This is a genomic window from Hahella sp. CR1, assembly GCF_029813005.1.
Lineage (GTDB): Bacteria > Pseudomonadota > Gammaproteobacteria > Pseudomonadales > Oleiphilaceae > Hahella.
In genome coordinates this window covers 114855-230197 of record NZ_JAPELK010000006.1, presented here as the reverse complement: position 1 = coordinate 230197, position 115343 = coordinate 114855, and the positions used below count along the sequence as shown (strand labels likewise).

Sequence of the window (115343 nt, the reverse complement as noted above, 5' to 3'; positions counted from 1 at the left end):
GGCGCGGCTCGGCGTGACCACCATTATGGTCACCCATGATCAGGAGGAAGCGTTGACTATGGCGGACCGCATTGTGGTGATGAACCATGGCCGCATTGAGCAGGTCGGCTCCCCTCAGGATATCTATACCCATCCCCGCACGCCTTTTGTGGCGGAGTTTGTGGGAGAAATGAACTTTTTGCCGGGCCGCGTCGGCCCCAATCACTCACTGCAGGCGGGCCCGGTGACCTTGCAGTGCGCCCGCGCTGCGGATATGTCGGAGTCCTCCTCGGTCAAAATCGCTGTGCGTCCCGAGGATATCCGTCTGCGTCTGAACGGCGACCGCCACAATGTGCTCAGCGGTAGCGTGCTGGAAATCCAGTTTCTCGGTTCCCGGGTCCGTTCGCGTCTCGCCTTGGACAGCCAAAACGCGGTGTTGGTGGCGGATATTTCCATGAATGAGATGGCGGAGTTGGGATTGCGTCAGGGCCAGTCCGTGGAGTTTCAATTACCTCGTGATCGCCTGCGCCTGTTCGCGGAGGCGTCATGAGTAGAGCGACCATGAGCCTGCCAGCCCGCCCCCGCGTCATCCTGCCGTCCATCACACTACGTCGCAGCCGCGACGAATGGGCGCTTGGCGGCGCGATGCTGATTGGTCTGCTGGCTTTGCTGGCGGCGGTGGCCGCCCCCTTGTACGCCCTGCTGTCGAAAAGTCTGCAAAACCGGGCGGGGGATTTTATCGGCCTGGAAAACTTCATCGCCTACGCAAATACCCCCTCGCTGGTGGCGTCTATCGGCAACTCGCTGACGATCGCCTTATTGAGCACCGTCATCGTAATTACCCTGGCGTTCGTGGCGGCCTATTCGCTGACCCGCACTCGCTTGCCCGGCAAAGGCGCGTTCCGTATGGCGCTGGCGGCGCCGATCCTGGCGCCTTCGTTATTGCCCGCCATCAGTCTGGTGTATCTGTTCGGCAATCAGGGCGTTATCAAAACCTGGCTGTTAGGAGAAAGCATCTATGGTCCGATCGGCATTGTCATCGGCTCCTGTTTCTGGACCTTTCCCCATGCCCTGATGATTCTGGTGACGGCGCTGTCCAATACCGACGGACGCCTGTATGAATCCGCTTCCGCATTAGGCGCGTCGCCCATTCGCACGTTTTTTACTGTTACCCTGCCCGGCGCAAAATACGGCCTGATCAGCGCCGCCTTCGTGGTATTCACCCTGGTTATCACGGATTTCGGGGTGCCCAAGGTCATTGGCGGCCAATACAACATGCTCGCCACGGATATTTATAAGCAGGTGATCGGTCAGCAGAACTTTCAGATGGGCGCGGTGGTGAGCGTGATTTTATTGCTGCCGGCGATTCTTACTTTCCTGGCGGATCGCTGGGCGCAGCGACGCCAATCCGCTGCGCTGACCTCCAAAGCCGCGCCCTGGACGCCGCCTCGTCGTCCTTGGGCTGATAAGGGCTGCACGCTTTTTATGCTGCTGCTGACGGCGACCATCCTGGGCGTCATCGCCATGGCGGTCTACGCCTCACTGGTGACGTTCTGGCCCTATAACCTGAGTCTCTCGCTGAAGAACTATCAGTTCGACCTGATGGACGGCGGCGGTTGGGAGGCGTACTGGAACTCCATACGAATGGCGACCTATACCGCATTTTTCGGCGCTATTTTCATCTTTTTCAATGCCTATCTGGTGGAGAAGCTGCAAGGCTTCCGCCCCTTGCGCGCCCTGTTCCACTTTATCGCCATCCTGCCGCTGGCGGTGCCTGGCATGGCGCTGGGGCTGGCGTACATCTTTTTCTTCAACGCGCCGTCCAATCCATTGAATGGTCTGTACGCCACCATGGCGATCCTGGTGATCTGCACCATCGCGCACTTTTACACCGTCTGTCATCTCACTGCGGTGACCGCCCTGAAACAAATCGATCCGGAGTTCGAGGCCGTGTCCGCCTCGTTGAAGGCGCCGCAATTATTGACGTTCTGGCGCGTGTCTTTGCCGGTATGCCTGCCGGCGGTATTGGAGATAGGCGGTTATTTGTTCGTCAACGCCATGACCACCGTGTCCGCCGTCATCTTTCTGTATTCCCACAACACCATGCTGGCGTCCGTGTCCGTTCTGAACATGGACGACGCCGGGGACATTGCTCCTGCGGCGGCGATGGCGGTCATGATCATGCTGACCTGTCTGGTCGCCAAGCTTCTGCAATGGCTGCTGGGCGGACTGTTACTGCGTCGCACCCAGAAATGGCGCTGCGCCTGAAGACCGCGATGGCGTCCCCAGGATTTTCTCTTTCGTTTTTTGAGGGCTCATTAATGAACCAACCCAATTATTACCTGCTCACCCCCGGGCCAATCACCACCTCACGCACGGTAAAAGAAGCCATGCTGACGGACTGGGGCTCCTGGGATCAGGACTTCAATCAGGTCACCCAGACGGTGCGGGATAAGTTGCTGGCCGTCGCCAATTCCCAGGACACCCATGTTTGCGTACCTTTGCAGGGCAGCGGCACTTTCGCCGTGGAAGCGACCCTGGGAACTCTGCTTGGCCCGCAGGACAAGCTGCTGGTGCTGATGAACGGCGCCTATGGGCAACGCATCGCCAAAATCTGCGACTACCTCAAGCGCCCCTACGTCTGCATCGACACCGGCGACTACCTGCCTCCCGACCCGAACGCCATAGCGGAATTGCTGCGTCAGGACGCCAGCATTACCACCGTGGCGGTGGTGCACTGCGAGACCAGCTCCGGGATTTTGAATCCCGTGGAGGCCATCGCGGAAGTGGTCAACGCCGCCGGCCGCAAGTTGATCATCGACTCCATGAGCGCTTTTGGCGCCCTGCCCGCGGACGCCAGGCGACTGGGCTACGCCGCGCTGATTTCCTCCGCCAACAAATGCTTCGAAGGAGTTCCCGGCTTTGGCTTCGCGCTGATTCGCCGGGACCTGCTGGAACAGGCCAAAGGCAACGCTCACTCGCTGAGCATGGACCTCTATGACCAGTGGGCTTATATGGAGAAAACCGGCCAGTGGCGCTACACCCCGCCGACCCATACGGTGGCGGCGTTCGCTCAGGCGCTGCGGGAATATGAGATGGAAGGCGATGCTCCCGGACGTCTGGCCCGCTATACCCGTAACCGCGATCAACTCGTCGCCGGCATGCGCCAACTGGGTTTCCAGACCCTGCTGGAGGAACGCTGGCTGTCGCCCATCATCGTCACCTTTTTATCGCCTGACGATCCCAACTTTGATTTCAAACGCTTCTATCAGGAACTGAAGCGGCGGGGCTTCGTGATCTATCCGGGTAAACTGACCCAGACCGAAAGCTTCCGCATCGGCTGCATCGGCAAAATCGACACGCCGGAAGTGGCGCGCCTGCTGCAAGCCGTCAAAGACACCCTTATCGCTATGGAGATCTCACTGTCATGAGTTACGCCTATCAACGTTTCTACCGCGGCCCCATTGAAGCCGTTATTTTCGACTGGGCAGGCACCACCTACGATTTCGGCTCGATGGCGCCGATTCGCGCCTTTCAGAATCTGTTCGCCGAGCAAGAGATTCCCATCACCCTGGCGGAGGCCCGCGAGCCTATGGGGACGGAGAAGCGTGAGCACATCACGCGAATCCTGACCATGCCGCGAGTGCGCGAAGCCTGGAGAGAAAAATATGGCGCGCTGGCGAGCGAGGCGGACATTGATCGCCTGTATCACGCCTTCGTGCCCATGCAGATCGAGGCCATTCGCGAATGCGCCCGCCCTATCCCCGGCCTGATGGAAACCGTCGCCTGGCTGGAGCGACGCAATATCAAAATCGGCGCGAATACCGGCTATAACCGCGACATGCTGGACGTTCTGGCGGACATCGCCGCAGCCCAGGGCTATCGTCCCGCCAGCAATGTGTGCGCAACGGACGTCCCCAGAGGACGCCCTTATCCTCACATGAGCCTGAAGAACGCGTTGGAGCTGGGCGTCGGCGACGTGCGCGCCTGCATCAAAGTCGACGACACCCTGCCCGGCATCGAAGAAGGCCTGGCCGCAGGCATGTGGACCATCGGCGTCACCACCTCCGGCAATGAAGTCGGCTTAAGCCAGGAAGACTGGACCGCCCTGGACAGCGCCAGCAAAACTGTCTTGCGGGAACAGGCGCAAGAGCGTTTTCGTCGCGGCGGCGCTCACGTCATTATCGGCAGCGTGGCGGATCTGCCAGCCGCCGTTGAATATATCGAGCGCTGGCTGGCGCAAGGCCACGGCCCGGACACGACTGGTCTGGCGGGCGTCACCTTAACCGCAGCGGGAGTTTCCCTAAGGTGACATGGACGGCTTTGGTTTTGGTGCTGATTTCCGCTGTCGCCCATGCGGGCTGGAACTTCTACGGTAAGAAGTCCAGCCCCACCATCGCCTTTTTCTTTCTGGTGACCCTGTTTGGTTTTCTGCTGTTCGCGCCGATTCTGTTCGCGCATACACAGCTGATCGCCGCCTTTGACGCCCGGATTCTGTTGCTGTTGCTGGCGACTGGCTTGTGTCAGGCCGTGTATTTGAGCGCTCTGGCGGCGGCTTATCAAGCCGGGGATATGTCCATTGCGTACCCCATTGCGCGCTCGTCGCCGCTGATTATCGTCTGCCTGACCGCCTTCGCTCTCGGCCAACGCGACAGCATCAGCGCGCAGGCGATGGTCGGCGTGGCGTTGATTGTAGGTGGGTGTCTGTTTATCCCCATGACCCGTTTCCGCGACCTGCGCTGGTCCAACTACGGCAATCGCACCACCGCCTTCGCCCTGCTGGCGGCTCTGGCCACCGCCGGATACTCCATTGTCGACGACGCCGCCACCAGTCAGATGCGAGGACTGCTCGATCCCATCAGCGGACGGCCCTGGGCGGACCCGCTCCAGGTGTCTTTGGTCTACGTCACCTTGCAGTGCTTAAGCGCTGCGCTATGGATGTCCTTGTTGATCGCTGTCGTCAGCAAAGAACGGAAGCGCCTGAAGCCGTTACTGCGTCACTCTTTGATGCGTTGCGCGGGTACCGCCGCATTTATGACGGGGGCCTATGCGCTGGTGATTCTGGCTATGGCGTTCGCCAGCAACGTCAGCTACGTGGTGGCGTTTCGTCAAGTCAGCATTCCCTTGGGCGTGCTAATGGCGGTAGTGGGGTTCAAGGAAAAACTCTATCCCCCCAAAGTCACGGGCGTCTTCACCACCGTATGCGGGCTGGTCGCCGTGGCGCTTGGGTAGGGTCTGTTAACGTGATTGATGAAAGATGATGAGTACCACAAACCGACATTTTGACGTCATTGTCATCGGCGCCGGCATCCTTGGATGCGCCAGCGCCGATTATTTGAGCGCGCAAGGACAGAAAGTCCTGTTGCTGGATCGACGCGCGCCCGCCAGCGCCACCACCAGCCAGGCCGCCGCCTTGTTGGGACGCGCCCGCGGCGACGCCACCGGGCTGGATATGGTCGACGAAACCTGGCGTGCGATTGAACGCCTGCAAACCAACCTGAAGGAGGACCTGGATCTGCGCGCCTGCGGCAGTCTGCACGCAGGCGTCAGCGCCGCCGCCAGCGCCAAAATTCACGCCCTGGCGGACGAGACGACCAAGCGTCACCGCTCCGTCCGTTATTTGGACACCCATGATTTGCAGGCGCGCCTCCCCTGGTTACAGGCGCCCAAGGACGCCGTGGCGATATTCGTCTCCGAAGACGGCTATATCGACCCCTATCAACTGGCCAGCGCCTATCTGCGCCATGCTCGTCGCTGCGGCGCCAGGTTACAGCTCAATGCCGAGGTCACAGAAATTCTGACGGACAGTCAAGGCGTCTGCGGCGTACGGTGCGCGGATGGCGTCAGCTATTATTCTCGACAGATTGTGGTGACGGGCGGTCCCTGGAGCGCACTGCTATTGCGCCCTTTAGGACTGGCGCCCGCCATGGCGCCGGTGCGCAGCCAATATTGGATCTCCGCCCCGGACGCACACATCCAGGCGGATACGCCAGTTCTGGTTCTACCAGACGCCAACGCCTATGCGCGCCCGGAAGTTGGCGGACTGTTATTCGGACTGCGTGACCGCCAGCGTGTGCATTGTTCGCCGGAGCAACTGCCGGAGGACATCCATCGCTTTAGTTTTAATCAGGACAGCGATGGCCTCGCGTCCCTGGAAGACGGCTATGAAAGCCTCCAGGGTTGGCTGCCCATGCTGGACGATTTAAGGATCGCCGCCTATGTCAGCGGCGTATCCAGCTACACCCCGGACGGACGTTTCCTGATCGGCGCCTTGGAAATCCCTGGATTGTGGCTGGCGTCCGGATGCTGCGGCGGCGGTGTTGGCGCATCCGGCGGCTATGGACGTCTGATCGCCGAACTCGTCAGCGGCGTCAGGCCCTTTACCAACGCCAGCCTGTATGACCCGAATCGTTTTGACGCCCACGACGTCAATCCATTTGATCCCGCCTTTCGACTGCGTTGCGCTTTAGCGCGTGAAGGCAAGGTATCAGGCTAATATTTGCTCTTTATATGACTCACGATGTTAGGTTTTTCTATGCCCTTAGCGCTTTTTGATCTTGATAACACCCTGCTCGCCGGCGACAGCGCGCAAGCCTTTTCCGAATTTCTCGCCGCCCGGGACGACATCGCCACACCGCCCAACTTCTTGGAGCGCAACCAGGATTTTATGGATGACTACGAAGCCGGGGCCCTGGATTTCAACGCCTACATGTCCTACACCCTCGCGCCCCTGGTGGGAATGCCCCCTGCGCAGCTGCAAACGCTGATCCACGCTTATCTGGACACCCACATTAACGCCATGATCCCCTCACGCGCCCGCACTCTTCTGGAAGAGCACCGCCGCGCCGGCGACCCTATCGCCATCGTTTCCGCCACCGGCGCGCATCTGGTGGAGCCAATCGCCGCGCGCCTTGGCGTGGAGCATGTGCTGGCGGTGGACATTGAGACTCGGGACGGCGTAATCACTGGTGCCCTTATCGGGACACCCACTTTTAGAGAAGGCAAAGTCACCCGGGTGCAGGCATGGGCGGCGCAGCAGGGTTGGGACTATCACAGCGCCGCCTTTTACAGCGACTCCCATAACGACCTGCCGCTGCTGGAGGCTGTCAGCCGCCCGGTAGCGGTTGATCCCGACCCGGTGCTGCGACGCATTGCCACCGAGCGTAGCTGGGAAATCCTGTCGCTAAGAGATGACAAGGCGCATTCATGATAAGCCATCAATTTCTGACTGAATTGGAACGCCTGTTCAGCCTCTATGGAAACAGAAGCTACGGCGAACACTGCACCCAATACGAACACATGGCGCAATGCGGCTGGTGGGCGCAGCGACAAGGCGGCTCAAACGCGCTAATCGGAGCCGCCTTTCTACACGATGTCGGACACCTGCTGGCGGAAGATCGCGACCTGCCCGACCGGGATCAATGGGGCTATGTCCATCACGATAGTCTCGCCGAATCCTGGCTACGGGAACACGGACTGCCGGAGAGCCTGATCAGGCCCATCGGCATGCATGTGCAGGCGAAACGTTATCTGGTGGCGACTCGGCCTGAGTACGCCAAAGGACTATCCGTCGTCAGCCAGGCCACCCTGGCGCAACAAGGCGGTCCGTTCACCGAAGAACAATGCCGCGAGTTTGAGGCTGCCCCCGCCTTTCATGACGCCATTCGCCTGAGGGAACTGGATGAGTTAGGCAAGGCGGAAGAGTTTGAATTGCCGCCGCTGAAAGAATGGGTGTCCTGGTTAGAGCGGCATTTTAGCTACCAGACTCAATGAACCTTATTTGACAGTTCAAATCATTTATATTCAATATATTAACAAAAGAACTTAAACCTATTTATAACCATAGATAAGACCGCTTTTTCTGGCTAATCGCTGGTATGCCTCGACTAATCACCGCCACTTTAAGATGGGTGTCCGGATAAGCGTTAAGATGGGTGTCCTGATAAGCTGGGGTTACAGGTTGAGGCCCGCCACCGTTCGATTTTTGAACACGTCATCCTCCACCAGTTTGCAGATCTTGCCCGATTGGACATTGAAATTGACGTAGCCAACGGACTCCAGCGGCATTTTGATCCACCAGGCGATAACGAAAGTAGCGGCGTAAGCGTGGGTGGAGATGATGGTTTTGTCCCCCAGGGTCAGGCCGTCGAGAAAGTCATAGATGCGGGAGACGAAGTCTCGTTTGGTTTCGCCGCCCTCAATGACGGCATGATCCAGGCGATTGTCTCCCGCCACAGGAACGATTCGCTCATCCAGCCACTGTTGCAGTCGCCCTTCAGCCACTCCGTAGGACATTTCTCTCAGTTGTGAAGTCAGCTCAACGGTTGAGTTAATCGCTGCAGCGATCCGATCTGCGGTTTGCGCCGCTCGTTTCAGGTCCGATGAATAGATATCCGCCTTGTGCGCGTCCAATATTTGCAGACGCTGTCCTAGCTCGCCTGCATCCTTGCAGCCCTTTTCTGTCAGCTCAGAGTCATACCAGCCTCCTACCCGTTTGTCGACATGATGTTGGGATTCAGTGTGGGTGACGACATACAATTCTTTCATTGTGAATCCATAAATATCATAGAGTTAGAATGGAAAGTAAAAGTCAGACTACGATAGTCCCTTGCTCTTTGGTAGTGCTTGGATATGGAAAAATAAGGATTGTGGTCACTAACTGGCTTTCTTAAGCCCAGACCTGTTTATCTAAATCATGGCGATTAAGGGGACTGTGGAGTAGCCATGGGATTGAACTGTGCAATCAGACCTTCTTCCCGCATCGCCGTCAACGTCGCCTCCAGAGCGGGCGCCAAGTCCTGATTGCGTTTGTGCACATACAAATAGGTCGGGACGCTTTCCAGCACACCGGCTTTGTGAATGCTGGCGTGAGAAAACTCCTCCGCGTGCAGCAACGGATCGACCACAAAGTCGAGATCGATGTACAGATCCGTCCGCCTCGCCTGCAGGCGGCGCAAGCCCAGGTTGGCGTTGGCGACGAATTCCACCGGGCCCAGCTGCTTGATTTTAGGAAGTTCTTCCTCACAGTTCCTGACGCCTAAGCGGCAATCCACTCGCAAACCCTGTCCAGCGAGGCTACGCCAGCCGGTCACCCGCAAACTGGGAGACAACGCATAAGCGGTAAAGCTCACCTCCCACAAAGGCGCGTTGATTCTTATCAGGTTCGGGTGCGCCGCTTCATACCCCGCCACGCGGCTGGGCAAACCGTCCACCAGGCCAGAGTTAGCCAGCGCGCCACAGCGCTTGGAGGGGAAGGTTTTCATCTCAAACTCCATGTTTAGGCGGCGAAACACTTCGGTATAGAACAGCTTGTACTGGCGACCCTGTTCGGTTTCCGCCACTTGCGAAGACACCACCAGCACCATTTTGCGGGCGGCATAGGTGGGCGTTGTACTGAGAGCGAGAACACAACCAAGCAACATCAGGCGCAACGCCAACAGACGGGATGCGCGGCTTCCAGATATGAGCATGAGGCAGAACGGCATCAATCGGCGGACAAACATACTTCAAGCATAGTTGGAAAACGTCAGGACGCCATGCTCGCGCGAGCCTCAAGCGATATCCCGCTTGAAACGGCTCATGGGAAAACGTGAGCCAGGGCATTGCGTCGACTCCCCCGGAGTCATGCCATGGCCCGTGACATTCGCGGCGGGAATGTCGTAGCGGGTCATCAATGCCCGGGTCAGCTTGACTAAAGCCTGGTACTGAGGCTCAGGCACGTCGCGTTTTTCAAAGTCGCCAATCAGGCATACGCCAATGCCGAGAAAATTACGCGTCAGATTATGCAGCGTCAGATGCCCACCCCAGATGTCATATTCCTGTCGCCAGTCGCTGGCCACTTCTCCCATAGCGAGTCCATGACCGTTGCCGATGACGTAGTGATAAGGAATGGCATGAATGGGATCGTGAGGCTGACGCTCTCGATGTACCCGTTGCAGAAACGCGATATCTCCAGAGGCGCCGCCGCTGTGGTGAATAACGATATAACGCCAGCGACGCGGCCAGCTCCAGACTCCCAGCCCCGCCACCGCAAACAGCGACGAGGCGAGAATAAACTTGCGGCGGTTCATAAGGTTCGTAGCGGCCTCGTCCTTCCCGGTGTTCCTGGCGCCTGGGATTGATACAGCGGCTTACTATATCTCGCTTACTAATGCTTACCAGGACACCCATATTAGTCGAAGCGTTCAGTGCTTACCAGGACACCCATATTAGTCGAAGCGTTCAGTACTACCTTCTCCTCTATCGCCGCGCAAGTTAAACGTCATTCAGCCGCCTGTTCTACGCTTTTGCGTGATGGTTCAGGCTGCGCTCAAATTACGACTTGCTTCGGGCGCTTCAAAGACGTGATACGCTTCGGGTCCAAAGGGGTCGAGCGCCGTATCAAGGTGGCAGTAGTTCTCCGGCACCGGCTCGCCTGACATTACCACGTAAAACAGCCGGGGTTGCGAAGGTATTTCCACCGCCAGGGGTTCCTCTACCCAGATAAACACCGCTTTCTCCGTCACCAGATATTCAGAACGAACAATCCTGCTGCCTTCTCGCAGCATGATACGATTGACGGTTTGCGGCCCTTCAAGACGATATTTGTGGATAGCTTTCATCATAATGCTTACCTGTTGCTTGCTTCGGTTTCAGTCTGGCAAAGCTAACAGATCGAGAAAAGCAGTTTTAAACGTCCTTTTAATACGGTTTTTTCGATCTCAAAGCCTTTTTAGATACTCAAGACGCCGAACGACGCAAACAAATCGCCTCCACCGCCGGATTACCTGAGCGGGCGCTACGCGTGACCGCGTACAGCCGCTCAGTCACCGCTTCGATGCTGCCCACCAGCTCCACTTGATACTGCCGCAATACTTCCTCACAAATGACGGTCGGAGCGGCGAATACGCCCAGGCCGCGCGCGCCGAACACTTTGACCAATGCGCTGTCGTCAATTTCCGCTTTGATGACCGGCTTGACCCCATGATCACCCAGCCATCGCATCAATTGCTGAAAATACGGCGACTCCAGAGTCATCGCTAATAATGGCTGTCCATCCAAGCTAAGGGGGAAGTTTTTGCGCAAGGTGCGCGCCAAATCAGGCCTGGCGAACAGGCTGATGCTGGAGCTTTCCAGCTCGCGCCAGTGGGTCTGGCTGTCGCGTTGCAGGGGCGGTAAGCGGTCCGCCAGCACAATATCCAGGCGATAACTCAGCAGTTCCTGCACCAAATGCTCGACGGTCCCTGAGCGGCAAGATAGTTTGACCTCCCGATCCAGACGCAAGGCCGGCTCCAACATGCGATAGGCGAACAGTTTATGGATTGAAGCAGAAATACCCACCGCCAGACTGATGGAGCGTCCGCTGGTCACCAGCAACGCAACCTGTTGCAGCTCGCCAGCCACCCGGAACATATCGTCCGCGTAACTGAGGACCAGTCGGCCAAGCTGGGTCAGCGTCATGCGCCGTCCCTTGCGATTGAATAACAGGCCGCCCAGCGACTCCTCAAGGGAGGATAATTGCCCACTGAGAGTCTGCGGCGCCAGATTGAGTTCCTTGCTGGCGGCCACCAGCGAGCCCTCCCGCGCAATCACCCAGAAATAATACAGATGTTTAAAGTTCAGCGATTTCAGCATCAATGCGGCTCTCCCTACCTGTCTGCTACCTCTCTGTTTAGCAGAAGCAAGGGGGATGTTGAAACCCGAAGAACATTAAAGCGCCCGCCTGTTCGCGCCGTGATGCTTTCGCGCACAAAAAGTGGGTGTCCGTTCAATGATTTTGATAATGACCGGAAGGTAGTAGAGTTAGTAGGAGTTAGTAAGAGATAGTAGGACACCCAGTAAAAGCGCTTCGACAAGCTCAGCGCGAACGGGTGGGTTTGGGATTGAGTTTTAGGGGTAGACAATTGGCTGGCTTGGCGGCAAGCCTTGGGGAAACCGGATCGGACAGGGTCTACGACGGGTGTCTTGCTAACGTTGCGCTATTAGCGTTGAGACCGTAACCCCTTCAAAAACCTGGGGTTACGTCACACTCAAATTGTGGGTGTCCTGTTAAGAACACCATGGCTGAGCCCCCGCAAGCATGGGGGCCCATCGCACCTTAGTGGTGGGTGTCCTACTAGTGCTATTAGTGTAAAAGTGGGTGTCCTGTTAACTAGGCGACTAGAAGCTAACTGCTGCTTCCAGGGCGATTTCCACCATGTCGTTAAAGCTGGTGCGTCTTTCTTCCGGGCTCAATCTTTCACCGCTTAACAGATGGTCGCTGACGGTGCAAAGCGCCAGGGCTTTGCCGCCACACCCCGCGGCCACGCCATAGAGTCCGGCGGCTTCCATCTCCACCGCCTTGACGCCATGGGCGGAGAGACGTTCTGTTAAGCCGGGATCGGCGGCGTAGAACAGGTCTGTGGTGAACAAAGCGCCAACATGATATCGCGTCTCCCGACGTCGGGCGGCGGTTACCACTGGCTCCAGCAAATCGTAGTCGGCTATGGCGGCGAAGTCGTAATGGTTGAGGCGCACGCGGTTCACCAAGGAGTCCGTTCCCGCGCCCATTCCGATAACGATGTCGCGCACTTTCACTTCATCGCGAATAGAACCGCAGGAGCCGATGCGAACGATATTTATCACGTTGAACTGGGTATATAGCTCATGGGCGTAGATGGAAATGGAGGGTACCCCCATGCCTGACCCCATGACGGAAAGTCTGCGTCCACGGTACTCACCGGTGTACCCCAGCATGCCGCGTACATCGTTCACCAACACGGGTTTCGCCAGATAAGTCTCCGCGATGTGTTTGGCTCTGAGCGGATCGCCCGGCATCAAAACGGTATCTGCAAAGTCGCCAGGATTAGCGGCGATATGAGGAGTGGCCATAATCGTCTTCCTTATGTGATGAGGTGAAACAGAGGGCGCGCATCCCGGCGCCCGGGGATAATTTAATGGGCCGCTGGCGCGAGAAAGGATTCGCCGAAGTCCAGTTGGCCAAGATGAAAGTAGTCCGCCAGCGTCTGACCGATATCAGCGAACGTCTTTCTGGCGCCGATAAAGCCATGTGGCGCGCGTTTGCCGTACATCAGGATGGGAATATGCTCCCGTGTATGATCGCTGCCAGGCCAGGTAGGATCACAGCCGTGATCCGCCGTCAGAATCAGCAGGTCGTCATCTTTCATGGCGCCCAGGATGTCCGGCAACATGGTGTCGAAATCTTCCAGCGCCTTCGCATAGCCAGTGACGTCGCGACGGTGGCCGTAAAGCATGTCGAAGTCCACCAGATTGGTGAAAATCATCGTGTCTTGCTCATTTGTCGCGCCGTCAGTCTCGTTCATCGCTGTCAGGGTCGCCTCCACCAGCGCGCATAACCCGTCCGCCTTGACCGCACGACTGACGCCTTTGCCGGCATAGATATCGGAGATTTTGCCAATGGCGACCACCTCCCCTCCGGCAAGGCTCAGCTTATCCAGCAGCGTCGGCTTATGGGGCGGCGTGGCGAAATCACGGCGAGCGCCGGTGCGACGAAAATCTTCCGGCGAAGCGCCCACAAAGGGACGCGCGATGACGCGGGCGATATTATAGGGATCGATGTGCTTGCGGGTGATTCGGCACAGCTCATACAAGCGTTGCAGGCCAAAGGATTCTTCATGACAGGCGATCTGAACCACGCTATCCGCGCTGGTATAAAAAATCGGCTTGCCCGTCGCCATATGCTCCTTTCCCAGATCCACAATAATCTGGGTGCCGGAGGCATGAACGTTGCCCAGCACGCCGGGCAGCCCGGCTTCTGCGACAATGGCGTCAAGCAACTCCAGCGGGAAACTTTGCTGCTTATCGGTGAAATAGCCCCAATCGAAAAGCACGGGAACGCCAGCGATTTCCCAATGTCCGGAAGGCGTATCTTTGCCGGAGCTCAGCTCTTCCGCAAAGCCATAGGCGCCAAGTATGGCGGGCGTGGACTCCAACCCCGGCGCCGCGACGCCGCAACTGGCTTCTCCCGCCTTGCCCAGGCCCAGCCGATTCATGTTGGGAAGCCGCAATGGCCCTGCTCTGCCCTGGCTATCGCAAGCGCCGGCGGCGCAGGCTTCAGCGATATGCAATAAGGTGTTGGCGCCGGTGTCGCCGAAACGCGCCGCATCGGCTGTGGCGCCAATGCCAAAGCTGTCCAGTACGATTAATATTGCCCTGCTCACACTCTCTCCTTAAAAGTAACTTCTGTCTCCATGACGGTTCGTTGTTATTGTGCTATCGGCGCTCGTTGGCGCGATCTACGTCTTGCAGTGTAGATCAATATTCCAATGTGGCGTGGTCGGAACCGTGCCCTAATAACACCAGCAGGTTATGCAACAAGCTGCTGGCGCCAAAGCGGAAGTTGTCTGGAGACACCCAGTCGTCGCCCATGATATTCATCGCCAGACTGAGGTAGAGCCGCGCCTGCTCAGGCGTGCCGACCCCGCCAGCGGCTTTAAAACCAACCGGCGCGCGAGACTCGCGTATGCAGTTGAGCATGACTTCCGCCGCGTCCAGCGTCGCATTGACCTTTACTTTTCCAGTGGATGTCTTCAGAAAATCCGCGCCGGCGGCGATCGCCAATTCACTGGCTCGCTGCACGTAATTCGGGGTTTTTAATTCGCCTGATTCAATGATGACCTTCAACGGCACAGCTTCGCCGCAGGCGGCTTTCACCGCAGCGACTAACTTACGCCCCGTGTTTTCATCTCCCGCCAGCAGGGCTTTATAGGGAAACACAAGGTCGATCTCATCCGCGCCGGCGCGGATCGCTTCGGTGGTTTCCACAATTACCGCGTCGGCCGGCGATTCGCCGTGAGGGAAGTTCACCACGGTCGCCACTTTCACCGGCGCATCGCTCAAACTTTGCTTCGCCAACGCGACAAAACGGGGATATACGCACACTGCCGCCACCCAGCCTTCCGGGGTGCGCGCTTTCTGACAAAGTGCGGTGATGCTGGCGTCCGTGTCCGCTTCGTTAAGCGAAGTCAGGTCCAACAATGGGATAGATAATCGGGCGGCTTCTTGTAGTGTCAAACGTCTCATTCCTGGTTCCTTGGTCACATATAAAAATCCTAAAAGCGCATTATTATGCGCAGATACCCACGCTTCAAAACGGATATAAATCAAATTTCATCGTCATACCGCAATTCTCCGCCTCAGTTGCAAAAGCCGTCTACAACCATCCCTTGCGCTTGAAATACAAATAGGGCGTCACTGCAGACACAATCATCAGACCGATCGCCCAGGGATATCCCAACAGCCATTTCAGCTCAGGAATATAGTTGAAGTTCATGCCGTAGATACTGGCGATCAAAGTGGGTGGTAACAAAACCACAGAGACGATGGAGAAAATTTTAATGATCTGGTTCTGGTGAATATTGATGAAACCTTGTGTGTAATCCATCAAGTAGTTGATCTTCTCAAACAAAAATGTGGTGTGAGACATCAACGTCTCCACATCGCGCATAATTTCCTGGCAGGTCTGCTGCATCTCCGGCCAGGGCTTGGCGTGGCGCTGCAGAAAGGAGATCGCGCGTTCCGTGTCCATCAGGCAAAGACGCACCTTGCCGTTTAGATTCTCCACTCGCGCCAGGCCGCCGATAGCAGCCTGCAAGTCCCCGCCCTGCTCCAGCACCTGATGGCTGATATGGTCGAGTTTACGATGGGTGTCCTCTATCACATCCGCCAGATTCCCCACTTTTTGCTCCAGCAGCGCCACCAACAGTTGGGCGGGGCCAGCCACTTCCACCTGACCTTTCTCCGCCCGCGTCCGGAATAATCCGAAGTCCGCGCAATCGCTCTGTCGCAAGGTAATCAGCCGCTGTGTCTGCAATATAAAAGCAACCGTGACCGTTCTCGGTCGGCCGTCCCCATTCGACAAAAACAGCGAGTGCACGTGCACGCCGTTAGCGTCAGTGAAAAACCGCGCGGAAGACTCTATCTCCTCCACCGCCGATGACTCCGGCAAATCCTCAGGCAACAAAGCATTCAGCAGTTCGCGCTCCGCCGCATCCGGCGCCTGCGCATCAATCCAGGAAGCCGCCTGCAGCGTCTCTTTGGACACAGAAGACGAAACCTCATGAACTCCGTTATCCCTGATCGTAAACAACTTCAGCATGCTGATTCCTTATGTTGTACAGGTTGGTTTGTGGCAAGGGCGTCTGGGGGGCGTCGATTAACGGCTGTCGCGTAACTCAGCTCTTATTAGGACACCCATGCTTATCACTTATCAGGACACCCATAATTAGCGCTGTATTTAAACATCGACTTAGTAGGACACCCACTTTTGCCGGCAGAGAAACATTCTGCCGCCGTGCAGGCTCTCATAATCAGCGAGCGCATCGCCGCCGTACAAATTACTGGGACACCCACAATTAGCCAGTTAAACAGATGTAATAAATCCCTGCATCTGAGCAGTAGGTTGCGCACCTTTGGACTAGATCCCTTTTAGCCCCTTTGGGTAATCGTTTGGGAACGGTTCCCAACCTAGACTCGAAAACGTATCACGTTAATAACAGGCATCGCCAAGCCTGACCGCCAATGAACCTAATTAAAGCAATAAGGAAGGACACCCATGATTTCATCCCACTGGCGCAGACGTGCGCTCGCCCTCTCAATCGCAGCGGGAGCTGGCTTCGGCCATTGCGCTTTCGCTGCGGAAAATCTGGCGCACATGCGGCCTGTCACCACGTCTTCTGTCGAGTCCAGCGACCTCAGCGGCTACATGGCCGTCGACGGTGACGCCAGCACTCGCTGGGGTAGCGCCTACGGAAATTCAGCCTGGATCTATGTGGACCTGGGTGAAAAGCGATCCATATCCCGCGTCAGGCTTACGTGGGAGGCAGCATACGCTAAAGCCTATGACATACAGGTCTCCAACGACGCCTCATCCTGGACGACTGTCCGTTCCGTCACTAACGCAGACGGAGACATAGACGATCTGACCAACCTGAACGCAGCCGGCAGATACGTCCGCATCAAAGGTAAAAAGCGCGGAACCGAATACGGCTATTCGTTGTGGGAAATAGAAGTTTATGGCGCGGATTCAAACAGCGGCGGAGAAAAATCCGTCACGCTTTACGAGGACACCCACTTTAAGGGCTATGCCGTTGAGCTTCCTGTTGGCGACTACAACTTAACCAGCCTGATTTCCCGTGGCGCACTGAATGACGACCTGTCCTCCGCGCGAGTTCCCAGCGGCCTGAAGCTGGAAGTGTTTCAGCACAACAACTTCAAAGGCGTACGTGACCTCTACACGTCTGACGCAGCGGAGCTAAACCGCGACGACGATGCCTCCTCAGTACGCGTCTCCAAAACGGAGACAACGGACGGTGGCTCCGATGAGCACCCGGATTGGCAGTCGGGACATAACTACGTGGAAGGAGACATCGTCCGCTACAAAGGGAAGCTGTATATCGCCGTTCACGCCAATCCTGGCTATGACCCGGTCATCAGCCACTGGTTCTGGGATGAGTATCAAGGTGGCGAAGATGGTGGTGACTCGGGCGACGGCAATGATGATGGAGACAACGGAGACGACTCCGGCGCTAATTGCGCCGCGGGCAATAACTGGAACGAAGCCAATCTGACCAATTACGAGTCTTATCCTGATCCCAACAGCGAAGAGTGCATCAAGTACAACGGCTGTGAATGGGCTGGCCAGTTCGCGGGCCTGGATGGCGTGCAGCCGGAAAGCTGGGTCAAAGCCCACAATATCGCGGCGGTTCACTCCAAAGACTTCAACTGGTTGAACGGTAAAACGCTACGGTTACGTCAGGGCGGTAAGGAAATCGATGTGGTCGTGTACGACATGTGCGCCGATTCGGATTGCGATGGCTGTTGCACGCAAAACCTGGGTCGTACGGGTTATCTCATCGACATTGAGAAGTACACCATGCAACGTTTTGGGACCGGTTCAGGCACGGTCCAGTGGCAGGTGTGCGACTGATCTTTCTCGGCTCCACGATCTCAATCCGGTGGACAGCCACCGGATTTACTTTTCGCTGCTTTCCCTTCGCTAAATAGCTGCTATCTTTTTACTCGCAGATAAAAACCGATGAGCCGTCCTTCAACCGCCGCCCGACTAAAACAAAAAGGATTTTTACGTGGTTGCCTACGTTATTTTCGATTTTGATGGGACTATCGCCGACACCTACTCCTGGTTTCTCAAGAACATCCAAGATATGTCAAAGACCTTCAATTTCCGCTATGTCACCGAGGAAGAAGGCGAAACGCTGAGGGATAAAACCTACGGCGAAATTATGGATTTTTTGGGTATCAGCGCCTGGCGTACGCCCCAATTGGCGAGGGAGTTCAGAAAGCGCGCCGCAGGCAAGATGACCAGCGTCAAACCCTTTCCTCATATCAAAGAGACGCTTCAGCGTTTGACCGATCACGACTACAAATTAGGCATTGGATCGTCCAATTCCGAGAGCAATATCCGTATGTTTCTCAAACATAATGATCTCGAAGTGTTCGACTACTTCAGTTGCGGCATGTCTTTGTCCGGCAAGGCGCATAAGCTTCGAGCGCTCCTCAAAAACGAAAAAATACAGGCCCATGAGGCGATCTATATCGGCGATGAGTTGCGAGACATAGAAGCCGCACGCAAAGCCGGCCTGAAATGTGGCTCCGTCGCCTGGGGCTACAACACCTTCACACGCCTGAAAGAAGAACAGCCGGATTATTGCTTTGAAACGCCACTGGAAATTGTAGAAAAGCTGGTGGATAGACTTTGATTCGGGCTCTTATTGTGGGTGTCCTGTTAACGGGATTCGTTTGATTCGTTCAGCTCCGCACGCTCTTGCGTTACTCAGACCAAAAGTAATCTGGAGTTAGCGCCGCCAGGAATCCGCCTGTAACCCAGCTTGGCGCAGACTGATTTCAGCCGATAGAAGGCGCCAACCCAACCTCTGAAGCGACTCTCAAATTTAAGACTGGCCGTCAGCCAGTGATCAGGATCGAAGTTCAAGCGTTGCAATATCGGCGGATAACTTTGATGGATATAGCCAGGTTTATCCTCCCTTTGCGCTCTTCCCGTCCAATCCACCAGCGCCAGATAGTCCTCCAGGGCGAATGGAATACCCTGAGAGGATTTATTACGATTTGAGCCTGTAAACGGCATGAGTTTAGCGGGCTGATGCGGTTGCTCACTTTTGAATGCATCGATGCGGCGTTGGATGGAGGTGTACGAGCTTTCTTCCGGCGTCCTCGCCAAATTAGCGCGCACGGGATTTAAGTCGACATAAGCCAGGCATGCCAGCAATGCTTTTTCGTCCAGCAGCGCTTGGGACTTGAAACGACCTTCCCAAAACCGGCCAGTACAGCCATCTTCCCGGTTCGCCATTCTTGCAATGGGCTCGTTCAGGCAGCGCATAAACCAACTGATGCAGGCAAGCCGCTGTCGCCAGACAGTAATCTGCTTTTTCAGAATACGGAAGTGAGCGTCTTCTATCGGCTCGCCTCGTAAATAACGCCAACTCAGTTCGGTCCCGGTAAAAAGTTTATTCCAGCGATGTACGACTTCTCTGTCGCTCCATGATGCCGCGCGACTTGTATTGACATGAAGCACAACATGGAAGTGATTACTCATCACCGCGTAGGCGCACACATCCATGGAGAATACAGAAGAAAGGAATAATATGCGGGACTCTACCCATTTGCGGCGATGAGAATAATCGCGGCCATCGGTATCCTGACCGCATAAATACGCTTGCCGCACACAACGTGAGATACAGTGGTAAAAAGGCGTGGCTTCGACGGAAATCTGCGCACTCCGTGGCTTTGGCATGGTTTTCATCCTTGAATTAACGTCACAAAGTGCTGGCTATATAACCAGTATTGTTGGTGGTCGTCAAGTGTGGGGATCGGGCAATGAGGCCATAATAAAATGGACACCCACTCTAATACAGTGGGTGTCCTGATAAGCTCATGCGTTTATTCGCAGCACTTTTTCAGCCGCTTCAAGGCCCTACAGCTCTCTATAACCCCCTACAACTCTTCTGCAATCTCCAGCAGGTAGGCCGCCACTTCTGTTGGTTGAGTCAGGTTTGGGCAATGCCCGGTGGCCATCGAATAAGTACGACGAACGCCTCCTTGTGCAGCCATCTGCCTCTGCGCCGCAAGCGGTACAGCGTTGTCCTCTGTTGTTTCGATGTAATACTTCGGAATGGCTCCGCAACGCTCATCAGTGATGCTCAGCTTTTCAAACAACGGAGCAGCTGGTTCCGCCACCATGTATTTGGCGGCTTCGCTAAAGGCTTCCGCAGACGCATCCTGAGCAAAGGCGGCGTGAACTTTTTCGGCAGCGACGTAGGCTTCCGTCTTATCGTCTGACAAGTAGAAGTTATCCACCGCTACAGAGCCCGTGACTCCCGCCACGGCATCGCCAAATGAACCGCCATTGGGCAACAAGAACGCGGTGAGATAAACCAGACCGCGAATTTTCTCTGGTCGCGCCTCAGCCACCTGGCTGATGGTGACGCCCGCGAAGCTATGGCCGACCAGGATAACTGGCTGCTCTGCGCGATCCACCGCTTCAAGCACTGTCGCCACATAATTCTGCAGCCGGATATGTTTGGCTGGTGTTTGATCCGCTCCATGACCCGGTAAGTCAGGTGCGATAACAGTATGTCCCTTGGCCGTCAATTGATCCGCCACCTGCTTCCAAGCCCAAGCGCCCTGCCATGCAGCGTGTACAAGAATATATGTGCTTTTCATAGATACCTCTGTGTTAAACGACAAACGTTGAAATGGGTGTCCGGTTACTAAAGTGGGTGTCCTGGTAAGCTCAGGCGCTTTGCTGTGGGTTCAGGCTCTGAACGCTGAAGTCATCCTGCGCCAGCTTCCATTCGCCGCTGTCCTGCTTCACCCACAGCTCTTTGCTGATAAAGCCGTTGGCGATATTCATGCGCCAGTTCGCGGAAAGGACGGCGCTTTTGGCGTCGATAACTTTGACGCTGACGTCCAGATACTCAAGTTGCGAGGGATTGAGGTTGGCGAAATCGCGCCAGAATAAGGCGATAGCGCCGGCGCCTTTGAACTCTCCAACCGGGTCCACACGCATGGTGGCATCGGGCAGGTAACCGGAAAGGCAACCTTCAACATCGCCACGGTTAAAGCAGGCAATCCATTCTCTGCTGGCGCTCAGGACTTCTTCGATAACGATTTGGGACATTTCACTTTCCTCTCTTGCTGTTTTGGGAGCGGGAGGAATAATATTCGAATCCAATAACGCAATAATTAGCTCTTTTTAAAACTCAATGTTTAGAAATAATGAACAAAAGGCGCTTCCCTATCGTATGCTGGTCTTTCATGAGGTGGTGAAGTGCGGATCTTTTACCGGCGCCGCAGAGAGCTTGGGACATACCCGGTCAGGTATCAGCACCTATATCAGTCAATTGGAAACCTTGGTGGGTACAAAGCTGCTGAGTCGTAGCACCCGGCGACTGCATCTGACACCCGCAGGACGCCAGTTCGCACTGCGCTGCGAGCAAATGGCGGAAACACTGCAACTGGCGGTGGATGAGTTACAGGATTTTGAGCAAGAGCCTCAGGGACGGATCGCAATTACCGCTCCTCATGCCTTTGAATCCCTGCTGGTGGAGTCGGTGATAGCCGATTTGTGTCGGCAATATCCAAAGCTGATCGCTGATGTCACTTTTTCCGATCAGAAACTCGATCTGCTTGAACATAAACTGGACATGGCGATCACAGTTGGACCTCAGAAAGACAGCGACTACCACGCGCTAAAACTGGGTGTCCTGCGTTCGTTTCTGGTTGCTTCGCAAGCTTATCAGGACACCCATGGCAAGCCTGATCCCCAGCAGTTGCAAAACCACACGTTGATCCTCCTGCCCTGGCAACACAAAGCGTCTCTGTTCAACAACGGCGAGCAAACTCTTTTACATGCGGGTAAGACAATGCAGGTCAATACGCTGCCGGCGGCGATCAACTATGCTCGCCATGGATTAGGCTTACTGCTGGCCCCATCCATCTTCGTGGCGGACGCCATTGGTCGCGGCGAGCTGGAAAGAGTGGCCCCGGATTGGCAGGCGGAAGACAGAGACGTCTACGCCCTGCATACTTTTGGCAAGCGCCTTCCTTTCATTCTCAGGCAGGCGACGGAGCGGTTGAAGTGGAAGTTGGAATCGTTGGGATAACGCCTGGTTTTCTATTTGGGTGTCTAAATGGACACCCACTTTTACTCTTGCTAGGGCACATTGAGACTGATCGCTCAGCCATTCCGTCTTCACTGCTTACCAGGACACCCATGTTTAATGTTTGCTTATCAAGACACCCATAATTAGCCCGTCCCTCATGATTGCGCCAAACTGAGCGCCACGCCTCATTTTCCCGGGATAAACACAACCAAAGTTTCAAATTTCACCCATAACGCTTACGCCGCTTACACTAAACGGTATAGCGGATAACCCTTTACGGATAACCCCACCCCTGACCGGACGAGTCTAATTTCTGCCGTTTTACTGATTCCACCGGGCCCGTCCTTCATACAGACTGCGCAAGATAATTCTAATACTTACAACTCAATCCCAAAGAGAAACCTCATGAAAAGGATGATCAAGTCTATCCTGACCTGCGCGCTAACCGCTCTGCCGTTTTTCGCCCAAGCCTACGATAGCGATGCAATTCCCGACGACCAATTCATATATTCCTACGACGAGATGCGGAACTTCGACGTGGCGGCGTACCTGGAAGAACATGCGCCCCATCTGAAAGATCAGGCAGACGTGATTACGCACTGGGCCGGTTACAGCACCGTCAGCCCGAAGGTCCTGATGACCCTGATTGAGATGCAAAGCGGCTTGCTCAGCCATGGCGGACGCCAGTTCGCGGCTATGCAGCAGCCTATGGGCGAACTGTCCTCTGAATCCGGCTTCAATGCGCAAGTGCAGGATATCGCCACCCGCCTCGCCACCAACTACTACAAAACAGTAGGGCAAGAGCAACAGAACCTGTCTTTCGTGGGTCAGGGCATTGCGACGCAGTCCTTGTCTGATGAACTGCGTAACAGCTCTGACGGCGATGTCGAGGAGTTCCAGGAGGTTTATCATCGCCTATTCCCGGAAACAGCGCAGTCCGCCACAGCCTCAACCGCTCCGTCTCTTAATCGTTTCGCCGCATACACCCGTAACGCGGTACCGCCGGATAATTTACTGCAGCTGCCCTTCCCGGTTGGCGAGCAATGGTATTTCGGCGGCGCGCACACTTACACCGGCAGCGGCAGCTACCCGCTTTCCTCCCTGGACTTGAACAACGGCGGCTACTGGGGCTCCAACACCTCCAACAAATGGGCGGTGGCGTCAGCGGGAGGCACCGCGATTCGTCACTCTTCCTGTTTCGTTGAAGTGCTGCACGAAGGCGGATGGTCGACTACTTACTACCACCTGGACAACATTCAATTCCAGAATCGCGCCACGGTTTCCCGGAACCAGAAACTGGCGAACTACGCCAACAACCAATCTCAAGCGCTCTGCGACGGCGGCAGCTCGACTGGCCCTCACCAGCATTTCAGCTTGAAATACAACGGCAGCTACTTCCACCTCGACGGCGTCGCCCTGTCCGGCTACAAAGTGAAAACCGGCCGCTGGAGTTACGACGGCGACTGTAATTACTTCTGGTTGAGCAAAGATAACTATCGTTATTGCGCTAATCGCTCCCTCAGCAACCCCGGCGTTCCCAACGGCGGCGATCCCGATGATGGAGGCGATGACGACAACGGCGGCGACGATAGCGGTGATGACAACAACTCGGAAACCACTCTGCGCAACGGCCAGACCGTGCAGAACATGTCAGCCAATAAAGAAGATCTGAATTACTACGTGCTGGATGTCCCCGCCGGTTCCCGCAATCTGTATTTCAAAATCAGCGGCGGTCGCGGCGACGTGGACATGTACGTCAAGCGTGACGGTCGTCCCGGCTTCAACAACTACAACTGCCGTCCATACACCACCACTCAGGACGAGCAGTGCTATTACCGCACGCCACAGGCCGGCAAGTACTACATCATGCTGCACGCGTTCTCCAACTACTCAGGAATCTCTCTGCAAGTTGGCTATGAGAACGACAACGATCAGGGCAGTAACCGCGAAATGTCCAATGGCCAGGTGTACCGCAACCTGTCCGGCGCGCAGGGTGAGAAGTCTTATTTCCGCCTGAACGTGCCCGCGGGCGCGACAGACCTGCGTATTGAGATGTCCGGCGGAACTGGCGACGCGGACATGCACGTCATGTATCAGTCCCAGCCGACGCTAAGCAACTACCACTGCCGCCCTTATTCGACCACTCAGGTGGAATGGTGCTCCTGGCGCTATCCCTACGCCGGCACCTTCCACATCATGCTGTACGCCTTTAAGCCTTATTCCGGCATTCAGCTGGTGGCCACCTATAAAACAGGCTCCGGAGCCAGAGCCTCGATGAATTTGACGGAGCATATGGAGGAATAACATTTTCCGTCATCCGAAGCCCCCAAGATGCCCTGGGGGCTTTTTTTATTCAACTGACCCGCTTTACTTTTGGCCTTCGTCGACAATTTTCTTTTCAAGATCCCTCCGGCGGATCAAGCCTCCTTCGTGTTCCTTCTCAAGAATCCAAAACCGTTCTCTCACGATAGTGACAGCGCTGGAGACATCCATGCAGCGCTCGCGTTCGGCATCGTTCATCAATGAAATATCCAGACAAAAGGAATCGCCATATTCCCTCGTCAAAAGCTCTACGGCCTTGTTTAAATCCAGCGTCATCAGCATTTTTAGAGAGTGATATTTAAGGCAGGGATTTATTGTCACTTTATCCATATTTTCATCAACTTAAGAAGTAAACCAAGCATGAAGCGCAAAGATGAGCGGTCCTCGGTGAGTATACAGACACATCTCCAATCTTTAGTGCTTCAACTAATATACATTCATGGTCCCAATCTCTAAATCTCCGGAGGCGTATATGAACGCGGATGAACTCAAAGCCTTACAATCTCCCCTGAAGCAGCAATACAAGGAAAAGCCGGAGACGGCGCTGATTACGTTGAAAGCACAGGGACGTATTGGGGAAGGAATCACTTGCAAGGTGGACACAGGTAGAGCCATAGCGGAGGCGGGGCTGCATCCAGCGACGGGGGGCGATGGCTTATCGCTTTGCTCTGGCGATATGCTGCTGGAAGCTCTGGTAGCCTGCGCCGGCGTTACTTTGCGCGCTGTCGCCACAGCGACCGGAGTGGATCTGCAGGATGCAGTGATTCGCGCGGAGGGAGATCTGGATTTCAGGGGCACGCTGTCTGTCGCAAAAGACGCGCCTGTCGGCTTCAAATCCATCCGCCTGCATTTTGACCTCAAAAGCCAGGCGGATGCGGAACAACTCAGCTCTCTGATGAAACTGACGGAACGCTATTGCGTGGTCTATCAGACTTTGGCTCGCTCGCCGGACATCCATGTTGAGTATGTCGCAGCGCCATAGGAGCAGTTGAAGACTCTGCTCCTCTCTTTTGCTTTTACTTTTGCTTTTTGCTCTCGCCCTTCCGTTCTCATTGCCGGGATTATGGGGCAAACGCCGTCGCACTGGCGTCCCGCCAGTCTCTCGCCCAGGCGCGGGGTAAGTCGTCGTCATCCAACAGTTGGCCTGGAGTGAGAAATTCATAGAGTTCAGCGAAGGTTTCTACGCGCATGTCGCCAATGCGTCGGAAAATCAGTTCCGGTGAGATCTGACTCAGGCTGTCCACGCCCATGGCGTTCATCAGGTCCAGAAAGCTGTGGATGCTGCCCTGGTGAAAGCGGAAGACACGCTCGGCTTTATCCTCAACCACCAGACCTTTATACAGCCAGGGGTCCTGGGTCGCAACGCCGGTTGGACAGGTGTTTTTGTTACAGCGCAACGACTGCACGCAACCCAGCGCGAACATCATGCCCCGCGCGCTGTTGCACAGGTCCGCGCCCAGCGCCATGGCGCGAATCATATGGAATCCAGTCATGATCTTGCCGCTGGCGATGAGGCGAATATGGTCTCTCTTACCAACGCCAACCAAAGCGTTGTTGACGAACATCCAGGCGTCCCGGGCGGGCATGCCAAGTGAGTTGGAGAATTCCAGCGGCGCAGCGCCAGTGCCGCCTTCACCGCCATCCACAGTGATGAAATCCGGCGTGACGCCAGTTTCCAGGATGGCTTTGCAGATGGATAAAAACTCCACCCGCCGCCCCACGGAGAGTTTGAAGCCTACCGGCTTGCCTCCCGACAGCTCGCGCAAGTGAGTGATAAATTCCAGCATTTGCGTTGGATTATGAAACGCCCGATGGCGGGGCGGACTGATGACGTCCTCACCCATGGGCACCTTGCGAATTTCCGCCAGTTCTTCATTCACCTTACAGGCAGGCAGTACGCCGCCATGTCCCGGCTTGGCGCCTTGAGATAGTTTCAGCTCGATCATGCGCACTTCGTCCCGCTGCGCCATGTCTTTAAACATTTCAGGATCGAAATCGCCTGTGCGGGTGCGACATCCAAAATAGGCGGTGCCGATTTGCCAGATCAGATCAGCGCCCGCTTCCAGATGGTAGGGCGAGACCCCGCCTTCACCAGTGTTGTGGGCGAACCCGCCTTTCTTGGCGCCCTTATTCAGGGCTTTGATCGCCGCCGGCGACAACGCGCCGTAACTCATCGCGCTGATGTTTAGCACCGAGGAAGAATATGGCTGTCGGCATTGCTCGCCGCCAATCACCACACGGGGCTCTTCTTTCAGAGGCTCCGTTTCTGACAGCGCATGCGCCGCCCACTCGTAGCCAACGCGATACACATCCCGCTCGGTGCCGAACGGCTTGGTTTCCAAAGCCCCCTTGGCGCGCTGGTAGACAATGGCGCGAATCTCCCGCGGAATGGGGTGCGCATCGATATTGGATTCTATGAAGTACTGCTGGATTTCCGGGCGAATCCGCTCCAGCCAGTAGCGGGTGTGGCCAATGACAGGAAAGTTTCGCAGAATCGCGTGCTCGTGTTGCATGACGTCATACAGACCTATGGCGATGATCGGGCCAATCAGAAGCAAAAACCACCACACCGGCGGCCAGACCAGAGAAATCAAGGCCAGTCCCGCCAGCAAGGCTATGGATATCTGATAAAACCACCTTCTGATCATGCGAATGCTCCCTTTGTTTTTCTGCGAAGATTAGTCCAGGCAGGCGGTTTTATCCGTTTTCGCGTACTTGTTCGATTTCTATCTGAATCAACTCAAGCAAACGATTAGTGAAGATGTATTGAGGATAATAATCGTCGGTAGAAATACTGCTCATCAGAAGGGAGAACTGGTCTTTACACTCGTCCAGATTGCTCAGCACGCTAGCGGACAGATCCTCAGCGCCCCTTATCTCGTCAAGTTGTCGCAACTTGCAAGTGATGTACGCAGTCGCCTGCTCAGGACGACAGTCTGGCTTGCCAAGTTTATGCCAACCTTCATCAACCAATATCGCCTTGTTCATGGTCTGTCATTCATCGGTGCGCCAACCCGGAGATGTGTCTTTTCCGCCCTATCAGCCGCGGCCTGACCTCAGTATATGCTTTCGCACTTCCAAGGGGAAAGTTCGTTCTTCCAAAGGAAAATCAGGAAGGCATTTGATTGTAAGCTTTACAAGATCGTTGGAAAAAGTACCGCCAAAATTCAGCTGCGACACCCTTTTTCAACCGCTTCCTAGCCCGCCCTCACGTCATTTTGAGCAAACGCAGCCATGGCAAGGAAATTGCCGAGCCTATCAGGACACCCATCGTAGCGCGGGTTCAACCACTTGGAGCCGCGCCGCCAATACGGACATCAGAAAACGGAAGCATTTACTATGAATATCAACGAAGCCAAGGTTCTCATCATCGCCACCCACGGATTCGAGCAATCCGAGCTGGAAGTTCCCCGGGATCGACTGCGCGACGCAGGCGTCACCGTGCATGTAGCCTCCCTGCAGACAGGCCGCATTCGGGGGTGGAGCGGGAAAGATTGGGGCGAAGAAGTCCCAGTGGATAAGACCGTACAAGACGTAGATGTAGAGGACTACCACGCAGTGGTATTGCCCGGCGGGCAGATCAACCCTGACTTGCTGCGGGTGGAAAAGACGGTAATAGACCTGATCCATAAATTCAACATCGCGGAAAAGCCCATCGCCGCCATCTGTCACGGCCCCTGGCTATTAATTGAGGCGCAGATCGTCCGCGGCATTCGCGCCACCTCTTACAAGTCCATCATCACCGACATGAAAAACGCCGGCGCGGAATGGGTGGACGAGGCCACCGTGCGCGACCGCAACATCATCACTGCACGCCACCCGGGCGATCTCGACGCCTTTGTGAGCGCCATCAAGGACGCCCTCGCAGCCCTTAATCACTGACCGCACTCGCCCGTGAATACATAAAAGGGAGTTAGCTATGCAGGAACAGATTATCCGGTCATCAACGCCATTTTCACGTTCCATCGTACATCGCGATCAATACCGGGCCCTGCATAGCCGCAACCTGTGGGCTCATTTCATGAACATGGCCCTGGCGCTCTGGCTCATCTGTTCACCGGCGCTGCGGGACTATAGCGAGCCAGGCATGATATACAGCGATGTGATCGCGGGCTTTGTATTGCTGGTCTTCGCCGGGCTATCCCTATCCTGGCGTTTTAGCTGGGCGCGCTGGGTTTGCGCTGTACTGGGGTTGTGGCTGATGTCGGCGCCGCTGCTATTCTGGACACCCAACGCAGCGGCCTATTTAAACGACACGCTGGTGGGCATTCTGGTGATCGGCTTCGCCATTGCATTACCGCCCTCTCCCGGGGTTTCCTCCCGAGCGGAACTGGATGAGACGAATATTCCACCGGGGTGGGACAGCAACCCCTCCAGCTGGTTTCAACGCCTGCCGATTATCGCCCTGGCTATGGTTGGTCTGCTGATCTCGACGTATTTGTGCGCATACCAGTTAGAGCATATTCCCGAGGTGTGGGACCCGTTCTTCGCAGGCTCCCGCACTGATCCCCAAAACGGCGCGGAGGAAATCATCACCTCGTATGTGTCTGAAGCCTGGCCGGTTCCCGACGCTGGCGTGGGCGCTTTAACCTACGCGCTGGAAATCCTGTCCGGGCTGGTGGGGTCGCACAAACGCTGGCGCACCATGCCCTGGCTGGTGGCCCTGTTCGGATTCATGATTGTGCCTCTGGGCATTGTCTCCATCACCTTCATCATTATTCAGCCTATTTTGCTGGAAACCTGGTGCGCCCTCTGCCTGATTGCGGCCACTGCGATGTTGTTGCAGATCCCCTATTCGCTGGATGAATTGGTCGCCACCGGCCAATTTCTGTATCGACGCAAACAAGCGGGTCGCTCCCTGTGGAAAGTATTTTTCCTCGGTGATGAAGACAGTGGCGGACGCGTCGCGCAAGAGCCCAGCTTCGAACAACGCCCGGCCGCCATCATAAAAGACATCGTGGGCGGGGGCGTGGGGCTGCCTTGGAATCTCGCCGTGAGCATACTCATCGGCGTGGGGTTGATGTGCACGCGATTGCTGTTCGGAACCGAAGGCGCGATGGCGGACTGGGATCACCTGATAGGATCGTTAACCATCACCGTAGCAGTGATCGCATTGACAGAGGTCGCAAGACCGGTGCGATTTCTATTGGTCCCACTAGGCATTTGCCTACTGCTGACGCCCTTCGCCTATGGCCCAAGCCTGAACGCCTCTCTCGCCAGCTTGACTGCCGGCTTGGCGTTGATCCTGTTAAGCCTGCCGCGAGGGGATATCAGCAGGCGTTACGGCAACTGGAATCGCTGGATGTTCTAACAACGACCAAAGCTACTTAAGACGCCAACGCCCGTCCCGCTTCACATATTTCTCTTTGACGGCAGACCATGCCACCCGACGCGCTGTTTCATCCCGAGAGGCGTCGCCGCGGCGGTCTTCGGGATCTCGATACTGATCCCAGGCATGATTGAACGCGGCCAGATAGATTTCCTGCGCGTGCTTGGGCAGGACCTGGGAGACATTGTTGGGCAGTTCGCTGAGGCGGTCATAAGGCATTCTCCATCCCTCCTTGAAACTTTTCTCGGCGAGCCTCCTGGATAACGCCAGCCGGGAACGAACGTTGCCGAGGGTGACGACGCAAGACGTCCGTCTCTTTCAAGCATCAAAATTCAGGCCAGCTTATCCAGCCCGGCGTGCAAGTCTGCCTTGTCGCCTTATCAGGACACCCATCTTAACCTCATACACTCAAACCGCTTTATATGGACACCCACCCGTTTTTCGACGATTTTCAATGCGATCGTAATCTCGACGCTATCAGGACACCCATTGTTTTATTCAGACACCCACTTTGTTTGGACACCCACTGCAATACTGTTATTCAGACACCCATTGTTTTATGAGGACACCCACAACAACGCCCCATCACCTCTAGCCACCAGCTTACCAGGACACCCACTTTAGACTGGCACGGCCCTTGTATCAGATAACGGACAAGGCGGTCGTTTTCCCGGGCGTTGTTCAGTCCGTAGCCAGCGCCTCACGCAGTTTGCATAAGGAAGCGGCCGTATCACTCATCAGATAAAGGAACGTTGGAAAGAGTCATGTCGGATACTACAAACACCTCAACACGACCGCTGGTCATCGTCACCGGTTCGGCTGGCGATATCGGGTCCAGTCTCATTCTTACCTTGACGGGAAAGTATCAGGTCATCGGTATGGATCGTGAAGAAACTCCTCTCGCGGATCACAACTACACTCTGGACCTGACTTCCCCGGATGACGTCAAGAAAACCTTCGACGCCTTTCGGGAGAAATTTGGCCGTCACATCGCCGCGGTTTTTCATTTGGCCGCGTATTTCGATTTCACCGGGGAAGACTCCCCGCTCTACGAGGAAGTCAACGTGAACGGCGCGCGCAATCTCATGGCGGCGTTGCAGAATTTCTACGTGGAGCGCTTCATCTACTCCAGCACCATGCTGGTCCATCGCGCCAGCGAACCTGATGGCGCGCCCATTACCGAGGATACGCCACTGGACCCGGATTGGGTGTATCCCGAGTACAAAACCAAAGCGGAGATCATCATCAAGGAGAATGCCGGCGCCATGCCCTACAGCATCCTGCGTCTCGCCGGCCTGTATGACGACAAGCAGGCCGCGCCGGTCCTGTCGCAGCAGATCGCGCGTATCTATGAGAAGGATCTGGAGAGCCATTTGTATCCCGGCGACACTGACGCCGGTCAGGCCTATGTGCACCGCCAGGATTTGATGCAGGCGTTTTTGAAGACATTACAACGCCGCCGCGATCTGCCCAGAGAAAACATCATGTTGATTGGCGAAGACCGCGCCGTGGGTTATGGCGAACTGCAGGATCGAATTGGCGAGTTGATTCACGGCAAGGAACACTGGCGCACCCTGCGCGTTCCCAAGCCCGTGGCCAAGGCCGGCGCCTGGGTGGAGGAAAAGGCCGAGCCGATAATTCCCAACAGCATCGATAAAGGCGAGAAGCCTTTCATCAAGCCGTTTATGGTGGATATGTCATCCGATCATTATGAGCTGGATGTCAGCCGCGCCGCCGACCTTCTCGACTGGAAACCGCGGCACGCCCTGTACGACGACTTGGAGAAGCTGATCGCCAACCTGAAGAAAGACCCTCAAGGCTGGTATAAAGCCAACGACGTTACCCTGCCGGAATCCCTCAAGGCATCTTAATCGTTTAGGCTAAGCGCTTGATTACGCGCTAAAAATCATTACCTCGCCGGTCATTCCGGCGAGGTTTTCATTTGTCTGAACGCTCACCAGATATACAACTTTGCTTTCAATACAGACTCTCACCTATCCGCCATTTGGCCGCCTTCCCTTGAAATACAAGCCAATTACACTTGACATCAATCCTGTCATGCCTTTTAATTCCACTTGCTTATACTTGCATTTCAGCCCAGGTGTTGCATATGGATACGCAGTCTCAAAAATCTCCCCGCCAACTCGCCGAAGAGGCGATTCAGCGTTATCGTTCTGAATATCTGACCGACCTCGAGAAGTGGTCCGAAGAGGAACCGGTGATGTTAGGCGCCACCCCAACCGCCAAAGATCAAAGACGCTACAAGCAGCTGTCCCTGAAAGAGATCAGCCGCCTGATGGATCAATCATCCATGGAGTATCAGCTCAAGCGCATGAAGTCCCGGGGTTGGTGAAGGCGCCGGGGCGTTCGATCGCACGCCCCGGCGCCTTCCGCTCCCGTTTTCATCCCGTATTTTTCGGGATGGTAATGACGATTTCCTTGCCTTTGTTATTGATCGTCATCCCTGACTCAATCACCGGATCAGACAACGTCATGGATTGAGAAAACTGACTGGCGGACACGGTTTTTCCCGCCAAGCCACCGGAGCTGGTCTCGCTCTCACTTCTTACCTTGCCGGAGATTTTTAACGTATCCCCATCCAGGTCCGCGTTCAGCTCCACCTTCTCCCCTTCTGGAACCGTCACCGTGACCTTGTACTCTTTAGCGTTCTCATTCACGTCAATGTTCGGTCCCGGCGATGACAATCCAAAGCCCTGCAGGCTGAAAGTCGAGTTGCCCGGCGCCATATGTTTCATCATCTCATCCATGCGCTTCTGCATTTCCGCAAACTGTCCGCTGGGGTCCCAATTATCCGACCAGGGGTCCCAGTTTTTGGGCCAGGGATCAGGCGCTGCGCTCAAGGGAAGATTGACGTTGGGCGTAGTCTGCGCCTCAAGGGCGGCAACTTTCTGGTTCAGTTCCCAGGTGTAATAACCCAGGCCCGCTATCGCCGCCAATCCCACGCCAGCGGCGACGCCGAGTAACGTCTTTTGGGTTTTGCTTTGCATGTTAATGACCTCCCTAGTTGATCAGAGGCCCTTACGTCTGGGTCGTCATGACGACTTCATGGCGGCGAACAGAGAGGCCGGGCCTCGTCGCCGGAGGCGGACCTCACAAGGCCCGCCCCGGTGTAGTGATAAATAAGTGGTTAGGCTACAAATGCATAGCCAGGTTACGAGTGAATAGCGATACGTTTCACCTCCTTGGCGTCTGGTTCGCGCCGGGGAATCTCCAGCTTGAGCACGCCGTTTCTGAGTTGCGCATGAATGTCTTCCACATTGGCGTCATCCGGCAGCGATAACGTGCGCTGAAACGCGCCGTAGCTGCGCTCAATACGGTAAAACTGCTTGTCCTTACTCTCACTTTTCTCTTCCTTGTGGCCGCGGATTAGCAGCTGATCGCCTTTTACCTCTATGGACAAATCCGACTCCGACAAGCCCGGGACATCCAGGGCGATTTCATAGCGCTTTTCATCGCCGGACACGTCGATCAAAGGCCGGTACTCCCGGCTCGCGCCAGGGCGTTCAAAGGACGACGCCCCGCGTCGGGAAAGCATGGACGGCACACCAAAGGCGCTGAATACATCCTCGAACAGCCGATCCATTTCCTGATGCAGCCGCAGCAGCGAGTCCGCGCCGGACGCTGAAGCCGGCGGGTTCACGCCAGCCGCTGCGTCTTGTCGGGATACTGGTAGTTGTTCACGCTGATCCTGGCGCTCATCCTCGTGTTTGAACCAGTTCCAGGGATTGAGTTTGTTCAGTTTCATCTTCCTTTCCTCCACCTAAAATCATGCTTCACAGGAAAACAAAAGTACTGACAATGTCTTGCACCGGACTGCTGCGGCGCCGACGCGACGAACGCCGGCGCCGCTCCGTCATCAGGCCGCTTCGTTGGCGGCGTCAGGCCTTTCTTCAGAGGCTGCGTCGCTTTCATGCTCCAGCAAACGCCCACCATCGTTGATCGCAATCTGCTTGGGCTTCATCGACTCAGGAATGTTCTGTTTCAGCGTAATCGTCAGCAGGCCATTACTGAGCGAGGCGTCTTTCACCTCCACGTACTGGGCCAGATTGAAGGAGCGCTCGAATGTCCGTCCCGGAATGCCCTGATACAGATAATTGCGGGAGGCGTCCTGCTCCTTGCGGCCGCGCACGGTCAGTACGTTTTTCTCCACCGTGATATCAAGCTCGCTGCGTGCAAAGCCCGCCACCGCCAAGGTGATGGCGTATTGGTTCTCTTGCAACGCTTCGATGTTGTAGGGCGGATAAGCGGGCGAGTCGGCCTCGCCGGTGAGCGCGCGATCAATCAACGACGCCAGTCGTTCAAAGCCGACGCTGTTGCGATAAAGTGGGGTTAAGTCGATTGAGTTCATTGTATATCCTCCGCTTTGAAGCAATATAAACAAAGTCAAAAGACCAAGGGGCTATCCCTGGCGTTTACCAATTTATGGTCGGAACGCGACTTTTCAAGCGTGGATTTTGTGACAATTTGGACAGGTTTTAAGCGACGTCAGAAATGTGTGCGAGCAGCGCAGCGAAGCTATTGCGCCAGCTTGAGATAGTTGTCCGCGATGACTTCATAGCGTCCATTGTCTTTCAACTCCTGCAGCCTCTGATTGAATAAATCACGCAGTTTTGCGGACTTGAAAATAGCGTAGCGAGGGGCGCTGTTGAACAAGGGATGAACGGTGTAAGGCGCCTCATAAATCGGGCTGGTTGAATGCAGTTTATTCAGGTAGTAATGGAAAATGCGCTTATCGAGAATGATCGCGTCGGTACGCTTCAAAAACAGCATCTGCACTTGCGCCTGTTGATCCACAACTTCCTCAATGTGCGGATTCTGCGCCGCCATCTTGGCGTACTCAGGAGGCAGATAAAGGTGGGCGTTCTGGAACACCACCAGGCGTTTATCCTTGAGGTCATCCACTTTGATAATCCCATCCGCCTGGTCGTTCAGCGTCACCACTACATTCTGGTAGTAAACCACAGGATCGGAAAGGTAATAGCCTCCCTCGGAGTAATTGCCCGGAGGCAGATTAAAGGCCCCATCCACGCGCTGATTTCGTAACTCCGCAAACAACCGCCGGTTCGTGGTGTATATGAAATTAACCGCATACTCCCGTTCCGACAGCGCCTCGCGAATGATATCCACCACCAGACCGCGGTTTTCCTCGGCAATGACATAGGGAGCGATAGAAGAAGACGTGATCAATTCCAGTTGGCGCGAAAACGGTTGATCAGCGGCGAAGCCGTGACCGGCAAGCAGCAAGAAGCCAAACACATAAGAAAAGACACAGCGAATCATGAGCAACGCCACATAATCAAATGATCACCGACAACGTTAAATCAATGGACGCCAAGCACTTTCTCCAGTGAATCCTCCCTTATCAATCATAGACGCCCGCCGGGTTAGCGCAAGTCGCTCTCAGGTCCAGCGCCATCGCACTCAGCTCTCCCACACAGAACCGTCACTCCCTTAAATTCGACCAACTACCGCGCCCACCTAATAAGTACGTTAACTGGCGATTATTGGTTCTTAGCCAGTGCGCTTTGAGGCTTCTACAACTGTGTAGGCATATGGTGAACAGTGGAAGGTCAGCATTGATTGACATGTTGTCCCAATGTCAGCCAACTCCTTTACTATTAATACCTTATACCGGATTATCTCACTCGTAACCGAGCCGTTCGCTTAAGACTGGTTCGCCTTGAACCTGAACCGATCACGACATGGAGACACAGGCATGAGCGCCGCACTGTTGATTATCGATATGCAAGTTGGATTATGCACGGGCGAGGAAGCCGCGTTCGATGTCGACAACCTGATTGCGCGCATCAATGACCTTGCCGCAAAGGCGCGAAAAGCCAATGCGCCGGTCATCTTTATGCTGCATGAAGAATCTGCGGGGGCGTTGGTGTATGAAACGGGCGGCTGGCGCTTGAGTCCGGACCTTACTTCAGCACCTGAAGATATCCACTTGCGTAAAAAGACACCCAACTCTTTCCACCAAACTGATTTGCACGCCCTGCTTCAACAGCACGGAGTGACGCGCCTGATCATTTGCGGCCAGCAAACCGAACTTTGCCTCGACACCACCGTCCGCCAGGCGCTTCCTTTGGGATACCAGGTCACCCTGGTGAAAGACGGCCACTCCACCTGCGACAACGGCGTACTTACCGCTCAGCAGATCATTGCGCATCACAATCAATTGTTGCAGTTCATGGGTGGATTCGGCGTGGGAGTTGAGGTGGTTGATGCGTCCGCCGTGACGTTCCAATAAACCCGCCTAGAGTGTGAGCCAATTAGCCGTCGCTCTCACTCCTCACAGGCGCTCTCCCCTATCTCCATCAACTGAAAATCATACCCGCCATAGCCTTTGTGAAAAGGACGTAGGTAGTCGATGGGAAACTGGTGCAGCACGCCTTTCATGCACACGGAAATCTGGCTGTCCGATAGCAGATTCGCGAGGCGTGTGGCGACTTCGTCTTGCGCTTCCGAATCGCTGTAGGGATAAATCAGATTGTTGACGTATTGCTGATATTTTTCTGCGCCGACGGACTCGACATCAAAAGCGATGCAGTTTCCTCTCGCGCAATTGTAGGTGACGGGGATCGCCTTGAGAGCGACAGCTTCATCGCTTTTGATTTGCCGCAAATAGGGCCCTAGCACACGAAAAACTAGGAGCACCAAAATAACGATTACAACCAGAGATATTGCCGTTTTCTTAATCATATCTACTACTAAAAATCTGTATTTCGCCGGGTTAACGCATTCCCTGCCATGACTCAAATCCAGCAACGCCATCCTCCAATAACAGCTTTGCAAGTGCTTGGCTTCAGGCGAAATCGAGTCAGTTTGTTATGTCTGTTCAAGTGGAGTTAACTAAGTAAACTCAGTGGCGAAACAGTAACAGATGCGATCTCTTTCACAATATCGCAAACGGACTACGCCCCGATCAGGGGGCGCAATATTGGCTGAATTTTGTGCGCATCATGGATGATAACGGGAAGCTAAAGACCCTGATGCTTTCGCCACTCTCCCGGTGAGCATCCCACACAGGCCTTGAACGCACGCGACAACGCCGCCTCGCTCCCATAACCCACTTCCCCCGCAATTAACTTGAGCGGCTCCCCCTGCAGCAAGGCCCGTTGCGCCAGACTAATACGCCAGCGCTGCAAATAAACGCCCGGCGTGCATCCGACGCGATCGCGAAACAGGTTGGCGAATACGCTGCGGGACATGCCGGCATGATCCGCCAGTTTTTCCAGTGGCCAGTCCTCCCCAGGCTGTTCATGCATGGCCACTAACGCCAGTTTTAAGCGCGGGTGCGCCATTCCCGCCAGCATGCCGACCTGGGTGCGTCCATCTTCCATTAGATACCGCAGCACCTGTATCAGGAGGACTTCAAAGAGACGGTCCAGCACCGCCTGTCGTCCGCAATTACCGGCGAACGCTTCCTGGAATAGTAAATCCAACACCGGCGCGGCGCCCGGCAAAGACGAGAGAGGCAGGCAGATAAATTCTGGCAGCGCCGCGACAACCGGGTTGTTCGCCCCGCCTTCAAAACTCAGGTTGGCGCAGGCGAAATCAGCGCCGACCGCTGGATCTGTGACAAAGCGGTGAGGCAAAGGCCGCGGATAAAACAGCAGACTCGGCTCCGCCACGTTGGCGACGACTTTCCTGCCATGCCGCACTTCCACCGCCCCCTGGCGCACGAGATGAAGCTGCCCATATTGGTCCTTGCTGTATACGTCAGTAACGCCGCACAAAGGGCCGGTATTGAACACACGGGCGTTAATAGAGAAGTGTTCCAGCAACGCCGCCAACCGATCTACCATAAAGATACTTAGGGTTAAATTATCAGGACTATTTGTGATATATCGTATCATGCATAAGGGTAAAGTTGCTCCTGCTTGTTGGCCAAGACCACTAGCGCCAAAAACATCAAAGCATTAAGGAGAAAACATGAAATCATTTACCCGCCCCCTCAACGCACTGACCCTGGCGTTTTTCACACTGGTCGGCGCCGCGCAGGCATCCGCCGCCGAGACGCCCGTAATCAGGCAAGCCGCCGCAGCGGTATCCCAGACCGCCAATTACATCACCACCCGAGACGGCGTACAGATCTACTACAAAGACTGGGGGCCCAAAGACGCGCCCGTGGTGGTCTTCAGTCATGGCTGGCCGCTGAGTTCGGATAGCTGGGAGTCGCAAATGCTGTTCCTGGCTGACAAAGGGTATCGCGTTGTGGCGCATGACCGTCGCGGTCACGGTCGCTCCAGTCAGCCCTGGGAAGGCAATGATATGGATCATTATGCGGACGACCTCTCCGCCGTGATCGAAACACTGGATTTGAAAGACGTCACTCTGGTGGGATTCTCCACAGGCGGCGGCGAAGTGGCGCGCTACATCGGTCGACACGGAACGCAGCGGGTCAAAAAGGCGGCGTTGATCTCCGCAGTGACGCCTCTGATGCTGAAGACGGACAGCAATCCCATCGGTTTGCCGCTGCAAGTGTTTGACGATATCCGCAACGCATCTCTCAAAGATCGCTCCCAGCTCTATCTGGATATCGCATCGGGCCCATTCTTTGGCTTCAATCGTCCCGGCGCTCAAACGTCTCAAGGGATGATTCAGTCATTCTGGGCCCAGGGCATGCAAGGCGGACACAAGAACACCTACGACTCAATCGCCGCCTTCTCCGCCACAGACTTCCGCGACGACCTGAAGAAGTTCGACATTCCCACGCTGATCGTGCACGGTGACGACGATCAGATAGTCCCCATCGACGCTTCCGCCCGTGCCGCGGTGAAACTGATCAAAAACGCCAAACTCATCGAATACCCAGGCGCGCCCCATGGCCTCACAGATACTCATAAAGGTCGGCTGAATCAGGATTTGCTGGCCTTTGTGAAACAATAGATAAACGTCAAACGCCGCCCTGCCAGCTATCAGGGCGGCTTACCTATCGAGGAGATTTGCAATAGAAGATGACTTCTCCATATACGGACGCCAGCTTTTCATGACTTTCGATTAAATCTCTTCCTCGGTGATGGAGATTTCCGAATTGGCGATAGTGATTTTCTTTATCGAGAACTCCGCGTCGAAATCATCAATCTGAAAGTAACCGTTCAATTCGGGAATCAAAGCCGTAATTTTTTCCAGCTTCCAATAAACGTAATCAACATCTCGCGACCTGATGTCGTAGCCATAAAAGGCATAGCACATCCACCCTTTAGGCCTTGGATTAAGCACCCATCCAAAGGAATACTTTTCGACCTTAGTAGGCTCAATAGGAATATCTTCTAAATCAGGTAGTCGCTCAACAAGATCCCTTATCAGAACAACATCCTCCTCCGTGCACTCCAACCACCCTTTCACAGATAACGACCGACTCATATTCCCTCAACTTCTCTCAACACCATTAAAAACAGCCAATATACGCGCAAAATCTCCTGGTACCTTCAATTCCGACAGCTTCATTTCCGCTTCAACTTCACCTTTTTCTTCCTCTTTCACAACGACAGCCCCAAAGAAGCGGTTCGCGTACGAGTAAAGCGCCCTCTAGACCGTATGCGCAATAATGTCATCCACCCAATCCCACGGAATTAAAGACTCAAACTCCGCATATGAAGACGCTCTTTCCAGCTCGCGCATCAGTTTTTCGTCGATATCCGTTTGAGCCACTCTGGCAATGCCTCTCAACGCCTCCATGCGAACGAAAAGGTCTTCCGTTTTATCTCGCAGCAGGTCGTTGAGCGTGAGAAGGACTGCTGGGTCTTTTGTCCCTGCGTAATACCCTACCCAGTTGATGAGCGCCGTCGCTCGGACGTCGTCGTCTTCATCTTTACTCATCAAAGGGATCAGTTCATGTTTGAAGTCCGGTATGCTCCAGCAGGTTCCGAGCACCATAATGGCGGCGCGCTTGAGATCCGGCTCCGGGTGTTGCAGAAAGCGCCTGACATATTCCATCAACTCGTAACAGTCGGTTTTGCCGATATCAATTAACGCATCATAAATGTCGTCAATATCTTCAGAGGCAAGTTTTTCTTTGAGGCTGGCGATATTCACCCTACAGTCCTGTCGATATTTCATATTTTTTCTGATTGGTCGGCTCTTGGCCCACCTCTCTTCTATTGCAAAAACGCCACAAAAGTTTCACCAAATATTCTACAAACACCGCGCCGCCGACTTCTAGAATTAACGGGGTTAGCGGTAGACCTTTTGTGTAAGTAATACCTCGGAATCAGCAGGCGTCTCTCGCCGCCTTGCTAAAAGGGAAGTCCAGGAGTGACAGGGTTCAAGCTAACCTGGAATCACCTCCGCATAAATGCTGAAGACTGAACTAACACCTCTTGGGGGCGGCCCAGCCCCCGTTTTTACTTTCTGCAATCTTGTCCACAAACTGCGGGGTGACACAGGCGTAAAGGTCACTTTGAGCCTCTTTGATCACCCTGTCAGCGCCGTCAACGCTGAACTTTCGATACAATCCCACGCTTTCGGTTCAGCCGTCTGTAGCTATCCAAACGATAAGGGTTCGCCTCCCGATAGGCGTCCAACGGCGCCAACATGGTCCCGCCGCGGTTCAAGGCGTTGTCGATAACCTCAACAATGCGCCTGTTCGGCCAGGGCTTGCGGGTGATCCTGAGCAACTCGTTAAAGGCGTCATCTTCCCGGCCAGCCCCATGTATTAACGCCAAAGCGCCGTGCCCTATGGCCGTAGAGCGACTCACACCGGCATGACAGTGGATGATCAGGCGGTTTGCGGGGCCCTCAAGAATCGCCTGCAAGGTGTTCAGGACGCCGCTGATCACCGCGTCAAAGTGGTGAGTGGCTTCCGCTCTCTCCTGGTCAAAAATTCTGATGACGTGATGCGCTTCCACATGGGCGGTCAGCTTGGGTATCGCCTGCTCGCTGATATCAGGGTCGAGCAGAGAGATAACGTGTGTCGCCGGCCAGGCTTTCGCCAGCGCTTCCACACGGTATAAACATGAAATTTGCAACGGCAAGGCAGAGACAGTAGAGGTCACAACAATATCCTTATTGGTCATAGAGCTTGATTGCGCCAAAGCCTATCAGCCGCAGCAGAAGATTGACAACCTCTGCGTCCAGCCGAACCGACCGGACGCAAACCTGTTTTTATACCGACAGCAACACCGCTCCAACCGTCTGCCCGCTTTGCAGCAAGGCATGGGCTTGGGCGGCCTGCTCCAAAGGAATTGTATCCGCGATATCCACGGTCAACCCATTCGCCAGTTGCTCCATGACCGCATTGCCGCTGATCCGGTAGTGGCTTAAATCCATCATATGCAGCAACACGCTGGGACGGGTGAATTGAACCGCCCGCGCCATGGCTTCCATAGGCAGGCTCTGCAACATGCCGGAGGGTTGCCCAATGTTGGCGACCGTGCCAAAGGCCCCGGCGCTCGCCAGGCTTTGCATCAACGTGTCCGCGCCAACGCCATCGATGACGTAGTCTACGCCAGCGCCGTCAGTGAGCGTCTTCACTGCTTCAGCAAAGTCCTGCTCGCGATACAGAATCACGTCGTCGTAGCCTTTGCGGCGGGCGATTTCCGCCTTTTCCGCATTGCCAACGGTCCCGATCAATCTCACGCCCAGCTTGCTCGCCCACTGTCCCAATACCTGCCCTAGTCCACCCGCGGCGGCGTGAACCAGCATCGACTCACCCGCCGCGACGGGTCTGACCCGGTTCAACAGCATGTGGGCGGTCATTCCCCGCAATAATGCGGACGCCGCCGCTTCATCAGAGACCGAGTCGGGAACCGGTAATAATCTCTCCGCCGCCACATTTCGATGACTGGCGTAGCTTCCTAACGGAAAGCCGGCGTAGGCGACGCGCTGACCAATACTCAAGCCAGTGACGCCGTCTCCCAACGCCTCAACCACGCCCACCGCCTCAACACCCAATACGCGGGGGTCCTCGGCGATGGGATAGAGTCCGCAGCGGAAGTAGATATCCACGAAGTTCACTCCCACCATACGATGGCGAAGGCGCACTTCTCCCGGGGCCGGAGGCGATAGTTGGAAGGTCGCCGGCTGCAATACGGACGGCTCGCCAATTTGGGACATTTCTATACGGATAGGCGTACTCATTCTGAACTCCTTAATGCTCTTACTGTGGTGGGTGTCCTGTTAGCTCCTTGTTAGCTACGTAAACTTTAACCGCGGCATGCTTTGTAGAAAATTCCCCAAAATCACACAGTATTTGTGCATAATTGCACAATGAAATCGATTAACTGGGATGACATCCGCTATTTCCTGGCGCTGGCGGAGGCGGGCAGCCTCTCCGCCGCCGCGCGCACGCTTTCTGTCGAGCACAGCACCGTTGCGCGTCGGGTGGATATGTTGGAGCGGGAATTGGAAATGAAGCTGTTTGATCGTCTGCCGCGACGCTGGCGTCTCACTGAAGACGGTCAAAACTTATTGGAGCCTGCGCGGCGGATGGCGTCCCAGGCGCAAAGCTTTACTCGCATCGCAGACGGCATGTCCGGGCTGTCAGGCAGCGTGCGTATTTCAACGCCGCCATTGCTGGCCAGCCTGATACTGGCGCCGCATTTAAGTGAGCTACGGAAGCAGTTGCCGCACATCGAACTGGAACTGGTGGGAGATCTGCAAAACGCCGATCTCCATGAGCGCGAGGCGGATATCGCCCTGCGTATGCGCCGCCCGGAACAGCCGGATTTGGCGGCGCGCCCTTTGGCCAAGTTACAGTATGGCCTTTATGGCTGCCACGACTATCTGGCGACGCGTTCCCAGGAGCAATGGGAGTACGTCGGTTACGAACGCAGCATGCAATCCGCTCCGCAGCAACAATGGCTGGATACACTACCCCACTCGCCGCTGGTTTTCCGCTCCAATGATCTGAACGTGCTCGCCAGCGCGATTGTCGGCGGCGTAGGCGTTGGCGTCTTACCCTGTTTCATGGAGCGCTTTTATCCTCAGTTACAACCCATTCGAGAACCAGCCTGTCCGATTGTGCGAGAACTGTGGCTGGTCATCCACCCGGACCTGCGACGATCGCCACGGGTGCGCAAGGTAGCGGACGCTCTGATCGCCTTATTTGAGACCGGCGTCATATAAGGCTCACCTGCTTCTCGCCGCGCTTTATCTTTACCGTCGGCCGTTCTATATTCGCTATCAGGACGTTGAGCTGTTGTTGATGCAGTTATTTCATGCCGCAGCGAACCACTCACACGCCACAAGGAGGCTCATAAATGGTAACCCAAGCCGACATCACCGCTCCGGAAAAGGTGATCAAATCTTCTACTTCCACAATCCAACGAGGCGTCGCCAAAGCCGACGGCAAGTTGTGGATGACCGCCGAAACCCTGCACTTCGCTCCCTATAACGAAGACTTCGGACTCGGCCCCTACAACATCCCCCTCACCGATATCGCCAAGGTAGAAAAACACAGCATCCCCCCATTATTGCCCGAGGGCTTTAAGGTCACACTGATGAACGACCACACCTACCAGTTCATCGTGGCCAATTCAGAAACCTGGATTGAGTTGGTCGAGAAATACCGGGACGCGCTCGGCGTTAACGTGATCGAATAGACAGACAAGGCTGGCTTGAGTTCGTCTGAGAAGAGTCAGCCTATCGGTGCGCAACAACCTGAAAAATCAGGACGCAGAATAAGGTCCTCTCAGGCCTATGAGATTACCAAACGGGTCCGTCACCTGACACATGCCCAACCCGTTTTCAATCTGCATAGGCCCACGATAAACCATCGATCCCAAGGCCAAAAACCGCTCAATCTCATCCGCCAGATTCGCAACGGACCAATACAACACCGTCCCCGCTTTTCCTGCAGACACTTTTGCATCCGCCCAGACAATCTCAAGATGAAAACCCTCAACATCAAGATACCGAAACCCGTCCACACAACGCTCCTGCGCAGCCGGAAAAACCTTCTTGTACCAGGCCAAACCTGCTTCGATATCGTTGACGTGTATGAGAATGGCGGTGGGGGTGATCATGGTGTTGGGTCATTAGCCAAGGTGGGTTTGGCAATATTCATGTTTAAGGAAAAGAAACTCAAGGCCTCTGAAAAATCTCTCGTGAGCGTTCCACTTCCGCCCTGACAGCGCATTCTTCCGCGTGGTCGTTGATCAGTCCCATGGCCTGCATGAATGCGAATACGGTGGTTGGGCCGACGAACTTCCAGCCCATTTTTTTGAGTGCTTTCGACAGGGCGACGGATTCTGGGGAGGTTGAGGCGGTCTGTGGTTTTTGGCGTTGGTCGTGGACGGGTTCAAAGCGCCAGATGAACGTCGCCAACGAGCCTTCTTTCTCCACCAGCGCCTGGGCGCATTTGGCGTTGTTGATGACGGCTTCGATTTTGCCTCGGTGGCGCACGATGCCTTCATCTTTGAGTAATCGATTAACGTCCTCTTCCGTGAACGCGGCTACTTTATTGAAATCAAAATGGTGGAAGGCGGCGCGAAAGTTTTCCCGCTTGGCGAGAATCAATCTCCAACTGAGACCGGACTGAAAACTCTCCAAACAGAGCTTCTCGAATAGACGAAAATCATCTCTCACCGGGAAGCCCCATTCATTGTCGTGGTACGCATGAAAATCCGGCGTCTGGCTCCAGCTGCAACGAGGTTTGCTCTCTGCACTTTCTATCGTAACGGACATTAATCTTTATCCTTGTGTAGGTCTGAAAATCTGAAAATTGGAAACAAGTGTTTTCAATTCATCAAAAACTGCAGACGCGCATCGGCGCTGGAAGGCGCTACTTCAATGATCTCCGCGGCGACAATATCCTCAGCCACAAAAGGGTCCGCATTGACTCTCTCCTGCAGCTCCGCCAGAGAGGTATTGTGCGCTAATATTCCGCCCCCGGAGCTGGGCTGAAGGCTTCCAACCAGAAGAAAGACGCCATCGTCGAAGCCTTGATTGATCCAGTCTTTGTGACCTGACAGGTACTGGCCAGCCTGACTTTTATTGTTTGAAAATTTCAGCAGTACGATAAACATCAGTTATTTTTCTCCTGTTGGCTTCGGCGCGGAAGCAGATTCAGAGGACCTCAGGTTTTCCTCGCATCGCTTCAACCAGTCGAGCATCTGATTAACTTCGTTTTTAATAAACTTTTCGTCTTTGAACGCATTCGCCAGAGTGGCGACGCCCTGGCTGAAGGCCAGCACATGCATGGCCAACTGATCCGCGTCCGCCTCGCGGCCCAGCAACACGAACTGCTTGCGCAACCATGTTCGAAAGAGCGTGAGTAAAGCATTGGCGTCAACCAGGGAACCATGGTTCAGCTTCGCCAGCTCTGAGCACAGCGTGCCGACCGGGCAGCCGTAGCGCTTTATGTCCTTCTTATTCATGACCAGAATCTGAATGAAGCTTTGGATGCGTTCTCGCGGATGTTTACCTTCCGTCTCCCACTGATCCAGCATCTTTTGCGTCTTGGCCAGACGTAGCTGAATCACTGCGTCCAGGATTTCATCCTTGGTTTTAAAATGGTGGTAAAAATTGCCTCGCGAAATACTGATAGCGCCGGCGATGTGCGAGAAAGAAGTGTGCTCAAAACCTTGCTGATAGAACAGCTGATCGGCTGTTTCCACTATCAGCTCGCGCGTGGTGAGATTGCTCATTGTCTTGATGACCGCCAAACAGAATAACGTTAACAGCGGCGGCGATTTGACCGACCCACTCTTATTGAAAGATGTGGTCTATCAAGTCACGCCACAATTTAGGACATGCGTCCTAGACACATCAAAAATAGGACGAGCATCCTAACATGTCAACCAATTTGTACAGCCTGCCAGTAGCTTCCCCCCTCACGGAGTCAGCTCGAAATCACCAAGCGGATAGGGCTCGCCATTAATAAGGACATCGATGTGGTGACGCCCAGGGTAATGGCGGCGTGTCTTCAATTTCGCGAAAGACACTATGGCGTTGAGGATGGTTTTTTCGTTCGGTTGCAGGGTAAGAGTACGCAGTTTGAAGACCTTTGGCCGGGTTCCGCCGTTAGCTTTTACAAAGTGCACGGCATAATCGATCAGTAAGCGCTGCGCCTCGGGTGCGGTGCTTTTCATTTCAAAAGACAGACGCACGGCCTCCCCCAGCGAGACGCGCTGAGGCGTGATGGATATGTCGTCTATGTGCACCGAAGGATTCTTGGTTCCGCCCAGAATGCAGATTGCGTCCTTATTACCGGCCTTGACCAATGAACGCAGAGCATGGCGAATAATCCAGGTGCGGCCTTCAGACGCATCTACAGCCCAGCGCCGGCAGGTCTCAATGGTCAGCATGGGATGGTCTTTAGCAATGTCGTTCAAATTGTTCGCTACGGAGCGGCGCACATAAAGTATGGGATCGTCTTTTAACCGCTCCAATATGTCCAGGACAGGACGCGGGTCTTGCTGATAAGCGTGTAAGTGCGGCGCCCATGGCGGACGCCCTCAGAAGCAAGTCGGCGCAAGTGTGCGTTTTCGTGGCCTGTCCATGCAAGCATCTGGGCATAGGTGCGCTCAGGATACTTCACCAGAAAGGCGCGGATGCTGAATTCGGCGGTAAACCTTTTGGTCAGCTCCTCCTGTACCCGAATGGATGCCTCGTAATCATCAAGGCCATATTTCTGGACAAAAGCAAGATGCGGCATGTAGCGAAGCTGAATTAGACCAATTTCACCGGTTGCGGGTAACTCCGGGCCAAGCGCCGCTTCGATGACTGCCGCCGCGTCAGAAAATGGCTTAGGCAGATACTTGTGCAGGGCATCCGCAATATGTGCGGCCCGGCCGGTGAGCTCCAACTTGTCCAAACCGTCCATAGAATGCGCGACAAAGGCTGTTGCATCAAACGGAGTATGGGCGCGGTGTAGCTCCGCAGCAATCTCGCTCACTAGCGTCAGATTAAATACGTCTTTGATGGCTGTTCCCATGCTTATTGATGCTCACTAATTGACGCCGTTTTTCGATACATAACCAGTTCCTCGTCAGCATTATTTTCACTGTGTTTTTATACAGCCATCCGTGTATTTAGTCCATTAAGTTTTAGAGAGACTGGTTCACGGAGGCATAGATAAGCAGTATTGTCGGGTAACGCCCTGAAGAGGATAACCGGCTGCGCGCATGTCTGCCGAAGGGCTTGGTCGGCCCTAGGCTCTGAGATAGGGAAAGCAGCCTGCAGACTCGCTGCTTTCAACTCCCCTATTCGCTAACACCAATAACTCGCCTTCAACATGACTGATGGTCTCGCCAAAGTTCCGCAGGACATTACCTAGAGAATGAGCGTCAAGCCCTTTGATTGGGACACGGAAACATAATAAAAGACGGGAGCGGCCGTTATCCATAGCGAAAGTTGAGCCTACCAGGGAGTCGTCATTAAAGTTCATAACCAAAAGCTCGGTCAGCCGTTCTGCATTCCCCAGGAATGACTCGGCGGACGCCACCGGCGACCATAGCGACAACTCCTGCTCGTCATTGCTCAGGCCGAAAGACAGTTCATGATCATCCAATAACAGGTGACATTGATTGCTTGCATCCAACGCCAGGCAGGTCAGCCCCCACTGGTTGTTAAGCTCCATTAACCACTGCGAGAAAACGTCTCTTTGCGTGCTCATTTGAACGCTCCTTTCCATCCATCGATATTGCGAATTTATTGAAATCATTGCTGACAGATTAGCGATGGCGCGGGCGGTCACATATTGGCCGGCGGATCTATTTTTTCAACTCTAACGATTACTTTCGATTCACCAGAGTTTGCAGATAAACACGGGAATGAAGAGCAGGAAAAACAAGTCGTCGAAATTTTTTTAATTTTTTTGCATCCAAATCCCAAAGCGGCGTCGTCTTTATCTACGAGATCGAAATACAGGGTCTTCAGGCCCGACCACATACACACAGTTTTAAAAGGACAGACCCATGAAAAAGTTCGCCGCAATGACCGCTCTTCTGATCGCTACTGGTTTCACTTCTATCGCTAATGCTGAAGGGCAAGCGGATCGGGGTGATTACTGCGATAACGACAAACCAGGTTACAACGTTAAAACCTCCGCCAGCGCGGGTTCCTATAACTACGGCGCTTCTAATGGTTATGGCGATGGATACGGGAATACCGGCGGCTTTGTCAAAACGTCCACCGTCGCCAGCGCGCCCACCACCGTGGTCACCAAAGTTTCCACATCGGTTGGCGAAGTATTCGCGAATGCTCAGGGCATGACGCTGTACACCTTCACTAAAGACAGCAACGGCGTGTCCGCCTGCTACGACGGCTGCGCGGATAGCTGGCCCCCATTTTTGGCGAAGCAGGACGCGAAAACCTGGGGCGAATTCAGCGTAGTCGCTCGCAAAGACGGCACGTATCAGTGGGCGTACAAAAATCAACCACTGTATCTGTGGGTGGGCGATCGCAAGCAAGGCGACGCGACTGGCCATGGCGTCGGCGATGTGTGGTTCGCCGCTAAGCCATAGAGGTAGGCCGCAAGCAACAGAGACAGGACGCAAACTGCGCCCTTCTCTCCTCGCTAGCGCTGGCGTTGAAGTAGCCGCCAGCGCTTAGACCCAACTTAACCGACGGACGCTTAAGCGAACCTAATCGGAACCGCGCGTCCAAGAAAACACTTTCCCAGCTGTAACTTTTTTTCCTTCGGTGTCGTAAAGGTGATGACGGCCGTCAACACCCGACATCAATCGATGATCTTGATTCAAACAGCACGATTTAAACAACACTAAAGGGTAAATGTATGAACCTGTCGAAAACATGTTTGGCGACCGCCGTTTCCCTCTCCCTACTGGGAGGAGCGCTGAATGCGCGGGCGGACATCGTCATTGGCAACGACCTCAATTCCAACAAAGGCGCAAACGCCGCCATCAACCAACTCTATTCCGCCAACCGCGGCTCTAATGGCGGCGGCGACCAAAGCCTGCAATTTGGCGATCAGATTTACGGCACGGACGGTAACGACATTCTGATCGGCGGTCTGGGTATTGATGTGCTCTTCGGCAATGACGGCGATGACATCATCATCGGCGGCACCGAGGACTTCAACAGCTTTAACCGCGACCGCGCCTTCGGCGGCAAGGGCAATGACATTTTCGTCTGGACACCGGGCGACGGTAATGACTTCTTCGACGGCGGCGAAGGCCAGGACATTCTGGTTATCGGCCTGATTGGCGAGTCCCAAGATAATGAAGGCAATACGGACCTGGCCCCTTTCTTTAACGTTAGTCCTCCCGGCACGCCAGGAAGCCAGGATTTCGACGGCATTTTCATCAACCCCAGCGTAGGCCTTCCAGAACTGAGGATTGAACAAACTCCCGGCTTTTGCCGAATTCTGGATAAGTCCACTGAGGGCATGAGCGAACTAAACCTCGATCATCTGGTTCAGTTTATCCTGACAGGCCCCGCCAATAATTTCGACGAGGCCATCGCAGCCGATCCCAATATCGATCCAGATACGTTGGATACCGGCTTGAGAATCTCGGTTCATTTGAAAAATACAGAGTTTGTTGTGTGCCCTTCGCGGTCCGGCGACGAAATAGAAGTCTATGACATCTCCCAGTCTCCTCCCGTCAGAGTCACGCTGGACGACTTGCCGCCCACGGCCGCCACAGCTCCAGCCAGCTTACGTTAAACGCGTTAACTTCCACTGAACCGAGAATCGACCAAGGAATACAGTATGAACCACTCAAAGCATGCGCTGAGCAGCGCGATCATTTTGTCTATCATGATGACAGCGGCCGGCTGTTCCAGCTCTGGCGACGGCGGCAAAGGGCCTGACAATAACGACGGCCAGAACGGCGGCGATATCAATCAGAAGAACTTCACGGTCATCCAGGGGACGGATCTGAACACCAAAAGTTCCGCGCTGTTGTCGTTCAATCCCGGCGGGCCGGGAGGCTCCTCTAACCAGAGCCAGCGCGCAGGGGACGTCCTGCAGGCGGAAGACGGCGTTGACTCGATTCTGATAGGCGGATTAGGCGTAGACGTCATGCTCGGCGCTTCGGGTGACGACATTCTTATCGGCGGCACAGAAGACTTCAATTCCAGCGTCGACGGCGACAGCAAAGGCGCCGACAACCGCGACAGAGCCTTCGGCAATGGCGGCGAGGACCTCTTCATCTGGACGCCAGGGGACGGCAGCGACTTCTTCGATGGCGGCGATGGCGTGGATGTCCTGGTATTGGGCGTCATTGGCGAGCAGCGGGACAACAACGGCGCAACAGAAGGCGCTCCGTTCTTCAACGTGAGCCCACCCGGGCGCGAAGGCAGTCAGGATTTCGACGGCATCTTTCTGGACCAGAACAATCAACCTGTGGTCAAAGTGTCCACCTCACCGGGATTCTGCACCGTCGTCGATAAAGGCGAACATGCAGAGGAGCTGGAACTGTTGAATCTCGACCACATTGTGCGATTCACCTTGCGCGGCGTCGCGGAAGACTTTGAAGCCGGCGTACGCACTGACGACGATGGACTGCGCATCGCGATCAGCGCAAAGAATGTCGAGTATCTGGTGTGCGCGCCCAAAGTGACCACCGATGGCGCAGCCACCGACAATATCGAGGTTTTAGACCTGACGACCACGCCCCCCAGACTCGCTCTGCTGTCTGAGTTGCCTGAGCACATCGCGCAGATGATTCAATAATCTTTCAGGCTGTGATTCAGGAACCGCCCCGCTTTCGTTAGAAGGCGGGGCGAACCCGTTCTACACCTTAGCTTAATTCTGAGCGTCTATGGCGATGCATCGTCAAACACGCTCTCTTCATCCCCCCCAAAAAATAATTAAAGAAATAGAAAATATTTTGCATCCAAACACCGCGTCGGCGTCGTCTTAATCAATGAGATCACAACAACGCCATTCAACTTACAGATTAAAAGGACATTCTCATGAAGAACTTCGCCGCACTGACCGCCTTGATGGTTGCTTTCACTGGTTTCACTTCCGCCGCGCACGCTGAAGGAAAAGCGGATCGTTACTGCGATGACGACTATGCAAAGAAAACCTATAGCAGCGCCGCCTACACAAGCGCCAGCAACCAGGGCGACTATGTCAAAACGGCCGCTAACGACAGCGCTAATCGCGTCGTCACCAAAGTCTCAACCTCTGTCGGCCAAGTGTTCGCGAACGCCCAGGGCATGACGCTGTACACCTTCACGAAAGACAGCAACGGGGCTTCCGTTTGTTATGACGCCTGCGCAGACAGCTGGCCTCCGTTTCTGGCGCAACAGAGCGCCAAAACCTGGGGCGCGTTTACCGTGATCGCTCGCAACGACGGGACTTATCAGTGGGCTTACAAGAATCAGCCGTTGTACCTGTGGGTGGGCGACCGTCAACAGGGCGACGCCACTGGCCACGGCGTCGGCAATGTGTGGTACGTCGCGCAGCCGTAACCGCCTTTTAAGCGCCCTCTTCTCCTCTCTGCACCAGTGTGACGTGAACGCCCGCAGAGAGTCGCAGAATAAAAAACCACTCCCAGAAATATACGGACGAAAAAGTTTTCCGCCGCTGTAACTTTTTCTCTCTGGGTGTCGTAGATGGATGAGGGCCGCTCGTTTTTCTAATGGAGATGGCGACGTTTATATCTGAGCGCACTTCAACTTGCGCTGCATTCAGACTCACCTGATCACGTCGTCCAAGTGACTCAACAATAAGGACGCCCCGCATTCCGCATGGGTCGGGGCGAGTTTTTTAGTGCCATGGAAAACACTTTCGACCCGGACGAACTGGAAAATCTGTTGGCGCGTATTGCGCTTAAAGATCAAAAGGCGCTGGAGCAGCTTTATAAACGCGTCGCGCCGAAGCTCAATGGAGTAGCCATGATAATTTTACGAGACACGGATTTAGCAAATGATGTTCTGCAGGAAGCTTTTTTGCAGATCTGGCATAAGGCGGACGAATATCGCCGCAGCCTTAGCGAACCCATGACCTGGATGACGTCGCTGGTGCGCTATCGCGCCCTGGATAAGCTAAAAGCGGAAAACCGGGAGCAGACGCGCCGGGAGCGCCATGATGAGATCGAGCAACTGCTTGAGCAGAACCTCGTCGACTCTCCCCTGCGCGACGTACTGAACTCAAACGAAAAATGCCGCATCCACCGCTGCCTGAGATCGCTGGATGTGTTGAACCGCAACGCCATCCTCATGGCTTATTACTACGGCTACAGCCGCGAAGACATCGCCGTGCACATTGAAAAGCCCGTTAATACCGTCAAAGTCTGGCTGAAGCGGGGTCTTGGGAGGTTAGCGCAATGCCTCGGCCATTGAGATACAAAAATCCGGAGCTTCTGGACCGTTTGGCGTCAAACTACGTCATCGGCGCACTGCGAGGCAAAGCGCGCAAACGCTTCGAAGCCATCATGCGCCAAGACGAGACCGTCGCCAAACGGGTGCGTCAGTGGGAAGAAAAGTTTCAGCCGCTGCATGAGAAGACGGCGCCTTTAGCGCCCAAAACGGCGACCTGGAAAGCCATCTCCGCCAGTATCAACGATGCGCCCAGTCAGTTGATGGAGAAGCTATTACGCAAATTGAGCTTCTACAAATACCTCTCCGCCGCCGCTCTGTCGTTGGCGCTGTGCATTGCGCTCTACCCTGCTCTGTCCGGTTCCGAACAGATCAGTCCCGAACAGGCGTCGCCTGCGCCCAGCGTTAACTATGTTGCGGTGATGGAGAATACAGATGAACAGGCGGTCATGGTGGTGACCGTCGACAAAGCGGCTCGCCAGTTGTCCTTGAACATCGTGGAAAAGCCCGTCATCGCCCAGAATGCGACGCTACAACTGTGGGCCGTTTCAAGGGATGACAATACCGTGCGCAGTTTGGGAGCCATTGAACTGAAGGGGCAAACGCAAAGAAATCTGTCACAGCGGGAATGGGAGTTAATTCAAAGCGCAGAACATTTGCTCGTTTCCATCGAAAAACCCGGCGGCTCAGCGACTGGCGCCCCCAGCGCACAACTGCTGGCCAAAGGGTTATGCGTGAAAGTGGCGGGTTGGCGAAGTTAACTGCTCCCGCCGTTTTGGTCGGCTCTTACTTAGCACTTTTTAAACAAGAGAACTCAACGATCTACTTTAGCTCCACAGACCACACAACAGTGATTAGCCAGGGAACAGGCCTCACACATCTTCCACGCATTATTTCGATAATGAAGGCTACCTTCCGGCTGCTGCGCATCCCATATCTGCTTGCAAACGGGACAAGCGCTGAACGACCTCACCCGCATTTTGTGCTTGCACGCATCACTGCAGTACAGCGGTTCTGACGCTTTTGACATTATTTTTTATTCCTTGGTGGAGACCATTCAAAAAAGGGAAATTTTAGACATTTGCCGGGCGCTTATACAGGCTCGCCCCTATCGTCGGTCGCCTGAGTCAATAAATGAACTCAGCGCCCAGAATCGAACCCAGTTCCTAAAACCGAACAAAGTACATATTAGGTTAACCCCACTGTCACCAATCGCAGCTATTCTTTTTTGGCTGGTATATACCAGATAAACCCAAAAACTAGGAGAGATTATGCTTAACTGGAAGAGTTGCGCGGCGGGCGTTGGCCTGCTGGCGATGACGTCTTTGGCTGTGGCGGATAATAAAGTTCTCTTGATCGGGATTGACGGTCTGCAACTGGAGCAGGTTCAACGCTTGAACACGCCCAACTTTGACCGGCTCAACATCACTAAGGCCTACACTGGCGGTATTCAGGGCGCCTCGTCGGAGCAGCCGACGATCAGCGGGCCGGGTTGGGCGACCATATTAACCGGAGTGTGGCTGTCCAAGCACGGGGTCAACTCCAATGACGCAGGTCTGGCCAATCCTGAGTTCCCAGGCTTGTTCAAACGGGTCAAAGACGCCAATCCTGACGCTTACGTGGCTAGCATCGCCAACTGGGCGCCCATCAACACCAACTTCTTCGCCAATGAGGTCGCCAATATCGATGAGGTGGTCAGCGGCGTTAATGATGAGGAAGTGGTCAATCGCGCGCTGCAAACCCTCTCCCAGACACCCGCTGATTTTGTGTTCCTGCACCTGGACGATCCCGATCATGCAGGACACGCCAGTTGCTTCGGCAGCGCCTACGATAAAGCCGTACAGGACTCTGATCGCCGCCTGGGACAGCTTCTGGATAAAGTGGCCAACCTGCAAAATCAGAACGCCGATAACTGGCTGGTGTTAGTGACCACGGACCACGGTCGCACGCCGATTGTGGGTTGCGGCCATGGCAATCAGACCGAGCCGGAAAAGACCATCTTTATCGGGTCCAATCAGCCGATGAACGCGGAGTTTTCGCAACAGGTGACGGACATTCCCAACACGGAGTTCAATTCACTCTACGGCTATCCGTCGCAAGCCTCTATCGCTCCCACCGTGTTACGTCATCTTGGCGTGACCATCGACGCTTCCTGGCGCCTGGACGGCTTGCCGTTGATTGGCGATCTGGGGGTGCGCAAACTGATGGAGGACGGCTCCACCGCCCAGCGTTTCACCTGGTATACCGATGAGCAGAAACCAGCGAATATCTACCGTAACGGCGAGTTAGTGGATCAGGTTTATTCCATGGATCGCGGCTGGTCTGATCCAGATATGACCGCCGCCGGCGTCACGGACTATGTGGTGGAGATCAACAGTACGCCATTGGCGCTGCGCCTGAATAATTTCCAGATCGACGCCGCATTGAGCAAAGACGCCTTCAAAGCCTACTTTTTCCGCAATGATCAGCAGTATGTGCGTTATGACAAGGTGCTGGACAAGTCAGACGGCGGCTATCCCAAAGCCGTTAATAACCAGACCTGGCCGGGCATGGAAACATATCGGGATTTGATCACCGCCAGCTTTCAGAAAGACGCCGGAACCAGCTACTACTTCCTCAAAAACGGTCAATACATCAATTACGACAACATCGGCGACAAGGTAAGAAGCGGTTACCCCAAGCCCATCAACAACGCCACCTGGCCAGGCCTGGAGCCCTACAAAGACCAGATAGAAGCCGCCCTGCGCTGGCACAATCAGAAAGTGTACTTCTTCCTGAGCAACGGCGATTACATTCGTTACGACATCAACAGCGACGCCGTGGACAGCGGCTACCCTAAACCGATCAACGACAACACCTGGCCGGGACTGGGCAGCTACGCCAAAGAAATCACCGCCGCCGTAAAATGGAGCGACAGCCGCGGCTACATCTTCCTGACCGGCCAACGCTACCTGCGCTATAACATCAGCCAGGACAAAGTAGACGACGGCTATCCCAAGCCAGTGAATAGCTCCACCTGGCCTGGGCTGTTGAATCCGTAATTAGGGGTTGTTTCGTCGGGGGCATGCAGGAAGAGCAGTACCTGCCGCCCCCGATGACTATTCATCCAGAAGCTATCTATTCAGAAGCAACCCATCCAGGAACTATCCGTCCTGACGCTGCATTTGTTACAGAGCGGCCTTGTTTAGGTCAATACAGACGGAGCGTCAGCGAGGTTCAGTTAGCCAACCAACTCAGCTCCAAGATTACTTCTTACAATTTCTTCGCCATGCCGAGGTATATCATGCCCCGCCAGCCATTGGTAATGCTCAATACCGAGAAGGTCAGCAAATTTATAAGCAGGCACCTCGCTAAAAATATCGTCCAATGTGTCCAGAGAAAATAGCTGAATCAGCTTTTCACGATCGCCCTGATCAATTAGCAAGTCGACAAAGCGTTGAACATCTAATTTATCTTTTTCAATATACATTTCCGGGTCCCATGCACACACATATGCACTTATCAAAACGCCATTAGAAAACAAATTCACAACCCAGGCGTGATCCTCAGCAAACATATAGTGCAGAACCATACCACTATAGTTAGCAGCGACATTAACTTTTTGTGAATTTAAATCGCCCTCCGGCAGTATTGATACCCAGTTATTGGATTCATCAAACACTATCCCGCGGACACCAAGCCTTTTTAATAAATCTTTTCCTTCTTCTTTGTTCTTGGTACGCAGGTGGTAACTTTCGCTAAACTCACTCATTTATGTCTCCATATTCGGGTTTCCAATGCATCAAACACCGGCGCAGATTTCTACGTCTGCGTGCTTTGACTTGTTATGCGCCGCTCCTCAATACAACTCATAGCTCAGGCCAACATCCTCGATTACTTTTTCAAACTCTGATGATAACCGAATATACTTACATGATTCATAGTCTAAAAATTGAACACAAATCATAACCAATCTAAGCTGAGCGAAATCCGTAAAATTTATTAAAGTCATGAAGTGATCTCGCCTATCACCTAGGGAAAAACCCTCACTCTCACTAAGCTTTTCTGAAACCATTAGGACCGTTACATAAAACGCTCTAGCCAGCCCAAATATTTGATCATTTTCATCTAGGGCTTCGATATATTTTTTTACCTCCTCATCCTTTCCATCATTTTCTCTTATTTTTTCAATTTCATCTTCTATTTTCATTACTGCTTTAACACCATCAATTTGTGTTTTCGCTTCTCCAGATAATGTCGTTATAGAAAAAGTGTCGAAAAGGTTTTTTTGTGAGTTTATTAAATTAAAGAAAAGCGACTCAAAAGACCTAAGCCTCTCAGTTTTCTCAGAGTTTTCAATCTCTGTCCTTAAGCTAAGGTTAGCCTCATTCTGAAGGTTTAATGATCTAATCAAAAGAACGATGGAAACAAAACTTAGCAGAGGATTAAGAATCCCCCCAGAATAATCTCCAAGCTGCCCCCATATGGCTGAGTCATTTGAAACCTCATAACCCAATGACACATAGAAATGTAGGAAATAAGATAAAAACACTGCAATTATAAGAATTGCAGCAGCCAGTATATACCCATTAATCTTCATAAATATCTTTTATTATATATTTTACCACTTTTTCATCACGTAGCTTTATAGGGGAAGCTGATATTTTTAGATATTTCCATTTATCTCTTGAGATCCCATTGTTGTAATCAAGATTTTCAGAAAATAATTTCTTTGGACCAATATTTACATCTTTGTACTCCTTTCCAAATCCAAACGCTACTGTCTCGTCCGCACCCTCGATTTGCAACCTTCCATTTCCGGTGTGGATATTCAATCGCGTAACGATAATTTTTAGGTCGTATTTTTCATGGCTTTGTTTAGCTTGAAGAACTCTTGCAGTATTGCGATCAAACTTCGCTATAACTGTTTGCGAGTCTCTACTCTTTCTATATCTAACCTTTATATCGTGATCAAACTTAGTAGATACTTCATGAATATTTTTCAATGCAGACACCCTGAGCTGCTTCACCAATTTTTCAGCCTTTTCTCCCAAGTCATCAACGACCTTTTGCGCTTTAGGCGACAATGGATTCGACTCTTTATAGAGGGACTCACTAATAAAGTAGCCAATTAACTCGATAAAAGCAGTGTGCCCCATCTTTCTTAATTTTTTAAGGAGGTCGTCATCATATATATCGATACTAAAAATGTGCCCATAAGATCCTTTAAAGCTCTTTTTAAGTGACGTTCTCACTTTGCTCTTATGTGTTTGCCTTTCTGGTATTTTTTCCGTAAGAATTGTTTCTGCTGTACATCTTACAGCATCTGACACGCCCTGCATTGAATCAAGACCAGCCTTCATATCAACTGAGTCTTCCGCCTCTATAACCAAATCAAGATTAATTGTCATATTTTTTTACTTTTCCATGTATTTATATCACAAAACACCAAGCTCAGAGGTATTTTGTGGAGTGGAGAGCATTTATGCTATAGCGTAACGCAGCGCAAACAAGCCATAAAGTAAAACATCCTCCTGCAGCTTTTTGTTAAGCACTACCAGCCACCATCGTGCGAAACCTCAGACCATGTATAGTTCAGAACTAGATCTTTTATTTTCAACCCGTGCAAAACTGGATTTTCATCCTGATACCATATGATAACTGCTAATGACATATCTTCATTTGGATCTTTAGCTGGCATTATATGGGTTAAATTAACAGAGCATGTATATTCCGGTAGCTTTGGATAACCTTCATCATAACTAAGCTCAACTGGAACCACGAATGGCTTAACACACGCCATTAATTCTTCGCTCATATCCATGAACATTTTTAAAAAACGCTTATTATCTTCCTCGTCTGGCCTCCCAACCATTAGCCCTGAATACGTTCTTCTAACAAGAATGCTATCAGTAAAAAAAACTTCAGTACCACATTTAAATTTAATCTTTTCCATGAACTCTCCTCCTACTAATGCATAAAATACATAACGCTCACCTGCTTATAACTCCCAACCGGCAATCTGATGGTGGCGCAAAATGTACTCTTCGAGGGGTCGCTGGTTACGCTTAAAGGGCAAGTGCATTTTTTGGCCATGAAGTTTCGATGTAAGCATACTATCGAATTTTGAATATGTGCCCTCTTCTTGCTTAGGATCGAAAAAGATGATTCTGTGCTGTGTTGATATGGTTATCATCCCTCGATGAAATAGCCGGTGATGCAGACTATTTAGGAGCATCCCATTCCTGACATCCAACCTCTCAGCATTGGACGCTAGCGACCAAGGAACAATGTGGCAGGCCTCCAGGGCTTCAGTAAATGACAACTCTGTGAAAGCACATTTATGCTTGTATGCTTTTAACAATGCTGATCGAAACAACAATTGTTTTATTCCACGCGATGGAACTCGACGGTAAATTTCCTCAGATGACTCCGGCTCCTTAGCTAGCACAATAACTAGTGAATCAAAAGAATCCCCGGATGTTGAGAACTCAAAGGGATTTTTTTGAGATTGCCAATTAAAGTCCCATACAACCGAAAGCCCTTTTTCGAAGTGGCAGAGATCGTATGCAATAAAACCGGAACCAGGCCTTCCTGCACCGTTGACGATAAGAATTGTTAAAGGAGGAAGTTTTTCTTCCAAGCAGTAATCCTGAATCACACCTAAAACATAGCGCACTGCGCGGTGATGAATGCCTAGTTTGTCGCCAAGCTCACCGTAGGTAATGGTTTCTCGTCTTTGCGCTATTTGCACTAACACTGGCCATGCCCGAAATGCCCGCTCTGATTGATTTATGGCCATGCGTGGTATCCTCGTGAAAAATAACATTTGTATAACGCACATCCGCGTTTTTCCCAATTCAGATCCCAGAAGATACTTCCTCCAGCCCCATGATTCCATTGGAAGATCACTGCGGGGACTTTCTTCCGCAATGCATCAACCACCCGCTAGCTGACCACCTCTTCGCCAGCTTCCTTCAGTGCCTCTTCTTCACGCACTTTTTCTAGATGGCGCTGTAGCATGGCGTGAAGGTCTTCTAGCGCCTTGGCCTTGTTCGTCCACCAGTCGGTGGACCAGACTCTGAACAGTGTCCACCCCAGGCCTTCAAGCACCGCTTGGCGGATTTTGTCTCTCTCACGGGCGTAGGCGGAGCTATGGTACATCGCTCCGTCGCATTCGACGCCCGCCAGATACAGGCCTGGCGCATCAGGGTGCACGATCCCCAAATCGATGCGGTAGGCGGAGACGCCAATCTGGGGATGAATGATCCAGCCTTTTTCCTGCAAGGCTCTTGCTACCGCAATTTCAAAGGGCGATTCGAAATCGCCGATTGAACCGTGAACCGCAGCGCCCAAGGCGGAGGCGCCCCGCTCTGCGTACTCGAGAAAATGCTTGAGATCGGCCACCGCCCTGGCCTGCGTTCGGGAAAGATCGATACGCTCCGGCGTCATTGTCGAAAAGACGATCATTTCAGAGCGCGCCCGGGTCATGGCTACGTTCAAACGGCGCTCTCCGCCATTGCGGTTCAGCGGCCCGAAGTTCATCGTCACATGATCGCTTTCATCCGGGCCATAAGTAATGCTGAACAGTATGACGTCCCTCTCATCTCCCTGAACCGTCTCCAGGTTCTTCACGAATACGGGCTCCAGGGTCGACTCTTCAGAAAACGCCCATTCAATAGACGGATCATCGGAACGGGCCTTATCCAGCAGGTCCTCAATCAGTGTCTGCTGTTCCGTGTTGAATGTGACCACGCCAATGGATTGAGCGCGCACTTTCGCATCGGAAGAGGTGACTCTGCGTACAATCTCCGCCACGATCGCCTTCGCTTCGCCTTGATTGTGGCGGGCTTTGCCTCGGGCGTAGAAGCCTTCCGGGCGAACCAATGAAACGCCTTTGTCTGGATGCACCGGCGCTGGGAAGGTGATCAAGGAGCTGTCGTAGTAGCGACTGTTGGAGAAGGCGATCAAGCTCTCCCGACGCGAGCGATAATGCAGGTTCAGCACCCGTTGAGGGATACTGGCGCCGATCAGCTCATCAAGGATACTTTCAAGATCGCCTTCAGCGTCGATATCTCCATCAGGATCATCGTCGGAGCGAGCGAAAAAGTTAGTGGGCGGCATCTGTTTCGGGTCGCCCGCGACAATGACTTGCTTGCCCCGCGCCAGAGAGCCTACCGCGTCCCAAACCGTAATCTGCGAGGCCTCGTCAAAAATCACTACATCAAACAGCGCTTGCTCCGCCGACAGAAACTGAGCGATGGATAGCGGCGACATCATCAGACAAGGCGCCAGTGAGGTCACCACATCGGGAATTTCCTCCATCATCTCCCGAACCGGCTTATGTCGTGTTTTCTTCTGCAGCTCGTGACGTAATACGCCCCAGGATGAACTGCGTTTGATGTCGTCCGGGTCTGGAATATCCCCCGCCAGTTTCGCCGCAATATACTGCGCCGTGAGTTCACTGAATTGGGTGTCCAGATCTCTGAAGTGGAGAATGGCCGACTCATGTTCCGGCGACGAGAACGTTCTGAGGATTTCATCCTCGCCAATCACCGCTGAAGACCACCAGGCGCAATAGGCGGCCTCGAAAATATCCATGACGTCCTCAGGGTTTACATCGCCTTTTTCAACCGCTTCCACCAACGGCCCCATCTGATGATCCAGGGCATCGGAGCGTCTGCGCACCCAGCCGCACCAGTCTTTCATGGAGTGATGATGTTCAATTATTCCCTGACAAAGCGCGTCCATCGCCTCTAACGCCGGCGTATTGCTCGGTAGATACCCATTCAGCGTATTGCCAATCAAGCCCTCAAATGGCTGGCTGATCGCCTTGAGTCGCTCCAGTGACGACAGCAAATCCGCAATGCCTCTTCCAACGGTCGCCTCTGGGGCCAAGAGGTCGTTAGCGTCGTATAGCAGGCCTCTGATTTTTGATCGCAGGAAGATCAACCCATCCGCGTCGTCGGCGAGCTTGCTCACCGCGATGCGAGCGCGAGCCCCCAACAGTTTGAGAGACGCGATCACATCGGGATCTGAGTCGTATACGTTCCAGTCGCGCAACCCTTTCAGCATTGCGTCCAGACGGTCAATGTGATCGCCTGTGGTTCGCAACTGCTTCAGAACCGGGATATCGTTGTTGGGGTCCGGATCACCCAGCGCGCCGTGCTGACGCATCTGTTTGAGTACTTTTCGTTTGGCGAAAAAGCTTTTGGGCCACCATGTCTGATTAGCGTCCCGCCACTGGACGTCGAGACTGTCAGCATCAAGCTTCTTCCACGCCAGAGCCTCATACTTACAACTCAACCTGGATTGCGCGTCGATATAGATTTTTAGCTGTCCAACCGCTTCTTCCAGCGCCTCCAGACGGTCAGGGCCGTCCGGCTCCAGGGCGAACGACGCCTGTGTCCTGTAGGAGTCCAGCAATACTTGCCCCAGTTCAGCCACCGCATCGAGCTTAGACAAGTCGGCGCCGCCAAAGCTAACTCCCAGGGCGCCCTCAAATACAGTCAGATCTTTCGCCGCTTGTCTGGCGCCGGCCTGTAATTGTCTGGCGGCGTTGACCACCTCTTCCTGCCATTGGGGACGCCAATCGAAATGAGCGATAACTTGCAATGGGTGATCAACCATTTCGCCCACGGCTTTTGCCTGAATGCCCAGCAACTCCGCGGCTTCCCGCAGCTTTTGCAACTGCGAGTCATCATGATAGTCCGCATTAGGCCAGTTTAGCTTCGCCTTCGCTGCAAGCTCGCTATCACGGACTTTAACGCCGATGGCGTAATGAGCCGTTAAGCCATTTCGGCGACGTTTGTGGAGGGCGTTGACGACTTGGTTTAGTCGATCACGCAGCGCCTTTAGTCGCTCCGCCTCCGCTTGCCACTCGTTGACCTTCGATTGTGAAAAACTCTCCCAGGAAGTGCGCAGCTGATTCAGGACGTCGGCTTTTTTCGCCTTGTTGGAATGCAGCTCCAGGCAGAAATGGCCCAGGCCGATGTCTTTCAGTCGCCGGTGAACCACTTCCAGCGCCGCGGTTTTTTCTGACACAAACAGCACTTTCTTGCCTTTGCCCATCATGTGGGCGATAAGGTTGCCGATGGTCTGACTTTTCCCTGTTCCCGGCGGCCCGATGATGACAAAATTTTTTCCCCTATCCGCCGTGGCGATAGCGGACATCTGAGACGAGTCCGCCGGCAAAGGCGTCAGCAAATCCGCCGGCGTGTACTCTTTATCAATATCCCCAGGGTCAACGAAGCGGATATCGCTCTCGTAAGGCTCTCTTGGCGTTTCCAGAAGATGCTTCACCACCGCGCTTTGTTTCAGGGACTCGGAGCGATCCACCAGATCTTTCCACATCAAGTACTTGGCGAAAGAAAAATGGCCAAGGACGACCTCCTCCACTACTTCGAATCCCGGCACGTCCTTGATCGCCTGCCTGATTTTGTTCCAGACGCCTTCCACGTCAATGCCGCTATGATCCTGCGGCAACGGCCCATGCAGGCCGCTAATTTCAATACCGAAGTCTTTCTTCAGCATTTCCAGCAAGGTCGTATTAAATCTGGGATCGTCTTCGCTGGCGGTCATCTTGACGCCACTGCGAACGGATTTTCGCTCCAGAGAAACGGGCAACAAGATCAACGGCGCGCGGTAGCGACGGTCGTCTTTGTCCTTCTGTTTCCAGAGTAGAAAACCAACCGCCAGAAACAGGGTGTTAGAACCGCCTTCTTTTAGAGAGGTCTGCGCTTTGCGATATATTTCAACCGCGCGTTTATCCAGTTCCTCTTGTGGAATTTCAACCAGCAGCTGTTTTTTCGACAACGCGTCCCGGGCATATTCTTCCTTCAAATCGTCCCCGGTGCGTTGCCGATAGATATCCTGATCTTGTTCCTGAACATGAAACTTGGGGAACGGCGCGATAGAAATTCGCGCCCCTGTCGCCAAAACATCTTCCAATGCGCCGGGATCGCTGCAGACAAAAGCCAGACTGGTTTTGCCGGGCCTGTGATTAAGCAGCGGGTTACGCGCGGATAAATCCAGTAACTTGCGCTGCCAGCGTTCTAGACGACCGCTTGGGCTGCTATCGGAAAGATCTTCCTCGTCGGGAACGGAATAGGAGGGCAACGACGGCGCCTCTTCCAACCCCGGCTCTATGCTCTCGTCCTCACTGACGGATTCATCGAACTGGGATCGCGGCGTCTGCAGACTGACTGGATTTATGTGATGCGCCCGCGCCCGGCGGATATCAATGGCCGCGACGAACTCGCTGTCTTTTTCCAACGACACCGCCTGACTCCCGGCCTGCACCGCTTTGGAGAATGGCGCGGCGGGATGCGACGTCACCAGCGTGGTTTCGATTAAAATAAGCTCTTTCAAAGGGATGCGCTGGCGAAAAACCTCTGCTTCATACACCAGGACGCTTGAGAGATCTTCAGGCTGCAGCCACAGCCCCACCAACGCATGCCCTTTTGTTAACACCACGATGGGATTAAGCCCAGCCTGCTCCAACGCCGCAGCGAACAGCATCGTTGTGTCCAGACAGGTAGCCACCTTGTTGGCTTCTATCTGATTCGGCAGCCGAATTTTTTGGCCGTTGCGCTCAAAGCTGGCGGGAGGCAGCGCATACCCTATTTGTAGTTTAACAATGGCGGAGTATATCGCGGAGGCGATCAGCCATACCCGCTCGCGGCTTTTAGCGTGATAGCCGTCAATGGCGTCCGGTTTGCCCGCCTCCCTCAGCACTTTGCCGGCCTGTCCCAACAAACGATCTACAGCGGGGTCATTAGGCGTACAAAAAGCGGCTAAAAGCTCCGGCATAAAGCCTGCGCCGCCCCATTCATTGCAGGCCAGCAACTCAACGTCAACCGCCTGCTCGGCAAGCAGCTCATCTCCGCAGTTGACACGAATCGTCACTCTTCCGCGCATGGATTCGGTCAAACCAAACAGGAAACCGCCGTCCAGCTCCAGGTCACGATCCTTGATCACAACTTGTCCGTCCGCCGCAAGACTGTCTATCGTCCATGTTTTCTTTTTAAGAAACGCCGGCGCAGCGTCCAGTGTGACCACCAGATGGTGGAGATCATCCGCGCCCGAATTCTCAATTTTCAACTCGCGCAACATGGCGTAAGCGCTCTGATGGCAAGCAAAATTGATCTTTTCGACTAAGGTTGCGTGGATCTTGAGCGGTGACGCGTCCTGACCAGACATGGGTTTGTCCCTCATATCGACAATACATCTATAAAACGGCGGCGATCAGCCCCTGGCGGCGGTATAAATGAGTAACATTTTTCCCAGGCCAGGGATTGTTGAATACAGTATAGGGATTTGAGTTGTTCACGCAGAACTTTATTACCGGCTTGCCTGTCCTGTGTCATGGCCGCGGCGTAAGCAGGGCTCGAGAGCAACCTCTTATGATTATTAATCAGGCGAACGCTCACATCCTCATATTGAAAAACTCCCCAACCTCCCCCGCTGCAGCCAATTCTCCGGCGCATACTGACAAGCCCCGTCGACTACATGAAATGTCAGGGCGATGCGGGATTTGTCGGAACGGTTGGAGGCGCTGTAGTGCGGTAGATGGCCATGGAAGACCAACAGACTGCCGGCTTTGACGGGCATGGGGGTTCCGCTGTCAGTTGGCCAGGGCTGGTCGCTCAATGGTTGCATGCGCAGATCGTCCTGTTCGCACAAATAGCGTTCGCGCAAGGGGCCTTGATGGCCGCCGGGCTCCAGCCAAAGGCAGCCGTTTTGCAAGGTGGCGTCTTCCAGGGCGAACCAGTAGGTGATGACGCTGCTGGGTTCGGTATAGAAGAACGTGGCGTCCTGATGCCAGGTGACTTCACCGCCAATTCGCGGCTGCTTGAAGATCACCATAGTCTGATATAGCGCAGGTTGTGACAGCCCCAGATCACGGGCCAGATCGCCGAACTCGGGGCGTTGTGCGAAGCGTCTGAAGACCGGGTCCTGGTCATGTAGCGCATGGCCGATTTTGTTAATGGACTGCGCCCGCGGCTGCAGCAACTCACCTTCAGGACTGAAGGCTTCTTCTTCGAAAAAGCAGCGAATCGTTTCCGCGGAACCGAGAAAATATGCGTTATTGATCTGGGCGCGATCAATGGTGGAGAAACGGGCGGCTTGCTCCAGATTATCTTTTTCGATGATCTCGTAGGCGCGTGTGATTAACGCCTCGCGCTCCGGCTGCGTCACCATATCCGGCAACAGTAGATAACCATCCTTTGCATACTGGGCTTTTTGTTGTTCTGACAGCATCTCATAAGTCCTTGTCTGATATCCCAAGCAGCCCAAGCCATTAGGCGTCACGTTCAGTGCCGGGATAGGGGGAGATAAATTCAAACCAGTGTAACGGATGCGTTAAATTCGCGACAACTTTAAATTTATCAGTTGGTTATGCAAGAAACTAAAAGCGGTTGAGAGGAGGTGACGGACTGCAGAGGAAGGCGAACCAAGGCGTATCAAATTGAAAAACGCCGGCTAACCACTCACAACCAGGGAGCGAAGAGTGCTCCCCGGAAAGCGGTCTGGCCGGCGGTCGATTTCTTATCCGAATTTCAGCTGGAATTTACTCATGTCCAGCTTGCCGACGGCTTTTTTCGGCTCACCGCCGTATATGCCGCCATACCTGCCTTTGGCCTCTCTTTCAAAGTCCGATGCGATGCCTTTCAGGTCGTCGCGGCAGGCGAGCCAATGCACATGACAGACAGCGCCGTTGGGCCTGATGGAATTCAGGATATCTTTAAGGTGTACGTACCAGTGGGTAACGCGATCTTTAACGGCGCAGTTCAACTGATCACGCAAGTTAGCGCCGATATAATGAGGGGGAATCAGGGGATGCAGAGAGTCGTAGCCAACTTTGGATTTAATGCCGCCAGGGTGCGCCAAACGATAGTTGCGACAACGCTGGGGACCTCTTTCATGACTGAAGTCCTGATGGGCGACAGCCTGCCCGGCTCTGACCGCATTCTCCCAACTGCTGTCGAACTTTTTGGTGTGAGGACAGTAAAAATGGAGCACCACATTTCTCGGCATGTCGAAATAACCATCTTCTTCCAGCCAGCCGCCATGTCCAATCAAATAGACTTCCATATTGTTTTCCTTTTTCTTGCTGTTGATGTGTTGATAAGAATTATCAATACAGGTAGCGAGCTTTCTAAAGCGCTCCCCGTCACCAACATTACAAATCGTTACGTTTTAGTTGGGAGTAAATTTAATCTCCCGGCAGCGGCGAGCAGGGCCAGATAGGAACTGGCCCTGTCGTTTATCGAAAAGTAAAAAGAATCAGGGTGGGTCTATTTTTTGGCTGACCTATTTATTGGCCGAATTGTTAACGGCCTGGAACAGGTTCATTTGATCAGTAGACTCTTGATAGTCAGAAATAAGCCACTTTCCAGCCCAGGGTTGGTAGTACCGATATCCATAGTGACTCAACCCTATGTCATCGCCTCCCCTGCCGCTATAACGGACCGGACGATAGCTTTCCTCCAAACCACCCCCGAGACTATATACCGTCGTGACGCCAAAGGGATGATATTCCTCCGTGGTTGACTGACCCAGGTTGTCTCTTTCCTGAGTATCGCTATTTACCCGAACGACGATGTCCAGTTTCTGTGGAATGCTATAGGTCTCGGTCTGATCAAGCTTCACCTGAATAGAAAACGGAAATAAGTCTGCAGCCATGACGCCCCCGCAAGGATTAGCGATTTTGAGGAAATGAAATCAGTACGTTAGACCGAGACTGACTATACGAAAACGGTAACTTTTACCTAAATCCGCTGTCTGCGTACTTCTCCTTACCAGATTTCTCCGTCTCTCACATTTACTTAGCTTGCTAAGCATATTATATTGTTTAGCATGCTAACTAATTTGAGCGCCACGCCATGAACCCTCCCACCAATACCTTCAAAGACCTTTCCCTAGCGGAGCAGCTTGGCCGCGTTTCGCGCCTTTGGAAGATGACTGCCGACCGGGAGCTCGCCCCGCTGGGTCTGACCTACCCGCGCTGGACCGCGTTATTAAAGCTGCAGCGTCTGGGCGACAACATCAGCCAGAAGCAGTTGGCGGAAGCGCTGGAAATTGAGTTGGCGTCGCTGATGCGCACGTTAAAGCAGCTGGAGGATCAATCTCTTATCCAGCGACATTGTTGTACTCACGACAAACGGGCGCGCATCGTAAGCCTGACGGATGCAGGCAAGTCACTGATCGCGCAAATGGAAGCCCACATACTCAAAGTGCGCCGGCGCCTGCTGAATCAAATCAGTGAAGACGATCAGAAAAAGCTCGGCGTCATGTTGGAGCAAATCGCCTTGAATGCCCTTGAGTTTCAGAACCCGTAGTCCCTTTTGAAAGAAGTAAGAGTGTATGACCCCCGATCAAAAATTCGCGCAGTGGATAAAGTATTCCTGCATCGCTTTCGTTCTTGTTTTCGCCTACTTTCTTATCGCCGACATCGCCATGCCGCTGACGCCGCAGGCCATGGCGACACGTATCGTCACCAAGGTGGCGCCGCGCATCAGCGGTCCCATCACAGCAGTTTATGTAGAGAATAATCAGCCAGTGCGCAAAGGCGATATTCTCTTCGACATAGACCCAGAGCCTTTCAAGATCGCCGTCGAGCAGGCGCAGCTGAATCTGGAGCGGGTTAAACAAAACAACGCGCAACTGGATGCCTCCATCGCCGCCGCCAAAGCGGATGTGGAAGCCGCATCGGCGACGTTGAGTCAGAAAAACCGCGAAGCCCTGCGCTTGAAAACCTTGTTCCAACGCAATGTCGTATCTCAGCAGCAGCTAGACAAAGCGGAAAGCGACGCAACCACCGCCCAGGCGAAGTTGACGTCGGTGAAAGCGCACTTGAAAGAGCTGGAAGTCAGCCGGGGCGAGCTGAGCGACGCCAACCTGACCATTCGCACCGCAGAAACCCAATTGAAACAAGCGCAACTGAATCTCTCCTACACCCGGATAAAGGCGGAGGAAGACGGCGTTATCACCAACCTGCAACTTGAGGCGGGCGCTTACGCCGTCGCTGGAGCGCCGTTGGTAGCCCTGGTATCCGACAACCTGGACGTCATCGCTGACTTTCGCGAAAAAAGTCTGCGCAACTTTGACTTGAACAATGAAGCGCTGGTCGCTTTCGACGGCAAACCCGGACAGGTATTCCAGGCCCGCGTCAGCAGTCTCGACGCCGGCGTCAGCGCTGGCCAGTTCGATGCAGACGGTCGTCTGGCGACGCCCACGCAATCCAACCGCTGGGTGCGCGATGCGCAGCGTATGCGCCTGCATCTGCAACTGGACGCCGCGGATGCGCAACAACTGCCATCTGGCGCACGCGCTACGGTTCAACTGCTGCCGGATGGGGCGATTTTCTCCACCTTCGCCAAAGCGCAGATTCGTTTCCTCAGTTTGTTGCACTACATCTACTAAGCAGGCGCTGTTATGCGATTATGGGATCATCCACTCTCCGAGAATGACTTGCGCCAAAGCCTGCGCATCGCCACTGGCACGGTGTTGGGGTTCACTATCAGTAAGTTGTTTGGCTGGAACTATGGCGTCTTCTTCACCGTCACGCCGGTATTGCTGCTTGGTCTGGCGCCGGTGATGAACGCGCACTTGGCGCGCCAACTGGTGGCGTCATCGGCAATCTGCGGCCTGGAAGTCGCGCTGCTGGGAGGCCTGTTCGGCGCGCATCCTGGAATCATGACCCTGATCGCGTTTGGGCTGTTTCTGTATAAATTCGCCTGCATGTCCAAAGGCCCATTGTTTCTGTTCGGCGCCAACAGCGTGCTCAGTTTAAGCATCATGCTGCACTTCGCCAGCTATCCTGGGGTGGACCTGAATGATCTGGTGGTCAGCAACATTCTGGCGGGACTGCTGTCCGTATTGATCGCCTACCTTGCCACCTTTTTAATACCGGACGCCTCCCCTCGCCTGCCTCCTCCACAACCGGCTGAGCCAAAAGGATCTCATCGCATGCGCCATGAAGCGCTGATGGGCGCGACGCTGGCGACCCTGTCGTTTCTGGTGTTTCAGATATTCGATCTGAATGACTCCATGTCCGCCCAAGCCACCACGTTGCTGCTGCTGTTTCCCATGCACTGGAACGGCGCGCTGGGCTACGCCCGCAAACGCGCCATGGGAACACTGCTGGGCGTCGCCTTTGGCTTGCTGTGTCAGGTGATTTTGTATGATTGGACTGGCGTATTGCTGCTGGTGATCCCGCTACTGTGGATCGGCGCGTTGTTCTTCAGCTATCTGCATGTCAAAGAATCCAGCGGCTCTGGGGCGGGATTCGGCGGGCTGACCACACTGGGCATCCTGTTCGGCCAGTATCTCTCCCCCACCAACGACCTGGTTTTCAGCGGGCTCTACCGAATCAGCAGTATTTTCTTCGCCATCGTAGTGACGCTACTCGCTACTTACCTGGTGCATCGCATATTGAACCAGTTTGCGGCGACGCGGTTTAGTCATTGAGGCGTCAAGTGTTCTGGCCATTCCACTTTCGCAGCAGTGATAACTTCGCGGAAAGGTATATAAGCAATGACATTATCGTCCGAAGACCAACCTCTGTTCAGACTATATCTATCAACAGAAATTACACCCAGACCATCTTCATACAATATTGCGACAACATAAGCGCCGTTTTTTTCCGGCTTTCCACTACGCCAAACCATTTCATTTTCCATTTTTGTAAAACCTCTCGGCCTCTTCTGCATAATCGATCATGCGATTTATGTTTCTCGCCTTTGCATGAGAGACAATCCATAAAGTTTCTACAAGCAAATAGCCATAACGAAAAAAGGGAGCAACGAATGCTCCCTTTTTCTTAAGCCTGTTCGGCGGACGTCACTTACGACTTACATAAGCAACGTAGCGCCGAAAGTCGCTTAGCCGTCGATCAGCGCGTTCAGTGTGTCGCTTGGACGCATGGCTCTGCTGACCAGTTTTGGATCTGCGTGGTAGTAGCCACCCATTTCCACTGCTGTGCCTTCGTTGGCCAGCAGTTCGCTGACTATTTTCTCTTCACTCGCCGCCAGCTCTTTGGCCAGAGGAGCGAATTGCGCCGCCAGTTCAGCGTCGTCAGTCTGCGCAGCAACAGCTTCGGCCCAGTACATCGCGAGATAGTAGTGGCTGCCGCGGTTGTCCAGCTCACCCACCTTACGGGAAGGCGACTTGCCGTTCATCAGCAGTTTCTCTGTCGCCTTGTCCAGCGTCTTGGCCAGGATCTCGGCTTTCTTGTTGCCAGTCTTGACGGCGATGTCTTCGAAAGAAACCGCCAACGCCAGGAATTCACCCAGAGAGTCCCAACGCAGGTGGTTCTCTTCCGCGAACTGCTGTACGTGCTTCGGCGCAGAACCGCCAGCGCCGGTCTCGAACAGGCCGCCGCCCGCCATCAATGGAACGACAGACAGCATTTTCGCGCTGGTGCCCAGTTCCAGAATGGGGAACAAGTCAGTCAGGTAGTCGCGCAGAACGTTACCGGTTACGGAGATGGTGTCTTTGCCGCGACGCAGACGCTCAAGCGTGGTGCGCATAGCGACGTCGTAACCCATGATATGGATGTCCAGACCTTCAGTGTCGTGCTCTTTCAGATACTCGACAACTTTGTTTTTCAGGTTCATATCGTGAGGACGGTCTTCGTCCAGCCAGAAAATAGCCGGCATGCCAGACAGACGAGCGCGGGTAACCGCCAGTTTCACCCAGTCGCGGATAGGCAGGTCTTTGGTTTGACATGCGCGCCAGATGTCGCCTTTCTCTACTTCGTGCTCCATCAACACATTGCCCTGGTCGTCGACGATGCGCATCACGCCGTCTGCGTCCAGTTCGTAGGTCTTGTCGTGGGAGCCGTATTCTTCCGCCTTCTGCGCCATCAGACCCACGTTAGGCACGGTGCCCATGGTGGTAGGATCGAACGCATCGTGGTGCTTACAGAAGTTGATGACTTCCTGGTAGATGGTGGCGTAGTTGGAGTCCGGGATAACTGCTTTGGTGTCTTTCAGTTTGCCGTCCGCGCCCCACATTTTGCCGCCTTCACGAATCATCGCAGGCATGGAAGCGTCAACGATAACGTCAGAAGGCACGTGCAGGTTGGAGATGCCCTTGTCGGAGTTCACCATCGCCAGTTCTGGACGGTGCTCGAAGCAGTTGAGGATATCCTTCTCAATTTCTTCGCGTCTGGACATCGGCAACTGTTGAATTTTCTCGTACACGTTGCCCATACCGTTGTTGGGTTCAACGCCAAGCTCTTTGAAGGTTTCCGCGTGCTTCTTGAACACGTCCTTGAAGAACACCTTCACCGCGTGACCGAATACGATGGGGTGAGACACCTTCATCATGGTCGCTTTAACGTGCAGAGACAGCAGGATGCCGACGCGACGCGCGCCTTCGATTTCCTGCTCCAGGAACTGACACAGTTCTCTGACGCTCAGACGCATGCTGTCCAGCACTTCGTCTTTCTGCAGCTTCAGCTCACGCTTCAATTGCACCGCGCCGTCTTTGCCGACGAACTCGATTCTGGCGACCATGGGACGATCGATGATCACAGACTTTTCTGTCGCGTGGAAATCGCCTTCACGCATGTGCGCAACGTGAGTACGGGAAGCCTGGCTCCATTTGCCCATTTTGTGGGGGTACTTACGGGCGTATTGCTTAACCGCCGCAGGCGCGCGACGATCGGAGTTGCCTTCACGCAGAACCGGGTTTACTGCGCTGCCCAGCACTTTAGCGTAGGTTTGCTCGATTTTCTTCTCTTCTTCAGTTGTCGCTTCTTCTGGATAGTTGGGTATGTTGAAGCCCTGCTCCTGAAGCTCTTTGATGGTCGCTTTCAACTGTGGGATAGAGGCGCTGATGTTAGGCAGTTTGATGACGTTGGCGTCGGCTTGTTTGACCAACTCGCCCAGTTCCGCCAATGCGTCAGGCACTTTCTGATCTTCAGAGAGACATTCAGGGAAATTAGCGAGAACTCGCGCCGCCAGGGAAATATCGCTGGTTTCTACGTCTACGCCCGCAGCTGCGGCGAATTTCTTGATGATCGGCAAAAAAGAATAGGTTGCTAGTAGAGGCGCTTCGTCAGTAAGTGTATAGACGATTTTGGAATTACTAGGCATTAAGTCCCCCTAGGTTTGTGGCAAGGTCACCCAGTGTGGCAAAACGAACAGCTTTTGACCGTCGCTTTTTTATACACAAAAGGCAGTGTAAATTTTTGGCGCCGCATTATACCTGAAAACCGCACTTATTTTATATAAGTTCTATTAAAGGCAAGAACAACTTACCGCTGTTCACAACGCCGCCAATTGTCAAAAAACTCTTCTTTTACAGGGAGGGTTTGATCGATAAGAGTAGGCTATGCGGCGCGACTCTGTTTAGGCCGGTTAGCTATAAGAGTATTCCGCCCATAGGTTGAGACGTAATGTAAACGCGCAACCTGCAAAATGCATAAAACAAACAAGCCTATCGTCATGGAGAAAAACAGATCGTAAACGATCCCCTCACCCTGAACGTTACCCCATACTAATACCATGGGAATACAAAACACGAAATAAGATATAAGTAGTGATACGAATGAGAAAAATGTGTCTTTGAATGCCGTCAGAACAATCCCGGCGGATGCTTGCACCCCGTCGAACAAACAGGCCAGCAGCATAAGAGGAACGATCTCAAGCGCCAGTTCTGCGACACGCCTATCAGGTGTATAAAAATAGACCAATTTATCGCTAATTAAATAAACAACGGCGATTAAAGACGACATCACAACGACGCCATTAAACAGAAAAGCGATAAACCAGCGCAGCGGTTCCGCTTGCACTTCTTTGATGGCCCCTACGCGGGACATTTGCGCTTGCCCGTAGGCGATGGCGAAAATGAACGCTATAGAAGCGATACTGTTGAGAATGCCGAAGGCCGCGGCGGAATCTGCTCCAGAATAGGCCGCGATCATCGCGAGAACCGACATGGCTGCAAACTTGGCTATCACCGAGGCGGAAATCGGCGCGCCGATTCGGATGATGCGCCTCAGCATTTTCCTCTCCACCCGCAACGCGTCTTTTCCCGCCTGAAAGTTAAACAATCCAGCGCCGCACAAGCGATAGCCAAACGCCAGTGCAAAGACATACCCGATAACCGTTCCTATCGCCGCTCCCTGCTCTCCCATCGGGGTCAATCCCAGCCAGCCATAGACCAACACCACCGTGCTCAGGGCGTTCACCGCAAAAGATAAAGCGCTTATTTTTAACAGAGGCTTGGTGTTCTTGGTCACCACAAACAAATTGGTCACCAGCATGCTGAGTGAAAGGGGAATCAGACCCAAAGCCAGTACATCCAGATAGCGACTGGCGGCGAGGGCAATGTCCGCGGGCAGATTTAAAAACGTCAACGCCACCCCGTGCAACTGCAGCAGCAGACATCCCACTACTCCGGAAAACAACGCCAGTTGCGCGCCACTGCGTATCACCCGATGCTTACCCGCAGCATCTTCAGATTGAAAATACAGCGGGACCATTCCCCTGATTAAACCGTTTATCGCCGTCGCAAAAATAATAAAGACGCTGTTGCCGACCACAGCGGCGGAAAGTGAAACCGTTGAAAATCGCCCTAAAACGATTATATCCGTCAGCCCCGCTATCATGCTGAGACTGAGAGAAATCAATATTGGGTAGGCGATGGTGAGTGAGGCGATAAGTTCTTTAAAGCAGTACTCAACTTCCGCTTTGACGACGGCCATTGTCATAAATAACGTCCTGTTTCCACAATCTCCGATACATAGATCAGAGCCGCATTTCCTTGACTTGTTTACTTGTAACGCGATGGATATCAACGGCTGCGTAGAGTACCACAACATGGGCGCACTGAGGGCTGCGATTTATAGCGTAAGACAGGGAATTAAAGCAGTTATTCGCCTATATCTGGCGGCGGGCAGTCGACGCCAATAACAACGCTATGCAAATCGATAGACAGGTCTTTCTTTAAAACAGAAAAAGCAACTTCAAAACCACTATTGGGAATGACGGAAATGCATGTGACGGAAAAACTGTCAGGCCGTTCTTCAATGGTTATTTTATATTCGTCCGATAACTCATTCAGCGGTTTGGAGAAGTCGCCGTAACTTCCCCAATCGCCATGGCGCAATAGCGCTCGTTCAACGGACTCGATGGCGCTTTTTCTATCTGTTGTGCGTCCGTTATATTCAATACTGTCAGTCATCCAGGGAACCTCTGAAAAACGTTGGCGAGGCCTCAACTTTATACAGAGCGGCCCCGATACAACGCCAAGTGTCATATCGGGTCCAGCGTACAGCAAACTCAGTCTATTCGCCTGCAATACTGACCGTCGCCAAAATCGACCGCCCCACTCCATCGCTCAGCTCCACCGTAAACTGATCCTGCCCCGGAAAGCCTGGATCAGCGACATAAACAAAATCAGCGCCTTGTAGCGTCACACTCCCATGTTGTGGCGGCGTCGCCAGCGCGTAGGCGATTGCGTCGGTTTCCGGGTCATAGCCCGCCAGCGTCCCGTTGAGCGTACCAGATGATGGATAAACAAATGTCTGATCCCATGAGACCGGCAGCTGGTTTTCGTGCGCGCCTATATCTGACGCGGGACCGCCTGGACGCGGATGGTCGGCGTAATCCGACGATGCAATCAGAGGCGGCGTCGCGTTGTCCACGATGTCGGCATTAGTCGCCGCCACCCGATAATCGCCCTGGGCGACATTCACGAACTGCGCTTGCGCCGGATCAGCGTAGAACTGATTGCCTTCCACCAGGATGCTGACGTTGCCTATATCGCGAATGGGGCTGATCAGATCCTGAATATCCACCAGCAGATTGTTGGCGATATGGGCGCTGTCCAGGTCGCTGTAATAACTAATGCCGTATTCGCGCGCACCTACGATAGTGTTGTTATAGAGATTGGCGCTGTGGCCTGCGGAGATCAATATGCCTTGCCCTTTGCCGTTATCCGCGCGACCGGAGTCGATAATCAGGTTATTGAAAACCTCGAAGTGAGAGTCGTTGGTATCCTCATACTCCTTGATATAGACGCCTGCGCGGTCCGATCCTTTTATCAGGTTGTTGTAGATGCTCACCTGATGCACGTCATAGCCATAGATTCCGTGCATGTCGTTGGGTCCGCCGTCATGGGACCAGCCAGTATTGATCACTTCATTATGGTGAATGTGATTGTTGGCGCCGCGCAGGCCACGAATCTGAATACCTTCATAGCCAATGTCGCGCAGCCGGTTATAGGCTACCGTCAGGTCATGAGTGGTGGAGTAAGCGCCGCCGCCCTGATCCGCGGCTTTGCCAAGATAGAAGGCCTCTTCTGAGATATCGTGAATATCATTGTGGTGAATGTGGAGGCCATCGGTGGGCGGCGCAGCGCCCAGAGGATATTTGCTGCCGAAGCTGATCGCCATAACGGTATGATCAATCTCCAGATAGGCCAGCTCAATGTGCTGCGTATAGGCTTCCCCCATGCGAATGCCTTTGGTCGCCCCGCCATGAATATGAATGCCTGTATCCAGATCATCATCGCCGACGCCCATGATCTGCACATATTTGCAGGCGTCCAGTTCAATGGTGTGACCGCCCTTGCCCAGTTCGACCGCGCCTTGGTTAATGATCACGATGGGGCGCTCAGGGGTTCCTTGCAAACCCCAGATGCGCAGTGTTTTGCTGCGGGTTCCCGGCGCAATTTCGATACGATCTCCCGGCTGAATATAGGGGAAGTTAATCGGCTTGCCAGCGCCATACACCGCATCCGCCACATTAGGGCCGTACATGTGCGAGACGCCGTTATAGCCATTGCCGGGAGAAAAAACATAGCGGTTGATCGCTCCATCTTCCGTGGAAACCGCCACCCGGGCCTGCGCCCTCTCCCCCAGTTGGTCCTGAATGTAGAACTCAAACACATCGACGCCGACAAAATCCGTCTGCGGCGTATACCGCCATCTGGCGCCGTCCGCAGACTGCCCTGGCACAGGGCCCAAAGGACTGAGCTCTCCGTGAGACGGCGGCGCGACAATGCCAAACTTAATCCCTTCCTGACTGGAACTCAGACTATCCAGACTGATGTCCAGAGACGTATTGATTGCTGTGACATAGCTGACGTTTGACGCCTGGGGAGCGGCCTGCAAAGACATACTGGCCAGTAACCATAGCAATGGCCATAGAAGGTTTGAAAACAAAACGCGTGAGTAATTCGACATGAGCATTATTCCTCCTGAAAAATGTGGGTGTCCTGAACGTAATAGCGGCAATTGCTCCCCAGGCTTCGTTTTTGGTTTTATTAGAAGTCTAACGACGGACGTTCGCCAGATGCAGACAATTATAGATGCATTCAGGCCGTCGCTTAGGTGGACGTTGTTGATGTTTTTTTACATTCTGTGAACTCTTTGCAAGAGTAGTGTCGGCGGGTGCAGAACGCATCGAAACAGATTGCCGTCCCCTCTTCAGAGACTGACCATTCTCAGAGGCTCCTTAAAAGCCAAGGCGGAGATTGAAGTATGCACACGAAGGACAATGACGAGGACTTTCAGCGCCAGGTGGCGAATTGCCTCGCCGTCACCGACAACCCTTTCTCCCAGTCCGCCGAATCCTCCCAAGAGGAAACCATCAAGGCGATTACTGCGCTGCTGCTCACCTGCGACAGCGGCCCTGTTTTGGCGGCGCTAACGGTTGAGAGAACACGTTTGGAGTCACTTCTTGAGCATAAGCCGGGTAGCATGACTGCCGCGGAGATCGCGATGCAGGATAAGGAGCGGCTCTGGAATTGTCGCGCCGCCATTGCCTGGATCGAAAAGCGCATCGCTTAAAACAATAAGCAAATCCTGTCTAATGAAAAACGCCCGCCCGATGTCGGGCAGGCGTTTAATCTGCGTTTGCAGCGAAAGGCTTGTTCTGGTTACGCCAAGTCGAAGCGATCCAGGTCCATGACTTTGCTCCAGGCGGCGACAAAGTCTTTCAGGAAGCGCTCCTGCGCATCAGAACTGGCGTACACTTCAGCCAAGGCTCTGAGCTGCGAATTGGAGCCGAACACCAGGTCCACCCGCGTGCCGGTCCATTTCACTTCTCCCGTTACTCGGTCACGCCCTTCAAAAACATCCTCCTCTTTGGAGGTCGCTTTCCACACCGTGCCCATATCAAGCAGATTAATAAAGAAGTCATTGGTCAGCGACTCCGGCCGTTGGGTTAAGACGCCGTGTTTGCTTTGGCCGACATTGGTGTTGAGAACACGCATGCCGCCGATCAGCGCCGTCATTTCCGGCGCAGTGAGCGTCAACAGTTGCGCCCTGTCCACCAGTAACTCTTCCGCCGACACGGCGTATTTGCCCTTCGTGTAATTACGGAATCCATCCGCAATAGGCTCCAGCACCTCGAACGCTTCAACGTCGGTTTGATCTTGCGACGCATCCATACGCCCCGGTGAGAATGGAACCTTGATGTTATGCCCGGCGTTCTGCGCAGCTTTCTCAACGCCAGCGCAACCCGCAAGCACAATCATATCCGCCAGTGAGACTTTCTTGCCGCCGGATTGCGCACTGTTGAACTCACTCTGGATGCCTTCAAGGGTTTTCAACACTTGCGCCAACTGGTCAGGCTGATTGACCTCCCACTCTTTCTGCGGCGCCAGACGAATCCGCGCGCCGTTGGCGCCGCCGCGCATGTCGGAGCCGCGATAGGTGGAGGCGGACGCCCAGGCGGTGGACACCATCTGGGCGACGGACAGCCCTGACGCCTGAATCTTGCTCTTCAGCGCGCTGATATCCTGGTCGTTAATCAGGGGGTGATCCACTGCTGGAATCGGGTCTTGCCAGATCAACTCTTCGGCAGGCACTTCCGGTCCAAGGTAGCGTGCGCGCGGCCCCATATCCCGATGGGTCAGCTTGAACCAGGCGCGAGCGAAAGCGTCCGCGAACTGGTCTGGGTTCTCATAAAACCGTCTTGAGATCTTCTCGTACGCGGGATCAAATCTCAGCGACAGGTCCGTGGTCAACATGGTCGGAACGTGACGCTTCGAGGAATCATGGGCGTCGGGAATTTTATCCGCGCCAGCGCCGCCTTTTGGAACCCATTGATGAGCGCCGGCGGGGCTCTTGGTCAGCTCCCATTCGTAGCCGAACAGGTTTTCGAAGAAGTTGTTGCTCCATTGGGTCGGCGTTTCCGTCCAGGTCACTTCCAGGCCACTGGTGATGGCGTCGCCGGCTTTACCGGAGCCATAGCTGCTGCGCCATCCCAGGCCTTGCTCTTCCAGGCCCGCCGCTTCCGGTTCCGGCCCCACATTCGCCGCGTCGCCGGCGCCGTGGGTTTTACCGAAAGTGTGTCCGCCGGCGATCAGCGCCACGGTTTCTTCATCATCCATCGCCATACGCGCAAAGGTTTCGCGAATGTCTTTGGCCGCCGCAATGGGGTCCGGGTTGCCGTTGGGGCCTTCCGGGTTCACGTAGATCAGGCCCATTTGCACGGCGGCCAGTGGATTCTCAAGGTCTCTATCGCCGGAATAGCGATTGTCGTCCAACCAGGTTTTCTCGGCGCCCCAGTAGATATCCTGCTCCGGCTCCCAGATATCCGCACGTCCGCCGCCGAAACCAAAGGTTTTGAAGCCCATGGATTCCAGCGCCACGTTGCCGGCGAGAATCATCAGATCCGCCCAGGAAATCTTCTGCCCGTACTTTTGTTTGATCGGCCACAGCAAGCGTCTCGCTTTGTCCAGATTGACGTTATCCGGCCAGCTATTCAGAGGGGCGAAGCGTTGATTGCCGGTTCCGCCGCCGCCACGGCCGTCGCCAGTGCGGTAAGTGCCGGCGCTGTGCCACGCCATGCGGATAAATAAGGGGCCATAATGGCCGAAGTCCGCCGGCCACCAGTCTTGAGAGTCAGTCATCAGTGCAGTCAGATCCCGCTTTACCGCCGCCAGATCCAGACTTTTGAAAGCTTCCGCGTAGTTGAATTCCTCACCCAGCGGATTAGATAAAGAAGAGCGCTGGTGGAGGATTTCGAGCCGCAACTGGTTGGGCCACCAATCCCGGTTCGATGTTCCCTCCGCTGGCGCGTGATGAAAGGGACATTTGCTATCAGACATTGCGTTCTCTCCATTCGTATTCAAGCTATTAACAGGTTTCGTCCAGTGATTCAGTTATAGTACGTGCGCAGTTGAGTTGACCAATATAGGTTCTCGATCATAACGATAGCTATTATCAGTCACAGGATAGCAGAGTTAGCGTTTAAGGCTGGTTGGGGCGTGCATGACAGCGTATTCACCCGGCTTGGATAAATACGCTGTCAGCGGCGATCTGGATTTGATGAGTGTGGTGCCGCGCCTTTACGGCAACGGCAGACAGAAGGTGATCGCCAGCTCAGAATGTTTGTCTACGTGACGGGTGAACATGGGCAGCCCCGGATTTTTGGCCGCGCGATAGGCGTCGATAATTTGCTGTTTGGTCCACACGTAAGTGGGGTTGTCAGTCAGAATTTTATGGGCGGGTCGCACATTCCCGTCGGGAAATACCCACAGCCAGGACAAACGCCGCCCCTCAACGGTTCGACGTCCTTTATCCACGCAAAAGTGAGCGCGCCCACGAGACTTGGGAATATTGCAATAGGTGCCGAACTTGGCGCGGTTATCGATAAATTGAATCAAGTCATCCAGGTTGATAAGGTCCATGCTGGCCTCATAACCCAATGTCTGGTGAACATCGCCCAAAGCGACGAATCCGCCGCCCAGTGAGCAGTCCCGTTGGTGCGTGGCGCGAATATCTGTGGAAGAAGCGATTCTGGTGCAGGGATAGGTGACGTCGCACAGGCCGCTATGCACCGCGCCTTGCTTCTCATTCTTGCATGTCATGTCGAGTAATCCTCCGTGGCGCTGCATATTATCGGAAGCAACCCCGCCACGATCATGCGCAGTAAACTTCCTGATTAACTCACACTAATCAATGGATAAGCTGCGCTTCCCTTAACGCGCGGTCAGGACAAACGATGATCCAGACCTGCGTCCGGAGCGCGCAGCCCCAAAAATATATAGTTCGATTAGTGAGAACGCGCAAACCACCCAGCCCACACCGAAAAACGCCATCATCGACGCCCCCTATTCGCCAAACGCCGCGCCCAAAGCCGCTACCCGGCCAACAGCCGCAAGCAGACGCGCTATGTGCCCGACCAAACAATCAATACAATAAACCCACAAAAGCAACAGAAAAACACAATCGTGAAAACGAGATCGGGAGCACTATTCAGACTTCGTCGGCTCCCCTGATGACGAGGCGGATATCATCATCGCCTCAGTTTGATGGGATTAGAATCGCGTGAACGCCATCTAAATTGAGATGACTACAGCTTCATTAAATTGCACTTAGGCTTAATTAACCTTGCTGGTATTGGCCACCGAACGAGATAGGTTTATACCATCGCGCTTTCATATCCGGCAGCCCAAGCTGATGACAGACATACACAAACCTTTTGAACTTCACATAATCCATTGCCAGCAATATTCCAATACCTGCTCCTATCACAAATGCCACAAAGCCCACGCCTATTGCCACTATATTGAGGGATGAACCAATAGCTATTGCTAAAATCGCTGATAGCCCAATAACGGAGCCTGACGCAAAAAGGGAGTAATAAGCTCCAAATTCGTCAAATAAGGAGACAGATACTACGAGTTCATCTCTATCATTAAGGTCAAAGAAGTCCGCAAACCATTTTATTTGTCGGGCCGATATATTCCCATCCATATAAAACTTCATAAGCGCCTCGGACTTTCTCGGAGAGGTGACTAGCCCGGTCGCTAAGCTAAAGATCTGAGTTTCCTTAATTTTTCTTAAAAACTCTGAATGCAGGCTGTTTAGCTCAGAGCTTGATATCAAATCATCTACTCTTTTCAGCTTCCTCCTGAAAAAATGCTCCTCTTTCATTTCATAAATACTGGATATAAGCCTTACTAGCGCACCAAATATAAATACGATACTGACAATCGATACAACAAGTTCATTTTCCTTGAGGATTTCCGGCAAACTTTCCATTTTGTAAACCATTTACAACGACAATACAGCCCTTAAAGGCATTTCAAGTATTCACCAAATACTGGGTCAAACACCCTTCTCAACAATATGCGTCTCTTTGCCGTCCAGGCTGAGTTCGTTCTTTTGTTTCCAGTAGTCTTTGACGCCTTCGTCGCCTTTTTTGGCGGCCCAGTTTTTTAGCAGTTCACGGTCTTCAACGTAGTCGTAGAAGGGAACGGCCATGCCGCAGGAGGATTGCACCAGGTCGATATTCAGGTCGAAGATTTGTCTGGCGCCGGGGATGGGGTCGAAATGAGCGAACAGTTCTTCCCATTCCGGGTCATTTCTATGAATCACTTTGGCCTCGCCGTACAGGCGTAGAATCAAAGGATTGCCTTCGAATGCAGCGAACATGACGGTCATTCTGGGACATTCCTGAATATGCGCCGAGGTCTCATTGCCGCTGCCCGTGACGTTCAGCCAAATGACGCGATTAGGGCCAAGCACCCGCAAAGAGTCCATGCCTTTGGGAGAAATATTCACCCTACCCTCACGGGCGGCGGTGCCCACGAAAAACAGCTTTTGCTCCTGAATAAACTGCGTCAATTTGTCTGAAATTTCCGAAAACTGCTGCCCCATTCTGTCTGTTCCTTTTCCTGTCCTGATAAGCAAAACCGGAAGCAAGCCAGCAGGCTGTTTCCGGTATTTCATCACACTATACTTGAAGTTCGTTTGGACGCTTACTTGAAAGTTAACAGCAACTCGTCCAGTCGTTCCAATGTGGAAGTCAGGCCTTCTTTCATGCCCATCTGAATCACCGTTTCCAGGTCTTTCAGGGTGTTGTAGGCAATGACAGTGTGAACCAGCGAATGCCCGGCCTTTTCTTCAAAGGTGACGTCCCACTTGGAGCGCGGCATGGCGGGGTTAACTTCGCCAGTGGCGTCGCTGAAGCCGTCCAGCGCAGTGTAGTTTTCAATGGGACGGATGGTTTGATAGTCCAACCTTCCCCAGTACTCAGTTCCCTCTGGATCGATCATGGCGTAGTGCCAACAACCGCCCTCGCGAAAATCCATGGTTTTGGTTTTCGTCGTGAACGGCTTGGGAGCAAACCACTGGTCAAGCAGCTCGCTTTTGGTATAGCAATCCCAGACCAGTTGACGCTTCGCTTGAAACTCTCTTTTGACAGTAATGGTGTTGTTTTCCTTATCAACGAGGAAGTCGAACTGAAGATTCGCGTTCATGGCTCTCTATCTCCTGATTTGAGGGTGTTTAACAGCGCATCGAGCTGGCTGAACCGGTCTTCCCACAGCTTGCGGAACTGCTCCAGCCAAACGTCAATTTCCTGCATTTTTTCCAGCCTGAGTTGGTAAATAATTTCCCGCCCCTGCTTCTGCTGCGTCACCAGACCGCATTCATTGAGGATCTGAATATGCTTGGATGTCGCCTGGCGGGTCATTTCGAAATGATCGGCGATGGCGTTGGGCGTCATGCCATGCGCGGCGATCAACACCATAATGGCTCTGCGTGTCGGATCGGCGATCGCCTGGAAAATATCTCGTTTCATGGTATCGCAACAATTATGCAACTATTCGGTTGCAAGTATATGCGCAACTTTTTGGTTGCACAACAGTGCATGATGAAATTTTATGCAGTCTCAAGGAGAAAGATTGGGCGACGGGCGGCTCCCCATTCGGTTGCCGCCCATCTGTTTTTTATACGAAGGGAATTCTCTTCATGACGGAAATCGCCATGCCCATATGATCGGTGAAAGCCACCGCGGAGTTGGTGGAAGTCGCCGCCTGAGAGATATAGTCGAACTTTTTGAAATCTATCGAGCGTGTATTGTAAACAGCGACATCGTAGACATCCTTACCGTTGCTGTTCGTGCCGTGAAAGAGATTGTCATGGGTATCGGCGGTAGTGAATTCGTGTGAATCGCCGGCGTTAGTGAACGGGATATCCAGCGCTTCGGAGATCGCCGTTGCGGTAAATCCTCGGCTGCTCTGATTAGTGTCCCCCATCACGACATCCAGTCCCCCTTTTCCTTTTGACATGAAGGCCTGGTTGATATCCCGGTAAAACTGCTGGACGCGCGCTTTATCTTTGGCGATGGCGTTGGGAACATGCACAAACGCAATGTTGATCCAGTCCTTCTTAACTGCTATCCAGCCATCCCCCGACCCGATTATTTCGGCTTTGAGCTTTGCGCAGTCATAGACGCTAAAACTATTGCAGGCTTTTCCCGTTGAAACGGCGTGTTGCAGGTCTCCAAAGTGGTCTTTCAGGAAATTCCAGTCGGAATGGTTGCCGTCGATTTCTCCAAATACCCCCAGATCTATAGGAGCCCCGATGGACCTGATCACATCCTGGTGGATTTCACGCGCCTTGCCCTGCACCAGTGATTGAAACTGCACCACCGTCAGAGAGCCTTTGTTCATAGCCCCTGCCGGCTCCATAAACAAACGCATGGGCGGACCAAAAACAGGAATTGTCGGCGACGCGCCATTAGCGGTGGGCGCGGCCAGCTTCGCCACTTTTTTGGGCGGACCGGAAGCATCTCCGTCGTCTGGCGCCGGTCTTTTGCGGGCGGTCAAGATTTCTCCAGAAGCCATTTTGTCATGCGTGCTGCGCGCATGTGACTGCGACAAGGCTGCAATAGCGTCTCGGGTCTTACTGGCGTTTGAATTAAATGATTGATAGTAGAACACTGTCATTCGCGATTATCCTTAACACTTTAAACAGCTTGATTTGAAGGAGTAATTCTTACTGATGGAGCTGGATTCTATGCGAATACCGTCCCCTTCTTATATCCGCCAAAAGCGCTAGGAAATCTCTGAAAAGCAATTCCTGCGTCGCCGTTACAGCGTCAAAAGTCCCCTGGAACTGATTATAAAGCCGCCGCCATTCGCCCCGTCAAAGGACCTCCACTATTTGTCAGCCTGGGAACCTTAATAGTCTCACCAGGAGAAACACTGTTGCTCTTGACCCTGTATTTTCCTATGCGAGACTGCCACAGCATCTCTTCGTATCGCCCAGAACTTCGCAGGCCCTCCAGCCCGGAATTTAGCGCCTGCAGTATTTGTTCCGCCCGCAACGGGCTGATTTTACGGGAGATCACCACGCAAAAAGGCGTCTCCAGAATGGGGCGATGATGGTTGGTAATTAGCAGGGTCTGTATAGGAGACAGTTCCTGATTGATGAGGGAGTACCCGACTTCAATTTCCATCGGAAAGATTTGTATTCGGCCAGCCAGTAATTTACGGATATTCAGCTTGTCGGAAGCAACATACTCCACCGATAACAACCCGTCTCTGGCCGCATCATCAAACGCTTCGCCATAGGTGTAACTATCCGTGGCGCCAATACGCAGGCCGATCAGATCGTCGATGCCTCGCCAGTCAAAATCAAAGCTTTTCAGGTGGAATATTACTTTCTTGTTATGAGTGACAGGGTCGGAGAAGATAAAATCCCGCCTTCTGTCTGGTGTTGGCGCCCAGGCCATAGAGCCATCAGCCTTCCCTTCCTGCGCCAATTGATAGCTGCGTTTCCAGGGATGGTATTGATACTCGGCCTTATATCCCGACAGAGCGAAGGCTTCGGTGACGATATGCGTAAACACCCCGCCATGTTTGAGTGTTTCTGAAGTATAAGGCGTCCATTCGCCATTGGTGAGCGTGACTGTATTATCCGCGCCTGACGTGGAGAGAGATAAGAGCGTCGCCAGTAAGAATATGGTCGTGTGAGTCTTTGTCAGCATCCTGCGCCTCCTCACTATTCCGTCCAGAAATTTCTATTTTGACCTCCTCCTTGAGTATAGTCCGCGATCCGCCCGGCGGAACGACTAAGTCATTCATACTGAGCCATTCATAATGACAACGACGCCAGAACCCGGGAACATTAACTCCCCCGCTGTTTAAGGCGTCGCGTCTTACTGCATAGTTACCGGTCTATCGCGCCATCGCTGTCAGCACAGTTTTGGCGGCGGGGCGTTGTCTCATGCGCCCGACATAAGCACTTAGCGTTGAGTCTGGCGCTATCAATTCAGCGGCGTGCGGCAGGTTGGAAAGATAATCCAGCATAGGCGTGATCAGGGCGTCGGCGATAGTGTATTGCTCGCCGCAGATAAACGCAGCGTCGCCCAATTGAGCCGCCAATATCTGCAGCATTTTGATAACGTTTGGCTGCGCCTCAGACACCTTGTTCCAACGCACTTCACCGTTTTCGCCCTTAGGAAACGCCAGCTCCGTCAGGTACTCGCGCACAATCGCCTGATCGACGTACAAAGAGATCGCCGCAGACCATTGATCCACCAGCGCCCGCTGATACAGGTCTTCCGGTTGCAATGCAGGCCCGTCGAACTGCGCGTCCAGATAGCGACAAATGGAGGCGGTTTCGTACAGTTTACGGTCGCCATGAATCAACACCGGCACCTTACCGAAGGGGTTGATGTTGAGGTGTTGCTCACCTTTGTACTCAACCTCTTCGCCATTGATGCTGAAGCCATGGCTGTAGGAAACGCCTTTTTCCTCGCAGCACAACATGACGGTACGAACAAAGGTGCTAAATTGCGGTCCAAAAATATGTACTTGTGCGCTCATTATCGAATTTCCTGTCTTTGTTAGTGTCCGACAACATGCTAGCCTTCAACACAATATGATCAAGAACATATTTTTTGATTAACTTACTCTATGATTTCCCACTGAACCTTCCCTGGAGCGAGCGCGATATGCCCTGGAGCCCCGAGCACAAGCAACAAACCCGAGAGCGAATTCTGGACAGCGCAGCGCGACTGTTCGCCCTCAACGGCTACGACAAGGTGGGAATCAACGACGTCATGGCCGACGCCGGCCTGACCCGCGGCGCCTTCTACGCCCACTTTTCCTCCAAGACCCAGCTTTACGCAGAAGCTATCGTCACCTCCGCCCTGCAGGGCCGAGCCATGTTGCACCCCGACGAGAATCAGCCGCCACAACTAGAGGCATTGATCAATGGCTATCTGAGCCTGGAACATCGCCAGGGAGAACAAGTGCGCTGCCCACTGGCCTTCCTCACCACCGATATCTCGCAGCGAGAAGAGCAAGTACGCGACACCTACACCCGAGTTTTCAAAGGCTTCGTCAACGCCCTACAACAACACCTGAACCCGGAAGACGCCGCATCTGAACAACAAGCCCTGCGCACAGCCGTCGTCATGATCGGCGGCATGGCCATCGCCCGGGCGATTAATGATGAAGAACTGGCGGGATCGTTATTGGAGGTTTGTCGGGAGGCGGCTTTGGTGGGGGCTTCTTCCAATGCTTGATCATATAGCTCCACGAACAGATCATACCTACGACGCCTCGTATAGCACTATAGCCGCCCTTCTTCCTCTCCAGCATCCACTGTAAGAGGAAAAAGGCCAGTCCCCCTTCAAAGCTTGGCGATGGATCAATACCCCTTAAACCGCCAGACCGCCCCTACTCCCAGCAAGTCCACATGCTGGCCATCGAAGAATGCGCGTTTCAGGCGTATGGAGGCGTCGATGTTTTTGTGGAGGCGGTAGTTGAGGCCGAGGCCCAGTATGGGGTCGGTGTCGCCTTTGAGGTCGGGATTGATGTCGGCGCCGCTGAGTTGGATGTCGCCTTCCCAGAGGAACAGTCCGACTTCCGCTGAGAGGGTGATTTGTTCCCGCACGGGCCATAGGAAGCGGTTGGAGAGCGTCCAACCGGAACCGCTGACGGGGTAGTGCTTTTCAACGGCGTTTTTGAGCGCTTCCGAGGTCAGCGCGCTGGCGCTCATGCTGACTTTGACGTTGCCGAGATCCAGAAAGCCGATTTCCGCCGCCATATAAGGGTGATAGCGATAACCGGCGAGGAACTGATAGCCGTAGCGGGAGACGTCATAGTTGTTGATGCTCACTGTAACGTCTTCGCTTTCCAGGCCACGCTTGAACTCTCCCGCCTCCTGAGAGCCGCCGGCGTGATAAGCGCCAAACTCAAGATATCCGCGGTCCATCAAACGCCCCTTCATGGCCTCCCAGTCCGCCGCCTGGGAGACGTCAGGCGCCCCCAGACTGATCATCAGAAACGCAGCCAGGACTGACGCGCGTAATTGCAGGTAGCGCCGGGACAGGATGCTCAGCCCCAGCAGCGCTAACAATAGCGTCCAGTTAATAGCGCCGCCACCGGAACCGCCACCCTCGCTATCAATGTCGGAAGGCGTCCGCTTGTCCACCGCCACAACGCCAGGGTCTTCCACAGCGGCGTTGACCAGTCCATCCGCATCGTTGGGTCCGCCATCTTCGATGGTCAATTGCAGACAGTAATATCCACTGATCAGTCCTACTTCCCAACTGTCGTCTCCCGGAGGCGGACAATACCCAGGATCTCCAGGCGCGGAGTGCAGCTCGTTGTTAGCGTCGACCACAAAAGTCGTCCAGTTATTGTTCTGGAACTTCCGATAGACGCCGCCCTCCGGCAGCGGTTCGTCTTGCGGCAACACGACGCGAACGCTTTGACCCAGTGTGGCCAGATCATGCACTTCGAAGTCGAACACGCCGCCCTGGGGCTCAAACAAGTCGTCCGTGCTGATATCCGGCAGCGTCTGCAATTCCTCCGGCTCCAGGCGCGCGCCGCCGTTGGAGCCCAGGATGGCGAATTGCCCCAGGCGACAACGCACGCCAGGGTCGCATTCCACCAGATAAGAGTTGGTTTCCCGCGCTACTTCCGGCAGTACGTTGGTGGCGGTGATGTTATCCAGATAATCCGGTATGCCATCGTCGTCACCGTCAGCAACGCCCTCTTCCGCGTCATTCACGCCATCGCCGTCCGTATCTACCGTCGGGTCAAGCGTTGGCAGCGCTGCAACTACCCGGAAATACAACTTGGCTTCATCAGTGGCGTTGCTGGCGTCCGCGACGGTCAGCTGCGCTTTATAGCGACCGCTGGCGAGACTGGCGGGACTGAACACCAGTTGAGCGTTGCTGGTATTGCCATCTGTATCCACCAGGGCGTTGTCCGTGGCGCTCCAGTTGTAGGTGTGCGTGTCGCCCGGGTTCGGATCAGTGACCGTCGCAACAACCGTTACCGGCCCTCCGTCAGGAGTGACCTGGATGGTGTCCACGCCGTTTTGACGCAGGCGCAGCGTGACGTCAGGCGCCACATTGCGTTCAACAATGGTGATGACATGCCTGATTTTCGCGCCGGCGTTGATGTCGTAGATATTGGTCGGATCGTAACCGCCCGCCAGATCTTCCGCATTGGTGGTGCGGTCATCCAGACGAATAATCAGGCGTTCATCATTCTCCGTAATGCTGTCAGCGGTAAGCGCAATGCTGACGCTGGCCTCCGTCTGCCCGATATTGCCGGACTTGGTGAAGGTGACACTGCCGTCGACGAGATTATGATCGCTGGAAGAAGCGGTGCTCAGACTGTCGATGACGTAAGGAATCGTCAGCGGATAGAACGGCGACTGTCCATTCAGAATCACTCTGAACTGTACGGTGGCGCCCTCTACGCTGATCTGATCCTTATTCACCGACACCAGCGGACGAATGTTGACGACCTGGGTGGCGGTCGCCGCATTGCCTTTACGGTCCACGCCGCGATAGGTGATGAGATTACGTCCTGGCGGCAGCAATACTGTATTGTTCAACAGTCCCTGCGCCCGCACGCTGCAGCAGTCGTCGCCATCCACATTGTCCGTCGCCAATACCGCAAGCATGGCTTCCACATCGGCGTCCGAAGCATTGGATGACAGACCCAGCATCTTCCGCAAAGTAACCGGCGTATAAAGGGCGATCGCGTCGATAGTGATGTCTTCCGGCGCGACCACCACCGGCGGCGTAATATCGACATAATCGTTAGCGTCATTCGGGTTGGTGTTGTCCACGAACTCCTGATAATTGCTGATGGTGTCTCCATCCAGGTCTCCAGCGGCATCGCTGCTGTCGAAAGGATTAAAGCCATATAGCAACTCGAAGCTGTCGCTCATGCCGTCGTTGTCGTCGTCCGTATCGACATCGTTGGCGATGCCGTCTGTATCGTTGTCGCCAATGACGGTGATGCTGAACGCCGCCAGGGACGCAGAGGCCTGTCCATCACTGACGCTCAGGACAATGCCGTTGTAGACGCCGGCGCTGCCGACAGCAGGCGTTCCAGTCAATGCGCCCGTCGTTGCGTTCAGACTCAGCCAGCTCGGCCGGTTCGCCGCAGTCACCGTCAGAGCGCCGCTGTCTATATCCGCTAGCGTTGGCGTGAAGCTGTAGGCCTGCCCTTCAAGGAGAGAGGTCACTGCCGTTCCGCTGATCGTCGGCGCGTCATTGACCGGCGCAATCGCGATAGTCACCGTCGCAGTGTTGGAGCTGTCGCCTCCGTCATCTTTCACGCTGTATTCGAAACTGTCAGAACCGAACACATTGGCGTCAGGCGTGTAGGTCAGCGTGCCGTCGCCGTTGTCCGTCACCGCGCCTTTGCCTGGCGCGCTTTCGATACTGATGGCGGAGGCGTCCAGTACGCCGTCCACATCCTGGTCGTTATCCAGAATCTCGATCACTACGGCGGTGTCTTCATTGGTGGTTGCGCTGTCGTTATTGGCGAGCGGCGCGTCGTTCAAGGAGCCGGTTGTCAGCGTCACGGTGGCGGTATTCGACAAGGCGTCGCTGTCGTCCTTCACACGATATTGGAACTGATCCGTTCCGCTAAATGTCGAGGACGGCGTATAACTGATAGCGCCAGTGCTGACATTAATATTAACGACGCCATGCAATGGCGCCGCCACGATTTCCACCGTCGCGGGCTGCAAGACTCCATCCACATCCATGTCATTGGCCAATACATTGATCGCATGCGCGCTGACTTCCAATATTCTCGCTGCATCATTCTTCGCGACCGGCGCATCATTGACACTGTTAACCGTCACCGCGACTGTGGCGATATTGGAAGCAGAGCCGCCGTTGTCCTTCACAATATAGGTAAAGCTGTCCGCGCCATGGTAATTCTCTTCGGGCTCATAACGTATGACGCCGGTAGTGGCGTTAACCGTTGCGGCGCCGTGAGACGCGTTCGCTATAAGCGTAACGGTGGACGCTTGCAACACGCCGTCTGAATCGGTGTCGTTATCCAGCACAGCAATATCGACGGCCGTATCCTCATCCGTCGTCGCACTGTCATCGGCGGCATTTGGCAAGACGTTGGAGCCATTTACGTTGACGATGACTATCGCCACATTCGACAAAGCCCCCTGCTCGTCTTTCACTGTGTAGGAGAAACTGTCGCTACCGCTAAAACCAGCAACCGGCGTGTAGTCGATCTTACCTGCGTTTACGACCGCAGCGCCCTGTGAAGGCGTGGCGACAATCGTCAGCGTGGTCGCATCCACCGCGTCATCAATATCGGTATCATTAGCGGCGACATCTATGGATACAGGCGCGCCTGTATTAGTAGCTGCGACATCCGCCACCGCTATCGGCGCATCATTGACCGCTCCTACCGTAATGGACACCAAGGCCGCAGCGGAAACGCCACCATGCACATCCTCTACGGTATAGCTAAAGCTGTCGGCGCCGTTATAGTCAGCCTCGGGCTCATAGACGACGACACCGGAGGCTACGCTCACCTTGGCGACGCCATGGCTCGGGGCGGTAGTCACGAGAACGCTGGCAGGGTTGATCTGGCTGTCCTCATCTGTGTCGTTGTTAAGCACCTTGATGGATACGGCGACATCTTCATCTGTCGCCGCCGTATCCGCCGTTGCTTCCGGAACATGGTTGCCGACGGTGAAAGACAATCCGCTGGTCAAGCCGGCGTAGGCGTTGCCCAGAGTATCGGTCAATGCTTCCGCGCCGATGCGCACATAGTAGCCCTGGTTTGGCGTGAAATTATCCGTCGGATCGACAGTGACTGTGGCGCCGCTGATAACCACCTGAGAAGAGCTGATTTCAATCGCCTCCACCAGCACATCGTCGGCGGAGCGATAGAGGCTGATCTGTGTCGCAGACCCGCTGCCTGTCGCTACATCCTCATCGAAGGTCAGGGACAGGGTCGCGTTATATTCCACATCCACCGCGCCGTTGGCCGGCGTTGAGCTGGAAAGCGTGGGCCCGCTACCATCGTAACTGAGGCTGAACTGAGTCGCCGCCGCGCTATTATTGCCAGCGTTATCCTGGGCCGCGCTGGCGGCGATATCCAGGGTGACGGAACCATCCGCGGTCGGTGTAACCGTGACGCTGTAGTTACCACTACCGTTATCGGTAAACCCACTCAAACTCGCGTTGCCGGCGACGATATCGCTGACTGCAAATCCGCTCACGGTTTCGCCGAATGCGATGGTGGCGGAGAACGCAGCGTTAGTTGGATTGCTGGCGGAGGAGCTGATCACCGGCGTCGGCGCTGTGCCGTCGTAGACGATGCTGAACTGCGTCGCCGCCGTGTTGGCGTTGCCGGCGGTGTCCTGAGCCACGCTGGCGGAGATATCCAGGGTGACGGTTCCATCTGCGGATGGCGTCGCCGTCACGCTGTAGCTGCCGCCGCCATTGTCAGTGAAACTGCTCAGGCTGGCGTTGCCGGCGACAATATCGCTGACCACGAAGCCGTTGACAGACTCGCCAAAGCTTATGGAAACGGTGAACGCCGCATTGGTCGGGTCAGACGCCGTGCTGCTGAGACTCGGAGTCGGCGCCGTGGAGTCCAGTGTGGCGGCGGCGGTCTGCGCGGCGCTGACGTTGCCGCTGGCATCCGTCAATGTCACGGACAGCGTCAACGAACCATCGCTCAGTCCGGACAGGCTGGCGAGAGTGATGCTCTGGCTTGCGCTGCTCAAGGTTCCAGAGCCAGTCACGGCGGTACCACCGCCACTGGAAGTCACGCTGTAGTAATACTCTGAACCCGTTTCGCCGGAGGTAAATACAAAGGTGCTCGCACTGGCTTCGCTGGCGTTGATAAGCGTATCGTTGAAGGCCACCGAGAACCCGGAGGGCGCGGTGGAGTCAACCGTGAAGCTGGTCAGGGTCAGCGCCGCACTGGCGTTGCCGGCGGCGTCAGTCACTGTCAGCGTGCAATCGGAATAGGTTCCATCCGCGAGGACGCTGCTGTTATCCGTCCCTGTCAACGTGATTGTCTGAGTTCCCGAGGGCACGGCGCCTTCCGCTGCGCTGCCGCAACTCCCGCCCACCGCCAGGGTTCCCGCCTCGGTAGTGGAGAAACCTACATTCGGAGTGGTGTCGGAGGTCGGCGTCAACACGGCGGTGGTTTCCGCCAGCGTCGGGGCCGTCGCATCCAGCGTGGCGTTGGCGGTTACGGCGGTAGCGGCGTTGCCGCTGGCGTCAGTGACCACCACAGACAGGGTCAATGTCCCGTCGGAGAGTCCACTCACATTCACCCCGGTCACCTGCTGTGTCGCACTGGTGAGTGAGCCGCTTCCTGTCACGTTGGTTCCACCACCAGAGCTGGAAATGCTATAGCTGAATGTCGCGCCCACCTCCGCACTGGCGAAAGTGAAGCTCTGACTGGCGGCCTCCGTGGCGTTGATTGTGCCATCGTCAAAACTGACGCTGTGTCCGCTGGGCGTTGTTGTATCCAGCGCTGCGGTATTAGTGACAGCAGTTGCGGCGTTGCCGGCGGTATCCGTCAAAATGACGGACAAAGTCAGGGTTCCGTCAGCAAGTCCGCTCAGATCCAGACTGGTGATTTGCTGGCTGGCGCTGGCGATGGTTCCGTTTCCGGTAACCGTTGTTCCGCCGCCAGAGCTGCTGATGCTGTAGCTATAGCTCGCGCCCACCTCCGCACTGGCGAAAGTAAAGCTCTGGCTAGTGACTTCACTGGCGTTAATTGTGCTGTCGTCAAAGCTGACGCTATGTCCGCTGGGCGCTGTGGTATCCACAGTGAACGCCGTAATCGCCAATGCCGTACTGGCGTTGCCGACCGCGTCAGTGACGGTAACGGTACAGTCGCTGTAGGTTCCATCCGACAACGCGCTGCTGTTGTCGGTCTGCGTCAGCGTAATGCTGTGATTGCCCGTACTGCCGAGATTTAATGAGCTGCTGGTGCCGCAACTGCCGCCCAGACTGAGCGCTCCTGCTTCATCTGTGCTGAAGGTGATATTGGGCGTATTGTCATTGGTCGGCGTCGTAACCGGCGTGATCAAACTCAGAGTCGGCGCCGTGGTGTCAATCACCAGCGCTTTGTTGGCGCCCAAGGAATTCGTCGCGCCAGGAGTGGCCAAAGTCAGAGTCGCTTCGTTACCTGCGTCATCGACAATAGACCCGCCATTCAGGCCAAGCGCGCCGGTTCCTGTGTAATCCAGATCCGTACTGGTATCGCCGGACTGCACGGTATAGGCGAAATTCAACGTTGAGCCGCCGGAACCGGAGGCATAATTGACATTTTGATCGGTTGCGCCGGTTTCTAACTGCAATTGCGGCGTGCCGGAGACGAACACGGATTGGTCGAACAGGATTTGGATAGACACGCCATCTCCCGCTTTATAAGACCCGTTGGCGGTTGACGAGGTAACGGAGGAAACTGTCGGCGCCTGGGTATCCACGGTCGCATTGCTGGTGTCCGAAACGAAGGCGGTGTTGCCCGCGTTGTCCGTAGCGGTCACGGAGATATTCAGATTACTGCTGTCGATAGCCCCGGCGACCAGCGTGTAGGTCGCCGTCCAGGTGTCGCTGCTGTTGGAAGCGCTGACTGAGGCCCCGCCGCCAAAGGCGGTGAAGTTCACGGTCACAGTACTAATGGTGTCGCTATTGTTGTCGCCCGTCGCAGCGGTGTCGTTCCAGGTTGCCGTGACGATATCGCCAATCTTGTAGGCGCCGCTGGTTCCGGTAGCGCCCGAGATAGAGACCTTGGCGTCGGTCAGCGTCGGCGCAACATTATCCACCGTGACATTATCCGCGCCAGCGGTGGCTTTGGTGTTGCCGGCATTGTCGGTAGCGGTGACGGTGACATTCTGGTTTGTCGCGTCGATGGCGCCGGAGAGAATGGTGTAGGTCGCCGTCCAGGTGTTAGAGATGTTGCTGGCGGCGACGGAAGAGCCGCCAAAGGCGGAGAAGTCGACGCTCACGCCACTGATAGTGTCGCTGTTATTCTCTCCGCCGCTGGTATTGTTCCAGATGGCGGTAACGATATCGCCAGTTTTGTACGCGCCGCTGGTTCCAGAGCCGCCTGACAGGGAGATATTGCCGGAAGTCACCGTCGGCGCGACATTGTCCACCGTCGCGTTGGTGGTGTCAGATGTGGTTTTGCTGAGACCGTCTACATCCGTCGCCGTGACGGATACATTCAGGTTGGTTCCGTCAATAGAGCCGGACGTTATCAGGTAGGTCGCGGTCCAGGTATTCGCCGAATTGCTGGCGGCGACGGAAGAGCCGCCGCCGAATGCGGAGAAGTTAACGGTTACGCCAGTGATATCGCCATTGTTATCGCCGGAACCCGTGTCATCCCAGGTGGCGGTGACGGTATCGCCAATTTTATATGCGCCGCTGGTTCCAGAGCCGCCAGAAATGGAAATCTTGGCGTCGGTGACGGTGGGCGCCACGATGGAAAGCGTGGTGTCGTTGCCACTGGAGCCGAGATAACTCACGGTCAGCGGCAGGCCATTTAGCGTCGTGGATTTATCCCCTTCCGACAGCCCGTTGAAAATACCGCTGACCGCGTCGCTGGCGTCGTTATTGATGATCACGAAACTGTCGCCGCCACTGCCGGTGTAACTGCCGATGACGCTCAAGGTTCCGCCCAGGGTCACTGTCCCGGTGACATTGTATTGATCATAGCTGGAGCCGGCGGAGGTTCCGTTGATGCGCGTCACCAGTGTGCCGCCGCTGTTCACGGTGAGGCCGTTACCCAGGGTGAGATCGCCGGGGGAGCTTCCTATCTGCAGCGTACCGCCGCTGTTCACGGTCACCAGACCGCTGATGGAGCCCTCGCCCTGTAATGTGGTTCCACTGGCGACGCTGACTGCGCCTCCGACCGCGCCGCTGACATCCATGGTTCCAGCGGACAGCGCAATAGACCCGGTATTGGTGTTGGTTGCGCTAAGCGTCAGCGTTCCTGCACCGGTTTTAGTCAGTCCGCCTGAGCCGCTGATCACGCCGGACCAGGTTAACGCATTGGCGTGGCTGATCGTCCCATTGCTGGCCCCTAGACTCAGAGCGTTGTCGACCGTTACCCCGGACCCGGTCACGATCAGTGAGCCGCCATCCAGCGTCAGCGTACCTGATCCGAGATTGCCGTCTCCGGCGATACTGACGCTTCCTGCGGTGACGTTAAGCCCGCCTGTCTGGGTCTGGGCGCCGGACAGCGTCAATGTTCCTGCTCCGGATTTGGTCAGGGAGCTGGAGCCGCTGATTACGCCGGACCAGGTAATATCGTTGGCGTTGCTTAGCGTAGCGTCGCCACCCATGACCAGATTGTTGGAGATAGTTACGCCAGACCCTGTCACAGTCAAAAGGCTACTGCTGTTTAGCGTCACACTGCCTGATCCCAGATTAGAGCTATCTGTGACGCTTAAACCGTTTGCACCGCTAACCGTGGCTCCGCCGGAGAAGGTGTTGGTTGCCGATAGAGTCAATGCAGGACCGCCGGTTTTAGCGAAACTTCCGCTTCCTGAAATGACGCCGGACAGGACCTTGGCGCCACTTACCGCCCCGACTGTACCGCCTCCGGCCCCAAGGGAGATGGCGTTATCAACGGTAAAGGTTGCGCCGGTCAGGTTCAACGTACCGCTATCCAGCGTAATGGCGCCGCTGGAGAGATTGCCGTCACTGGAAACCGCCAGCGTTCCCGCCGAGACAGTGATCGCGCCGCTGAAAGAAGCAGAGTTCCCCGTATTCGACAACGTCAGCGTTGACGCGCCGGTTTTCGTCAGTGCGTTGGAACCCGACAACAAGCCGGAGGCAGTGACACTGTTGCTGACGCTGAATGTGCTGTCCGCCGCGACATTGATGGCGTTGTTGATCGTGGTCGATCCAGTCACCGTCAGCGTCCCTCCGTTCAACACCAGCTGCCCGCTTCCCACATTGCTGTCGGACGCGATGCTGAGCGCGCCTGCGCTAATCGTGGTGGTGCCGCTATAAGTCTGAATTCCCGTCAGCGTCAGCGTGCCCGCACCGGTTTTGCTCAGGCTGCCGGTTCCCGCAAATATGGTTCCGATGGACCCAGTATCGCCGCTGCCGTTATTCATTGTCAGCGTGACGCCGCCGCCCAGGGTCAGCGTTCCACCGGAGATAGTCGCGCCGGTGGCTGAATCCAGATCCAGAGTCAGGCTCTCCGCCAGACTGGAAGCGGATGTGGCGGATATCGTCTGCCCCGCCATGGTGCTGGCGAGAATCAGGGTTTGAGTGCCGGTTCCGTCCGCATTGGCGATGGCGATGGCTTCGCTGAAACTCACGCCATCGGTCTGATCGATAGAGGCCGTATCCGTGGTGTTGGTGATGTAGATGCTGTCGGATTGCACAGTGGCGTCCGCAGTGGTGGATTTGGAGCCATCGCTTAAGGTGAAGCGGACCGAGGCGTCTCCTCCAGGCGTATCATTGCGATAGGTGACCCGGCTCATGACGTCCGACACCAGCGCCGTCGTCGCGGCAGTGCTGGAACTGTTAAACGTGATCGACAGGACGCCATTGGCGTTGGTGAATGAAGCGAAGGTTTGCCCCGAGGATTGCAAATCACTCCCATTGACCGAAAACGCAGCGCCGCTGCTGGTGTCAAACCCGAACAGATCGCTGGTAACGGCGCCGCCGACCCGCTGCACAGTCAAGGTTCCGCCGGAATAGTCTCCATTGCCGCCATTGAGCGCATCCAGCTCCGTATCGCTGCCGCTGGCGTCGCCGCCGGAGTCGAGATTCACGGTTGCGCCTACGCCAGCCCAGGAGACGGAATCGCCGTTTAGATTGGAGATGACGGGGGCGTTGTTGGTGGTGGAGGTGATGGAGGAACTGTTCGCGCTGCTCAACCCGCCAGAGGTGGCTTTGAGCGCAATGGTATCGGTGGCCCCGCCATTAGTGTACTGCAACGCCAGGTTGGTATAAGTGGCGGAGCCGCTGCTGGGCGTGAGAGTCACCGTAGTTCCGGAACCGTCGCCATCGCCGGTTCCCGACATGCTGTTGACGGTCCCATCCAATATGCCATCGTTGGGGTCCGTCACGCTGAGGACGATATCCGTGCTATAGCCGACATCCAACGTACTTGAGCCATCCACCGCCTGCACCACCGGAACCGTGGTAAAGCTGGTGGAAGAGCCGCTATCAATACTGGTCGGCGCCGGCTGCGTGGAAAATCTCAGTTGGGTCGCCACCACGTCCGAAGTAACAGTGCTGGAAGTCCCATTGCTGAGCCCGGAGGCAGCGGCGGTCAAAGCGAAGTTTTCCTGGTCTGCAGTGGCGGTGTAGGCCACGTTTGTGAAAGTGGCCACACCGCTGACGGGGGTCTGCGTGGTGGTTCCAGACAAGAAGCCGCTGCTGGATTCCGACAGGCTGATGTCGCTGGCGTAATCCACATCCACGTTGCTGAAAATATCCGTCGCCGCCACGACCGGCTGCGTGGTCAGCGCAGAACCTGAGGTGGAGCCCGCTGGCTGCGTCGAAAACGTCAGCTTGGACGCGGTGATATCCAGGGTTGTGCCGGAACCATTGGTGACGGCGCTTTGACCGCTCGCCATCTGCGTGCCGGATGACCCCACCACAAGATCGCTATCGCCATCCACACTGAGAATAACGGTGTGGTCTTCGGTTAAGCCTGTAGGCGTACCGTAATAACCACTGACCGTGTAGGTTTCGCTGCTGTTGTCCGCAACGGAAATGCTCAAGCTGGAGAAAGTGACTGTGTCCGAGGCGCCGTTGTAGCTGCCGGCGACGAAACTGGCGTCATTCCCGTTCAGTCGCCAGATGATATTGCCCCGCTCCGTATCCGAGCTGGTTCCAGTGACATTCAGGACAACCTGGCTGACCGTCATGGGCAGGCCATCCCCGCCCCCGCCATCCGTCAGGGTGAAGTCAAACAGATCCACCGCCTCCCCGGAGGTGTCCACGGTGGAGCTTAACCCCACAGGTTCCGTGACGACGGCGGAGGCGGTCAGGGTTCCGTCGGAATCTTTCCCGGATTGCAGATTGGTGAGAGCGATATTATCCAGCTTCACCCAGTGCATGGTGGTGCTGTCGGAATACTGGATCGTGAAGCTGGTGATGTCCGTCCACTGGGCGCCGGAAAAGCTGATCGTGGTTCCCGAACTGGCGCTGACCGGGCCGGATGAATCCTGGGTTCCGCCTTTGCTGGAGGTAATCCTGATCGTTTTGGTGGGGGCGCCAAAGCCCTGATAGATATAGATGCTGCTCAGGCTGAAAGTTTCACCGCCGGTGAAATAAACGCTGGTTGTGGTTTGCAAAGACGTGTTGGTGGAAACGTAGACATAGCCAGTGTTGTAGTTGTACAGGTCTTTGGAGCCACTGCCGCCGGATTTAACTTTGATGGTGTATGAGGTGCCGCTGATCGTGTAGCTTTTGGCGTTGGCGTAACCGGTCGGCATATTGCCCAGGGCCAGCGTACCGCTGAATGGCAATACCGAGGTGTAATCCACCATCGCGATAGAATCGAAACGCGGCCTGGTTTTGATGTCGCCTTTTTTGATTTCCAGGTCCCAGTCGCCGCCCAGTCCTTCCGCGCCAGTGAGATCGTTGGAGGCGGCGACGTCCACATGCGCGGCGGCGGACACCAGCTCCAGCAACGCCTCCCCTTTTTCACTCTGCGCCAGATTACAGCCATAAAACATGACGTCCGCGCCATCCTTCATCGCCCGATCCATTGTCGCCAGCGTGTTGATCTCCTGGCTTAGCGCCTCCTTGTTGACCACAGAATCGCCGAGGTAAAGCGCCCCATCCTGGGCATGGGAAAAGATATGCAGGGCCTCAAGGTTGCGATAGCGAGACAGGATCGCCGTTAACTGAGCCAGACCGCTCTCCCCCTCGCGCAATACTTCAAACGCCACGCCCGCCGCCCGCTTTTCGTAGATTCGATGCTTCTCAGGCACGGCGGCGTCGATAATCACCAGTTCTTTGGTCGCCGTGGCGTTGGCCAGCTCCAGTTCGTCAGCCGTTGAGCGTGGCGTGGGAGCGCGCTCCCATCCCGCCGACAACGCATTTCCGACAGGCAGCGCCGCAGCAGAACCCTGCGCCAGCAATCCGGCATAGGAACCGCCAGAACTTCCCCGCCGTCCGCCCTGATAGGAATACCCACCGCCTGCGCCCAAGCCCGCATGTGAAGCGCCGCTCAGTCCCAGGGAAACAAAGACAGAGGTTAATCCATTCAGCAGAAATCTATTCATAAGTCTGACTCGCTATCGGACATCGCAGATGTCCGTGTTATCCATAAGTCTTCGCCTGACGCCGCTATTGCTTGGGCGCGATGCAACTCGCATTGGTCCCGGAGGTATCAAGCCAAAACGCCAACTCACTGTATTTCTTGAAAAGATCGGGGGGCAAAATGCTGGGCCTGGGGCGAAACTCCACTTTTTTCTTCACCCGGTGCAGACCTTTTACGCCGATGGCGTGATCAAACTCATCAGCGTCGAATTCAACGTGGTCGAAATCATGGGGGAACTCTCGCTGTTCAATGAACTGATACAGGAGAGACATGGTTTTCTGGGGGTACTGGGTCAACAGATCATAGTCGATCAATAACAGCCGGTCGGACAACTCGCCATAGAACGCTTCTTTCAGCGCCGTCAACGCCATGCCGACCGAACCGCTTTCCGCGGCGAGCGCTTCACATCGCGTATAAACGGTCTGTCGGCTCTGCGGATTAAACATGCGGCTGTATTCAAACGGATTGGAGCGACACACCCTTTCAAAGCTGTCCATAACCCACGCAGGATTACGCACACAGCAGATCACTTTGAAGTTATCGAACAGCTCCACCAATTGATGCAGACGGGCGGGCCACATGCGATTGGTGTCGAAAATCAACGCATAGTCCGCATTCGGCTGATAGTAGGCGTCAAAAATCCCCCTGCAGATCCGCCTGCGCCGGTTTTCGTCAAACAGCGTATAGAACTCCGACTCCGCTCCCATCTGTTCCAGACAACCACTCATCAGCGCACAAATCGGACTACTGATAGCGGCGTAAAAACGGGGATTTTGTCTGAGAATAGCGGATAAAAGCGTAGACCCCGACCGGGGCAATCCTGCAATGAAATGAACCTGACTTTCCATGAAATTAATACTGTCTCCCAACCCAGGACCGAGATGCGGCCTCTCTCCAGAGAGGACTTCCAATCCATCTCAATCTGATTTTTATTGTGTTCAGAATATGATCAAGTATAGAGCACTCAGGTATTTCGCAAGGAGGTGAGCCCAAAAGAAAGAAAAGTGAGCGAGAGTGTGAATGGGAGATAGGGGGCAAGACCAACATGCATTTTGAAAACGTAGTAACCAGCGCTTGAACATGCCTGAGTCTGACTTTCTTGCTGCTTAAAAAAACGTCAACTAATCTTCCCTTTACGCATTTCCTTAAATGCAGACCATTCCGGCTGTTTAGTACTCTCGATACCAACCTGTTGGCTGGCGTCCTGTCGGCGCAGCAGGGCTGTACAAGGATCAAACAAGGAGACGCCTCGATGACTCCGTATATCGGACAAATAAGCATGATGGGATTTGGCTTTCCGCCTGAAGACTGGGCGCAATGCGATGGCCAGATCCAGCAAATCACCCAGAACCAAGCGTTATTTGCGCTCATTGGCACGCGTTTTGGCGGCAATGGCACATCAACCTATGCGCTACCAGACCTACGAGGCCGAACGCCGGTCCACATCGGCGCAAATTACTCCCCTCAAGTAGGCTACGCCGCAGGTTCGGAGCAAGTCACTTTGACGCCAGCCACCATGGCCGCTCACACCCACCCTGTTTACGCTTCTTCGTCTCCCGCAGATAAGGGAGGACCTAAGAATGATCGCATCCTGGCCGAGACGCCCGACATATACTGCCCTGCGAGTAATTTGATAGCCATGAACGCCGGAGCTGTCAGCTTTAATGGGAGCAATAATGGAAGCGTTACTCCTCATAACAACATGCAGCCATCTTTAACGATCAATTTCTGCATTGCGTTAAACGGCGTTTTTCCTCCACGTAACTAATAACGGCGACGGAGATGCATCATGTCAGAATCTTTTATTGGTGAAATCAGAATATTTGCAGGCATCTATTGCCCACAACAGTGGAGCTACTGTAAAGGTCAGCTCCTTGCAATCTCCCAACAATCTGCGCTTTACAGCTTACTCGGGACTAACTACGGCGGTAACGGCACTACCAACTTCGGCCTGCCAGACATGCAAGGCCGCGCGCCACTACACTATGGGACAGGACCAGGCCTGACCGCTAGAGGTTTGGGGAGCACCACCGGAGTCGAAACTGTAACTCTGACGATGGATAATATCCCCTCTCATACACACGCATTACAGGCGTCTAACAATGCGGTGACAACCAATGTCAGCCCATCGGGGCAAGTGACAGGGGTTACCGACGTCAGTTTTTATACAACGCCGACAGCACCTACAAGTATCACTACCTTGTCGCCACAGGCGGTTGGAGACAACAACGGAAACGGGGCTCATTCCAATATGATGCCCTATCTCGCGCTCGCTTATATTATTTCCCTGTCCGGGACTTACCCAACCCGCAATTAATTATAGGAGCAAGGAGCCATGTCTGAACCATTCTATGGCGAAGTACGCATGTTTACATATCAATTTGCGCCTGCCGGCTGGGCTTACTGTGATGGGCAAATATATCCAATCGCCGAAAACCAAGTTTTATTTGCCGTCATCGGCGCTACTTATGGTGGAGACGCACGTACAACAATGGGCCTTCCCAATTTAATAGGCCGAACGCCAATTGGTTGGGGGAGTGGCGCAGGGTTGACCCCCTATCAACTGGCGGCGTCAGGCGGAACTTCAACCGTTCAACTGACTTCCAGTCAAATTCCTTCCCACAACCATACGTTAAGCGCTGTGGCTGCAGCCGGGACCACCCCTGAGCCCGGGGGGCAGTTTTTCGCTTATCAAGCGGGAGATGTTCAGCCAGACTATAAACAACCGCCTCTAGGGACGCTTGTCCCAATGTATGACCAAATGCTTGCAGTCACAGGCAGCTCAGCTGGACACGATAATATGCAACCGTACCTTTCCATTCAATTTTGCATTGCGCTGAACGGAGCGTATCCTCCACGCAACTAAGCTCTTGGCGAAAATGGGCGCTGAGCGCCCATTTTCTTTCTCCTGCGGACGTCATGATTTTGTTGTACTCTCCGATCCCCTGACGAAATACTCCCGCAACCACTCATGCGCAGGGTCTCTGTGCGAGCGTTCGTGCCAGAACATGGACATTTCGAACCCCGGTATCTCCACGGGAGGTTCAACGACGCGGTATTTGTCGTTGTCGGCGACAAGTCGTGAGGGCAGCATCGCCACCAGGTCCGAGGTGGCGATGACTTCTCTCAGAAACAGGAAGTGAGGCACGGAGAGTACAACGCGACGCTCCAAGCCGGACTCCGCCAGCTGTTCGTCCGTAGTGCCATGAAATCCGCCTCCATCTTTGGAGACAATGACATGCTCCAGTCGGCAGAACTGATTGAGCGTCGGCTTGCGCTTGAGTTTTGGATGGCCTGCGCGCCCCACCAGCACATAGCGCTCTTGAAACAACGCCCGTTGATGCAACCCTCGCGGCGCGTCCTCCGTCGTGTGAAAGATCAGGTCGATCTCCCCTCTCTCCGCCTGTCGGGCGAGCATGGCGGGCACGATATCCAGCACCGCCAGCCTTGAATCAGGGGAGACCTCACGTAAACCGGGAAATGCTGGCTGTAAAACGGTTGACTCGCTGTAATCCGAGGCCGCGATGCGCCAGGTATGACTCGCAACGGAAGGGTCAAAGTCGCGAGTTGGCGCAACGGCCTCAGCCAAAGACGCCAACGCCAGACGCAGCGGCTCGCGCAGCTCTTCCGCTCTCGCCGTGGGACGCATGCCACGCGGCCCTGGCAATAGCAGCGGGTCGTCAAAGTATTCCCGTAATTTGGCGAGATGGATGCTGACGGAAGGCTGGGACAGATGCAGCCGCTCTGACGCCCGAGTCACATTGTGCTCCGTGAGCAGCACATCCAGCGTCAGCAGAAGGTTTAAATCCAATCTGTGGAAATTAATCACAACAATACCTGGAATTTCAGAAATTCATTTCAGCAATACCTTAGCACTCCTTATTCTGAGTGAACACAATCTTCACGCTATGTAAGGAGCTGTAATGAAAGTTCTACTGGTTTACGCCCATCCAGAGCCAAAATCCTTGAATGGTTCAATCAAAGACTTCGCTGTCCGCCGTCTCGAAAACGCGGGTCATGAGGTTCAGGTTTCCGATCTTTATGCGATGAACTGGAAAGCAGCGCTGGATGCCCAGGACAACACCGCGCGGAATCCGCAAGACCGCTTTAATCCGTCTATGGATTCCAAAAGCGCCTTCGAGAATGGCGTTCAGAGCAAAGACATCGAAGCGGAGCAACAAAAGCTGCTCTGGGCTGACGCCGTCATTCTGCAATTCCCGTTATGGTGGTTCTCCATGCCCGCCATCCTAAAAGGCTGGATCGACCGCGTGTACGCCTACGGTTTCGCCTATGGCGTGGGAGAGCATTCAGACTCCCACTGGGGCGACCGCTACGGAGAAGGAACCCTGGCGGGAAAACGCGCCATGTTGATCGTCACGGCGGGAGGCTGGGAATCCCATTACAGCCCGCGAGGCATTAACGGCCCCATCGACGACATTCTGTTCCCCATCCAGCACGGTGTCCTATTTTATCCCGGTTTTGACGTGCTGCCGCCCTTCGTCGTCTATCGCACCAGCCGCACCGATGACGACACATTCTCCAACATCTGCGACCAACTCGGACAGCGACTCGACACTCTTTGGAGCACTCCACCCATCCCCTATCGCCAACAAAACAAAGGCGCTTACCGAATTCCAGAGCTGACGCTGCAACCAGAAATCGCGCCGCAGGCGACGGGTTTTTCTGCGCATGTAGGTGAGTGATTTCAACATGGCGACGATATGACTTAATAACCAAGCGCATGGATGCGCCAGCTCGGAGAGGAACAGTGAGTGACAAGGTTTACCTGCTCACTCTACGCAACAGTGAATTGACGATTCCCCGGTTTTTCCTCTCTTTTGTGCAATTTAAACTCCCTCCCCTGATTTAAATTCATACCGATTAACCCAGAATACAGGCGGAGGGTTTATGACCAATCTCGATATCATCAAAAGCACTTATGAAGGCGCCAATTCAGAGGAAAATGGCCGTAATTTGTTGAAGCACCTGGCGACGGATGTCAGATGGACGGAAGCCGCCGGGTTTCCCTATGCCGGCACGTACATTGGCCCCGAAGCGATTGTTGAGAGTGTATTTAAGCGTCTGGCGGCGGATTGGGATAACTATCAATTCACCGTGGATGGCTATGTCGCGCAGGATGACAAAGTCGCGGCCTATGGAAATTATTCCGGGGTCCATAAACAGAGCGGTAAACACTTCACTGCCCGGGTCATGCATCTGTGGACGTTGAAGCAGGGAAAAATCGTCAGTTTTGAGCAGTTTGTCGACAGTTTGCCTGTCGTAGAAGCGACGCGCTGAACCGCCACGCCTAAATAAAATATCTATATTTGTTAATGAGTTAGCTATAGCAACAAAAACCGGTTTGAGCTACTCTACTCTCGGTTTTCCCCACGCGCCGCCCAACGCCATTTTCGCCCCGTATTCATCAGCGAACTATTCCTGGCGTTATTCCAAGGCGCGTCTCTTTCCGCCATTTACAGGAGGTTTTATGGCCAGCATCAGCGTGCAAAATTTAACTTATCGCTTTGATAACGGCGACACCCTGTTTTCCGATCTGACGTTCACCCTGGACGATAAAATCACCGGGCTGGTAGGCCGGAACGGGGCGGGTAAGTCGATTCTGGCGGCGTTGCTGACGGGAGAAAAGACGCCCTATTCTGGTTCGGTCACCACTTTTTGCCGAGTGGGCTGGCTGCGACAGATTGGCGCGGAGGAAAAGCTTGTTCAGCATGAAACTGTCAGCGATTTTCTGGGTGTTCGCGATAAGCTGGAAGCCCTCTCCCGAGTCGCTGAGGGCGGATGTGAGTCTCATGATTTCGAACTGATCGGCGACAACTGGCTGCTGCGGGAAGAACTGGAGCAGCAATTATTAGCGCTGGGACTGCCTGTAGACCCCTTTTTACCCTGTCAGGCTCTGAGCGGCGGTCAGCTGACCCGGCTCGCGCTGCATCAACTTTTCCAATCCGATTACGGCTATCTCATTCTCGACGAACCAGGCAACCACCTGGACGAACAGGGCAAACACTGGCTGATCGAACAAATGCGGCGCTTCAACGGCGGTGTTCTGATCATCAGTCATGATCGCGATATTCTGCGTTGCGTGGACGATATCCTGGAACTGAATAGCCTCGGCGTGCGTCACTACGGCGGCGCCTATGACGTTTACGCCGAACAGCGCGCCAATGAGCTGGCCAGCCAGGAACGACGCATCGACCATGCAAAGACGCAGATCAAGCAAATGCGCCAAACCATGCAAAAGAACCGGGAAAAGGCGCAGCAACGGGCCGGCCAGGGCAAGCAGGTCGCGCGTTCTGGCAGTCAGGCGAAGATTCTATTGAACAACAAGAAGCAGGACGCGGAACGCGCCGGCGGCGCCCGGGAAAGCAACCAGAACCGCCAAATGGCGCAGGTGCAGGACCAGCTCAGCAAGCTGAACAAGCAGCATGAAATGCTCAAACAGCAGAGCCTGTCCCTGGGCAAAACAGAGAAACGCGTCTCCCGCATTCTGGATATCACCGAAGTGCGCCTGCCTTATATCCAACAGGAAAACGACATCACCTTCTCTGTCGATTTCGGAGAGAAAATCCGCCTGTCCGGCGCCAACGGCAGCGGTAAATCCACCTTGCTGAAAGCTATCGCCGGACGCTTGTCGCCCCTTCAAGGAGATATTCAGGTCCGCGCCGGACTGTGCTATCTGGATCAGCATTTCACCCTGTTGGACACCGCCAAGTCCGCACAGGAAAACCTGGCGCATTTCTGCCCTCATCTGTCGGAGACAGACCAGCGCACGCTATTGGCGGGGATTGGACTGAGGAGAGAGCGAGCGGATCAGGCGGTAGCCACCTTGAGCGGCGGTGAAAAAATGAAAGTCGCCATGCTGGCTATCAGTCATCAACCCGGCGACACCCTATTGTTGTTGGACGAACCCGACAACCATCTGGATCTGGATTCCCGGCTGATGTTGGCGCAAGCCCTGCGCGACTTTACCGGCAGCTTGTTAGTGGTCAGTCATGATCAGGACTTTATCGCCGATATAGGCGTAAGTGGGGAGATAAGCCTGGACGGTTCAGCCTGAATACGGCATGACGCAAAGGCATTATTCAGGGCGACACGCTTAAACGCGATCGCCCTTGATGTCAGTCCGGCAGACCAATAGCAATAAGCGTCGACCCCGTTACTGAGGAACCGGCACGCTGCTGTTAAAAATGTCCCGATGCAGCTTCCATTTCCCGGCTTCTTTTTTCCAGATAACAACGTATTTGCCTTGATCGAGCACTTGCCCGTCCTCCCCTTCAAGCGCGAACTTGCCGACTTCAGACGCAGCGTCCCCATATCCCTCTACTTCCAGGGTTTCCAGTTTCATTTCCTTAACGCCCATGTCCATGAAAGCTTGAAACGCGCCTTGAATCGCCGGCTGCCCTTCCACAAAGTCGGCATGGGGAGGCATCAGTTGCGCATTATCGGTGTAGCAGGCGGCAATGCCAGCGGCGTCGCCCTGGCTGAAAGTGTTCATAAACACCTTCTCCGCCGCAAGAATAGCGGCCTGGACTTCTGTTGAAACGTTCATACTTACCTCCGCTTCATCAGTTAGGGGGTTGTTATTGCACTCAGGCTATCGATTAAAAAGTAGACGCATGCGGACATTGAGGCAAATATCCAATAACGCGGAAATTAAGGAACATCTGAATAACCTCCAGAATTAGCCCTAATACAGGAAAGCAGGATCGTGGACGCTACGATTATTTCCGCCCCGAGCTCCACTAAAAACCAGAGCGATCAACGCGACCCGAGATGCACCAGACCAATAAGGGCAATCAATGAATCGCGCTTTCGCATGAAAATGCACATTGGCGTGGACGAGTGTCGCCAGGTTTATCGCGAGACGTCCAGGTCACTGAGCAAAGAGCCTTAAAGAGTGGAGAAGCCTATAAATCGGACTGAGCATCCATTGTAAGGCGGTAATTTGATATGGTAACTGACGAGACTAAAAAGATTGCAGCTAGGCGCTTCGGGTGGGCGAACACCCATCGCGCGATTTGCCTGACTGACTGCCAGATACAACAAAGCCCCGACAGGCTAACCTGCCGGGGCTTTGTATGTTTGCTATATCACTTCCTCATTACATTGAAAGGGTCAACACTTTCCCTTTCCAAGTAACTCTCAAACTCTTTTGCTCCTTTATCACAAAAATACTGGTACTCTTCTTGAGATATAAACAGCATCAAGTAAACCCTAGGAGAAGACTCTGCAATCCCATACTCTTTCTGTAAAACAGAAAACCCCTCTGGGAATGGTAGAGGATCGGTGATATAAACACAGTTTTTAGACGTAGCATTAACAAATCGCGCAGAAACCTTGTCATTCCCCGCTATACCAATCCCCCACCCAAGCTCCATTTTGTTCAAAACAATAGTTTTAATCGTGTTAAAGATAATTTTCGGAACTTCTTCCTCGACACGATCTACAACGCAAACAAGTTCGCCGCATTCTTTTAATTCCTTGGAAAAGTGACTTAACCCTACGGTCGCGAACGTAACACAGCCCTCAAAAACATTTGAATAAACCAAGACTTGAATCTTCCAACCTAAACTCGGGTCTTCAAACACAAAATTATCAACCGGCTTACCGAGATATTTCTCGTAGTGGTCGTAGTATGCCTCGCCAAAATTCATAACATTGTAGTTTTTCAAATTATTCTCCCTGCTCGTCAGGAGGGAATATCGGGAATATTAACGGGGAACTAGGCTCTGCATTCCGGTACGCACCTTCAATATTTTCAAATAGGTGCCCCTGATTACACTCTGGACACAGTCCTCGCAATAAGCTTGTGTCATTGTACAGGAATTGGAAGTCAGCGCTGAACCGATTTATGATCGAGTTCGAAGATCGCTTGACTGGGTATCTCTAACAACCTGGCAGATACACAGAATTATTTACAGGGTCGAGCCAAAGGAGAGCATCCATTCCACTACATCAAGCAGGCGTTTGGTGTGGGTTATTCAGAGGTTCTCTAACGTTTATTAGAGTTATTCACCTCGCTTTTTCCCTCTCATTAAAAACTCTCTTACTTTATCAAACTCCCAATTCTGTAAGTAAAAACTAGCATCTCCGACCACAGCAAAGCCTTTATCTTGTTTAAATTGAGTTCCATTTTCAAACATCTCAATTACAGGTGAATAGGGGTTATCCAATACTGCTGAAATAGCTCCCTGTTCTTTAAACCACTCCCACTTCACATACCAATAACACACTGCCTTGACCATTGAATTTTGAGGACCCAGTAGAGATTCTATTGATCTGTAATAGTCATCAGGTAAATCGAGCTTAATTTTAGCAACCTGTGTCATATCAAATATTAGACTTTGAGACTCCAATTTGTGCTCTCTTCTAAAATAAGCAGCAATGGCAAGATAGTCACCAAACTTTTCAATATCAGATTCGAAAAATTCGTTAGCCCAATTTATATTCTTAACCCTCTTTAATGCATCGACAGCTAACATATTTAATCCCCAATTTCTGCTTCACAAAATCTCATGCTCCTTTATAAACTTCATTTGGACCATGATCAATCAATGGAGGCCGATCACGTGCTCCAAAAGAATGAGGTTTCGGTCTATATCTCAGCAACGCTATAATCATGGATGAAAGGGAACCTTTGAAAAACTACCTGCGTTGCCATTGCAGCGTCAAAAGACTGCTCAAAATGCTCATTTATTTACGATAAGCGGCACTTTTTCGCCAACTTTTTCCTTGCTCCGGCAGCCCCGCTGACGTTTTTCAGAAGCTCCCTAATTCTCAATAAACCAACAATCATGCATTAGCATTTAGATTTTTTAACTGATTCCATACGCCCTACAATTTCACAATCGTCCAAAGGATTCCAATCATCCAAATAGTCCACCCCTTTAACAATATGGGAAATACTCCATACTAAATTTTCACCACTTGCAGTTCCACCAACACAGACTCGTCAAAAGCATCAATAGAGTCCTCATCTCCTGAGCTACTATGACACTCAATTGTTAAAGCTTTCAATATCTCCTCTTTTACACTCATATATTTCACCTATGGAACCTCTGAATAACTCCCAGAATCAGTCATAATAAGCAGCCCAACTCAGCAGGAATGCTTTTCATGGAACAGATGGCTGCTCCGAAGCCAAAGACCAGGATAATAAGCGTAAGGTTAGCCGGGAAATCTTTCTGGAGCGAATAGATACGCTGATTCTCTGGAAAAGGCTGTAGAAGAAGGTCGCACGCTTATAAGCGCGCATTTTTAGTTCTATCGAAGCATCCCTTCTTCGATGAGTGACAAGCTCGCCACGACCATTGTTCATCGATGGTCGTCGAGTTGCTTTTTAGAGTCTGCTGTAAACAATCACCGTGCGGTCAAGATAGGCTTCATCCGTCACCACATTCACCGTGCGCACCAGTTTATCGTCCACACGATAAATCTGATCGCTGATGGTGGTATCGCCATCGTCGTAGCGGAGAATGACTGAATATCGATTGGTTGGGGCCGCCCACGAGGGAATGTCGTCCGCCTGCAGAAACACGCCGGACTTGTGTGATTTCACCACGCCGCTGAACGGAACCACCTGCGGCGTCAAAACGCCGTCCGTGTCGAACCACTTAACTTGGGGCTCGCCCTCTTTTTCTTCAGTAAAGAAACCGCTTTCTTCTATGGTTAACGTCAACCCGCTAGCCGGAGCGACTCTATCCACCAACTCTTCGCCAGAGCCGCGCAACCCTGATTTGATTCTGTCGTCATGCTCGCCGCCCGGCTCCTGTGCAATATCGCTGCTGACGGAAATGCTTCCATCCAGCAGCCATGTGCCGATAAGGGATTCTATGCTCATAGGGATACTCTTATAGGTAATATTCTATCTTGTTTCCTGCGCCTGATTTTTATTGGCGTCAGCGCCAATCCTACCTAATTTGCAGAGCGATTTGTTTTAAGAATTTCTAACGTTTTCGACAAGTTACACGTCGACGCTTAACGCTGACATTCATATTAGTTTTAACAGCCTCAGGAACTTGATTGTCTGGAAGTGATAGAATCCTTTAAATCCTGCTGGAACGTAGCGATATGGATCGGGAAATGATGAAAGAACTCGCAGACCAAGGCGCCAATAAACGCATTCGCAATCTGGCGAAACAGTATTCCGCATCAACGAAGCGCTGGTTATAAATCAGAAACTGCTTTCCTAGCCAAAGCCTGTCAGGGTCTCGCACAACCATGAAAATCACCTTATACGAATCTGTTGGAACCGCCATTATTATCAGTTGTAAATCCGGGGTGATTTACAGCAATCAAACCGGCGGAACCGCCTGCTTGCAGCCCGAATACGAAGGCGTATTGATCCCGATTGCGAACACAATTGGTATACCGGACTTGAATCTGGTCAGCCCTGAAAATGAACTGGAAAATTATTTCACCGGCCACCCTTGGTTCGGCGTAGGAGCGACACGCGGCCTCTCCGAGGATGACGCCCTAGCGATAGAAGCAATATTGAAAGAGTATGCGCTTGATGACCAAATCAGCGTCGACCGAAGTATGCTTCGTCAATCCCATGAAGCATGGATACATATCAATATTGTCGAAGTGGAAGGCCGCTCACTTTTCAACGGCTTCGGCCCTTATCCCAGGAAAGGCGTGCTGATCTGGCAGAACAGCGATTGACGCCCCGTTTGCATTAAACCTGCCGAAAGACCTCCCAGCAAGATTATCCGACTCCCCCCCCACCACTCCGTTCGCCCTGAGCCTGTCGAAGGGCTTTCCAGAGCGCCTCCAACCCAGTCGGCTCAAGTGGACGTTATTTCCCGTTGGGTCAGTTTTGCTCAAGGCCACTACGCGACTGCCGCCCTTCGACAAGCTCAGGGCGAACGGTTTCTTGGTGGTTGTTATTATCCAGACAGCCAGATCGCTGCCGCCTTTCCGACAAAGGAGAGGACACGTAAGCAAACCACAAACGACAATCCCCCCGTTCGCCCGGAGCCCGTCGAAGCCCATCCTGAGAGACTTCCCGACTATCGCCCTAAGCCCGTCGAAGGCCATCCTGATGACTACTCGACTAGGCGCCCCCGTTCGCCCTGAGCCTGTCGAAGGGCCTCCCAGAGCGCCTCCAACCCAGTCGGCTCAAGTGGACGTTATTTCCCGTTGTCAGTTTTGCTCAAGGCCACTACGCGACTGCCGCCCTTCGACAAGCTCAGGGCGAACGGTTTCTTGGTGGTTGTTATTATCCAGACAGCCAGATCGCTGCTGCCTTTTCGATAAAGGAGAGGACACGTATGCAAACCACAAACGACAATCCCCCCGTTCGCCCGAAGCCCGCCGAAGGCCATCCTGAGAGACTACCCGACTATCGCCCTAAGCCTATCGAAGGCCATCTTGAAGACTACTCGACTAGGTAACCCCGTTCGCCCTGAGCCTGTCGAAGGGCCTCCCAGAGCGACACACTTATCCCGCTTCCGCCCACTTTCGAATTTGATCAATCGTCGCTGTCGCCCCGCCGCATACAATCACCAAAATCCTGTCGAACGTCGCCAGAACAGGATGGTTTTCATACACAACCGCCAGACTGGCCCCGCACGCCGTCTCGACCAAAATACGGTGATCCGTCAGAAAGCGCTCACAGGCGGATAACGCGCTGGGGTCAGAGACGACGACACTATGAATACTATGCTGCTTCGCACACTCCAGGGCTCTTGTCGATACCCGCTTGGCGCCCAAGGATGTGGCGATGCTGTCGATACGCTCCAGCTCCACGCTATGACCAGCCTCCAACGCCGCGTGAAAGGACGCCGCGCCTTGAGTTTCAACAGCGATAACGGGAACATCCGCCCACTGATTGCGCTGCAAGCCCTCGACCACGCCAGACAGCATGCCGCCTCCTCCCACACAGAGCAGCACCGCATCCGGCTTCATTCCCGTCTTGGCGACTTCATCTATCATGGTCGCATGTCCCCGCCACAGCAGAGGATCATCAAAGGGATGAATAAAGGCGTCCATGGCGCCAACCAGCGCCAGCGCATGCTCATTCGCCTCCTGCCAGCTTCCGCCGTGAACGATTACTTCCGCTTGCTCCAGACGCAGCAGCTCTTTGGCTCTTTCTGTCGTGGTTTCCGGCACGACCACGAGGGCGGGAACGCCCAAACGACGCCCCGCGTAGGCCACCGCCAACCCGGCATTACCGCCGGATGAGGAGATAAAACGCTGCGCGCCCTGCGCTTTATGATGCTCACAGGCGGCGCCTACGCCTCTAATCTTGAAAGAGCCTGGCGGCTGCAACGCCTCCAGCTTCAACCAGATCGAACGTTGCGACGCCATGCTCAATGGCCGCGATTCCAGCAAAGGCGTTTCGATATGCAGACTCATTACGCTCCCCTCATTTCCTCGTGATTTTGTATGGAAAATATTCCTGTCTGGACGAACGATAGCTCAGAAAGAACCACCTGCCTTGTAAAATATTGACACTGGTCCCAGCCTTCCAGCAGATGATAAGGCTTGCTATAGTCCTTTTGCTCCGTAGGTTTCACGTCTGACTCCAGCTTTTCCAATCGCCCATGAATGACAGCATTCAGTATCAACGCAGCGCCGACATACCCGGACTGGTGCTCGGCGCAGGCCGCTTCGCCCAGTTTGATTTCGGCCGTCATTATCATCTGGATTATCACATCGGCATCGTTACTGAAGGCGTGCAGCGTCAACAGTACAAAGGGGAGATACAGGTTCTGGGGCCTGGTTTTATTTCGCTGATGCCGCCTGGAGAAATTCATGACGGCGCCAGCGATAGCGACGCCTATACGCTAAGGACCTTTCGCGCGCCTTACGATCTGATGCAGGAGGCCAGCGCGGAACTGAGCGACGCGCATCTTGGCCCGGAACTGTTTGGCAATGTCTTTGAGGATTCAGCGACTGCGACGCGTCTTTTTCATCTTCACAACACCATGTGCTCAGAGAGAGTTTCCACGCTGGCGATTCAGTCAGAATGGCTGTCAGTGCTGGATGCGCTATTCACGCATACAAGGGCCATCAAACCCAGACGCGATCCCAATGCCCTCTCCCATGCCCAGTGGCGACGCATGCAGGATTACTGTCTGGCGAATCTCTCCGAAAAAATCACCTTGGACGATTTAGCCACCCTATGCGGACTGGGCCGATTCCTCTTTCTCCGCCAATTCAAACGCACAGTAGGCATGACGCCCCACGCCTGGCTATTGCGACTCCGCCTGGAACAAGCCTGCGCCCTGCTGACCCAAGGCTCCCTCTCCATCGCACAGATCGCCCAACGCGTCGGCTTCTACGACCAAAGCCACTTTAACCGGAGTTTCAGACAGGCGTATGGGGTGGCGCCGTCGGGGTATTGACTAGCGGCTCAGCCCACGACTTCATATTTCCAGCGATGATAGCTGTATAAATATTCCCCGCCGCCTTCTCTATCGGTTAACTTCGCTTGTAACTTAAACTTCGTACCAACAGGATAATTACGGCTTAGCTTTTTCGAGCACTCTACGTTCAACGTTACTGGATACTTGCCGCCTGAAACTGGTTGGATATGCACTTTCCCATGCTTTCCTGATAAATCATGGGGAATGTAGCTTTCCACTAAAACAGTCTCATAATGGTTATCTTTCGCCATGACTATGGCCCTCTAACTCCAAATTAACTCAACGCACGCGTACTGGAATTTCCTGCCTTACTTTTCATCGTGTAGATAAAAAAGTAGCCTCGGCGCGCTCGATGAGCAAACTTGACCTGGATATTTATCACCCCATCGTCGCATGCAAAATCAGCGCAATTAACAACGCCAACGATACCCCCTGCCAAAACATCACCGGGTTACGCTCCAGAATAGGAGGCCGGGTCTGGTTGAGGTAGGCGGGGTTGGGATGGTGGAGGTCGTGGAGGAATTCCGAGATTTCGGTGTAGCGTTTGTGGGGATTGGGGTGGACGGCTTTCTTGAGGGTGGCGTCGATCCAGGCGGGGATGTCTTTATCTTCGCTGAGGACGGATTTGTAGGTGAGACGTTTCTGCGCGCCGGCGGTGCGGGTTTTGGCGACATCGGCGCCATAGGGGAATTCGCCGGACAGTAGATGATAGGTCAGTACGCCCAATGAATAGAGATCAGAGCCAGAGGCGCCGACTTCTCCCAGGAAGTATTCCGGCGCGGCGTACAAGGCGGCGCCGAGCAGGTTGGGCTGGCGCAGCCCTTGATCGTTCTCCGCGACGCCGCCTACCCGGGTTGAGCCAAAGTCTATGATTTTCACCACGCCGGACGCATCAATCATCAGGTTGTCCGGTTTTAAGTCCTGATGCAGCATATCCATGCGGTGAAAAGCCATCAGTCCTTTCGCCGCTTGCTCCACAATGCCTCTCACCGTTTCCAGATCCGGTCGCGGGTGATCCCGCAGCCACTGGCTCAACGTTCGGCCTTCGATGTATTCACTCACCGTGTAGAGATAGCGCCGCGGTCGCTCGAATTGCGCGGCCTTCGCCACATGCAGGCTATTGATGCGGCGGGCGATCCATTCTTCCATGAGCAGGCGCTCCAGATAGGCGGGATCGCCCTGCTGATCCGTCGCTGGCGTTTTTATTATCACCTTGGTGTTCGAAGCGATATCCACCGCCAGATAAACATGACTGCGGCTGCTGGTTTGCAGGCAGCGCAGGATTTGATAACCATCAAACTCCGCTCCAGCCTGCAAAATCGGGGGAAGCGGCAGGGTTTCCACCTGTTGTTGAAACAAAGAATCCACGTCACAGGGCAACGCCTCAACGCGAATAATCTGCAGCGTCAGGTTGTCCTTGCTGCCCTGCTCCAACGCATGATCGACCATGCGTTTGGCGATGGCGTCCAGATCATCGGGCTCCTGTAACGCCTCGATCAAAGTATGGGCGTCGCAGTATTCATACACGCCGTCGGTGGCCATGATAAAGATATCGCCCAACCTGAGCCGCAATGGCTGGTAGTCGATTTCAATATGCTCTCTGAATCCCAGCGCCCGACTCAGATAGCTCTGACTTTGCGACACCCACAAACGGTGATCGTGGGTCAGCTG

General features: G+C 54.1%; 109 protein-coding genes and 1 pseudogene (2 of these 110 cut by a window edge). 43 read left to right on the top strand and 67 right to left on the bottom strand.

The window, feature by feature from the left end; genetic code table 11:
- The 8 genes in view from ONV78_RS16660 to ONV78_RS16625 are tightly spaced (at most 53 nt apart) and all read left to right on the top strand, a layout consistent with a single transcriptional unit that may run on beyond the window.
- Positions 1 to 529, top strand: the 3' end of a protein-coding gene (locus ONV78_RS16660; RefSeq protein ID WP_279504775.1) for a putative 2-aminoethylphosphonate ABC transporter ATP-binding protein. Its footprint begins 554 nt before the window's first position; 529 of the gene's 1083 nt are visible here — the last part of the coding sequence; the start codon falls outside the window, past its left edge; its stop codon occupies positions 527 to 529.
- Entirely contained in the window at positions 526 to 2247 is a 1722-nt protein-coding gene (locus tag ONV78_RS16655; RefSeq protein WP_279504774.1) for a putative 2-aminoethylphosphonate ABC transporter permease subunit, read from the top strand. The genes ONV78_RS16660 and ONV78_RS16655 overlap by 4 nt, the downstream gene beginning before the upstream one ends.
- A gap of 53 nt (positions 2248 to 2300) precedes the next feature.
- Entirely contained in the window at positions 2301 to 3410 is a 1110-nt protein-coding gene (locus tag ONV78_RS16650) for a 2-aminoethylphosphonate--pyruvate transaminase (protein ID WP_279504771.1), read from the top strand.
- Complete coding sequence (gene phnX, locus ONV78_RS16645) at positions 3407 to 4291, top strand: phosphonoacetaldehyde hydrolase (protein WP_279504769.1); 885 nt, start codon at positions 3407 to 3409, stop codon at positions 4289 to 4291. The genes ONV78_RS16650 and phnX overlap by 4 nt, the downstream gene beginning before the upstream one ends.
- Positions 4288 to 5211, top strand: a complete 924-nt coding sequence (locus tag ONV78_RS16640) for an EamA family transporter (RefSeq protein WP_279504767.1) — start codon at positions 4288 to 4290, stop codon at positions 5209 to 5211. Before phnX ends, ONV78_RS16640 begins: the two co-directional genes overlap by 4 nt.
- Before the next feature lie 25 nt (positions 5212 to 5236).
- Entirely contained in the window at positions 5237 to 6475 is a 1239-nt protein-coding gene (locus ONV78_RS16635; RefSeq protein ID WP_279504766.1) for an FAD-dependent oxidoreductase, read from the top strand.
- A 39-nt stretch (positions 6476 to 6514) separates the two neighbouring features.
- Positions 6515 to 7189: an HAD-IB family hydrolase gene (locus ONV78_RS16630; protein ID WP_279504764.1), complete on the top strand. Its 675-nt coding sequence runs from the start codon at positions 6515 to 6517 to the stop codon at positions 7187 to 7189.
- Complete coding sequence (locus ONV78_RS16625) at positions 7186 to 7752, top strand: phosphonate degradation HD-domain oxygenase (protein WP_279504761.1); 567 nt, start codon at positions 7186 to 7188, stop codon at positions 7750 to 7752. Before ONV78_RS16630 ends, ONV78_RS16625 begins: the two co-directional genes overlap by 4 nt.
- Before the next feature lie 180 nt (positions 7753 to 7932).
- Here ONV78_RS16625 and ONV78_RS16620 read toward each other — a convergent pair whose 3' ends face one another.
- From ONV78_RS16620 to corA, 9 genes are all read right to left on the bottom strand, one after another.
- Positions 7933 to 8526, bottom strand: a complete 594-nt coding sequence (locus tag ONV78_RS16620; protein ID WP_279504759.1) for a histidine phosphatase family protein — start codon at positions 8524 to 8526, stop codon at positions 7933 to 7935.
- A gap of 155 nt (positions 8527 to 8681) precedes the next feature.
- A complete protein-coding gene (locus ONV78_RS16615) occupies positions 8682 to 9449 on the bottom strand; it encodes a hypothetical protein (protein WP_279504757.1) in 768 nt (255 codons plus the stop codon).
- A gap of 81 nt (positions 9450 to 9530) precedes the next feature.
- Positions 9531 to 10049, bottom strand: coding sequence for a peptidoglycan recognition family protein (locus ONV78_RS16610; RefSeq protein WP_279504755.1), 519 nt, complete (start codon positions 10047 to 10049; stop codon positions 9531 to 9533).
- A gap of 228 nt (positions 10050 to 10277) precedes the next feature.
- Positions 10278 to 10583, bottom strand: coding sequence for a hypothetical protein (locus ONV78_RS16605; RefSeq protein ID WP_279504754.1), 306 nt, complete (start codon positions 10581 to 10583; stop codon positions 10278 to 10280).
- A gap of 115 nt (positions 10584 to 10698) precedes the next feature.
- Entirely contained in the window at positions 10699 to 11592 is an 894-nt protein-coding gene (locus ONV78_RS16600) for a LysR family transcriptional regulator (protein WP_279504752.1), read from the bottom strand.
- 525 nt (positions 11593 to 12117) lie between these two features.
- Complete coding sequence (gene deoD, locus ONV78_RS16595; RefSeq protein WP_279504747.1) at positions 12118 to 12828, bottom strand: purine-nucleoside phosphorylase; 711 nt, start codon at positions 12826 to 12828, stop codon at positions 12118 to 12120.
- 62 nt (positions 12829 to 12890) lie between these two features.
- Positions 12891 to 14138, bottom strand: coding sequence for a phosphopentomutase (locus ONV78_RS16590; RefSeq protein WP_279504746.1), 1248 nt, complete (start codon positions 14136 to 14138; stop codon positions 12891 to 12893).
- Positions 14139 to 14232: 94 nt separating this feature from the next.
- The gene (deoC, locus tag ONV78_RS16585; protein WP_279504745.1) at positions 14233 to 15000 is read right to left on the bottom strand and encodes a deoxyribose-phosphate aldolase; all 768 of its coding nucleotides are present in this window, start codon (positions 14998 to 15000) and stop codon (positions 14233 to 14235) included.
- A gap of 130 nt (positions 15001 to 15130) precedes the next feature.
- Positions 15131 to 16075, bottom strand: coding sequence for a magnesium/cobalt transporter CorA (gene corA, locus ONV78_RS16580; RefSeq protein ID WP_279504744.1), 945 nt, complete (start codon positions 16073 to 16075; stop codon positions 15131 to 15133).
- A gap of 456 nt (positions 16076 to 16531) precedes the next feature.
- Between corA and ONV78_RS16575 the strand changes: the two genes are divergently transcribed.
- Entirely contained in the window at positions 16532 to 17905 is a 1374-nt protein-coding gene (locus ONV78_RS16575) for a discoidin domain-containing protein (protein ID WP_279504743.1), read from the top strand.
- Between the two features lie 157 nt (positions 17906 to 18062).
- Positions 18063 to 18695 (top strand): HAD-IA family hydrolase, encoded by a 633-nt coding sequence (locus tag ONV78_RS16570; RefSeq protein ID WP_279504742.1) that lies wholly within the window; start codon positions 18063 to 18065, stop codon positions 18693 to 18695.
- A 74-nt stretch (positions 18696 to 18769) separates the two neighbouring features.
- Here the strand turns inward: ONV78_RS16570 and ONV78_RS16565 are convergent, their stop codons facing one another.
- From ONV78_RS16565 to ONV78_RS16555, 3 genes are all read right to left on the bottom strand, one after another.
- A complete protein-coding gene (locus ONV78_RS16565) occupies positions 18770 to 19747 on the bottom strand; it encodes a transposase (protein ID WP_279504741.1) in 978 nt (325 codons plus the stop codon).
- A 200-nt stretch (positions 19748 to 19947) separates the two neighbouring features.
- Entirely contained in the window at positions 19948 to 20676 is a 729-nt protein-coding gene (locus ONV78_RS16560) for an alpha/beta hydrolase (RefSeq protein ID WP_279504739.1), read from the bottom strand.
- Between the two features lie 70 nt (positions 20677 to 20746).
- A complete protein-coding gene (locus ONV78_RS16555) occupies positions 20747 to 21133 on the bottom strand; it encodes a nuclear transport factor 2 family protein (protein WP_279504737.1) in 387 nt (128 codons plus the stop codon).
- A gap of 124 nt (positions 21134 to 21257) precedes the next feature.
- Here ONV78_RS16555 and ONV78_RS16550 point away from each other — a divergent pair, with 124 nt between their 5' ends.
- Positions 21258 to 22118, top strand: a complete 861-nt coding sequence (locus tag ONV78_RS16550; protein ID WP_279504736.1) for a LysR family transcriptional regulator — start codon at positions 21258 to 21260, stop codon at positions 22116 to 22118.
- A gap of 405 nt (positions 22119 to 22523) precedes the next feature.
- Positions 22524 to 24422 (top strand): pre-peptidase C-terminal domain-containing protein, encoded by a 1899-nt coding sequence (locus ONV78_RS16545; RefSeq protein ID WP_279504734.1) that lies wholly within the window; start codon positions 22524 to 22526, stop codon positions 24420 to 24422.
- A gap of 63 nt (positions 24423 to 24485) precedes the next feature.
- Here ONV78_RS16545 and ONV78_RS16540 read toward each other — a convergent pair whose 3' ends face one another.
- Positions 24486 to 24770 (bottom strand): hypothetical protein, encoded by a 285-nt coding sequence (locus ONV78_RS16540; RefSeq protein ID WP_279504733.1) that lies wholly within the window; start codon positions 24768 to 24770, stop codon positions 24486 to 24488.
- Between the two features lie 142 nt (positions 24771 to 24912).
- Here ONV78_RS16540 and ONV78_RS16535 point away from each other — a divergent pair, with 142 nt between their 5' ends.
- Complete coding sequence (locus tag ONV78_RS16535; protein ID WP_216738139.1) at positions 24913 to 25422, top strand: OsmC family protein; 510 nt, start codon at positions 24913 to 24915, stop codon at positions 25420 to 25422.
- 79 nt (positions 25423 to 25501) lie between these two features.
- Here ONV78_RS16535 and ONV78_RS16530 read toward each other — a convergent pair whose 3' ends face one another.
- Both ONV78_RS16530 and ONV78_RS16525 read right to left on the bottom strand, forming a co-directional pair.
- Positions 25502 to 27088: an FMN-binding glutamate synthase family protein gene (locus ONV78_RS16530; protein ID WP_279504729.1), complete on the bottom strand. Its 1587-nt coding sequence runs from the start codon at positions 27086 to 27088 to the stop codon at positions 25502 to 25504.
- Positions 27089 to 27137: 49 nt separating this feature from the next.
- The gene (locus ONV78_RS16525; RefSeq protein ID WP_279504728.1) at positions 27138 to 27428 is read right to left on the bottom strand and encodes a hypothetical protein; all 291 of its coding nucleotides are present in this window, start codon (positions 27426 to 27428) and stop codon (positions 27138 to 27140) included.
- 351 nt (positions 27429 to 27779) lie between these two features.
- Between ONV78_RS16525 and ONV78_RS16520 the strand changes: the two genes are divergently transcribed.
- A complete protein-coding gene (locus ONV78_RS16520) occupies positions 27780 to 28322 on the top strand; it encodes a type 1 glutamine amidotransferase (RefSeq protein WP_279504726.1) in 543 nt (180 codons plus the stop codon).
- 37 nt (positions 28323 to 28359) lie between these two features.
- Positions 28360 to 29751 carry a vitamin K epoxide reductase family protein gene (locus ONV78_RS16515; RefSeq protein ID WP_279504724.1) on the top strand — a complete coding sequence of 464 codons (1392 nt, stop codon included), beginning with the start codon at positions 28360 to 28362 and terminating at the stop codon, positions 29749 to 29751.
- Positions 29752 to 29763: 12 nt separating this feature from the next.
- Here the strand turns inward: ONV78_RS16515 and ONV78_RS16510 are convergent, their stop codons facing one another.
- Positions 29764 to 29988 carry a ChaB family protein gene (locus ONV78_RS16510; protein WP_279504722.1) on the bottom strand — a complete coding sequence of 75 codons (225 nt, stop codon included), beginning with the start codon at positions 29986 to 29988 and terminating at the stop codon, positions 29764 to 29766.
- Between the two features lie 545 nt (positions 29989 to 30533).
- Here ONV78_RS16510 and ONV78_RS16505 point away from each other — a divergent pair.
- The gene (locus tag ONV78_RS16505) at positions 30534 to 31640 is read left to right on the top strand and encodes an NAD(P)-dependent oxidoreductase (RefSeq protein ID WP_279504720.1); all 1107 of its coding nucleotides are present in this window, start codon (positions 30534 to 30536) and stop codon (positions 31638 to 31640) included.
- A gap of 239 nt (positions 31641 to 31879) precedes the next feature.
- Positions 31880 to 32122, top strand: a complete 243-nt coding sequence (locus ONV78_RS16500) for a hypothetical protein (protein WP_279504718.1) — start codon at positions 31880 to 31882, stop codon at positions 32120 to 32122.
- 49 nt (positions 32123 to 32171) lie between these two features.
- Here ONV78_RS16500 and ONV78_RS16495 read toward each other — a convergent pair whose 3' ends face one another.
- The 4 genes from ONV78_RS16495 to ONV78_RS16480 form a co-directional block, all read right to left on the bottom strand.
- Positions 32172 to 32777 carry an Hsp20/alpha crystallin family protein gene (locus ONV78_RS16495; protein WP_279504716.1) on the bottom strand — a complete coding sequence of 202 codons (606 nt, stop codon included), beginning with the start codon at positions 32775 to 32777 and terminating at the stop codon, positions 32172 to 32174.
- A gap of 164 nt (positions 32778 to 32941) precedes the next feature.
- The gene (locus ONV78_RS16490; protein WP_279504714.1) at positions 32942 to 33535 is read right to left on the bottom strand and encodes an Hsp20/alpha crystallin family protein; all 594 of its coding nucleotides are present in this window, start codon (positions 33533 to 33535) and stop codon (positions 32942 to 32944) included.
- Between the two features lie 111 nt (positions 33536 to 33646).
- Complete coding sequence (locus tag ONV78_RS16485; protein WP_279504712.1) at positions 33647 to 34138, bottom strand: Hsp20 family protein; 492 nt, start codon at positions 34136 to 34138, stop codon at positions 33647 to 33649.
- 167 nt (positions 34139 to 34305) lie between these two features.
- Positions 34306 to 35070: a transporter substrate-binding domain-containing protein gene (locus ONV78_RS16480; RefSeq protein WP_216738149.1), complete on the bottom strand. Its 765-nt coding sequence runs from the start codon at positions 35068 to 35070 to the stop codon at positions 34306 to 34308.
- Between the two features lie 436 nt (positions 35071 to 35506).
- Between ONV78_RS16480 and ONV78_RS16475 the strand changes: the two genes are divergently transcribed.
- Positions 35507 to 36043 carry a cysteine hydrolase family protein gene (locus ONV78_RS16475; RefSeq protein ID WP_279504710.1) on the top strand — a complete coding sequence of 179 codons (537 nt, stop codon included), beginning with the start codon at positions 35507 to 35509 and terminating at the stop codon, positions 36041 to 36043.
- Between the two features lie 35 nt (positions 36044 to 36078).
- On the opposite strand, the gene ONV78_RS16470 is transcribed toward ONV78_RS16475, so the two are convergent.
- Both ONV78_RS16470 and ONV78_RS16465 read right to left on the bottom strand, forming a co-directional pair.
- On the bottom strand, positions 36079 to 36495 hold the full coding sequence (locus tag ONV78_RS16470) for a hypothetical protein (RefSeq protein WP_127970730.1): 417 nt from the start codon (positions 36493 to 36495) through the stop codon (positions 36079 to 36081).
- A gap of 278 nt (positions 36496 to 36773) precedes the next feature.
- Positions 36774 to 37601, bottom strand: a complete 828-nt coding sequence (locus ONV78_RS16465; RefSeq protein ID WP_279504708.1) for an AraC family transcriptional regulator — start codon at positions 37599 to 37601, stop codon at positions 36774 to 36776.
- A gap of 127 nt (positions 37602 to 37728) precedes the next feature.
- Here ONV78_RS16465 and ONV78_RS16460 point away from each other — a divergent pair, with 127 nt between their 5' ends.
- Complete coding sequence (locus ONV78_RS16460) at positions 37729 to 38685, top strand: alpha/beta hydrolase (protein WP_279504707.1); 957 nt, start codon at positions 37729 to 37731, stop codon at positions 38683 to 38685.
- Between the two features lie 111 nt (positions 38686 to 38796).
- Here ONV78_RS16460 and ONV78_RS16455 read toward each other — a convergent pair whose 3' ends face one another.
- The 4 genes from ONV78_RS16455 to ONV78_RS16440 form a co-directional block, all read right to left on the bottom strand.
- Complete coding sequence (locus tag ONV78_RS16455; protein WP_216738152.1) at positions 38797 to 39162, bottom strand: hypothetical protein; 366 nt, start codon at positions 39160 to 39162, stop codon at positions 38797 to 38799.
- A 165-nt stretch (positions 39163 to 39327) separates the two neighbouring features.
- The gene (locus ONV78_RS16450) at positions 39328 to 39858 is read right to left on the bottom strand and encodes a HEAT repeat domain-containing protein (protein WP_279504706.1); all 531 of its coding nucleotides are present in this window, start codon (positions 39856 to 39858) and stop codon (positions 39328 to 39330) included.
- A gap of 371 nt (positions 39859 to 40229) precedes the next feature.
- Positions 40230 to 40793, bottom strand: a complete 564-nt coding sequence (locus ONV78_RS16445; protein WP_279504704.1) for a protein tyrosine phosphatase — start codon at positions 40791 to 40793, stop codon at positions 40230 to 40232.
- Between the two features lie 109 nt (positions 40794 to 40902).
- A complete protein-coding gene (locus tag ONV78_RS16440) occupies positions 40903 to 41877 on the bottom strand; it encodes a quinone oxidoreductase (protein WP_279504702.1) in 975 nt (324 codons plus the stop codon).
- A 129-nt stretch (positions 41878 to 42006) separates the two neighbouring features.
- On the opposite strand from ONV78_RS16440, the gene ONV78_RS16435 reads away from it, so the two are divergent.
- Both ONV78_RS16435 and ONV78_RS16430 read left to right on the top strand, forming a co-directional pair.
- Positions 42007 to 42864 (top strand): LysR family transcriptional regulator, encoded by an 858-nt coding sequence (locus ONV78_RS16435; protein WP_279504699.1) that lies wholly within the window; start codon positions 42007 to 42009, stop codon positions 42862 to 42864.
- Between the two features lie 134 nt (positions 42865 to 42998).
- Complete coding sequence (locus ONV78_RS16430) at positions 42999 to 43340, top strand: hypothetical protein (RefSeq protein ID WP_279504697.1); 342 nt, start codon at positions 42999 to 43001, stop codon at positions 43338 to 43340.
- Positions 43341 to 43406: 66 nt separating this feature from the next.
- On the opposite strand, the gene ONV78_RS16425 is transcribed toward ONV78_RS16430, so the two are convergent.
- From ONV78_RS16425 to ONV78_RS16395, 7 genes are all read right to left on the bottom strand, one after another.
- Positions 43407 to 43763 carry a VOC family protein gene (locus ONV78_RS16425; protein WP_279504696.1) on the bottom strand — a complete coding sequence of 119 codons (357 nt, stop codon included), beginning with the start codon at positions 43761 to 43763 and terminating at the stop codon, positions 43407 to 43409.
- Positions 43764 to 43821: 58 nt separating this feature from the next.
- Positions 43822 to 44424, bottom strand: a complete 603-nt coding sequence (locus ONV78_RS16420) for a DNA-3-methyladenine glycosylase I (protein ID WP_279504694.1) — start codon at positions 44422 to 44424, stop codon at positions 43822 to 43824.
- 53 nt (positions 44425 to 44477) lie between these two features.
- On the bottom strand, positions 44478 to 44765 hold the full coding sequence (locus ONV78_RS16415; RefSeq protein ID WP_279504692.1) for a hypothetical protein: 288 nt from the start codon (positions 44763 to 44765) through the stop codon (positions 44478 to 44480).
- Between the two features lie 3 nt (positions 44766 to 44768).
- Positions 44769 to 45386, bottom strand: coding sequence for a TetR/AcrR family transcriptional regulator (locus ONV78_RS16410; protein ID WP_279504690.1), 618 nt, complete (start codon positions 45384 to 45386; stop codon positions 44769 to 44771).
- A 186-nt stretch (positions 45387 to 45572) separates the two neighbouring features.
- Positions 45573 to 46046: a hypothetical protein gene (locus tag ONV78_RS16405; protein WP_279504689.1), complete on the bottom strand. Its 474-nt coding sequence runs from the start codon at positions 46044 to 46046 to the stop codon at positions 45573 to 45575.
- A gap of 71 nt (positions 46047 to 46117) precedes the next feature.
- On the bottom strand, positions 46118 to 46675 hold the full coding sequence (locus ONV78_RS16400; protein WP_279504687.1) for a hypothetical protein: 558 nt from the start codon (positions 46673 to 46675) through the stop codon (positions 46118 to 46120).
- Between the two features lie 216 nt (positions 46676 to 46891).
- On the bottom strand, positions 46892 to 47356 hold the full coding sequence (locus tag ONV78_RS16395; RefSeq protein WP_279504685.1) for a CesT family type III secretion system chaperone: 465 nt from the start codon (positions 47354 to 47356) through the stop codon (positions 46892 to 46894).
- A 301-nt stretch (positions 47357 to 47657) separates the two neighbouring features.
- Here ONV78_RS16395 and ONV78_RS16390 point away from each other — a divergent pair, with 301 nt between their 5' ends.
- The 7 genes from ONV78_RS16390 to ONV78_RS16360 all read left to right on the top strand — a co-directional run bounded on the left by ONV78_RS16390 (position 47658) and on the right by ONV78_RS16360 (position 55016).
- Positions 47658 to 48206, top strand: a complete 549-nt coding sequence (locus ONV78_RS16390; protein WP_279504684.1) for a hypothetical protein — start codon at positions 47658 to 47660, stop codon at positions 48204 to 48206.
- 272 nt (positions 48207 to 48478) lie between these two features.
- Positions 48479 to 49369 (top strand): calcium-binding protein, encoded by an 891-nt coding sequence (locus ONV78_RS16385; RefSeq protein ID WP_279504681.1) that lies wholly within the window; start codon positions 48479 to 48481, stop codon positions 49367 to 49369.
- Between the two features lie 45 nt (positions 49370 to 49414).
- Positions 49415 to 50380, top strand: a complete 966-nt coding sequence (locus ONV78_RS16380; protein WP_279504679.1) for a hypothetical protein — start codon at positions 49415 to 49417, stop codon at positions 50378 to 50380.
- A gap of 242 nt (positions 50381 to 50622) precedes the next feature.
- Positions 50623 to 51126 (top strand): hypothetical protein, encoded by a 504-nt coding sequence (locus ONV78_RS16375; RefSeq protein WP_279504678.1) that lies wholly within the window; start codon positions 50623 to 50625, stop codon positions 51124 to 51126.
- A 306-nt stretch (positions 51127 to 51432) separates the two neighbouring features.
- Positions 51433 to 51999, top strand: coding sequence for a sigma-70 family RNA polymerase sigma factor (locus tag ONV78_RS16370; protein WP_279504677.1), 567 nt, complete (start codon positions 51433 to 51435; stop codon positions 51997 to 51999).
- Positions 51984 to 52736 carry an anti-sigma factor gene (locus ONV78_RS16365; RefSeq protein WP_279504675.1) on the top strand — a complete coding sequence of 251 codons (753 nt, stop codon included), beginning with the start codon at positions 51984 to 51986 and terminating at the stop codon, positions 52734 to 52736. The genes ONV78_RS16370 and ONV78_RS16365 overlap by 16 nt, the downstream gene beginning before the upstream one ends.
- A 510-nt stretch (positions 52737 to 53246) precedes the next feature.
- Positions 53247 to 55016, top strand: a complete 1770-nt coding sequence (locus ONV78_RS16360) for a hemopexin repeat-containing protein (protein ID WP_279504673.1) — start codon at positions 53247 to 53249, stop codon at positions 55014 to 55016.
- 179 nt (positions 55017 to 55195) lie between these two features.
- On the opposite strand, the gene ONV78_RS16355 is transcribed toward ONV78_RS16360, so the two are convergent.
- From ONV78_RS16355 to ONV78_RS16315, 9 genes are all read right to left on the bottom strand, one after another.
- Positions 55196 to 55726: a hypothetical protein gene (locus ONV78_RS16355; protein ID WP_279504672.1), complete on the bottom strand. Its 531-nt coding sequence runs from the start codon at positions 55724 to 55726 to the stop codon at positions 55196 to 55198.
- A gap of 87 nt (positions 55727 to 55813) precedes the next feature.
- On the bottom strand, positions 55814 to 56554 hold the full coding sequence (locus tag ONV78_RS16350; RefSeq protein WP_279504670.1) for a hypothetical protein: 741 nt from the start codon (positions 56552 to 56554) through the stop codon (positions 55814 to 55816).
- Positions 56544 to 57365, bottom strand: coding sequence for a hypothetical protein (locus ONV78_RS16345; RefSeq protein ID WP_279504669.1), 822 nt, complete (start codon positions 57363 to 57365; stop codon positions 56544 to 56546). The genes ONV78_RS16350 and ONV78_RS16345 overlap by 11 nt, the downstream gene beginning before the upstream one ends.
- A 143-nt stretch (positions 57366 to 57508) precedes the next feature.
- Positions 57509 to 57910 carry a hypothetical protein gene (locus ONV78_RS16340; protein WP_279504667.1) on the bottom strand — a complete coding sequence of 134 codons (402 nt, stop codon included), beginning with the start codon at positions 57908 to 57910 and terminating at the stop codon, positions 57509 to 57511.
- Positions 57911 to 57955: 45 nt separating this feature from the next.
- The gene (locus ONV78_RS16335) at positions 57956 to 58756 is read right to left on the bottom strand and encodes an HNH endonuclease (RefSeq protein WP_279504664.1); all 801 of its coding nucleotides are present in this window, start codon (positions 58754 to 58756) and stop codon (positions 57956 to 57958) included.
- A gap of 146 nt (positions 58757 to 58902) precedes the next feature.
- Positions 58903 to 64155, bottom strand: coding sequence for a DUF4011 domain-containing protein (locus ONV78_RS16330; RefSeq protein WP_279504661.1), 5253 nt, complete (start codon positions 64153 to 64155; stop codon positions 58903 to 58905).
- A gap of 234 nt (positions 64156 to 64389) precedes the next feature.
- Positions 64390 to 65217, bottom strand: a complete 828-nt coding sequence (locus ONV78_RS16325) for a phytanoyl-CoA dioxygenase family protein (RefSeq protein ID WP_279504659.1) — start codon at positions 65215 to 65217, stop codon at positions 64390 to 64392.
- 288 nt (positions 65218 to 65505) lie between these two features.
- The gene (locus ONV78_RS16320; RefSeq protein ID WP_216738176.1) at positions 65506 to 66051 is read right to left on the bottom strand and encodes a putative adhesin; all 546 of its coding nucleotides are present in this window, start codon (positions 66049 to 66051) and stop codon (positions 65506 to 65508) included.
- 219 nt (positions 66052 to 66270) lie between these two features.
- Positions 66271 to 66642 (bottom strand): RHS repeat-associated core domain-containing protein, encoded by a 372-nt coding sequence (locus tag ONV78_RS16315; RefSeq protein ID WP_279504655.1) that lies wholly within the window; start codon positions 66640 to 66642, stop codon positions 66271 to 66273.
- Between the two features lie 200 nt (positions 66643 to 66842).
- Here ONV78_RS16315 and slyA point away from each other — a divergent pair, with 200 nt between their 5' ends.
- The 3 genes from slyA to ONV78_RS16300 are packed head-to-tail and all read left to right on the top strand — an operon-like array spanning position 66843 to position 69429.
- Positions 66843 to 67298, top strand: a complete 456-nt coding sequence (gene slyA / locus ONV78_RS16310; RefSeq protein WP_279504650.1) for a transcriptional regulator SlyA — start codon at positions 66843 to 66845, stop codon at positions 67296 to 67298.
- A 25-nt stretch (positions 67299 to 67323) separates the two neighbouring features.
- Positions 67324 to 68382 carry an HlyD family secretion protein gene (locus ONV78_RS16305; protein ID WP_216738179.1) on the top strand — a complete coding sequence of 353 codons (1059 nt, stop codon included), beginning with the start codon at positions 67324 to 67326 and terminating at the stop codon, positions 68380 to 68382.
- Between the two features lie 12 nt (positions 68383 to 68394).
- Positions 68395 to 69429, top strand: a complete 1035-nt coding sequence (locus ONV78_RS16300) for a DUF2955 domain-containing protein (protein WP_279504645.1) — start codon at positions 68395 to 68397, stop codon at positions 69427 to 69429.
- Here the strand turns inward: ONV78_RS16300 and ONV78_RS16295 are convergent.
- From ONV78_RS16295 to ONV78_RS16275, 5 genes are all read right to left on the bottom strand, one after another.
- Positions 69423 to 69641 carry a hypothetical protein gene (locus tag ONV78_RS16295; protein WP_279504643.1) on the bottom strand — a complete coding sequence of 73 codons (219 nt, stop codon included), beginning with the start codon at positions 69639 to 69641 and terminating at the stop codon, positions 69423 to 69425. The two genes, ONV78_RS16300 and ONV78_RS16295, sit on opposite strands and share 7 nt — an antisense overlap.
- 201 nt (positions 69642 to 69842) lie before the next feature.
- Positions 69843 to 72062, bottom strand: coding sequence for an NADP-dependent isocitrate dehydrogenase (locus ONV78_RS16290; protein ID WP_279504641.1), 2220 nt, complete (start codon positions 72060 to 72062; stop codon positions 69843 to 69845).
- A 236-nt stretch (positions 72063 to 72298) separates the two neighbouring features.
- A complete protein-coding gene (locus ONV78_RS16285) occupies positions 72299 to 73681 on the bottom strand; it encodes an MATE family efflux transporter (protein ID WP_279504639.1) in 1383 nt (460 codons plus the stop codon).
- 161 nt (positions 73682 to 73842) lie between these two features.
- On the bottom strand, positions 73843 to 74154 hold the full coding sequence (locus ONV78_RS16280) for a hypothetical protein (RefSeq protein WP_279504637.1): 312 nt from the start codon (positions 74152 to 74154) through the stop codon (positions 73843 to 73845).
- A 103-nt stretch (positions 74155 to 74257) separates the two neighbouring features.
- Positions 74258 to 76159, bottom strand: a complete 1902-nt coding sequence (locus tag ONV78_RS16275; protein ID WP_279504635.1) for an Ig-like domain-containing protein — start codon at positions 76157 to 76159, stop codon at positions 74258 to 74260.
- A 297-nt stretch (positions 76160 to 76456) separates the two neighbouring features.
- Between ONV78_RS16275 and ONV78_RS16270 the strand changes: the two genes are divergently transcribed.
- On the top strand, positions 76457 to 76765 hold the full coding sequence (locus ONV78_RS16270; RefSeq protein ID WP_279504633.1) for a hypothetical protein: 309 nt from the start codon (positions 76457 to 76459) through the stop codon (positions 76763 to 76765).
- 89 nt (positions 76766 to 76854) lie between these two features.
- On the opposite strand, the gene katG is transcribed toward ONV78_RS16270, so the two are convergent.
- The 9 genes from katG to ONV78_RS16225 form a co-directional block, all read right to left on the bottom strand.
- Complete coding sequence (gene katG, locus ONV78_RS16265) at positions 76855 to 79032, bottom strand: catalase/peroxidase HPI (RefSeq protein WP_279504631.1); 2178 nt, start codon at positions 79030 to 79032, stop codon at positions 76855 to 76857.
- Positions 79033 to 79272: 240 nt separating this feature from the next.
- Entirely contained in the window at positions 79273 to 79794 is a 522-nt protein-coding gene (locus tag ONV78_RS16260; protein WP_279504629.1) for a hypothetical protein, read from the bottom strand.
- A 517-nt stretch (positions 79795 to 80311) separates the two neighbouring features.
- Positions 80312 to 80971 (bottom strand): hypothetical protein, encoded by a 660-nt coding sequence (locus ONV78_RS16255; RefSeq protein WP_279504628.1) that lies wholly within the window; start codon positions 80969 to 80971, stop codon positions 80312 to 80314.
- Between the two features lie 66 nt (positions 80972 to 81037).
- Positions 81038 to 81589: a pyridoxamine 5'-phosphate oxidase family protein gene (locus tag ONV78_RS16250; protein ID WP_279504627.1), complete on the bottom strand. Its 552-nt coding sequence runs from the start codon at positions 81587 to 81589 to the stop codon at positions 81038 to 81040.
- Positions 81590 to 81690: 101 nt separating this feature from the next.
- Entirely contained in the window at positions 81691 to 82191 is a 501-nt protein-coding gene (locus ONV78_RS16245) for an SRPBCC domain-containing protein (RefSeq protein WP_279504626.1), read from the bottom strand.
- Entirely contained in the window at positions 82188 to 82514 is a 327-nt protein-coding gene (locus ONV78_RS16240) for a metalloregulator ArsR/SmtB family transcription factor (protein WP_279504624.1), read from the bottom strand. Before ONV78_RS16240 ends, ONV78_RS16245 begins: the two co-directional genes overlap by 4 nt.
- Positions 82515 to 82662: 148 nt before the next feature.
- Positions 82663 to 83664, bottom strand: coding sequence for a hypothetical protein (locus ONV78_RS16235; protein ID WP_279504622.1), 1002 nt, complete (start codon positions 83662 to 83664; stop codon positions 82663 to 82665).
- A 173-nt stretch (positions 83665 to 83837) separates the two neighbouring features.
- The gene (locus ONV78_RS16230) at positions 83838 to 84707 is read right to left on the bottom strand and encodes a transporter substrate-binding domain-containing protein (protein WP_279504621.1); all 870 of its coding nucleotides are present in this window, start codon (positions 84705 to 84707) and stop codon (positions 83838 to 83840) included.
- Positions 84708 to 84897: 190 nt separating this feature from the next.
- Positions 84898 to 85548: a glutathione S-transferase family protein gene (locus ONV78_RS16225; protein ID WP_279504620.1), complete on the bottom strand. Its 651-nt coding sequence runs from the start codon at positions 85546 to 85548 to the stop codon at positions 84898 to 84900.
- A gap of 74 nt (positions 85549 to 85622) precedes the next feature.
- On the opposite strand from ONV78_RS16225, the gene ONV78_RS16220 reads away from it, so the two are divergent.
- Positions 85623 to 86252 (top strand): TetR/AcrR family transcriptional regulator, encoded by a 630-nt coding sequence (locus tag ONV78_RS16220; RefSeq protein ID WP_279504618.1) that lies wholly within the window; start codon positions 85623 to 85625, stop codon positions 86250 to 86252.
- 125 nt (positions 86253 to 86377) lie between these two features.
- Here ONV78_RS16220 and ONV78_RS16215 read toward each other — a convergent pair whose 3' ends face one another.
- Both ONV78_RS16215 and ONV78_RS16210 read right to left on the bottom strand, forming a co-directional pair.
- Positions 86378 to 99244 carry an Ig-like domain-containing protein gene (locus tag ONV78_RS16215; RefSeq protein WP_279504616.1) on the bottom strand — a complete coding sequence of 4289 codons (12867 nt, stop codon included), beginning with the start codon at positions 99242 to 99244 and terminating at the stop codon, positions 86378 to 86380.
- A 64-nt stretch (positions 99245 to 99308) separates the two neighbouring features.
- On the bottom strand, positions 99309 to 100130 hold the full coding sequence (locus tag ONV78_RS16210) for a sulfotransferase (RefSeq protein WP_279504615.1): 822 nt from the start codon (positions 100128 to 100130) through the stop codon (positions 99309 to 99311).
- A 404-nt stretch (positions 100131 to 100534) separates the two neighbouring features.
- On the opposite strand from ONV78_RS16210, the gene ONV78_RS16205 reads away from it, so the two are divergent.
- The 3 genes from ONV78_RS16205 to ONV78_RS16195 are packed head-to-tail and all read left to right on the top strand — an operon-like array spanning position 100535 to position 102148.
- Entirely contained in the window at positions 100535 to 101050 is a 516-nt protein-coding gene (locus tag ONV78_RS16205; protein WP_279504613.1) for a tail fiber protein, read from the top strand.
- A gap of 21 nt (positions 101051 to 101071) precedes the next feature.
- The gene (locus ONV78_RS16200) at positions 101072 to 101599 is read left to right on the top strand and encodes a tail fiber protein (protein ID WP_279504611.1); all 528 of its coding nucleotides are present in this window, start codon (positions 101072 to 101074) and stop codon (positions 101597 to 101599) included.
- 18 nt (positions 101600 to 101617) lie between these two features.
- Positions 101618 to 102148: a tail fiber protein gene (locus ONV78_RS16195; protein ID WP_279504609.1), complete on the top strand. Its 531-nt coding sequence runs from the start codon at positions 101618 to 101620 to the stop codon at positions 102146 to 102148.
- Between the two features lie 51 nt (positions 102149 to 102199).
- Here the strand turns inward: ONV78_RS16195 and ONV78_RS16190 are convergent, their stop codons facing one another.
- Positions 102200 to 103111 (bottom strand): LysR family transcriptional regulator, encoded by a 912-nt coding sequence (locus tag ONV78_RS16190; protein ID WP_279504608.1) that lies wholly within the window; start codon positions 103109 to 103111, stop codon positions 102200 to 102202.
- Between the two features lie 94 nt (positions 103112 to 103205).
- On the opposite strand from ONV78_RS16190, the gene ONV78_RS16185 reads away from it, so the two are divergent.
- The 3 genes from ONV78_RS16185 to ONV78_RS16175 all read left to right on the top strand — a co-directional run bounded on the left by ONV78_RS16185 (position 103206) and on the right by ONV78_RS16175 (position 106357).
- On the top strand, positions 103206 to 103985 hold the full coding sequence (locus ONV78_RS16185; RefSeq protein WP_279504606.1) for an NAD(P)H-dependent oxidoreductase: 780 nt from the start codon (positions 103206 to 103208) through the stop codon (positions 103983 to 103985).
- Between the two features lie 205 nt (positions 103986 to 104190).
- Positions 104191 to 104580 (top strand): nuclear transport factor 2 family protein, encoded by a 390-nt coding sequence (locus tag ONV78_RS16180; protein WP_279504605.1) that lies wholly within the window; start codon positions 104191 to 104193, stop codon positions 104578 to 104580.
- A 190-nt stretch (positions 104581 to 104770) separates the two neighbouring features.
- Positions 104771 to 106357: an ABC-F family ATP-binding cassette domain-containing protein gene (locus ONV78_RS16175; protein WP_279504604.1), complete on the top strand. Its 1587-nt coding sequence runs from the start codon at positions 104771 to 104773 to the stop codon at positions 106355 to 106357.
- A gap of 99 nt (positions 106358 to 106456) precedes the next feature.
- Here ONV78_RS16175 and ONV78_RS16170 read toward each other — a convergent pair whose 3' ends face one another.
- Positions 106457 to 106849: a DUF4440 domain-containing protein gene (locus ONV78_RS16170; RefSeq protein WP_216738205.1), complete on the bottom strand. Its 393-nt coding sequence runs from the start codon at positions 106847 to 106849 to the stop codon at positions 106457 to 106459.
- A 156-nt stretch (positions 106850 to 107005) separates the two neighbouring features.
- Between ONV78_RS16170 and ONV78_RS16165 the strand changes: the two are divergent.
- A pseudogene (locus tag ONV78_RS16165) lies at positions 107006 to 107143 on the top strand (IS5/IS1182 family transposase); the annotation flags it as partial.
- Positions 107144 to 107390: 247 nt separating this feature from the next.
- Here the strand turns inward: ONV78_RS16165 and ONV78_RS16160 are convergent.
- The 4 genes from ONV78_RS16160 to ONV78_RS16145 form a co-directional block, all read right to left on the bottom strand.
- Positions 107391 to 107972: a suppressor of fused domain protein gene (locus ONV78_RS16160; RefSeq protein WP_279504601.1), complete on the bottom strand. Its 582-nt coding sequence runs from the start codon at positions 107970 to 107972 to the stop codon at positions 107391 to 107393.
- 336 nt (positions 107973 to 108308) lie between these two features.
- Positions 108309 to 108782, bottom strand: a complete 474-nt coding sequence (locus ONV78_RS16155; protein WP_279504599.1) for a hypothetical protein — start codon at positions 108780 to 108782, stop codon at positions 108309 to 108311.
- 430 nt (positions 108783 to 109212) lie between these two features.
- A complete protein-coding gene (locus ONV78_RS16150) occupies positions 109213 to 109338 on the bottom strand; it encodes a hypothetical protein (protein ID WP_279504597.1) in 126 nt (41 codons plus the stop codon).
- Positions 109339 to 109639: 301 nt separating this feature from the next.
- Positions 109640 to 110140: a hypothetical protein gene (locus ONV78_RS16145; RefSeq protein WP_279504593.1), complete on the bottom strand. Its 501-nt coding sequence runs from the start codon at positions 110138 to 110140 to the stop codon at positions 109640 to 109642.
- A 380-nt stretch (positions 110141 to 110520) separates the two neighbouring features.
- On the opposite strand from ONV78_RS16145, the gene ONV78_RS16140 reads away from it, so the two are divergent.
- Positions 110521 to 110964: a DUF6210 family protein gene (locus ONV78_RS16140; RefSeq protein ID WP_279504592.1), complete on the top strand. Its 444-nt coding sequence runs from the start codon at positions 110521 to 110523 to the stop codon at positions 110962 to 110964.
- Between the two features lie 608 nt (positions 110965 to 111572).
- Positions 111573 to 111695, top strand: coding sequence for a hypothetical protein (locus tag ONV78_RS16135; RefSeq protein WP_279504584.1), 123 nt, complete (start codon positions 111573 to 111575; stop codon positions 111693 to 111695).
- Positions 111696 to 111741: 46 nt separating this feature from the next.
- On the opposite strand, the gene ONV78_RS16130 is transcribed toward ONV78_RS16135, so the two are convergent.
- On the bottom strand, positions 111742 to 112659 hold the full coding sequence (locus ONV78_RS16130; RefSeq protein ID WP_279504583.1) for a serine/threonine dehydratase family protein: 918 nt from the start codon (positions 112657 to 112659) through the stop codon (positions 111742 to 111744).
- 188 nt (positions 112660 to 112847) lie between these two features.
- Between ONV78_RS16130 and ONV78_RS16125 the strand changes: the two genes are divergently transcribed.
- Positions 112848 to 113651, top strand: coding sequence for an AraC family transcriptional regulator (locus ONV78_RS16125; protein WP_279504581.1), 804 nt, complete (start codon positions 112848 to 112850; stop codon positions 113649 to 113651).
- A gap of 8 nt (positions 113652 to 113659) precedes the next feature.
- On the opposite strand, the gene ONV78_RS16120 is transcribed toward ONV78_RS16125, so the two are convergent.
- A complete protein-coding gene (locus tag ONV78_RS16120) occupies positions 113660 to 113923 on the bottom strand; it encodes a hypothetical protein (protein WP_279504580.1) in 264 nt (87 codons plus the stop codon).
- A gap of 127 nt (positions 113924 to 114050) precedes the next feature.
- On the bottom strand, positions 114051 to 115343 hold the 3' portion of the coding sequence (locus tag ONV78_RS16115) for a bifunctional protein-serine/threonine kinase/phosphatase (protein ID WP_279504578.1). It continues 429 nt past the right edge of the window; only the last 1293 of its 1722 coding nucleotides appear in the window; its start codon lies beyond the right edge, outside the window — the gene reads right to left on this strand; its stop codon occupies positions 114051 to 114053.

Coding starts and splice junctions, on each gene's coding strand:
- ONV78_RS16325 (WP_279504659.1), bottom strand. CDS start 65,217: ATGCTGTCAGAACAACAAAAAGCCCAGTATGCAAAGGATGGTTATCTA.
- ONV78_RS16390 (WP_279504684.1), top strand. CDS start 47,658: ATGAAAAAGTTCGCCGCAATGACCGCTCTTCTGATCGCTACTGGTTTC.
- ONV78_RS16600 (WP_279504752.1), bottom strand. CDS start 11,592: ATGCTGAAATCGCTGAACTTTAAACATCTGTATTATTTCTGGGTGATT.
- ONV78_RS16465 (WP_279504708.1), bottom strand. CDS start 37,601: ATGGTAGATCGGTTGGCGGCGTTGCTGGAACACTTCTCTATTAACGCC.
- slyA (WP_279504650.1), top strand. CDS start 66,843: ATGAACCCTCCCACCAATACCTTCAAAGACCTTTCCCTAGCGGAGCAG.
- ONV78_RS16185 (WP_279504606.1), top strand. CDS start 103,206: ATGAAAGTTCTACTGGTTTACGCCCATCCAGAGCCAAAATCCTTGAAT.
- ONV78_RS16375 (WP_279504678.1), top strand. CDS start 50,623: ATGAAGAACTTCGCCGCACTGACCGCCTTGATGGTTGCTTTCACTGGT.
- ONV78_RS16345 (WP_279504669.1), bottom strand. CDS start 57,365: ATGACAATTAATCTTGATTTGGTTATAGAGGCGGAAGACTCAGTTGAT.
- ONV78_RS16400 (WP_279504687.1), bottom strand. CDS start 46,675: ATGGGAACAGCCATCAAAGACGTATTTAATCTGACGCTAGTGAGCGAG.
- ONV78_RS16285 (WP_279504639.1), bottom strand. CDS start 73,681: ATGACAATGGCCGTCGTCAAAGCGGAAGTTGAGTACTGCTTTAAAGAA.
- ONV78_RS16615 (WP_279504757.1), bottom strand. CDS start 9,449: ATGCTCATATCTGGAAGCCGCGCATCCCGTCTGTTGGCGTTGCGCCTG.
- ONV78_RS16515 (WP_279504724.1), top strand. CDS start 28,360: ATGCAGGAACAGATTATCCGGTCATCAACGCCATTTTCACGTTCCATC.
- ONV78_RS16330 (WP_279504661.1), bottom strand. CDS start 64,155: ATGTCTGGTCAGGACGCGTCACCGCTCAAGATCCACGCAACCTTAGTC.
- ONV78_RS16245 (WP_279504626.1), bottom strand. CDS start 82,191: ATGAACGCGAATCTTCAGTTCGACTTCCTCGTTGATAAGGAAAACAAC.
- ONV78_RS16405 (WP_279504689.1), bottom strand. CDS start 46,046: ATGCTGACCATTGAGACCTGCCGGCGCTGGGCTGTAGATGCGTCTGAA.
- ONV78_RS16200 (WP_279504611.1), top strand. CDS start 101,072: ATGTCAGAATCTTTTATTGGTGAAATCAGAATATTTGCAGGCATCTAT.
- ONV78_RS16460 (WP_279504707.1), top strand. CDS start 37,729: ATGAAATCATTTACCCGCCCCCTCAACGCACTGACCCTGGCGTTTTTC.
- katG (WP_279504631.1), bottom strand. CDS start 79,032: ATGTCTGATAGCAAATGTCCCTTTCATCACGCGCCAGCGGAGGGAACA.
- ONV78_RS16135 (WP_279504584.1), top strand. CDS start 111,573: ATGCAAACCACAAACGACAATCCCCCCGTTCGCCCGAAGCCCGCCGAA.
- ONV78_RS16480 (WP_216738149.1), bottom strand. CDS start 35,070: ATGATTCGCTGTGTCTTTTCTTATGTGTTTGGCTTCTTGCTGCTTGCC.
- ONV78_RS16620 (WP_279504759.1), bottom strand. CDS start 8,526: ATGAAAGAATTGTATGTCGTCACCCACACTGAATCCCAACATCATGTC.
- ONV78_RS16410 (WP_279504690.1), bottom strand. CDS start 45,386: ATGAGCAATCTCACCACGCGCGAGCTGATAGTGGAAACAGCCGATCAG.
- ONV78_RS16440 (WP_279504702.1), bottom strand. CDS start 41,877: ATGAGTACGCCTATCCGTATAGAAATGTCCCAAATTGGCGAGCCGTCC.
- ONV78_RS16420 (WP_279504694.1), bottom strand. CDS start 44,424: ATGTCCGTTACGATAGAAAGTGCAGAGAGCAAACCTCGTTGCAGCTGG.
- phnX (WP_279504769.1), top strand. CDS start 3,407: ATGAGTTACGCCTATCAACGTTTCTACCGCGGCCCCATTGAAGCCGTT.
- ONV78_RS16145 (WP_279504593.1), bottom strand. CDS start 110,140: ATGAGCATAGAATCCCTTATCGGCACATGGCTGCTGGATGGAAGCATT.
- ONV78_RS16655 (WP_279504774.1), top strand. CDS start 526: ATGAGTAGAGCGACCATGAGCCTGCCAGCCCGCCCCCGCGTCATCCTG.
- ONV78_RS16610 (WP_279504755.1), bottom strand. CDS start 10,049: ATGAACCGCCGCAAGTTTATTCTCGCCTCGTCGCTGTTTGCGGTGGCG.
- ONV78_RS16430 (WP_279504697.1), top strand. CDS start 42,999: ATGGTAACCCAAGCCGACATCACCGCTCCGGAAAAGGTGATCAAATCT.
- ONV78_RS16335 (WP_279504664.1), bottom strand. CDS start 58,756: ATGGCCATAAATCAATCAGAGCGGGCATTTCGGGCATGGCCAGTGTTA.
- ONV78_RS16235 (WP_279504622.1), bottom strand. CDS start 83,664: ATGACAGTGTTCTACTATCAATCATTTAATTCAAACGCCAGTAAGACC.
- ONV78_RS16605 (WP_279504754.1), bottom strand. CDS start 10,583: ATGATGAAAGCTATCCACAAATATCGTCTTGAAGGGCCGCAAACCGTC.
- ONV78_RS16475 (WP_279504710.1), top strand. CDS start 35,507: ATGAGCGCCGCACTGTTGATTATCGATATGCAAGTTGGATTATGCACG.
- ONV78_RS16550 (WP_279504736.1), top strand. CDS start 21,258: ATGCTGGTCTTTCATGAGGTGGTGAAGTGCGGATCTTTTACCGGCGCC.
- ONV78_RS16650 (WP_279504771.1), top strand. CDS start 2,301: ATGAACCAACCCAATTATTACCTGCTCACCCCCGGGCCAATCACCACC.
- ONV78_RS16230 (WP_279504621.1), bottom strand. CDS start 84,707: ATGCTGACAAAGACTCACACGACCATATTCTTACTGGCGACGCTCTTA.
- ONV78_RS16575 (WP_279504743.1), top strand. CDS start 16,532: ATGATTTCATCCCACTGGCGCAGACGTGCGCTCGCCCTCTCAATCGCA.
- ONV78_RS16545 (WP_279504734.1), top strand. CDS start 22,524: ATGAAAAGGATGATCAAGTCTATCCTGACCTGCGCGCTAACCGCTCTG.
- ONV78_RS16300 (WP_279504645.1), top strand. CDS start 68,395: ATGCGATTATGGGATCATCCACTCTCCGAGAATGACTTGCGCCAAAGC.
- ONV78_RS16150 (WP_279504597.1), bottom strand. CDS start 109,338: ATGAGTGTAAAAGAGGAGATATTGAAAGCTTTAACAATTGAGTGTCAT.
- ONV78_RS16125 (WP_279504581.1), top strand. CDS start 112,848: ATGAATGACAGCATTCAGTATCAACGCAGCGCCGACATACCCGGACTG.
- ONV78_RS16470 (WP_127970730.1), bottom strand. CDS start 36,495: ATGATTAAGAAAACGGCAATATCTCTGGTTGTAATCGTTATTTTGGTG.
- ONV78_RS16555 (WP_279504737.1), bottom strand. CDS start 21,133: ATGTCCCAAATCGTTATCGAAGAAGTCCTGAGCGCCAGCAGAGAATGG.
- ONV78_RS16280 (WP_279504637.1), bottom strand. CDS start 74,154: ATGACTGACAGTATTGAATATAACGGACGCACAACAGATAGAAAAAGC.
- ONV78_RS16415 (WP_279504692.1), bottom strand. CDS start 44,765: ATGTTTATCGTACTGCTGAAATTTTCAAACAATAAAAGTCAGGCTGGC.
- ONV78_RS16175 (WP_279504604.1), top strand. CDS start 104,771: ATGGCCAGCATCAGCGTGCAAAATTTAACTTATCGCTTTGATAACGGC.
- ONV78_RS16500 (WP_279504718.1), top strand. CDS start 31,880: ATGGATACGCAGTCTCAAAAATCTCCCCGCCAACTCGCCGAAGAGGCG.
- ONV78_RS16505 (WP_279504720.1), top strand. CDS start 30,534: ATGTCGGATACTACAAACACCTCAACACGACCGCTGGTCATCGTCACC.
- ONV78_RS16380 (WP_279504679.1), top strand. CDS start 49,415: ATGAACCACTCAAAGCATGCGCTGAGCAGCGCGATCATTTTGTCTATC.
- ONV78_RS16305 (WP_216738179.1), top strand. CDS start 67,324: ATGACCCCCGATCAAAAATTCGCGCAGTGGATAAAGTATTCCTGCATC.
- ONV78_RS16275 (WP_279504635.1), bottom strand. CDS start 76,159: ATGTCGAATTACTCACGCGTTTTGTTTTCAAACCTTCTATGGCCATTG.
- ONV78_RS16455 (WP_216738152.1), bottom strand. CDS start 39,162: ATGAGTCGGTCGTTATCTGTGAAAGGGTGGTTGGAGTGCACGGAGGAG.
- ONV78_RS16180 (WP_279504605.1), top strand. CDS start 104,191: ATGACCAATCTCGATATCATCAAAAGCACTTATGAAGGCGCCAATTCA.
- ONV78_RS16485 (WP_279504712.1), bottom strand. CDS start 34,138: ATGAACTCAATCGACTTAACCCCACTTTATCGCAACAGCGTCGGCTTT.
- ONV78_RS16240 (WP_279504624.1), bottom strand. CDS start 82,514: ATGAAACGAGATATTTTCCAGGCGATCGCCGATCCGACACGCAGAGCC.
- ONV78_RS16520 (WP_279504726.1), top strand. CDS start 27,780: ATGAATATCAACGAAGCCAAGGTTCTCATCATCGCCACCCACGGATTC.
- ONV78_RS16120 (WP_279504580.1), bottom strand. CDS start 113,923: ATGGCGAAAGATAACCATTATGAGACTGTTTTAGTGGAAAGCTACATT.
- ONV78_RS16350 (WP_279504670.1), bottom strand. CDS start 56,554: ATGAAGATTAATGGGTATATACTGGCTGCTGCAATTCTTATAATTGCA.
- ONV78_RS16510 (WP_279504722.1), bottom strand. CDS start 29,988: ATGCCTTATGACCGCCTCAGCGAACTGCCCAACAATGTCTCCCAGGTC.
- ONV78_RS16355 (WP_279504672.1), bottom strand. CDS start 55,726: ATGAGTGAGTTTAGCGAAAGTTACCACCTGCGTACCAAGAACAAAGAA.
- ONV78_RS16260 (WP_279504629.1), bottom strand. CDS start 79,794: ATGACATGCAAGAATGAGAAGCAAGGCGCGGTGCATAGCGGCCTGTGC.
- ONV78_RS16530 (WP_279504729.1), bottom strand. CDS start 27,088: ATGATCAGAAGGTGGTTTTATCAGATATCCATAGCCTTGCTGGCGGGA.
- ONV78_RS16635 (WP_279504766.1), top strand. CDS start 5,237: ATGATGAGTACCACAAACCGACATTTTGACGTCATTGTCATCGGCGCC.
- ONV78_RS16425 (WP_279504696.1), bottom strand. CDS start 43,763: ATGATCACCCCCACCGCCATTCTCATACACGTCAACGATATCGAAGCA.
- ONV78_RS16250 (WP_279504627.1), bottom strand. CDS start 81,589: ATGGGGCAGCAGTTTTCGGAAATTTCAGACAAATTGACGCAGTTTATT.
- ONV78_RS16495 (WP_279504716.1), bottom strand. CDS start 32,777: ATGCAAAGCAAAACCCAAAAGACGTTACTCGGCGTCGCCGCTGGCGTG.
- ONV78_RS16295 (WP_279504643.1), bottom strand. CDS start 69,641: ATGGAAAATGAAATGGTTTGGCGTAGTGGAAAGCCGGAAAAAAACGGC.
- ONV78_RS16255 (WP_279504628.1), bottom strand. CDS start 80,971: ATGGAAAGTTTGCCGGAAATCCTCAAGGAAAATGAACTTGTTGTATCG.
- ONV78_RS16290 (WP_279504641.1), bottom strand. CDS start 72,062: ATGCCTAGTAATTCCAAAATCGTCTATACACTTACTGACGAAGCGCCT.
- deoD (WP_279504747.1), bottom strand. CDS start 12,828: ATGGCCACTCCTCATATCGCCGCTAATCCTGGCGACTTTGCAGATACC.
- ONV78_RS16365 (WP_279504675.1), top strand. CDS start 51,984: ATGCCTCGGCCATTGAGATACAAAAATCCGGAGCTTCTGGACCGTTTG.
- ONV78_RS16320 (WP_216738176.1), bottom strand. CDS start 66,051: ATGGAAGTCTATTTGATTGGACATGGCGGCTGGCTGGAAGAAGATGGT.
- ONV78_RS16360 (WP_279504673.1), top strand. CDS start 53,247: ATGCTTAACTGGAAGAGTTGCGCGGCGGGCGTTGGCCTGCTGGCGATG.
- ONV78_RS16155 (WP_279504599.1), bottom strand. CDS start 108,782: ATGTTAGCTGTCGATGCATTAAAGAGGGTTAAGAATATAAATTGGGCT.
- ONV78_RS16560 (WP_279504739.1), bottom strand. CDS start 20,676: ATGAAAAGCACATATATTCTTGTACACGCTGCATGGCAGGGCGCTTGG.
- ONV78_RS16130 (WP_279504583.1), bottom strand. CDS start 112,659: ATGAGTCTGCATATCGAAACGCCTTTGCTGGAATCGCGGCCATTGAGC.
- ONV78_RS16215 (WP_279504616.1), bottom strand. CDS start 99,244: ATGAATAGATTTCTGCTGAATGGATTAACCTCTGTCTTTGTTTCCCTG.
- ONV78_RS16565 (WP_279504741.1), bottom strand. CDS start 19,747: ATGCCAAAGCCACGGAGTGCGCAGATTTCCGTCGAAGCCACGCCTTTT.
- ONV78_RS16140 (WP_279504592.1), top strand. CDS start 110,521: ATGAAAATCACCTTATACGAATCTGTTGGAACCGCCATTATTATCAGT.
- ONV78_RS16170 (WP_216738205.1), bottom strand. CDS start 106,849: ATGAACGTTTCAACAGAAGTCCAGGCCGCTATTCTTGCGGCGGAGAAG.
- ONV78_RS16395 (WP_279504685.1), bottom strand. CDS start 47,356: ATGAGCACGCAAAGAGACGTTTTCTCGCAGTGGTTAATGGAGCTTAAC.
- ONV78_RS16450 (WP_279504706.1), bottom strand. CDS start 39,858: ATGAAATATCGACAGGACTGTAGGGTGAATATCGCCAGCCTCAAAGAA.
- ONV78_RS16195 (WP_279504609.1), top strand. CDS start 101,618: ATGTCTGAACCATTCTATGGCGAAGTACGCATGTTTACATATCAATTT.
- ONV78_RS16540 (WP_279504733.1), bottom strand. CDS start 24,770: ATGGATAAAGTGACAATAAATCCCTGCCTTAAATATCACTCTCTAAAA.
- corA (WP_279504744.1), bottom strand. CDS start 16,075: ATGCTGAAGTTGTTTACGATCAGGGATAACGGAGTTCATGAGGTTTCG.
- deoC (WP_279504745.1), bottom strand. CDS start 15,000: ATGAGACGTTTGACACTACAAGAAGCCGCCCGATTATCTATCCCATTG.
- ONV78_RS16630 (WP_279504764.1), top strand. CDS start 6,515: ATGCCCTTAGCGCTTTTTGATCTTGATAACACCCTGCTCGCCGGCGAC.
- ONV78_RS16205 (WP_279504613.1), top strand. CDS start 100,535: ATGACTCCGTATATCGGACAAATAAGCATGATGGGATTTGGCTTTCCG.
- ONV78_RS16435 (WP_279504699.1), top strand. CDS start 42,007: ATGAAATCGATTAACTGGGATGACATCCGCTATTTCCTGGCGCTGGCG.
- ONV78_RS16340 (WP_279504667.1), bottom strand. CDS start 57,910: ATGGAAAAGATTAAATTTAAATGTGGTACTGAAGTTTTTTTTACTGAT.
- ONV78_RS16210 (WP_279504615.1), bottom strand. CDS start 100,130: ATGGAAAGTCAGGTTCATTTCATTGCAGGATTGCCCCGGTCGGGGTCT.
- ONV78_RS16490 (WP_279504714.1), bottom strand. CDS start 33,535: ATGAAACTGAACAAACTCAATCCCTGGAACTGGTTCAAACACGAGGAT.
- ONV78_RS16315 (WP_279504655.1), bottom strand. CDS start 66,642: ATGGCTGCAGACTTATTTCCGTTTTCTATTCAGGTGAAGCTTGATCAG.
- ONV78_RS16385 (WP_279504681.1), top strand. CDS start 48,479: ATGAACCTGTCGAAAACATGTTTGGCGACCGCCGTTTCCCTCTCCCTA.
- ONV78_RS16270 (WP_279504633.1), top strand. CDS start 76,457: ATGCACACGAAGGACAATGACGAGGACTTTCAGCGCCAGGTGGCGAAT.
- ONV78_RS16225 (WP_279504620.1), bottom strand. CDS start 85,548: ATGAGCGCACAAGTACATATTTTTGGACCGCAATTTAGCACCTTTGTT.
- ONV78_RS16535 (WP_216738139.1), top strand. CDS start 24,913: ATGAACGCGGATGAACTCAAAGCCTTACAATCTCCCCTGAAGCAGCAA.
- ONV78_RS16525 (WP_279504728.1), bottom strand. CDS start 27,428: ATGAACAAGGCGATATTGGTTGATGAAGGTTGGCATAAACTTGGCAAG.
- ONV78_RS16625 (WP_279504761.1), top strand. CDS start 7,186: ATGATAAGCCATCAATTTCTGACTGAATTGGAACGCCTGTTCAGCCTC.
- ONV78_RS16370 (WP_279504677.1), top strand. CDS start 51,433: ATGGAAAACACTTTCGACCCGGACGAACTGGAAAATCTGTTGGCGCGT.